Annotated in this window: 139 protein-coding genes, 4 tRNA genes and 1 pseudogene (2 of these 144 only partly in view); 56 read left to right on the forward strand and 88 right to left on the reverse strand. The window is 42.4% G+C overall.

Annotated elements, in window-relative coordinates; translation table 11 throughout:
- From WFI24_RS13785 to WFI24_RS13870, 18 genes are all read left to right on the forward strand, one after another.
- Positions 1-526: the final stretch of an Ig-like domain-containing protein gene (locus tag WFI24_RS13785; protein WP_336761594.1), read on the forward strand. The gene continues 704 nt to the left of window position 1, outside the view; 526 of the gene's 1,230 nt are visible here — the last part of the coding sequence; its start codon lies beyond the left edge, outside the window; it ends in the stop codon at positions 524-526.
- 12 nt (positions 527-538) lie between these two features.
- Positions 539-1,048 (forward strand): hypothetical protein, encoded by a 510-nt coding sequence (locus tag WFI24_RS13790; protein WP_110895122.1) that lies wholly within the window; start codon positions 539-541, stop codon positions 1,046-1,048.
- A 19-nt stretch (positions 1,049-1,067) separates the two neighbouring features.
- Positions 1,068-1,538, forward strand: coding sequence for a hypothetical protein (locus tag WFI24_RS13795; protein ID WP_336761597.1), 471 nt, complete (start codon positions 1,068-1,070; stop codon positions 1,536-1,538).
- Positions 1,538-2,254, forward strand: coding sequence for a hypothetical protein (locus tag WFI24_RS13800; protein WP_336761599.1), 717 nt, complete (start codon positions 1,538-1,540; stop codon positions 2,252-2,254). The genes WFI24_RS13795 and WFI24_RS13800 overlap by 1 nt, the downstream gene beginning before the upstream one ends.
- A gap of 39 nt (positions 2,255-2,293) precedes the next feature.
- Positions 2,294-3,031: a hypothetical protein gene (locus WFI24_RS13805; protein ID WP_336761600.1), complete on the forward strand. Its 738-nt coding sequence runs from the start codon at positions 2,294-2,296 to the stop codon at positions 3,029-3,031.
- Between the two features lie 55 nt (positions 3,032-3,086).
- Entirely contained in the window at positions 3,087-3,833 is a 747-nt protein-coding gene (locus tag WFI24_RS13810) for a glycosyltransferase (RefSeq protein WP_336761602.1), read from the forward strand.
- Positions 3,834-3,837: 4 nt separating this feature from the next.
- Positions 3,838-4,851, forward strand: a complete 1,014-nt coding sequence (locus tag WFI24_RS13815) for a glycosyltransferase family protein (protein ID WP_336761603.1) — start codon at positions 3,838-3,840, stop codon at positions 4,849-4,851.
- On the forward strand, positions 4,841-5,812 hold the full coding sequence (locus tag WFI24_RS13820; RefSeq protein ID WP_336761605.1) for a glycosyltransferase family protein: 972 nt from the start codon (positions 4,841-4,843) through the stop codon (positions 5,810-5,812). Before WFI24_RS13815 ends, WFI24_RS13820 begins: the two co-directional genes overlap by 11 nt.
- Before the next feature lie 14 nt (positions 5,813-5,826).
- Positions 5,827-6,309 carry a hypothetical protein gene (locus WFI24_RS13825; protein ID WP_336761607.1) on the forward strand — a complete coding sequence of 161 codons (483 nt, stop codon included), beginning with the start codon at positions 5,827-5,829 and terminating at the stop codon, positions 6,307-6,309.
- Positions 6,299-6,724, forward strand: a complete 426-nt coding sequence (locus WFI24_RS13830; protein ID WP_336761609.1) for a hypothetical protein — start codon at positions 6,299-6,301, stop codon at positions 6,722-6,724. Before WFI24_RS13825 ends, WFI24_RS13830 begins: the two co-directional genes overlap by 11 nt.
- Positions 6,725-6,793: 69 nt before the next feature.
- On the forward strand, positions 6,794-7,795 hold the full coding sequence (locus tag WFI24_RS13835; RefSeq protein WP_244213693.1) for a tyrosine-type recombinase/integrase: 1,002 nt from the start codon (positions 6,794-6,796) through the stop codon (positions 7,793-7,795).
- 48 nt (positions 7,796-7,843) lie between these two features.
- Complete coding sequence (locus tag WFI24_RS13840) at positions 7,844-7,981, forward strand: hypothetical protein (RefSeq protein ID WP_336761613.1); 138 nt, start codon at positions 7,844-7,846, stop codon at positions 7,979-7,981.
- Positions 7,982-8,008: 27 nt separating this feature from the next.
- Positions 8,009-8,422, forward strand: a complete 414-nt coding sequence (locus WFI24_RS13845) for a hypothetical protein (protein ID WP_336761615.1) — start codon at positions 8,009-8,011, stop codon at positions 8,420-8,422.
- Between the two features lie 83 nt (positions 8,423-8,505).
- Entirely contained in the window at positions 8,506-10,107 is a 1,602-nt protein-coding gene (locus WFI24_RS13850) for a phage tail tape measure protein (RefSeq protein ID WP_336761617.1), read from the forward strand.
- Positions 10,108-10,259: 152 nt separating this feature from the next.
- Positions 10,260-11,348 carry a hypothetical protein gene (locus WFI24_RS13855; RefSeq protein WP_336761619.1) on the forward strand — a complete coding sequence of 363 codons (1,089 nt, stop codon included), beginning with the start codon at positions 10,260-10,262 and terminating at the stop codon, positions 11,346-11,348.
- Positions 11,349-11,501: 153 nt separating this feature from the next.
- Entirely contained in the window at positions 11,502-16,706 is a 5,205-nt protein-coding gene (locus WFI24_RS13860) for a transglycosylase SLT domain-containing protein (protein WP_336761621.1), read from the forward strand.
- 47 nt (positions 16,707-16,753) lie between these two features.
- A complete protein-coding gene (locus WFI24_RS13865) occupies positions 16,754-20,239 on the forward strand; it encodes a phage tail protein (protein ID WP_336761623.1) in 3,486 nt (1,161 codons plus the stop codon).
- 90 nt (positions 20,240-20,329) lie between these two features.
- Positions 20,330-21,076, forward strand: a complete 747-nt coding sequence (locus WFI24_RS13870; protein WP_336761625.1) for a stalk domain-containing protein — start codon at positions 20,330-20,332, stop codon at positions 21,074-21,076.
- A gap of 36 nt (positions 21,077-21,112) precedes the next feature.
- Here WFI24_RS13870 and WFI24_RS13875 read toward each other — a convergent pair whose 3' ends face one another.
- Complete coding sequence (locus WFI24_RS13875) at positions 21,113-21,364, reverse strand: helix-turn-helix domain-containing protein (RefSeq protein ID WP_167433611.1); 252 nt, start codon at positions 21,362-21,364, stop codon at positions 21,113-21,115.
- A 136-nt stretch (positions 21,365-21,500) separates the two neighbouring features.
- Between WFI24_RS13875 and WFI24_RS13880 the strand changes: the two genes are divergently transcribed.
- Both WFI24_RS13880 and WFI24_RS13885 read left to right on the forward strand, forming a co-directional pair.
- A complete protein-coding gene (locus WFI24_RS13880) occupies positions 21,501-21,875 on the forward strand; it encodes a hypothetical protein (RefSeq protein WP_110895150.1) in 375 nt (124 codons plus the stop codon).
- A complete protein-coding gene (locus WFI24_RS13885; protein ID WP_336761629.1) occupies positions 21,872-22,687 on the forward strand; it encodes a phage antirepressor N-terminal domain-containing protein in 816 nt (271 codons plus the stop codon). Before WFI24_RS13880 ends, WFI24_RS13885 begins: the two co-directional genes overlap by 4 nt.
- Before the next feature lie 55 nt (positions 22,688-22,742).
- Here the strand turns inward: WFI24_RS13885 and WFI24_RS13890 are convergent, their stop codons facing one another.
- Entirely contained in the window at positions 22,743-23,240 is a 498-nt protein-coding gene (locus tag WFI24_RS13890) for a hypothetical protein (RefSeq protein WP_146236110.1), read from the reverse strand.
- 464 nt (positions 23,241-23,704) lie between these two features.
- Here WFI24_RS13890 and WFI24_RS13895 point away from each other — a divergent pair, with 464 nt between their 5' ends.
- The 18 genes from WFI24_RS13895 (at position 23,705) to WFI24_RS13980 (ending at position 38,405) form a co-directional block, all read left to right on the forward strand.
- Positions 23,705-23,866, forward strand: coding sequence for a hypothetical protein (locus tag WFI24_RS13895; protein WP_336761631.1), 162 nt, complete (start codon positions 23,705-23,707; stop codon positions 23,864-23,866).
- Positions 23,863-24,324 carry a putative toxin-antitoxin system toxin component, PIN family gene (locus tag WFI24_RS13900; RefSeq protein WP_336761632.1) on the forward strand — a complete coding sequence of 154 codons (462 nt, stop codon included), beginning with the start codon at positions 23,863-23,865 and terminating at the stop codon, positions 24,322-24,324. Before WFI24_RS13895 ends, WFI24_RS13900 begins: the two co-directional genes overlap by 4 nt.
- A gap of 140 nt (positions 24,325-24,464) precedes the next feature.
- A complete protein-coding gene (locus WFI24_RS13905; RefSeq protein ID WP_336761634.1) occupies positions 24,465-25,079 on the forward strand; it encodes a phage tail domain-containing protein in 615 nt (204 codons plus the stop codon).
- A 15-nt stretch (positions 25,080-25,094) separates the two neighbouring features.
- Positions 25,095-25,730, forward strand: a complete 636-nt coding sequence (locus tag WFI24_RS13910) for a hypothetical protein (RefSeq protein ID WP_336761636.1) — start codon at positions 25,095-25,097, stop codon at positions 25,728-25,730.
- An 8-nt stretch (positions 25,731-25,738) separates the two neighbouring features.
- Entirely contained in the window at positions 25,739-26,377 is a 639-nt protein-coding gene (locus WFI24_RS13915) for a hypothetical protein (RefSeq protein ID WP_336761638.1), read from the forward strand.
- Positions 26,378-26,385: 8 nt separating this feature from the next.
- Complete coding sequence (locus tag WFI24_RS13920) at positions 26,386-26,859, forward strand: hypothetical protein (protein WP_336761640.1); 474 nt, start codon at positions 26,386-26,388, stop codon at positions 26,857-26,859.
- Positions 26,860-26,871: 12 nt separating this feature from the next.
- Positions 26,872-28,026, forward strand: coding sequence for a hypothetical protein (locus WFI24_RS13925; RefSeq protein WP_336761642.1), 1,155 nt, complete (start codon positions 26,872-26,874; stop codon positions 28,024-28,026).
- 27 nt (positions 28,027-28,053) lie between these two features.
- On the forward strand, positions 28,054-28,596 hold the full coding sequence (locus tag WFI24_RS13930; protein ID WP_336761644.1) for a hypothetical protein: 543 nt from the start codon (positions 28,054-28,056) through the stop codon (positions 28,594-28,596).
- 76 nt (positions 28,597-28,672) lie between these two features.
- Complete coding sequence (locus WFI24_RS13935) at positions 28,673-29,284, forward strand: hypothetical protein (RefSeq protein ID WP_336761646.1); 612 nt, start codon at positions 28,673-28,675, stop codon at positions 29,282-29,284.
- The gene (locus WFI24_RS13940) at positions 29,284-29,850 is read left to right on the forward strand and encodes a hypothetical protein (RefSeq protein WP_336761647.1); all 567 of its coding nucleotides are present in this window, start codon (positions 29,284-29,286) and stop codon (positions 29,848-29,850) included. The genes WFI24_RS13935 and WFI24_RS13940 overlap by 1 nt, the downstream gene beginning before the upstream one ends.
- Positions 29,851-29,863: 13 nt before the next feature.
- Positions 29,864-30,124 (forward strand): hypothetical protein, encoded by a 261-nt coding sequence (locus tag WFI24_RS13945; RefSeq protein ID WP_336761649.1) that lies wholly within the window; start codon positions 29,864-29,866, stop codon positions 30,122-30,124.
- A 28-nt stretch (positions 30,125-30,152) separates the two neighbouring features.
- Positions 30,153-31,283, forward strand: coding sequence for a hypothetical protein (locus WFI24_RS13950; RefSeq protein ID WP_336761651.1), 1,131 nt, complete (start codon positions 30,153-30,155; stop codon positions 31,281-31,283).
- Positions 31,284-31,371: 88 nt separating this feature from the next.
- Positions 31,372-32,637 carry an SPRY domain-containing protein gene (locus WFI24_RS13955; RefSeq protein ID WP_336761653.1) on the forward strand — a complete coding sequence of 422 codons (1,266 nt, stop codon included), beginning with the start codon at positions 31,372-31,374 and terminating at the stop codon, positions 32,635-32,637.
- 51 nt (positions 32,638-32,688) lie between these two features.
- Positions 32,689-34,722: a discoidin domain-containing protein gene (locus WFI24_RS13960; protein WP_336761655.1), complete on the forward strand. Its 2,034-nt coding sequence runs from the start codon at positions 32,689-32,691 to the stop codon at positions 34,720-34,722.
- Between the two features lie 32 nt (positions 34,723-34,754).
- A complete protein-coding gene (locus tag WFI24_RS13965) occupies positions 34,755-36,578 on the forward strand; it encodes a DNRLRE domain-containing protein (protein WP_336761657.1) in 1,824 nt (607 codons plus the stop codon).
- Between the two features lie 55 nt (positions 36,579-36,633).
- A complete protein-coding gene (locus tag WFI24_RS13970; protein WP_336761659.1) occupies positions 36,634-37,074 on the forward strand; it encodes a phage holin family protein in 441 nt (146 codons plus the stop codon).
- Between the two features lie 11 nt (positions 37,075-37,085).
- Positions 37,086-37,994 (forward strand): peptidoglycan recognition protein family protein, encoded by a 909-nt coding sequence (locus tag WFI24_RS13975; RefSeq protein ID WP_336761660.1) that lies wholly within the window; start codon positions 37,086-37,088, stop codon positions 37,992-37,994.
- A 24-nt stretch (positions 37,995-38,018) separates the two neighbouring features.
- Positions 38,019-38,405: a hypothetical protein gene (locus WFI24_RS13980; RefSeq protein ID WP_336761662.1), complete on the forward strand. Its 387-nt coding sequence runs from the start codon at positions 38,019-38,021 to the stop codon at positions 38,403-38,405.
- A 68-nt stretch (positions 38,406-38,473) separates the two neighbouring features.
- Here WFI24_RS13980 and WFI24_RS13985 read toward each other — a convergent pair.
- A tRNA-Val gene (locus WFI24_RS13985) sits at positions 38,474-38,545 on the reverse strand.
- 315 nt (positions 38,546-38,860) lie between these two features.
- On the opposite strand from WFI24_RS13985, the gene WFI24_RS13990 reads away from it, so the two are divergent.
- From WFI24_RS13990 to WFI24_RS14000, 3 genes are all read left to right on the forward strand, one after another.
- A complete protein-coding gene (locus WFI24_RS13990; protein WP_336761664.1) occupies positions 38,861-39,112 on the forward strand; it encodes a hypothetical protein in 252 nt (83 codons plus the stop codon).
- A 242-nt stretch (positions 39,113-39,354) separates the two neighbouring features.
- Entirely contained in the window at positions 39,355-39,798 is a 444-nt protein-coding gene (locus tag WFI24_RS13995) for a GNAT family N-acetyltransferase (protein WP_145324160.1), read from the forward strand.
- A 112-nt stretch (positions 39,799-39,910) separates the two neighbouring features.
- Positions 39,911-40,147 carry a DUF3892 domain-containing protein gene (locus tag WFI24_RS14000; protein WP_076211448.1) on the forward strand — a complete coding sequence of 79 codons (237 nt, stop codon included), beginning with the start codon at positions 39,911-39,913 and terminating at the stop codon, positions 40,145-40,147.
- 420 nt (positions 40,148-40,567) lie between these two features.
- Here the strand turns inward: WFI24_RS14000 and WFI24_RS14005 are convergent, their stop codons facing one another.
- From WFI24_RS14005 to WFI24_RS14020, 4 genes are all read right to left on the reverse strand, one after another.
- Positions 40,568-40,849, reverse strand: a complete 282-nt coding sequence (locus WFI24_RS14005) for a hypothetical protein (protein ID WP_336761667.1) — start codon at positions 40,847-40,849, stop codon at positions 40,568-40,570.
- Complete coding sequence (locus WFI24_RS14010) at positions 40,833-41,054, reverse strand: hypothetical protein (protein WP_145322936.1); 222 nt, start codon at positions 41,052-41,054, stop codon at positions 40,833-40,835. The genes WFI24_RS14005 and WFI24_RS14010 overlap by 17 nt, the downstream gene beginning before the upstream one ends.
- Positions 41,055-41,248: 194 nt before the next feature.
- Entirely contained in the window at positions 41,249-41,569 is a 321-nt protein-coding gene (locus tag WFI24_RS14015; protein WP_145322938.1) for a DUF3889 domain-containing protein, read from the reverse strand.
- A 56-nt stretch (positions 41,570-41,625) separates the two neighbouring features.
- Entirely contained in the window at positions 41,626-41,934 is a 309-nt protein-coding gene (locus tag WFI24_RS14020; RefSeq protein ID WP_336761670.1) for a hypothetical protein, read from the reverse strand.
- A 260-nt stretch (positions 41,935-42,194) separates the two neighbouring features.
- Between WFI24_RS14020 and WFI24_RS14025 the strand changes: the two genes are divergently transcribed.
- On the forward strand, positions 42,195-43,097 hold the full coding sequence (locus WFI24_RS14025) for a manganese catalase family protein (protein ID WP_145322942.1): 903 nt from the start codon (positions 42,195-42,197) through the stop codon (positions 43,095-43,097).
- Positions 43,098-43,321: 224 nt separating this feature from the next.
- Here WFI24_RS14025 and WFI24_RS14030 read toward each other — a convergent pair whose 3' ends face one another.
- The 10 genes and pseudogenes from WFI24_RS14030 to WFI24_RS14075 form a co-directional block, all read right to left on the reverse strand.
- The gene (locus tag WFI24_RS14030; protein ID WP_336761672.1) at positions 43,322-43,615 is read right to left on the reverse strand and encodes a DUF6809 family protein; all 294 of its coding nucleotides are present in this window, start codon (positions 43,613-43,615) and stop codon (positions 43,322-43,324) included.
- A 126-nt stretch (positions 43,616-43,741) separates the two neighbouring features.
- Positions 43,742-44,483: pseudogene (locus WFI24_RS14035) on the reverse strand (DUF3626 domain-containing protein); the annotation flags it as partial.
- A 91-nt stretch (positions 44,484-44,574) separates the two neighbouring features.
- On the reverse strand, positions 44,575-44,844 hold the full coding sequence (locus WFI24_RS14040; protein WP_336761674.1) for a hypothetical protein: 270 nt from the start codon (positions 44,842-44,844) through the stop codon (positions 44,575-44,577).
- A gap of 46 nt (positions 44,845-44,890) precedes the next feature.
- Positions 44,891-45,328 (reverse strand): DUF5071 domain-containing protein, encoded by a 438-nt coding sequence (locus WFI24_RS14045; protein WP_336761675.1) that lies wholly within the window; start codon positions 45,326-45,328, stop codon positions 44,891-44,893.
- Positions 45,329-45,372: 44 nt separating this feature from the next.
- Positions 45,373-45,942 carry a DUF3221 domain-containing protein gene (locus tag WFI24_RS14050; protein ID WP_336761677.1) on the reverse strand — a complete coding sequence of 190 codons (570 nt, stop codon included), beginning with the start codon at positions 45,940-45,942 and terminating at the stop codon, positions 45,373-45,375.
- Between the two features lie 124 nt (positions 45,943-46,066).
- On the reverse strand, positions 46,067-46,396 hold the full coding sequence (locus tag WFI24_RS14055) for a hypothetical protein (protein WP_336761679.1): 330 nt from the start codon (positions 46,394-46,396) through the stop codon (positions 46,067-46,069).
- A 233-nt stretch (positions 46,397-46,629) separates the two neighbouring features.
- A complete protein-coding gene (locus WFI24_RS14060; RefSeq protein ID WP_145322952.1) occupies positions 46,630-48,345 on the reverse strand; it encodes an ABC transporter ATP-binding protein in 1,716 nt (571 codons plus the stop codon).
- 44 nt (positions 48,346-48,389) lie between these two features.
- A complete protein-coding gene (locus WFI24_RS14065) occupies positions 48,390-49,421 on the reverse strand; it encodes a FecCD family ABC transporter permease (protein WP_336761681.1) in 1,032 nt (343 codons plus the stop codon).
- Between the two features lie 2 nt (positions 49,422-49,423).
- Positions 49,424-50,479, reverse strand: coding sequence for a FecCD family ABC transporter permease (locus WFI24_RS14070; protein ID WP_145322955.1), 1,056 nt, complete (start codon positions 50,477-50,479; stop codon positions 49,424-49,426).
- A 262-nt stretch (positions 50,480-50,741) separates the two neighbouring features.
- The gene (locus WFI24_RS14075; RefSeq protein WP_336761684.1) at positions 50,742-51,482 is read right to left on the reverse strand and encodes a glycerophosphodiester phosphodiesterase; all 741 of its coding nucleotides are present in this window, start codon (positions 51,480-51,482) and stop codon (positions 50,742-50,744) included.
- A gap of 231 nt (positions 51,483-51,713) precedes the next feature.
- On the opposite strand from WFI24_RS14075, the gene WFI24_RS14080 reads away from it, so the two are divergent.
- The gene (locus tag WFI24_RS14080) at positions 51,714-51,980 is read left to right on the forward strand and encodes a hypothetical protein (RefSeq protein WP_336761686.1); all 267 of its coding nucleotides are present in this window, start codon (positions 51,714-51,716) and stop codon (positions 51,978-51,980) included.
- 220 nt (positions 51,981-52,200) lie between these two features.
- Here WFI24_RS14080 and WFI24_RS14085 read toward each other — a convergent pair whose 3' ends face one another.
- From WFI24_RS14085 to WFI24_RS14105, 5 genes are all read right to left on the reverse strand, one after another.
- Complete coding sequence (locus tag WFI24_RS14085; RefSeq protein WP_222125237.1) at positions 52,201-52,329, reverse strand: sporulation protein YjcZ; 129 nt, start codon at positions 52,327-52,329, stop codon at positions 52,201-52,203.
- Between the two features lie 120 nt (positions 52,330-52,449).
- Positions 52,450-53,034 carry a TIGR00730 family Rossman fold protein gene (locus tag WFI24_RS14090; RefSeq protein WP_169481578.1) on the reverse strand — a complete coding sequence of 195 codons (585 nt, stop codon included), beginning with the start codon at positions 53,032-53,034 and terminating at the stop codon, positions 52,450-52,452.
- Between the two features lie 462 nt (positions 53,035-53,496).
- Positions 53,497-53,916 carry a hypothetical protein gene (locus WFI24_RS14095; RefSeq protein ID WP_017687369.1) on the reverse strand — a complete coding sequence of 140 codons (420 nt, stop codon included), beginning with the start codon at positions 53,914-53,916 and terminating at the stop codon, positions 53,497-53,499.
- Positions 53,917-53,935: 19 nt separating this feature from the next.
- Complete coding sequence (gene ung, locus WFI24_RS14100) at positions 53,936-54,604, reverse strand: uracil-DNA glycosylase (protein ID WP_336761695.1); 669 nt, start codon at positions 54,602-54,604, stop codon at positions 53,936-53,938.
- A gap of 159 nt (positions 54,605-54,763) precedes the next feature.
- Positions 54,764-55,984, reverse strand: coding sequence for a MalY/PatB family protein (locus WFI24_RS14105; protein WP_336761697.1), 1,221 nt, complete (start codon positions 55,982-55,984; stop codon positions 54,764-54,766).
- A 250-nt stretch (positions 55,985-56,234) separates the two neighbouring features.
- Here WFI24_RS14105 and WFI24_RS14110 point away from each other — a divergent pair, with 250 nt between their 5' ends.
- The gene (locus WFI24_RS14110) at positions 56,235-56,942 is read left to right on the forward strand and encodes a helix-turn-helix domain-containing protein (protein ID WP_145322969.1); all 708 of its coding nucleotides are present in this window, start codon (positions 56,235-56,237) and stop codon (positions 56,940-56,942) included.
- Positions 56,943-57,098: 156 nt separating this feature from the next.
- On the opposite strand, the gene WFI24_RS14115 is transcribed toward WFI24_RS14110, so the two are convergent.
- From WFI24_RS14115 to WFI24_RS14125, 3 genes are all read right to left on the reverse strand, one after another.
- Entirely contained in the window at positions 57,099-60,020 is a 2,922-nt protein-coding gene (locus tag WFI24_RS14115) for an insulinase family protein (protein WP_336761700.1), read from the reverse strand.
- Between the two features lie 719 nt (positions 60,021-60,739).
- Positions 60,740-60,910: a hypothetical protein gene (locus WFI24_RS14120; RefSeq protein ID WP_336761702.1), complete on the reverse strand. Its 171-nt coding sequence runs from the start codon at positions 60,908-60,910 to the stop codon at positions 60,740-60,742.
- A gap of 132 nt (positions 60,911-61,042) precedes the next feature.
- Positions 61,043-61,237, reverse strand: a complete 195-nt coding sequence (locus WFI24_RS14125; protein ID WP_336761704.1) for a hypothetical protein — start codon at positions 61,235-61,237, stop codon at positions 61,043-61,045.
- 232 nt (positions 61,238-61,469) lie between these two features.
- On the opposite strand from WFI24_RS14125, the gene WFI24_RS14130 reads away from it, so the two are divergent.
- Complete coding sequence (locus WFI24_RS14130) at positions 61,470-61,904, forward strand: hypothetical protein (RefSeq protein ID WP_336761705.1); 435 nt, start codon at positions 61,470-61,472, stop codon at positions 61,902-61,904.
- Between the two features lie 305 nt (positions 61,905-62,209).
- Here WFI24_RS14130 and WFI24_RS14135 read toward each other — a convergent pair whose 3' ends face one another.
- The gene (locus tag WFI24_RS14135) at positions 62,210-63,013 is read right to left on the reverse strand and encodes a hypothetical protein (protein ID WP_336761707.1); all 804 of its coding nucleotides are present in this window, start codon (positions 63,011-63,013) and stop codon (positions 62,210-62,212) included.
- Between the two features lie 201 nt (positions 63,014-63,214).
- On the opposite strand from WFI24_RS14135, the gene WFI24_RS14140 reads away from it, so the two are divergent.
- From WFI24_RS14140 to WFI24_RS14150, 3 genes are all read left to right on the forward strand, one after another.
- Positions 63,215-63,793 (forward strand): Ltp family lipoprotein, encoded by a 579-nt coding sequence (locus tag WFI24_RS14140; RefSeq protein WP_336761708.1) that lies wholly within the window; start codon positions 63,215-63,217, stop codon positions 63,791-63,793.
- Between the two features lie 13 nt (positions 63,794-63,806).
- Complete coding sequence (locus WFI24_RS14145; RefSeq protein ID WP_336761709.1) at positions 63,807-64,010, forward strand: hypothetical protein; 204 nt, start codon at positions 63,807-63,809, stop codon at positions 64,008-64,010.
- Positions 64,011-64,075: 65 nt separating this feature from the next.
- Positions 64,076-64,897, forward strand: coding sequence for a hypothetical protein (locus tag WFI24_RS14150; protein WP_336761711.1), 822 nt, complete (start codon positions 64,076-64,078; stop codon positions 64,895-64,897).
- Positions 64,898-64,956: 59 nt separating this feature from the next.
- Here the strand turns inward: WFI24_RS14150 and WFI24_RS14155 are convergent, their stop codons facing one another.
- The 28 genes from WFI24_RS14155 to WFI24_RS14290 all read right to left on the reverse strand — a co-directional run bounded on the left by WFI24_RS14155 (position 64,957) and on the right by WFI24_RS14290 (position 84,507).
- Positions 64,957-65,580: a lysozyme gene (locus WFI24_RS14155; protein WP_336761712.1), complete on the reverse strand. Its 624-nt coding sequence runs from the start codon at positions 65,578-65,580 to the stop codon at positions 64,957-64,959.
- 15 nt (positions 65,581-65,595) lie between these two features.
- On the reverse strand, positions 65,596-66,063 hold the full coding sequence (locus WFI24_RS14160; RefSeq protein ID WP_336761714.1) for a phage holin family protein: 468 nt from the start codon (positions 66,061-66,063) through the stop codon (positions 65,596-65,598).
- A gap of 68 nt (positions 66,064-66,131) precedes the next feature.
- Complete coding sequence (locus WFI24_RS14165; RefSeq protein WP_336761716.1) at positions 66,132-66,257, reverse strand: CD1375 family protein; 126 nt, start codon at positions 66,255-66,257, stop codon at positions 66,132-66,134.
- Between the two features lie 46 nt (positions 66,258-66,303).
- Positions 66,304-66,702, reverse strand: coding sequence for a hypothetical protein (locus tag WFI24_RS14170; protein ID WP_336761718.1), 399 nt, complete (start codon positions 66,700-66,702; stop codon positions 66,304-66,306).
- 12 nt (positions 66,703-66,714) lie between these two features.
- Positions 66,715-67,857 (reverse strand): phage tail protein, encoded by a 1,143-nt coding sequence (locus tag WFI24_RS14175; protein WP_336761720.1) that lies wholly within the window; start codon positions 67,855-67,857, stop codon positions 66,715-66,717.
- Between the two features lie 15 nt (positions 67,858-67,872).
- On the reverse strand, positions 67,873-68,514 hold the full coding sequence (locus WFI24_RS14180) for a hypothetical protein (protein ID WP_336761721.1): 642 nt from the start codon (positions 68,512-68,514) through the stop codon (positions 67,873-67,875).
- Complete coding sequence (locus WFI24_RS14185; protein WP_336761722.1) at positions 68,498-69,685, reverse strand: baseplate J/gp47 family protein; 1,188 nt, start codon at positions 69,683-69,685, stop codon at positions 68,498-68,500. The genes WFI24_RS14180 and WFI24_RS14185 overlap by 17 nt, the downstream gene beginning before the upstream one ends.
- Positions 69,675-70,040: a DUF2634 domain-containing protein gene (locus WFI24_RS14190; RefSeq protein ID WP_336761724.1), complete on the reverse strand. Its 366-nt coding sequence runs from the start codon at positions 70,038-70,040 to the stop codon at positions 69,675-69,677. The genes WFI24_RS14185 and WFI24_RS14190 overlap by 11 nt, the downstream gene beginning before the upstream one ends.
- The gene (locus WFI24_RS14195; protein ID WP_336761726.1) at positions 70,022-70,414 is read right to left on the reverse strand and encodes a Gp138 family membrane-puncturing spike protein; all 393 of its coding nucleotides are present in this window, start codon (positions 70,412-70,414) and stop codon (positions 70,022-70,024) included. Before WFI24_RS14195 ends, WFI24_RS14190 begins: the two co-directional genes overlap by 19 nt.
- A complete protein-coding gene (locus WFI24_RS14200; protein ID WP_336761728.1) occupies positions 70,411-71,202 on the reverse strand; it encodes a phage protein in 792 nt (263 codons plus the stop codon). The genes WFI24_RS14195 and WFI24_RS14200 overlap by 4 nt, the downstream gene beginning before the upstream one ends.
- On the reverse strand, positions 71,195-71,521 hold the full coding sequence (locus WFI24_RS14205) for a phage baseplate plug family protein (protein ID WP_336761730.1): 327 nt from the start codon (positions 71,519-71,521) through the stop codon (positions 71,195-71,197). Before WFI24_RS14205 ends, WFI24_RS14200 begins: the two co-directional genes overlap by 8 nt.
- Positions 71,522-71,529: 8 nt before the next feature.
- Positions 71,530-72,081 carry a phage baseplate protein gene (locus tag WFI24_RS14210; protein ID WP_336761732.1) on the reverse strand — a complete coding sequence of 184 codons (552 nt, stop codon included), beginning with the start codon at positions 72,079-72,081 and terminating at the stop codon, positions 71,530-71,532.
- Entirely contained in the window at positions 72,081-74,453 is a 2,373-nt protein-coding gene (locus tag WFI24_RS14215) for a phage tail tape measure protein (RefSeq protein ID WP_336761735.1), read from the reverse strand. Before WFI24_RS14215 ends, WFI24_RS14210 begins: the two co-directional genes overlap by 1 nt.
- Before the next feature lie 44 nt (positions 74,454-74,497).
- Positions 74,498-74,683: a hypothetical protein gene (locus WFI24_RS14220; RefSeq protein WP_336761737.1), complete on the reverse strand. Its 186-nt coding sequence runs from the start codon at positions 74,681-74,683 to the stop codon at positions 74,498-74,500.
- The gene (locus tag WFI24_RS14225; protein ID WP_336761739.1) at positions 74,643-74,957 is read right to left on the reverse strand and encodes a hypothetical protein; all 315 of its coding nucleotides are present in this window, start codon (positions 74,955-74,957) and stop codon (positions 74,643-74,645) included. Before WFI24_RS14225 ends, WFI24_RS14220 begins: the two co-directional genes overlap by 41 nt.
- A 29-nt stretch (positions 74,958-74,986) precedes the next feature.
- On the reverse strand, positions 74,987-75,373 hold the full coding sequence (locus tag WFI24_RS14230) for a phage structural protein (RefSeq protein WP_336761740.1): 387 nt from the start codon (positions 75,371-75,373) through the stop codon (positions 74,987-74,989).
- A gap of 13 nt (positions 75,374-75,386) precedes the next feature.
- The gene (locus WFI24_RS14235; protein ID WP_336761741.1) at positions 75,387-76,391 is read right to left on the reverse strand and encodes a DUF3383 family protein; all 1,005 of its coding nucleotides are present in this window, start codon (positions 76,389-76,391) and stop codon (positions 75,387-75,389) included.
- Positions 76,384-76,872, reverse strand: a complete 489-nt coding sequence (locus WFI24_RS14240) for a phage neck terminator protein (RefSeq protein WP_336761743.1) — start codon at positions 76,870-76,872, stop codon at positions 76,384-76,386. The genes WFI24_RS14235 and WFI24_RS14240 overlap by 8 nt, the downstream gene beginning before the upstream one ends.
- Positions 76,859-77,206, reverse strand: a complete 348-nt coding sequence (locus WFI24_RS14245) for a hypothetical protein (protein ID WP_336761745.1) — start codon at positions 77,204-77,206, stop codon at positions 76,859-76,861. The genes WFI24_RS14240 and WFI24_RS14245 overlap by 14 nt, the downstream gene beginning before the upstream one ends.
- Positions 77,207-77,208: 2 nt before the next feature.
- The gene (locus WFI24_RS14250; protein WP_076317490.1) at positions 77,209-77,676 is read right to left on the reverse strand and encodes a hypothetical protein; all 468 of its coding nucleotides are present in this window, start codon (positions 77,674-77,676) and stop codon (positions 77,209-77,211) included.
- A gap of 9 nt (positions 77,677-77,685) precedes the next feature.
- A complete protein-coding gene (locus WFI24_RS14255) occupies positions 77,686-78,228 on the reverse strand; it encodes a phage head-tail connector protein (RefSeq protein WP_336761749.1) in 543 nt (180 codons plus the stop codon).
- Positions 78,203-78,460, reverse strand: a complete 258-nt coding sequence (locus WFI24_RS14260) for a hypothetical protein (RefSeq protein WP_336761751.1) — start codon at positions 78,458-78,460, stop codon at positions 78,203-78,205. The genes WFI24_RS14255 and WFI24_RS14260 overlap by 26 nt, the downstream gene beginning before the upstream one ends.
- 53 nt (positions 78,461-78,513) lie before the next feature.
- Positions 78,514-79,743 (reverse strand): phage major capsid protein, encoded by a 1,230-nt coding sequence (locus tag WFI24_RS14265; protein ID WP_336761753.1) that lies wholly within the window; start codon positions 79,741-79,743, stop codon positions 78,514-78,516.
- A 15-nt stretch (positions 79,744-79,758) separates the two neighbouring features.
- A complete protein-coding gene (locus tag WFI24_RS14270; protein WP_336761754.1) occupies positions 79,759-80,373 on the reverse strand; it encodes an HK97 family phage prohead protease in 615 nt (204 codons plus the stop codon).
- Entirely contained in the window at positions 80,303-81,670 is a 1,368-nt protein-coding gene (locus tag WFI24_RS14275) for a phage portal protein (protein WP_336761756.1), read from the reverse strand. The genes WFI24_RS14270 and WFI24_RS14275 overlap by 71 nt, the downstream gene beginning before the upstream one ends.
- Positions 81,670-83,433, reverse strand: coding sequence for a terminase large subunit (locus tag WFI24_RS14280; RefSeq protein WP_336762239.1), 1,764 nt, complete (start codon positions 83,431-83,433; stop codon positions 81,670-81,672). The genes WFI24_RS14275 and WFI24_RS14280 overlap by 1 nt, the downstream gene beginning before the upstream one ends.
- Entirely contained in the window at positions 83,426-84,046 is a 621-nt protein-coding gene (locus tag WFI24_RS14285; protein WP_336761758.1) for a terminase, read from the reverse strand. The genes WFI24_RS14280 and WFI24_RS14285 overlap by 8 nt, the downstream gene beginning before the upstream one ends.
- 104 nt (positions 84,047-84,150) lie before the next feature.
- Complete coding sequence (locus WFI24_RS14290) at positions 84,151-84,507, reverse strand: HNH endonuclease (protein ID WP_336761760.1); 357 nt, start codon at positions 84,505-84,507, stop codon at positions 84,151-84,153.
- Between the two features lie 263 nt (positions 84,508-84,770).
- On the opposite strand from WFI24_RS14290, the gene WFI24_RS14295 reads away from it, so the two are divergent.
- Complete coding sequence (locus tag WFI24_RS14295) at positions 84,771-85,139, forward strand: hypothetical protein (RefSeq protein WP_336761762.1); 369 nt, start codon at positions 84,771-84,773, stop codon at positions 85,137-85,139.
- A 357-nt stretch (positions 85,140-85,496) separates the two neighbouring features.
- On the opposite strand, the gene WFI24_RS14300 is transcribed toward WFI24_RS14295, so the two are convergent.
- The 13 genes from WFI24_RS14300 to WFI24_RS14360 all read right to left on the reverse strand — a co-directional run bounded on the left by WFI24_RS14300 (position 85,497) and on the right by WFI24_RS14360 (position 94,361).
- The gene (locus WFI24_RS14300; RefSeq protein ID WP_336761764.1) at positions 85,497-85,958 is read right to left on the reverse strand and encodes a hypothetical protein; all 462 of its coding nucleotides are present in this window, start codon (positions 85,956-85,958) and stop codon (positions 85,497-85,499) included.
- Positions 85,958-86,629 carry a S1 family peptidase gene (locus WFI24_RS14305; RefSeq protein WP_336761766.1) on the reverse strand — a complete coding sequence of 224 codons (672 nt, stop codon included), beginning with the start codon at positions 86,627-86,629 and terminating at the stop codon, positions 85,958-85,960. Before WFI24_RS14305 ends, WFI24_RS14300 begins: the two co-directional genes overlap by 1 nt.
- Before the next feature lie 246 nt (positions 86,630-86,875).
- Positions 86,876-87,232, reverse strand: a complete 357-nt coding sequence (locus WFI24_RS14310; RefSeq protein WP_336761768.1) for a hypothetical protein — start codon at positions 87,230-87,232, stop codon at positions 86,876-86,878.
- Entirely contained in the window at positions 87,207-87,554 is a 348-nt protein-coding gene (locus tag WFI24_RS14315) for a hypothetical protein (protein ID WP_336761770.1), read from the reverse strand. The genes WFI24_RS14310 and WFI24_RS14315 overlap by 26 nt, the downstream gene beginning before the upstream one ends.
- Positions 87,551-87,739 (reverse strand): hypothetical protein, encoded by a 189-nt coding sequence (locus WFI24_RS14320; RefSeq protein WP_336761772.1) that lies wholly within the window; start codon positions 87,737-87,739, stop codon positions 87,551-87,553. The genes WFI24_RS14315 and WFI24_RS14320 overlap by 4 nt, the downstream gene beginning before the upstream one ends.
- Before the next feature lie 134 nt (positions 87,740-87,873).
- Positions 87,874-88,257 carry a hypothetical protein gene (locus tag WFI24_RS14325; RefSeq protein WP_336761773.1) on the reverse strand — a complete coding sequence of 128 codons (384 nt, stop codon included), beginning with the start codon at positions 88,255-88,257 and terminating at the stop codon, positions 87,874-87,876.
- Positions 88,258-88,547: 290 nt separating this feature from the next.
- Positions 88,548-89,507, reverse strand: coding sequence for a DUF3102 domain-containing protein (locus tag WFI24_RS14330; RefSeq protein WP_336761775.1), 960 nt, complete (start codon positions 89,505-89,507; stop codon positions 88,548-88,550).
- Complete coding sequence (locus WFI24_RS14335) at positions 89,504-91,042, reverse strand: PcfJ domain-containing protein (RefSeq protein ID WP_336761777.1); 1,539 nt, start codon at positions 91,040-91,042, stop codon at positions 89,504-89,506. The genes WFI24_RS14330 and WFI24_RS14335 overlap by 4 nt, the downstream gene beginning before the upstream one ends.
- A gap of 14 nt (positions 91,043-91,056) precedes the next feature.
- The gene (locus WFI24_RS14340) at positions 91,057-91,911 is read right to left on the reverse strand and encodes a hypothetical protein (protein ID WP_336761779.1); all 855 of its coding nucleotides are present in this window, start codon (positions 91,909-91,911) and stop codon (positions 91,057-91,059) included.
- Complete coding sequence (locus tag WFI24_RS14345; RefSeq protein ID WP_336761780.1) at positions 91,911-92,918, reverse strand: hypothetical protein; 1,008 nt, start codon at positions 92,916-92,918, stop codon at positions 91,911-91,913. The genes WFI24_RS14340 and WFI24_RS14345 overlap by 1 nt, the downstream gene beginning before the upstream one ends.
- Before the next feature lie 253 nt (positions 92,919-93,171).
- A complete protein-coding gene (locus WFI24_RS14350; protein WP_336761782.1) occupies positions 93,172-93,555 on the reverse strand; it encodes an HNH endonuclease in 384 nt (127 codons plus the stop codon).
- A complete protein-coding gene (locus WFI24_RS14355; protein ID WP_336761783.1) occupies positions 93,548-93,946 on the reverse strand; it encodes a hypothetical protein in 399 nt (132 codons plus the stop codon). Before WFI24_RS14355 ends, WFI24_RS14350 begins: the two co-directional genes overlap by 8 nt.
- A 73-nt stretch (positions 93,947-94,019) precedes the next feature.
- Complete coding sequence (locus WFI24_RS14360; protein WP_336761786.1) at positions 94,020-94,361, reverse strand: hypothetical protein; 342 nt, start codon at positions 94,359-94,361, stop codon at positions 94,020-94,022.
- Between the two features lie 206 nt (positions 94,362-94,567).
- Here WFI24_RS14360 and WFI24_RS34510 point away from each other — a divergent pair, with 206 nt between their 5' ends.
- Positions 94,568-94,753, forward strand: coding sequence for a helix-turn-helix domain-containing protein (locus tag WFI24_RS34510; protein ID WP_400346376.1), 186 nt, complete (start codon positions 94,568-94,570; stop codon positions 94,751-94,753).
- A gap of 140 nt (positions 94,754-94,893) precedes the next feature.
- Here the strand turns inward: WFI24_RS34510 and WFI24_RS14365 are convergent, their stop codons facing one another.
- The 3 genes from WFI24_RS14365 to WFI24_RS14375 form a co-directional block, all read right to left on the reverse strand.
- Positions 94,894-95,103 carry a hypothetical protein gene (locus WFI24_RS14365; RefSeq protein WP_336761788.1) on the reverse strand — a complete coding sequence of 70 codons (210 nt, stop codon included), beginning with the start codon at positions 95,101-95,103 and terminating at the stop codon, positions 94,894-94,896.
- A gap of 74 nt (positions 95,104-95,177) precedes the next feature.
- Positions 95,178-95,498, reverse strand: a complete 321-nt coding sequence (locus WFI24_RS14370; protein ID WP_336761790.1) for a helix-turn-helix transcriptional regulator — start codon at positions 95,496-95,498, stop codon at positions 95,178-95,180.
- Between the two features lie 35 nt (positions 95,499-95,533).
- The gene (locus WFI24_RS14375) at positions 95,534-95,740 is read right to left on the reverse strand and encodes a helix-turn-helix domain-containing protein (RefSeq protein ID WP_175397639.1); all 207 of its coding nucleotides are present in this window, start codon (positions 95,738-95,740) and stop codon (positions 95,534-95,536) included.
- Between the two features lie 190 nt (positions 95,741-95,930).
- On the opposite strand from WFI24_RS14375, the gene WFI24_RS14380 reads away from it, so the two are divergent.
- From WFI24_RS14380 to WFI24_RS14390, 3 genes are all read left to right on the forward strand, one after another.
- A complete protein-coding gene (locus WFI24_RS14380) occupies positions 95,931-96,350 on the forward strand; it encodes a helix-turn-helix domain-containing protein (RefSeq protein WP_193723802.1) in 420 nt (139 codons plus the stop codon).
- A 9-nt stretch (positions 96,351-96,359) separates the two neighbouring features.
- Positions 96,360-96,770: an ImmA/IrrE family metallo-endopeptidase gene (locus WFI24_RS14385; RefSeq protein WP_336761796.1), complete on the forward strand. Its 411-nt coding sequence runs from the start codon at positions 96,360-96,362 to the stop codon at positions 96,768-96,770.
- Between the two features lie 74 nt (positions 96,771-96,844).
- Positions 96,845-98,125: a site-specific integrase gene (locus WFI24_RS14390; RefSeq protein ID WP_336761798.1), complete on the forward strand. Its 1,281-nt coding sequence runs from the start codon at positions 96,845-96,847 to the stop codon at positions 98,123-98,125.
- A gap of 75 nt (positions 98,126-98,200) precedes the next feature.
- On the opposite strand, the gene WFI24_RS14395 is transcribed toward WFI24_RS14390, so the two are convergent.
- Both WFI24_RS14395 and WFI24_RS14400 read right to left on the reverse strand, forming a co-directional pair.
- Positions 98,201-98,286: transfer RNA gene (locus tag WFI24_RS14395), tRNA-Leu, on the reverse strand.
- 426 nt (positions 98,287-98,712) lie between these two features.
- Complete coding sequence (locus WFI24_RS14400; protein ID WP_336761800.1) at positions 98,713-99,162, reverse strand: hypothetical protein; 450 nt, start codon at positions 99,160-99,162, stop codon at positions 98,713-98,715.
- A gap of 207 nt (positions 99,163-99,369) precedes the next feature.
- On the opposite strand from WFI24_RS14400, the gene WFI24_RS14405 reads away from it, so the two are divergent.
- A complete protein-coding gene (locus tag WFI24_RS14405; protein ID WP_017687353.1) occupies positions 99,370-99,594 on the forward strand; it encodes a hypothetical protein in 225 nt (74 codons plus the stop codon).
- A gap of 194 nt (positions 99,595-99,788) precedes the next feature.
- Here WFI24_RS14405 and WFI24_RS14410 read toward each other — a convergent pair whose 3' ends face one another.
- On the reverse strand, positions 99,789-100,271 hold the full coding sequence (locus WFI24_RS14410; RefSeq protein ID WP_336761803.1) for a NucA/NucB deoxyribonuclease domain-containing protein: 483 nt from the start codon (positions 100,269-100,271) through the stop codon (positions 99,789-99,791).
- A gap of 109 nt (positions 100,272-100,380) precedes the next feature.
- Entirely contained in the window at positions 100,381-101,529 is a 1,149-nt protein-coding gene (locus WFI24_RS14415) for a sensor histidine kinase (protein WP_336761804.1), read from the reverse strand.
- Between the two features lie 313 nt (positions 101,530-101,842).
- Here WFI24_RS14415 and WFI24_RS14420 point away from each other — a divergent pair, with 313 nt between their 5' ends.
- Complete coding sequence (locus WFI24_RS14420; protein ID WP_336761806.1) at positions 101,843-102,031, forward strand: DUF6199 family natural product biosynthesis protein; 189 nt, start codon at positions 101,843-101,845, stop codon at positions 102,029-102,031.
- Between the two features lie 144 nt (positions 102,032-102,175).
- On the forward strand, positions 102,176-103,402 hold the full coding sequence (locus WFI24_RS14425; protein WP_336761808.1) for an MFS transporter: 1,227 nt from the start codon (positions 102,176-102,178) through the stop codon (positions 103,400-103,402).
- 40 nt (positions 103,403-103,442) lie between these two features.
- Here the strand turns inward: WFI24_RS14425 and WFI24_RS14430 are convergent, their stop codons facing one another.
- The 14 genes from WFI24_RS14430 to WFI24_RS14495 form a co-directional block, all read right to left on the reverse strand.
- Complete coding sequence (locus WFI24_RS14430) at positions 103,443-103,772, reverse strand: DUF1904 family protein (protein ID WP_145323102.1); 330 nt, start codon at positions 103,770-103,772, stop codon at positions 103,443-103,445.
- Positions 103,773-103,930: 158 nt separating this feature from the next.
- A complete protein-coding gene (locus WFI24_RS14435; RefSeq protein ID WP_083657089.1) occupies positions 103,931-104,056 on the reverse strand; it encodes a sporulation protein YjcZ in 126 nt (41 codons plus the stop codon).
- 115 nt (positions 104,057-104,171) lie between these two features.
- Positions 104,172-104,846, reverse strand: coding sequence for a hypothetical protein (locus tag WFI24_RS14440; protein WP_336761813.1), 675 nt, complete (start codon positions 104,844-104,846; stop codon positions 104,172-104,174).
- Positions 104,847-105,017: 171 nt separating this feature from the next.
- Positions 105,018-105,185 carry a hypothetical protein gene (locus WFI24_RS14445; RefSeq protein WP_336761815.1) on the reverse strand — a complete coding sequence of 56 codons (168 nt, stop codon included), beginning with the start codon at positions 105,183-105,185 and terminating at the stop codon, positions 105,018-105,020.
- A 138-nt stretch (positions 105,186-105,323) separates the two neighbouring features.
- Positions 105,324-106,877 carry a tetratricopeptide repeat protein gene (locus WFI24_RS14450; RefSeq protein WP_336761817.1) on the reverse strand — a complete coding sequence of 518 codons (1,554 nt, stop codon included), beginning with the start codon at positions 106,875-106,877 and terminating at the stop codon, positions 105,324-105,326.
- Between the two features lie 240 nt (positions 106,878-107,117).
- On the reverse strand, positions 107,118-107,543 hold the full coding sequence (locus WFI24_RS14455; RefSeq protein ID WP_336761819.1) for a hypothetical protein: 426 nt from the start codon (positions 107,541-107,543) through the stop codon (positions 107,118-107,120).
- A 188-nt stretch (positions 107,544-107,731) separates the two neighbouring features.
- Positions 107,732-107,805 (reverse strand) — tRNA-Ile (locus WFI24_RS14460).
- A gap of 56 nt (positions 107,806-107,861) precedes the next feature.
- Positions 107,862-107,935 (reverse strand) — tRNA-Met (locus tag WFI24_RS14465).
- Positions 107,936-108,006: 71 nt separating this feature from the next.
- Complete coding sequence (locus tag WFI24_RS14470; RefSeq protein ID WP_017687342.1) at positions 108,007-108,171, reverse strand: hypothetical protein; 165 nt, start codon at positions 108,169-108,171, stop codon at positions 108,007-108,009.
- 132 nt (positions 108,172-108,303) lie between these two features.
- Entirely contained in the window at positions 108,304-109,755 is a 1,452-nt protein-coding gene (locus tag WFI24_RS14475; protein WP_336761821.1) for an ABC transporter substrate-binding protein, read from the reverse strand.
- 21 nt (positions 109,756-109,776) lie between these two features.
- On the reverse strand, positions 109,777-110,640 hold the full coding sequence (locus WFI24_RS14480; RefSeq protein ID WP_336761823.1) for an ABC transporter ATP-binding protein: 864 nt from the start codon (positions 110,638-110,640) through the stop codon (positions 109,777-109,779).
- A 2-nt stretch (positions 110,641-110,642) separates the two neighbouring features.
- A complete protein-coding gene (locus tag WFI24_RS14485; protein WP_336761825.1) occupies positions 110,643-113,567 on the reverse strand; it encodes an ABC transporter permease in 2,925 nt (974 codons plus the stop codon).
- Positions 113,567-114,676 (reverse strand): efflux RND transporter periplasmic adaptor subunit, encoded by a 1,110-nt coding sequence (locus WFI24_RS14490; RefSeq protein WP_336761827.1) that lies wholly within the window; start codon positions 114,674-114,676, stop codon positions 113,567-113,569. Before WFI24_RS14490 ends, WFI24_RS14485 begins: the two co-directional genes overlap by 1 nt.
- Positions 114,639-115,343 carry the 3' portion of an ABC transporter ATP-binding protein gene (locus WFI24_RS14495; RefSeq protein ID WP_336761829.1) on the reverse strand. Its footprint extends 243 nt past the window's final position, so 705 of the gene's 948 nt are visible here — the last part of the coding sequence; its start codon lies beyond the right edge, outside the window; the stop codon is at positions 114,639-114,641. The genes WFI24_RS14490 and WFI24_RS14495 overlap by 38 nt, the downstream gene beginning before the upstream one ends.

A 115,343-nucleotide genomic window follows, 5' to 3' on the forward strand; every position in this document is an offset into this window, starting at 1 on the left:
ACTATCTCTAAGCATCAATCAATCCGCAAGAATCAATGTCCGAGTAATAAGAAACGGATCAGAAATAAGTGATCCGCAACTTGAATACTCCAGTTCGAATACTGATTTGATTAGTGTGGATGAGCAAGGAATAATTACTATCCATGAATCAGGCGAAACAATTATTACTGTTTCAGCTTATGGCATTGAGAAACAACTGAATATTTATGTAGCACCCACCATCCATTATGATTATGCAGCTACAATAGACGGAGCAAATGATATTTACTTAAACCGCGAGTCTACTTATGTGGCTAACTTCTATAACAATGGATTACAAATTTCGGATGAAAGTTCATTTTCATTAACAAATTTGGATGGTTCACCTACTCTCCTCGCTTCAATATCCTCGCAAGATCCTATAGCAAATACATGTGTAGTCAAAGCAAACAGTAACCGTAAATTGGGTACTGTTATTTTGCATGTCAAAAATTCTAATGGACTGTCCAATGGACAAAAAGAAATCAAAATTAAATCACTAATATAAAGGAGTGTGTTCATGGGTCAAAGTATTGTTCGCTTTGGTGAACTGAAACCAGAGAATTACACAGAGGGTTTGAATAACGCATGGATTACGTTCTCTGCTCTCCCCTACTCGCGTCAACATTCATCTGGCATTGACGGTGACATTGTAATCAGTGCTACGCCAACCGTAGAAATCGTTGATGTTGACTTGGATGTAGCAATCAATTCACAATATGAATTCGCTTATTCAATTGGGACAGATAACAAATTGAAGATGGCATTTGATAAAACTAAGTATAGTAAAGCTTCAGCAATTGAAACCCTCAAATGCATCAGCATCACTTATGAACTAGGACATCTTGAAGCAAACGGTGGACTGTATGTAGCGATTGCCAGAAACAGTCTAGGGGAAGAAGTGCATCGTACTGTTCCACAGACACTAGATCAGCTTAAGAACGTTATTTCAACTTTTGATGACACACGTTCGGTTGACGTGAGTGGATTCTTGAGTTATCAAATTGTACGGGATTATCGGGTTACTTAACCTCTGAGGAGGTGTTCACGTGTCAGGATTTAAAAACCTAGCAGAAGATAAGCTCATTGTTTTAGAAAAGATTTTTTCCAGTCAGGAAATACTTAAAGCTCTAACTTACAACGAAATGAACTTTCTTGATAAACCAGATGTTATCCCAGAAGACATTTTATTCGATAGAGTTTTCCCGCATAGGTTTATTCCCAAAACATCCGAGGAAAAGAAAACATACATAGCTATTTCGTTTGAAAGGTATCTTCCAATAAAGAATGTTTTTAGAAGTGGATTAATTAAATTCAATGTTTTCACCCATCAAGATTTATTTAGGACGGATTACGGATGTCTTAGAACAGATTACATAATCATGAAACTAGACGAATTATTCAATAGTGAGCGTGGTCTTGGAATTGGTAAAATTGAGTTTTATGAGATGGATGCATTAAGCGTAAATACTGACTATCACGGCTCCTATATTACCTTCAAAGTCCGTGATTTTCAGTGATGAATAAAGAATATGTGAAATTAAAGACTTTAGCGAATCAACCTGTTGTGCTTGATGACTTAACAATAAAGCCAAAGACGCTAAATGAGATCATTGATTTAGGATATGAACAGTTCAATCAGAAACTAAGACTAATTTCTTTACAAAAAGAGGATATCTTTGTTGATGTAGATTTTAGTGAATTTGATTACCCTCTCATCTTCTTTCTACTTCAAACAGACGGAAGTGATTTGATTGTCGAATACCTTACATCATTTTCATATTTCTTAGGAATAAATGTGTCTCTATCACAAGGACAGAGTTCTTTGAAAATTGCTGACAACGAGTACTCATTTGATATTTTAGATTCGCTGTCAACAATAATTAAGACTCAAAACTGTTATGTATCAGAGAGTGATGGTGACTTCAATCCGTTGAATGATCGTGTCAAAGCACTCAGAGAGAAGATGTTAGCGAGAAAGAATAAGTTAAGAAAACTCAAGCAAGATCAAGAATCTGATGGTGGACTTTCTTTGCAAGATTTAATTTCAATTTTATGTTCGAATGCCAATGGAATAAATATATTTAATGTATTTGATTTGAATTTCTTTCAATTTAATGACCAATTCAATCGCATGAGAATGATTGATGAATATGAGGTTAACATCCAAGCACTCCTACATGGAGCAGATTCAAAAAATATTAAGTTAACACATTGGATTTCTGGTGTGAAATAGGCGCACTGCCTATCATTTAGATTATATGGAGGAAAATTAATGAGTCGATATGGTTCACGCGAAATTATGGACGTAGTATTGAAAGATCCAACTACAGGAGAACCAGTAGTATATCTTGAAAGTCTTACAACTTCTACGTTTGAGTTCCAAGCGCAAACGGTCTACGCGCGCGGTGGTAAGGGGCATCCTAAGCTCATCGGCTGGGATTCTGAGAAAGACGTTACATTGAATATGGAAGATGCATTGATCTCCAAGGAATCTCTGGGCACTCTCACTGGCTCTGAGTTCAAAAAAGGTGTAAAACCTGTACATAAAAAAGAAGTAATTACAATTGAAGAAGTTGATACACTTACTCTCGCTAAAGAGCCTTTGACAACTAAACCAGCGTTCTTCTATCGTACAGTAGATGGTACTTCAATTGGCGAGAAGCTGATTTCAGCTACTCCTGTTTCTCAAGAAATTGATTTTGCAGGTTTGGCGGTTGGTGAGAAAGTCATTGCCGATTACTATTACAATGCACCAGATACTACTCAGAGCATGACAGTGTACTCTGACGTGTTCCCGGGCACTTACCTTCTTGAAGGAACTACAATGTGGAGAAACGAAGACGGAAAAGATGTTGAAGCACTGTACACAGTTCCTAAACTAAAAGTTCTGCCGGGATTCTCCATCGGTATGGCTTCTACTGGAGATCCGCAACCATTCACATTCACTTGTGAAGTATTGAAAGATACAAAATCAACAGCAATGGTTATCATTGATTTGTTGGAAGATTAAAATACATACGGGCTGAGTCTAATTGGCTTAGCCCTATTTTTTTCTAGGAGTAAACATGAAGACAATTACAATAGCTGCACCTGTTCGAAATAGAGAGTGGATACTTCCCCAGTATTTATTAAAGATTTTTGAGATCAATTATCCCAAATCTTTAATCGATCTACATTTCGTTGTTAATGATAGTTTAGACAGAACATTTGAGTTGCTGACAGAATTTAAAAAAGACAATAAAGGTTTGTACAATAATATCAGAATCGATGTTATCAACAATAATTCACCCGAAGATGAACGAGAGTTTACGGTAAGAAATAAATACATATATAAGAGTTTGAGCAACTTAAAGAATTACATTATGAGCAAAGTTCGAACCGATAAATTGATTTTTATCGATACAGATATCCTTGTAAAACCTGATGTTATTACTAAGTTACTCAAGCATGGGAAAAAGATCATATCGGGATTGATTTACAATGGATATTTGACCAATAAAGATAAGCCATATCTATATCCAAATATCATGCAGTTGGATGATAAGGGTCAATATCGGCATATAACAAACTATCATGTTAAGACTGCCCCTGCCCTACTCTGTTCTAAGCTGCAACGAGTAGATCTGACTGGAGCAATAATTTTATTAGATAAATCAGTTTATAAGTCTATAAAATACGGATTTCATCCACAAGGCGAAGACGCATATTTCTGTAAGATGGCTCAAGACAATGGCTTTGAGCTTTTTTGTGATTTATTTGCATATAGTCAGCACATTATGTCACCAGAACAATTAAATCAAATAGGGAGATAAAAAATTGACCAAACGTAAAGTAATGCTTTATCCGCCAACATTAAATTGGGGATTTTTAAAGCAAACTCCACAGCAAATTTCAGAGCAATTCGCCAATAATGGCTATGATGTTATCTTCTGCAACAACGAACAATCAAACAAACCTGTTGAAGAAGTATATCCTCATGTTTTTGTATATCATAATTTTCAAGAAGTACTAAATAAGATTAAACATAAACAACTTAAAGTAGATGTTTATTACTACACTTGGGCTAAGTCTGCTCAGTATGTAGAAAACATCAAAGCAAAGATCAATATCTATAATCGCGTTGACGAGTTTCCAGATTGGATTCCATATGAACAAGAAGCAATGAATAAGGCAGATATGATATTTACTACAAGTCAAAAACTATATGCTAAGACTCAGGAATCCAAACCTACCTATTTGATTAGAAACGCCTGTCCAGATTCGTATATTGAGAGAAATTCAAACGTGCCTGAAGAATATAGAGATGTTAATGAACCTATTGTGATGTTTTCTGGCGCTGTTGGTTCATGGATTTCAACGAACTTAATAAAAAAAGTAGCTGATAGATACAAGACTTTTTTAGTAGGACAAGAATTCGGGAAACACTGTCCCGATAATGTTATCAATTTGGGCGTTAAAAGCCATGATGAATTACACGCATATTATCAACATGCTAACGTTTCTTTGATCCCTTTTAATCTAAAGGACGGCATCACTCAATCATCTTGCCCTCTCAAGCTGTTTGAAGCTATGGCATCTGGTACGCTGTCCGTGGCTACAAAATGGGAAGAAACTGAAATTTATCCCGATGCAGTATTAACGGCAGAAGACGATGAGGAATTTTTATCACAAGTAGACAAAGCGGTTCAGCTATCAATTAATAATAAGGAACATGTAACCGAGATAACAAAAAATTTAGCCAAAAAGAATACATGGAGTGAACGTTACAAGCAGATCGAAGAGGCTATTGAGGAATATGCACTGAAAAGTGGTGTTGTGATTGGGTCTTAAAGTTTTATTTACGAACAATTCATCGCTGATAAAATTTGGTGTTGCTTCAGGCTTTAAAAATCTTGGACATGAAGTGCATATTATGGATGGCAAATATCAATTGTGGGACAAAGACAAGGAAACTCAAGTCGAACTTTTTAAGGAGTACATAGAGAACAATCATGTAGATATTGTGTTTTCTGAATGCTTTGCTAACTTTGCTGAAGGCATATTTGAGTACACAAAAGAAAAAGGAATATTCCATGTATTCTTTTCCATTGAAGATACTCCTTTTGATCATTGGATAGGTGATTACTGGTCTGATTATGCTGATTATATTTTTACAACAACTGCTGAGTGTCTTCCTAACTACTGGAACAAAGGTAAACAAGCTGAGTTGATGTTGTTTGGATGTAATCCTGACTTTCATAAACGGGTTAATTCAGGAATGCAAAGAGATATTGTGCTTATTGCAAATAACTATGAGCGCAGATTTGAACAAACTCGAAAGTTCATCATGCCAGTTGTAGAGCGTGGTTATGATGTGAGCATCTTTGGTAATGAGTGGTGGATGGATGAAGACCGCGAGGTAAATTTGCTAAGTCACCCTTCCATCTACAAGGGATACGGTGCATACGAAGATCTCCCCTACTTGTATTCAACAAGCAAGATAATTCTAGGACAAAATTTAGATGATAAGTCAATCTCACAAACATCAATGAGACCTGCGGAAAGCTTAGGAATTGGAGGAGGCATTCTGATCTCCCCTTTCACTCCTGCACAGCAGTATTTATTCCATGATCATATCTACTTACCTAAAAGTACAGACGAAATGATACTGATGGTCGATGAAGTATTGAGCATGACAGACATACAACGAGAACAGAAGGCGAAGAAAGCACAAGATTTCGTATACAAGTACCACAATTACAATTTGAGAGCTGAACAAGTAGTCAATGCTTATCATGGTTATAAACCATAAAGGGAGATGGATAAATGGCGAAATCAAATAAACTTACGATGGCAAAACTTAATGCTGTCGATAGTAAGAATAATCAGCGCAAAACAATCTATGTGACATCTGAGAACTATGAAGTAAACGTGCATACATATTTTCGTGAGTCGTTGATGGAAGATGCAGTAACAGAGTACATTGCTCTAGTTGAAGAATTGCGAACTCAGACAGAGCTAGACGATGTGTTAATTCGTGGAACATTGAGTTTATTTAACGTGTTAGTGATGAAAAAATTTACCGATCTCCCATTTCCTAAGCAAATGGACTTGGGAAGTCTGATTAGCATTTCACGAAAATTTATGGACAACGGGATTACTAATGAAGTAATCAACTCATTCCCTAAAGAAGAGCTGGACAAACTTGAACAAAGATTTAAAGCAGCTCAGCAGCAAGCAGCTAAAGTAATTGCTGAAATGGCTGTAGCTTCAGTTGCTCAAGCTCAGGAAATCTCAGATGCAAGTTAAGACGCAACAGGACTTAATTAAGTTTCTACAAAAGTTAAATCAACCTATTGCTAAGGCATTGAGTAATGATGTAGCTAAGACAGTTAAAACAGTCATGAAGGAAAAAGTAAAAGAAGAAGTCTATGATGTTTATGAACCGACTATGTATTCTCGTACAGGTCAATTAGGCAGCGAAGAAAGTATGAAGTCTGAATTGATCAATGACACCACTTTAGTAGTCGAGAATATACGTTCAGATGGCGATAGGAATGTTGCTGAAATCGTGGAGTCGGGACAGAATTATAATTATTCGTTTGAATATGCAGGAGTACCACGTCCATTTACAGAGGCTACGCGAGAAGAATTAAAAAATACTGGAGCCCACAAAGCAGCTTTGTATAAAGGCTTAAAATCTCAAGGAATTACTTTGAAATAATAAAACACAGGGAGCGTGTTAAATATGGCATTGGAAAGTTACGATCAATATACATAAGGATGATGTTAATTGAGTAAAAAAGAAGTTAAGCAAAACACCTTGCGTGAACCAGCTAAGAAACAAGCAGAAGTAACTGAGGAAATGTGGCTACAAGTAAATGAGGATTATAGATTAATTGTAGATGAATTTATCTCCGTACAAGATCTCTCCCCAGCTTCAAGAAAACAATATACAAGTGTACTTCGACAATTTGGTTGGTATCTTTTTAGTTCAATGAATGACAAGCCATTTTATAAGATTACTAAACGTGATTTTTTGCGGTATCTGAGTTTCATACGTGACAATCGTAAAATGTCTTCCTCAGCTATTAGTTTGAGAAAATCTGTTGTGTCTAGTCTTTGCAACCACATTGAAAATATTATCGCAGATGAAGAAGAAAATTATAAAGGCTTTAGAAACTTCACTCGTGGACTCCCTGCTATCGCGCGGAATAGAGTTTATGAGAAGGTTAAAGTTACAAAAGATGAATATGACTCAATGATGAAGATTCTTGAAGAAGATCAAAACTGGCTAGGTATGGCATGGCTTGCTACAGCCTTCCTTGTAGGTGCTAGACGTTCAGAGATCATTCAGTTCAAGTCGGAAATCATGGACTATAAAGTTCCTGAAGGCCAGAACTATGTACTATCTCACGTAGTTCGCGGTAAGGGCCCTAGCACCGATGGTAAACCACTCGAATATATGGTTCCATTAGAGGTTTTACCATATTGGCAAAAATGGATTGATACACGAGGTTACGAAAGCGAATTTGTTTTTACAACTAGATATGGCAATGAGATAAAAGCGATGTCTTCGGCATGGGCTAATGACTTCTGTACCAATGTGTTGTCAGACATGTTAGAGCGTAGAATTAACGTACATATATTTAAAAACTCATGTATCACATATTTGCTAGAATCTGGTGTGCCGATGCATTTAGTATCTAAATATGTCGCCCATCACAATGATATTTCAACAACACAAATTTATGACTTGAGAGATTTCGAAGAAGAAAAGAATCAGATTTTCTAATTAATCACTGTAAAATTACCATTTCATATAGAGAGGAAAATACCCGGAGTGAAACAAAAAGAAGCACTCGTTGAAGCAAAACAAGAGTTTGAAATTGAATGGGTAAGACCAAAGTCAATCCCACACTTCGATGATAATGAATATATGGATTGGTATATGTTGAATCAAAATGAAACAACTAATTAAATTCATTTGATTTAAAGGGAGCAAAAAATGAAAATATATAATCACCAGCTTGAGAAATTAATTGTCTTCCTCCACTCCCTTGAGTTGGAACGGAAAGATTCTCGTATGAGAACACGCTTTAAGAATTTATTGATAGATAAGCTCCAAACAGTTCTAGATGAAACAGTTGACATCAATAAACAATACATAGCTTATGATGAAAATAACCAACCAGTTAAAGAGAATGGTGATTATCTAATCAAAGACAATGTAAAACGTATGGCTGATATTAATGAATTAATGAATGAAGCATATGAGATTCCGCAGGATATCAACAATAGAGAAATGTTATTGTCCATTAGGGATAGTGTGCTAAACCATTCCCCCGTTACATTCAAAGGTGATGAAGCAGACACCTATGATATGGTATGTGAATTAGTTGAACAAATTGAATACGAGTAAACATTGGGAAGCGATCATTTGAATCGCTTCTTTTTTATTTCTCTTATAAATAAAAGAAGCAAAAAGGAAGTGATTTAAGTATTATGAGTCAGGATTTACGTATCTTAATTGATAGTGCATTGAATGTAGGCAGCTCAATTAAGAACATCAATAATGATATCAAAGCCCTAGCCTCTCATCCCTCCCTCAAATCTTTGAATTTGAAAGTGGATATTGATAAGTCATTCGTTAAATCAATGAATGATTTTGTTGCAGCAACTAAAGTATTGAGCACTGCGTTAGAACAACAGCAAAAGGTAATTAACGAGTCAGTTAAGACAACTAAGATGTTGGATGGCTCAATTGAAAAGGTAACGCAGAAACAATTAGCTAATGGATCAATTATCACTCAGACAACGAAGAAGATTAATGAAGAAACTAAGGCATACAGCGAACAAAAGAAAACTCTACAGCAACTTGAAAAAGAATTAGATGGATATTCGTTAGCTAGAACCAGAGCTAATAAGAACAAGCTTGGTGAAATCAATAGTACGACTAATACATACAAAAATCAGACTGGTCAACAAGTTAGCGTCAATGTAGACAATGAAGGAAATGTTAAGAATTACAGTCAGATAACTGACTACCTCAAGCAACAACAAGATGCATTACAAAAAGAGCAAGCGATCAATAAGCAGCGTGAACAAGCAGCACAACAGGAATATACAACACGTAAAGCATTAGCTGATAAGAATCTCAAAGAGGAAGAACAACGTAATCAGCAATTTCTGAATCAGTTGAAGACTCGATTTGCTGAGGAACAGAAGATTGCTCGTGATCGTGATGCATTGGATAAGGCTCATTCCGCAGCTATAACTGAGAATTTAAACAGGCAAAAAGCTGTTGCTGATATGCAAGCGAAAATTACAGCAGCTCAAACTAAATTTAAAGGTAATTCCTCTGCCGTTGCAGAGTTAACCGCGCTGAATGCTCAATTGGGGAATGTATCGAAAGTTAGCAATTACAAGAATGCATTAACAGAGTTACAAACTAAGTTAACACAGATTACATCTCAGGCTAAATTAGCTGGTAATGAAACCAATACACTGGGGCAACGTTTTGGCGCTGTAGCTTCTAAGTTGGCTATGTGGGCAGGTGCTACTTCGTCATTATACATGGTGACAAGAGCATTGAGAGACATGGTAAGTGTTGTTGTACAAGTAGATAGCCAGATGACTCAACTAAAACGTGTAATGGATGAGTCGACAGACTTTGAGGGCATGTTGAGTCGAAGCATTCAATTGGCAAATGAGTTAGGTCGAAGTATCACAGAAGTAAATGAGAATGCTATCGGATTTGCACGTATGGGATTCGATGAAGATCAGACCATGAACCTTGCAAAGACAACAACATTGTTACAGAACATTTCTGAGTTAACACCACAAGAATCGGTGGATACGTTAACAGCAGCAATGACTATTTTTAATGTTGAAGCTGGTAAGAGTATTGAAATTGCAAATAAGTTAAATGAGATCGATAACAACTTCGCAATTACCACGCAAAACCTAGCAACGTCAATGACTAGAGCTGGAGCTAGTGCGAATACCTTCGGTGTTTCAATGGAAGAATTATTAGGACACACAACAGCAATTGCAACAGCTACTAGAGAAAGTGGATCAGTGATCGGTGAACTTGTTGCCGCCTAATGTGGAAACATATTAGTGAAAACTTTGCTATATCGGTGGAAGCGTTGGGGAACGTAATACCGAGGGAAGATTATTGTCATTATTTTGACCAAACACTAGTTCTTGTATTATATTATATTTGTGTAATAAAAATAATACGAGGTGATTAACAATTGATCAAAGAGAATCAATATGTGAAGATTAAATGGATGGGCAACAATAGAAAATATTATGAAAATTGTAACTACATATTTACTAGGTTTGGGGATGAATTTACCGTTTCCGTTTCTGATCTTCCAAAGCACTCAAGAGTAAAAATAAAAGTGATTTGTGATAATTGTCTTAATCCATACGATCTCTCTTACGCTCAATCCGTTAGAGCGGAAAATCATATATGCTCTAAAGATTGTAAATACTTGTTTGGGAAAGAAAAATTTGATTGCTATATTTGTGGAACAGAAACATTTAAAAATAACACGCAAATTAAAAAAAGTACATTTGGGCATCACTTTTGTTCAATTGAATGTGTAGGGAAATTCAATTCCATGAGGTATGATGAGACAAAAATAACAAAATTATGTTTAATTTGTGACAAAGAATTCCGATCCAAGTTGAGCACTATCGAAACCCAAATTACTTGTTCTAGGAAGTGTCAAGGAATTTGGCAATCAACATTTCGTATTGGAGAGAATTCAAGCAATTATCGTGGCGGAAAGATTGAAAAATGCTGTCAAGTATGTAGAGATATTTATTATGTGACGCGTCACTCATCTTTATTAAGTAAGTTTTGCTCACAAAAATGTAAGCAAATCCATTGGTCTGAGAATGTAATTACTAAAGAATCATTTAAAGTTGCCAAGTATCAAGGAAATTTAAAAGTTAGGCAAACCTCTAGAGAAACTCTACCTGAGAAACTAGTACGAGAGTGGCTAAGTGAAAATAATATAAGTTTTAAACAAGAATGTGGATTTTTTCGAAAGTATTATGCAGATTTTTATTTACATAACACTAACATAGTAATAGAGGTCTTTGGAGATTACTGGCACTGCAATCCAAAGGTATATGGTAATGGATTGCTTCCTCCTAGCAACTCTCAGTTAGAGCAAACTGAAAGAGATCGCTTAAGAATTGAGAAATTTAAAAAGCATAACTTTAATGTAATAGTTCTATGGGAAAATGAAATATATAGTAATTTAGAAAAGCTAATGCAGAATAGAATAATGACAATATATCCCCGTAACGACTACACGCAGAGCATCTAGTTAATAGATGAAGATATAGTCTGAACTTACGCTATAACCCCTAAACACAAAGCGTAGAGAGACGGTCAAGTGTAAAGACACTTTAAAGGAGAACCGTCTCCGCTATACTTTTTAGTATAGTCAGTAAGGCAAAATATGCCTGAAAGTAACAGAATGAACTCACTGAAATCAATTTATTCTCGTATTACAACTATGGATAAATCCGAAGGCGTTCTCAAAGAAGCTGGAGTATCCATGCGTGATTTGAATGGCGAAACACGTGATGTCTCTGATATCATGGCTGAACTAGCAGGTAAATGGAACGGCTTGTCCAAAGAAACACAACAAAATACAGCAGTAAACCTAGCCGGGCGGTATCAGTTAACTCGGTTCCTCGCACTTATGCAAAATTTTCCAATTGCTATTGAAGCTACTGAAGCTGCTATGAATTCTCAAGGTTCCGCTACACGAGAGAATGAAAAATACATGCAATCCCTCGAAGCAAGAATCCAGAAGATGAAAACTGCATGGGAAACTATGTCCCTCGCCTTTGGAGACGCAATTATCTCTGATTCAATTGTAACTCTTACCTCCCTCATAGCTTCCATGTTAAACGGTGTTGCTAAAGTAGTCGATGTAGTTGGTGCTCTCCCTGTCATCTTCGGGGTGGCAAGCGTAGCACTACTGGGACTCCATCTCGGATTCCGTATGCTAATCATCGAAATGACAAAAACAATCGCCTCAATGTTTGGACTCACTATACAGACTGGAACAGCTTCTGTGGGTATGAATAGATTCTCCTTATCTACTATTGCATCTAAAATATCGCTTATGGGCCTATCTGGTGCTGCTAATATAGCCAAAGTTGCTCTTCGTGGACTAATGATTGCAACAGGAATTGGAGCCGCATTTGCTGCACTGGGTTGGGCTATCGAAGGCATCGTTGGTCTCTTCTCTGATGCAACTCAAGCAACGGAAGACTTCACTGATAAGACTGAAGCATTAAACGAGAAACAATATGATCTGGCTAATCTCAAAAAGTTACAAGGTGAATATGATGAACTCACCAAAAAGACTTCTCTCAACTTTGATGAGAAAACAAAGCTAGCTCAAATTGAAAGTGAATTGTCTTCTAAATATGGAATCACTGTTCAAGGTATTGATGGTCAAACTAAATCAATTCAAACGAACAATGAAGCTATTCAAGCTGCAATTGAACTGAAACAAGCAGAAATTAAAATTGAACGAGATCGTGCAGAACTTGATTACGCAGCAAATGCACTAGATATTGAGAAGAATATCTCAAAATATAAAGAACAACTTGCTGTCCGAGAAGAAAGTAAACGAATTGCTCAAGAAGAGTATGATTTCAGAACGAAAGTATTGAGTGAAACTAGCACTTCTGATCCTTCATATGACGCAAATACTCGACACTATCAAAATGCTGCTAAAGCAATGCAAATTGAAGAAGAAGCTTACAATGAATCCTTAGTTAAACTAGAACAATATACAAATAAAAAAGGTTTGGCATTAAAGGCTGCTGGACAAAATTATGTCGATGAACAAGAACGCAACAATGTAAAAATTAACGGTCTTACACGTCAGATGATTGATATTTATTCTGATGCTTCAGCAAAAAGTAAAATCCCATTAACAGAGCTTAAGAACGATATCTCAAAAGTTTTCGATGCTGCTCAAAATGGAAACATATCGACTACTGAGCAAGGCGTAAACATACTAGAGAGATTGCCCGGTGTTGGTACTCTCGCTGCAAATGCAATTAATAGTCTTAGTGGTGCGATCTCCCAATTTAAATACCAGCCTGTAGTCGAAGGCGTTGAGAATACAGAAGATGCTGTAGATGGATTAGGAGATTCAGCTGATCAAACAGGACAAAAAGTTAGCGAAATGTCTAAGAAACTCGATGAACTCTCAGTTTGGGCAACCAATTCAAAAGAAGAAGTTGAACTTTTAAATAAAGCTCAGTCCGAACTTGCTAAAAAGAATACACTTTCTGCTGACACTATCAAGAAGATGAATGAAAAGTATGGTGACTTTATTAAGATCACTGGCCTGAGTAAAGATTCTATTTTGAAATTCATAAAAGCAAAAAAAGAAGAGAAAACAGAGTTTATCAATGCAGAGATTAAGAAAACAGAAATAGCTATCGAAGCTTCGATGAAAAGAATTGCGGCTGTTGAATTAGAGATGAGTGCGCGGCAGAAACTCATTGATCAGATGAAAGAAGACTATAAAGATGTTGCTGGTCAAGATCCATTAGAAGATATTAAGACAGAGTCCAGAATGGGCGCTGTTAGATCTGCTGGTGGGAAACAAGCTGACTTAACTTATGAAAAAGAAAAATTAGCTGAGTTAACTGCAACACTACAGACTTGGAAAAGTATTGGTTCTGACACCAAGCAAATGGTTGAGAATGGCGATAAAGCTGTACAGGATGCTACTAAGTCCAATGACAAATCGAACCAATCTTACACTGATACTAATGAAATTCTAACCGAAACCCAGAAGAAACTACTTCAACTAGCCGATGCTATTAAAAAGGTTCAGAATGAACGTAATACGATGGTTAAGGGTTCTAAACAGTATATTGCAAATCTTAAAGAAGAGAAAAAGCTAATTGAGGATCAAATAGCTACCTCAAAGAAAGCTCTCGCTAATCCATCTGAGCTTGTTTCCACAAAGGTTAAAACTACCACAACAACAGCCGCCGAGGAATCTGCTCCCTCCTCTTCAAGTACTTACTCTTTCCCAACATCATCAAGTGGTGGTTACTCTGGTAAATATGCAGACATAATCAATAAATATGCTTCTCAAAATGGTGTTGATCCAAAACTCATAGCCGCTATTATTTCAACTGAGAGTACTTTTAATCCAAATGCTAAATCTCATGCTGGTGCTGCTGGATTAATGCAACTTATGCCGGGAACCGCAAAAGGATTAGGGGTTAAAAACTCATACGACCCAGATCAAAACGTGGCTGGTGGTACTAAGTACATTGCAAGTTTACTGAAAAAGTACAATGGCAATATTGAGTATGCTTTAGCTGCATACAATGGTGGCCCCGGTAATGTAGATAAGTGGATTAAAGCTGGTAAAATGGGGAACATTCCGTTCGCAGAGACAAAGGCTTATGCGCCGAAAGTTTTAGCTGCCTATAAAGAAATTTCAGGCTCTAAATCATCCGCCTCTGCCCCCACCACTCCTACAAATACCTCTGCAACTAAAACCAAGACCACCAGTAAAGATGGTAAAACAACCACTGAGATCACAAAGGCAACAGCTAAAGAACTGGACGATGCAATTCGTGATACACAGCTCAACATTTCTTCATGGACAACGGAACTGTATCAACTTGGCTTAGATATTGTTGATGCTTATATTACAAGCACAGACAATGCAATTTCGACACTACAGGCTAAGCGTGAGCTGTCAGCCAACAAGCAGAGTCGATTTACACAGGATAGTCCTGAATGGCGAAAAGAAGAAATGTCTCAGAGTAGCTTACTTCAACAAGAGCAAAAATTGATTGAACAGCAAAGTAAAGATATTCGTAAACAACTACTTGAGAACAAAATCACGCAGGGCGAATATGATGCTAAACTTGCTGAAAATAGTGCTAAGTGGTGGGATTATCAGGCTCAAATTGATGATAAGCGTAAGAGTATATTCGATAGTCAAATTGCGGCTTATGAAACACAAGTCAAAGCAAATGACGACTCGTTAGCATTATCAGACGCTAACTTAAGTTTATTAACCGAAGGTACAGTTGAATACAACAAAGAACTGCGTAGCCAAATTCCTTTACTTGAGAACAAGAGCTCCGTTATCGCTAAAGAAATTGCATATGTCAAATCATTGTTAACAAACAATAAGTTAAACGCTGAACTGACTGCTTACTACAATGACAAACTTCAGGAACTTAATTTATCTTTGCTTGGCACTAACTCAGCCCTTGCCGATGTTAATAAGACTCTTAAAGATTTGCGTGAATCTGCCGCTGATAACATTATCGATGAGTATAAGAAGGTTATTGAGCAGCAACGTGACTTGGCTTTGGATGCACTTGACCAAGAGATTAAGAAAGAGAATGAACGTCACGAGGAACGTACCAAGAACATTGATGATGAGCAAAAGCAATTTGAGAATTATATTAATGCTCGACTCAAAGCATTTGACCGTGAGAATACATCTACTGATTATACAGAAGAGCTTACGAAGAAAATGGATGAGCGCCAAAAGATACAGGACAGAATCAACGTACTCTCTGCTGACACCTCAATGTCGGGTAAAGCTAAGCGTAAAGAACTAGAAGATCAGCTCATTACTATTGATGAGGAGATTCGAAAATATCAACGTGATCGTGACCGAGAATTGGTTAAGCAAGGCTTACAAGACCAACTCGATGATCACAAGAATTACAACGACAAAATCAAAGACGAAGAAGACAAACAACATCAGGATGCTCTTGATAAGTTGGATGATGAGAAGAAAAAGACTGAGCGTAAATACAAGGACATCTTAGAAGATCAAAAGTATTTTTATAATCTCAAACAAGGCTTGATGAGTAACGATGCTATCGTTGTAACTGCTACGCTTGGAATTATTGGTGGTGAGTATGATAAGTTGTTTACCAATATGAAAACTCATATATTTGAGACATCCAAAGAAATGCAGAATCTAGTGGATCAATTTGAGTTGGGTAGATCCAGTTTAGACAAGTTTAAATCAGGTGACTATTCCCCCACTGAACCGGGAAGTGGCGGTAGTACTAATGGGGGCGGTACAACTGGTCAAACTGGAACTATCAAAGGTACAACTGCTGCTCGTGTAGCTTGGACTGAATATCTGAGTAATAAGCAGTCTGCTGAGTCGATTAAGGCTGAAATGTCTAAACTCGACAAAGCTTCGAGTCAGTACAAGAATCTTACTCAACAATTTGATTCATTGAAGTCCAAGAATGATCAATTGCGCTCCGTTTACGGATTCCCTGATGGGAGTTACAAAGATTTGGTTAGCCAAAAAATATTTTCTGCTGAAACTGGCGGTATGACTCCTGCTGGTATTGGCAAGGAAGGTAAGTTCCTATTGGCACATGAAAAGGAATTGATGCTCAATAAGTCGGACACGTCAAATGTTTTGAAGATTGTCAACGTAGCCAGAGATATGTTTGATAGATTCAAGAGCGGAATCAATCTGAGTGCATTTACACCCAAGAACAATACTACTTCAAGTAGCACAGACAACAGTGTCAGAATTGAGAATGTAACTATTGTCGCTAAAGACACAGATACTGGACAAAGTTTAAGTGACAAATTCTTTGGTGCAGTAAATAAACAATTAAAAACAAGAATGATTTAAGGAGAGGGTTAACCCCTCTTCTTTTTAATTTTCAGAAAGGAATGTGTATGTTAGGAGAAATTGACCGTAACAGGAAACCTATTAAACCACAATACTTTCTGGCTAAACCTAATCGTGAGATTATCAGTAAATTAAGCGAAATCTTTAATGACGGCGTTGACGTCAAATTAAATGATGTGAGCGAATTATCATTTTCCATCCCCTACTTTATTGATAAGCATCACAAGTTGAAGCCGAATAAGAATGTGGAGTTAATCAAGGAACGTTACTTAATCAAAGTCGTCAGAGGGACTGTAGTTGAGTGGTTTATTGTAAATGATATTAGTGATAATCTAGACGATTCGGATATTATGAATGTAAAATGTTACTCGTTAGTACGTGAGTTATCGGATAAATTGATTAAAAGTTATGAGGTTGAGTCATACGGAGCAGATAAAGTAATTGAAGATATGTTTCGTTTAGGGAATACAATTTGGAACGTAGATTACATAGATGCAGACTTTAAATTGAGTTATAGATCCTTTGAATTCCCCTCTTCTACTGTGTTGGAGGCAATCTATTCTATAGCTGAAGTCTACAATGCGATAGTCACATTTGATACTGATACCAGAACATTGAGTATGACTAAACCAGAGTTGACCGGGATCAATATGGGATTCACTGTTTCGCATGGCAAGTTGATGAAGAGTATGAGTCGTAATCGTAGTTCGGAGGAGATGGTAACACGTCTCTCCGCTTCTGGTAAAGATGGATTAGGTATCAATAAGGTAAATCCAACTGGACAGAATTATATTGAGAACTACGGATATTGGATTTATCCATTTGAACGAGATGCCAATAAAACAGTGATTTCATCAAGTCACTGGATGAGTGATTCTCTCTGTCATGCACTATTGGATTATGAGGCGTTGGTTGAGAGTAAAACAGGATTGTTTAAGCAATACCTTGAGGAATTAGAGGGTTATGAGACACAGTTAAATCAGCTCAAGATCGATTTGAATAAGCTTCAGCAAGATGAAAAAGTTGTTCAAGAGGTAACACTGGCTCAACAATTTGGCGATAAAATGTTCTTTGAGAAGTATCAACATAGTGGTAGTACATCAAGAACATTCAAATTGAATAAGGGTTATAACTATGCAGCTATGATTAAAGTTGACTCCTCTTCTGGTGTGACTGTTGCGTTGAATGGATCTGTTAAACCTGTTACTTCGGGTAGATGGGTAATGTTAGGAAAGCTAAACAGTCTAGAGACAACAACTATTACTGTTAATGGATCGTCTACTGGTGTGTTCATGCAGGTTGCCACCATTTCAATTGAAGAGTATCAGATGGCTGGTAATGATAGTGCAATTGTGGAGCGATATAGTTTAGATAATAAAGAGAATCAAATCAATCTGAAGCAAATTGAAGTTAACAATAAGTTAAATCAGATTACAGATGTACAGAATCGAACTAAGGCGTTACAAGTATTGCTGGATTCAGAGAACAACTTTACAAGTGCACAGCTTCAAGAGTTGAACTATTATGTGATTGAGCGAGAATTTAACGATGATGTATACATAGATGAGCAAGATTTATACGATGCAGCGATGGAAAAGTTCAAGGAGTTACAAGTCCCTCAATTAGCGGTAGAGATTGATATAGTCAACTTTCTGGAGATTATCGAGGAACAACGTAATTGGAAAAAGTTAAACCTTGGTGATTTCGTTAATGTAAAATATGAGCCATTGGGGATTGAATTAACGGCAAGGATTAGTGAGATCAGCTATGACTTTGGTGGATCGAGTATTAAGTTAACGTTGAGTAATGCTAAGAATGTTAATGATGAGAGTAAACGATTAGAGAAATACTTAAAAGACACTAAAAACACCAATATAGTCGTTAGCAATGGAAGACCTGATTGGACTAAAGCTGTAGTAGATTCGTCAGAAATGAGTCGACTATTTGAAAATATATGGAACAAGGTTACCAATGAAGTCAACATGGCGAGCAACGAATTTGTCGACATCTCCCGCACTGGCATCACCATCACAGATCCCGATGACCCCCTCCGATTCTTGAGGGCGACTCATGGTGTTATTGCCCTCACAAGGAGTGGAGGCTTAAAATACGAGTCTGCCCTGACCGCTGATGGACTGATCGCAGAACAAGTTCTTGGAAAAATTATCCTTGGACAGCGGGTCGTCATCGGAGATGTTTCAGGTGTCTTCACTATTGAAGGCTCCAAGCTAATGATTGATGATCGATGTGGTCGCCCGGTAGTAAGGTTAGGATTAACGTCAGAACAGCCCGATGTATTTGGATTACATGTAAACAGATATGCTTCGAGTAATTGCAATGACAGAACAATTACTAACGTATCAGGTATGGATAATTCTAGAGGATTTTATATTGATAAGATTCGTAATGGAGTAACATCTAACGTATTAGGCTTATCTTTAGATGGCAACTTCCGTTTGCGTGTAGGTGATGACAATCAAGTTATCGTCATTAACGAATTCGGACTTGGTATTGGATCTGATGTGTGGGCCAATGCTCCATTTCGCGTGGATTACATGGGGAACATGTGGGCAAAAAATGCCTTCATAGAGAAATCTACAATCAAGGATAGCGACCTAATAGGTAATCGTCTTACTCTTCGTGATGGTGGCAACGTAATGAAATTATGGCCTACCCTTGGATTTTTTGCAGGCAAGGAAAGCGAAGAAGGTACATTTCCTGAAGGTGCTCCTATGTGGATACAAATGGATGGGACAGCTAAATTTAAGAAACTCATCGTCACAGATAAAAACAACACGCTCCTAATTGACTCCGAAAAGAAATACATCGACTTTGGCGGTTTTGATGCAATAGGTATAGGTGCTCTAGACGCTGAACTTATTGCTGCCAACATGCTTACTGCTCAAGATGGGATCATATCCAATCTCACTGCTGGCAAGCTCTCCACTCTTACTAATGCTGCAATTCAAGGTTGGTCAGACTATGTACGTATTGAGGGTAATTCGGTTAAATGGATTACTGGTAGGGTTACTGGTGCAGGATCACAAAAACAACTTTCAGATGGACGTAAACTCTATTGGACTACATCAGAACAAATGGGATTAATGACAGTTGAAGAAACTGCATGGCCTGTTATGGTCTATAATATGGAAGAGAAGATTAAGCGTGAAACGACCTTTGAGGGATCTGGTGATGCAGCTCAACCTGTCGAGAAAATTGGTACAGGTGATGGCGGTGCTGATGATCGAGCTAAAATGGTCAACACCAAATACAATGGCGGCTATAAACAGGAGTATAAAGCTTCAAATACAGCAAGATTAAGAAGTATTGATCTGCGCGATGACGGTATATCCCTTAAAAGTGAGGGCGGGGAAGTAAATATTACGATGGACTCGTTTAATGTTCTTGCTGCAAAAACAGTAAAAATCGGCACTGAGTCCGGATCTTACATTGAAATTACTCAAAACGGTGACATAAACATCAATTCAACAAGAAATGTGAAAATTAATGGTACTCGTATTGATCTGAACTAAACTTTTCCAATTAAGTTGCCGATGAATATAGTATAATCTATCTAGGTAAATAGGATAATTCTACTATAAAACTTCGGAGGTACATAACAAATGAAAAAAATACTATCTAAACTGCCAACATTCATACTTGGGGCAATTGTAGGTGTAGCAGTAACTGCTGGATCTTCTGTCGGAGCTGCAACTTATCTGAAAGCAACGCAGTCCAATGTAAAGTTAATAGTTGACGGGTCTCAAGCAAAACTATCTGAAAGTCCTCTCAATGTTAATGGGAAACTTTATCTCCCTGTTAGAGACACGGCAAATGCCATGGGCTACTCAGTTGAATCTGTAACTAGTTCTCAAGTGTCACTAAAAGAATCGCAAAAAAACTCTAGCACAACTACATCACCTACGAATAACACATCTACCGCTCCGAGCAACCCAACAACAAGTACAAATACAATAGCAAGTAAAAAGGTGAAGAATTTGAAGGAAACTTATAGCACAGAAGGCAAATTGGATGCTGAAAAAATTCGTACAGCACTAAACAATGGCACATTAGACGTGAATGCCCAAGACAGTGAGTCGCTCAACTCTCTTCTTCATTATGTAATTGCAGAAAACAATTACGAAGCATTTAAAGCAATTAATAGAAATTCTTTAAATCCAGATCTGCAAAACAAGGATGGTAATACCTCCCTCCATCTCGCGATTCAAACTGAAAACATTTTTTACTTTGGGGAACTTAAGAAAATGAAAGCTGACCCAAATATTAAAAACTCCTCGGGCAAACTTGCGATTGATTTAGCCGACCCCAAATCAACAACTTATGATTCATTGAAAATCTATATGTTTTAATGCCATCCAACTAAGAAGCACCTAGAGATAGGTGCTTTATTTGATTTCATTTTTATTATAGTCATATTTCATTATATCTTGAATATCAAAAACAACTCCCAATTCTCTTTCGATTGCAATGTCATTTAGTGTCGTCAGTATTCTGTCGATTGTCTCAAAACTCACTTGCTTAGCTCTATTATGTTTAAGTTCGGTAAGTGTGTTTGGTCTGATTTTAGAACGTACCGCAAGTTGATTATATGAAACACCTAAACGGCTTAACACTTTATCTATATCGATTTTAACCATTTCATTTCTCCTTAATACACAAAGATAATACATATTTATTATAAATTATATTGCAATAAACTACAACACTCAATTGACTTTATCTATATATAGATGTATTATCTATCTATAAAAAGATAAAGGGGATGAGTTAGTTTTGCGTAAAAGAATTCAGTGTATTGAAATAAATGAAGATTTCAATATCTATTACATTAGAGATATTGTTGGTAGAGTCTGGTATACGACGGGACACGATGAAGCAGACGCATATGACGCAATTTCCCATGGCGAAGGAATTCTTACGTTTATCTATTATAATCCAACAACAATTAATAGAAAACCACATTCTTACGACTTCAAGAATCTTGTACTGGATATGTTGGAGCAGATGGATTTGCAAGAAACAACTGAATATGAACTCGTCATTGGTTGGGATAACGCGGATGCATTTAGATTTATGAAGATGTCCACTTTAATGGCGTGCGACATTCTTCTTGATATCAATAAATACATAAAGGGGTCGGTAAAATGAGCATTGTGGAAAGTTATGAGCAAAAACTTGTCGAGTTCAATGGAAGTGAACTTCTAGGAGTGAAAACTGATGATGGTAAAGTCTATGTGGGTGTTCGATGGGTATGTGAGGGAATTGGTCTTACAGAAGATCAAATGAAGAATGAACGCAAAAGAATAAAGAACGATGTTGTACTTAACAAAGGGGGGTTAAATTTAACCCTCCCTACCAATGGGGGAATTCAAGATATTTTAACGATTGATGTAGAGTATCTCCCGCTCTGGCTTGCAAAAATAAGTATAACACCCACCATGAAAGATAACAGTCCAGAGGTGGTTGATAAACTTATTGAGTATCAACTTAAAGCCAAAGATGCTCTCGCTCAGGCATTTATCCATAATCCTGCGAATCAATACTTGATGCTATCTGAAGAGGATCGGGCTATTGCTTACTTTACTCAAATGAAAGAAAAGAAACTCCTAGAAGTAAAAATTGAGGAATATAAGCCACTCATTACTTTTGCTGAGACAGCTTTGAAATCCAGCGACAATATACTTGTTCGCGAATTAAGTAAGATTGTTCAAGATGAGGGTATTAACATTGGAGAAAAGAAACTCTATCAAAAACTTCGTGACTGGAAGTTGATTTTAAGCAGTCAACGTGAACCATCACAGTATGCAATGAATTTAAGCTTGTTTGTGGTGGAAGAAAATACAGTAAACACACCCTATGGAGTAAAGTTGAGTACAACAATCAAAGTGACTCCTAAAGGTCAAGTGTATATCATTGAGAAGTTAAAAAAAGAACACTCTAAACAACTTGTAGCGAATTGATATGCTTTAGTTGAAGTATACAGCACCTAAAGAAAAGAGGGCTAAATTGCCCTCTCTACTCACTTTTCTTTTCATCTAAAAGCATATCTTCTTGTGTTACTGTAATTTCACTTCCATCATCAAACGTATACACATATTGAATGCCAACCTTTTTGATGTTTTCTTTCCACCGATCCTCTTCTTCTCGCTCTCTTCTTTTCCTATCTATCTTGGATAAGAAGAAAGCAGAAACCATATGTATTACAACAAATAATATTGACCACGCCATTATGCTTAATATTAATCCATCAAACATACCTTTATTGTACACAATTCTTCCATACTGTATCACCAACATAAACAACCATGCTGAAAAGTTGTACAATAATGAGGCTCTTACGAGTACTTTTTCTTCGGTAGCTGAATAGCCAACTATCGCACCCAGTATAGCGGTTACGCATAAGCTAAGCATCATACCAAAACTAGCCTTCTCAGTTGTGTAAAAGTTACCTTTATGCTCGACAGGTTGACTAATATCAGAGAATAGCACAAATGAAAGAATGGTCAAAGCCAATATTCCGACCCTAATAATTACTCTATCTATTCGAATTTATCCTTCCTCCCTCCTTTTTCTTTTACAGGGGCTATAATCTTTATCGGGTTATTCAAACTCCAATTGTATAGTGATATTCACATGAAAGCATACTTTTACTAGGTAGCACATTATATTCACATTTCATATGAAAGGTAATACGCATTTCATATGATGTGCAAAATAATACCTATTTAATGTGAGAAATAATAAGCATTTTATACGGTACGAGAAAATGCGTATTAAATGTGCAAAATAATACGCATTTTGTGCGATATTTAATACGTATTCTGTTGCATATACATTGTATATGTTATATGAAAGTGGTATATTATTCCTAGGAGGCTACCAATTTATCTAGCTTTCTAAAATATTCTCGTCATATTACTAGAAATTTAATCATACTTATAACTGTCTAATCTAAAACTAGATAGGAGATGATTGAGTTGGCTAGTAAAAAAGGAGGAAAAGATATGTCCCCAACAACTCTCAATAAAACACGTAAAAAAACTTATCTTTCGGATTCTCGTGCTATTATTCAAAAGGCAATAAAAGAAAAAGGCCTGACTAAAGAAGAAATTGTAAAGTCATTCACAAATGACAAATGAGCACATACTCTTGTGTAGTTGATACAAATGTTTTTGTGGATGGCTTGTTCTCAAATGACCCAGATTGTCTTAAGGTAATGGATTTGATTGAGAACAACATAATTAACCTCTATTTCTCTCGCGATACGATCGGGGAATTGATGCAAATTTTAAAAAACTTCAGCAGACACAATTTGACTGAGGAAGATGGAATCGAGATTCTTCAAAATTTCGCGGCCCTATTCTATACATCTAAGTCCTATAATGATTCAAAAGTTGTTCCAACAGTTACTTTAAAAGATACTGATGATACAATGTTTTTAAAGTGTGCGATTCGCGGTAATGTTGACTACCTGATCACTAACGATAGAAGAAGCGGACTGTTCGGAGTTACTGACTATTCATTTCAAACTATTTCAGCTAGTGATTTTATTGCCCACCATGAATCTGATGATGAACTGGGGAATGAAGTTGGTTGAAAAAATTTACACGAAGTAAAGTAAAACAAAAGTAGCAACAAAGTCCATGTTCCATTGAAATACCAAATTTACATAGAAATTAGCAACCAAAAAGCCTTATAAATAGGGCTTTTTTTATTTGTCCAAATTTTATATTGGAGGTGATTTGGATTACAATACGCGACTCCCTCTACTTTTCTTTTGCTGGTATCAAATCTGTTGACTATGGCATACTCAACGTGAATTTGAACAGTGGGATGCAAGAAGATATTTTCTTTCCTTCTAGAGAAATAGTTGAGGAAAAGGTTAAAGGTAACGATAAACCATACTTTATGAGGACTGAAACTGAACCGCTAAAGTTTTCGGTCTCTTTTGCATTTGAAGATACTTGGAACACAGCAAAAATTCGTGAAGTTGCCCAGTGGTTGACTCAGCATGATTATTATCAGGAGTTGTACTTTGTTAATGAAGATGGTTTAGGAGCTGAGCGCATTTTCTACGCAATGGTCGTTGATGATTCCACTTTGGTTCACAACTGTCTCAAACAAGGATATATCAATTTAACTTTCCGCTGTGATTCTCCCTACTCTTATTCCCCTATCATGACTTCTCGTACATACCAATGGAACCATACTCCACTTGAAATAAAAAAGAATACATATTCAACGGGAACACATCAATCAACAATTATAAATCCACAAGGAAATTTAATACTTAATTCAGCAAGGCCAAAATGGTCTGACTTTCCTTCTGGTACTAAATGGTCAGATGTTTAAAGAAAGGAGAATCAAATGTCTACTGAATCAAATAAACTTAAACTCAAGATACCCTCCTTTACGGACGAAATAGAAAAAACCATCAGAGAGCTTGGCGATAATTTTAATTTACTTGATCTTATATCGGATGATTATGTATCTGCTACTCCAGCAAGTGGAGATTATCTAAGAACTAAACGTTTATACAATAGCGCTCCCGTATACGATGGGTATGTTGGATGGGTAAATGTCCGCACAGGTAAAGCAGCTCCATTTTGGCAAATGCTTAAGAGCTATACTGTTGGTGACTATATTATGCCTAGAGTTGATAATGGTCATGTTTATATTTGTGTGCAATCAGGAACTTCTGGCTATACAGAACCCATCTTCCCCGTCTCCACTGACGCACAATTTAATGATACTCGATTGGCAAGTACATGGGCCGCTGATACACAATACAAACGCAATGATATCGTATTGCCCACTATCGATAATGGTAGGTTTTATATAAACATTCAAGCTGGTGAATCAGGCAACACAGAACCGCCATGGCAAACAGTTGATGGCGCTACTACATATGATAAAAATGCTTCATGGGCAACACATCGAATAACAAGATGGAAAGAAGCTGGTAGTGCAGCACTATTCTATCCTTTCGGTAAGATTGGTTAGGTGACGATATGACTACGTGGCAATCAATTATCAATCTTAAGGGTAATTACACTTCTGAAGCTATACCAATTCCAATTAGCGCAGATGGTGTGTTGAGTAAAATATCTTGGGAATCAGTTGAGCCAATTGGTTCTAAGATTGTTGTTCAAACTCGTTTTACTCGTGACAATCTCAACTGGTCAGAGTGGCAAAACTGTATAAATGGTGCTCATATTCCAGATGTCGTTGAAGATGTTGGATTCTTTAATGTTAGTATCGTGTTTAGAGTGTTGTTCATGAGAAATACATATAATGAAGTACCAGAATTTAAAGGTATTACATTTAACTTTGAGCCTGTTCTTGTTTTCGATAACAAAGGAGATAAGAATTGTTCCCCTGAAATATGGATTACTAAGCAAGGTAACGGAGATTTTAGTATAGTCAATTCTTCTCATAACAATGAAGAATTTAAATTCAAGAACCTCATCCACGATGAGACAGTCTATGTTGATAATGAGCAACAAGACATTGAAACATCATTGGCAGTCACATACCGATACAAAGATTTCAATAATAAATATCTCTCATTCCCTGTTGGTAAGAACATACTAAGAGTAACTGGTGATGCAGACATCAAATTTAGATATCAATTCACACTGTTGCAATAGGAGGTTATATGGCTGGAGTAGCTTATAAAGGATCAACACTACAAGATTCAAACAAAAGCGGGCATGTGTCATATGTTGAACGATATGAAAGTGGATCAGAATGTTCATCATGGGATCAATTCGGAAACTGTACAGGATATAGTCCGATATATAGTACAACTACTCACACAACTGGAGCTAAGATCACTGGTACAGTCAACCCGACATCAACAGTCTATGTTAACGGACAACCAATAGCTTCGATATCATCACCCACACAAGAACAATGGGTAGCAGATCCATCTCCTTCCCCTAAACTTGGTGGCTCAATTATTTCAATTAGTCCCGGTACATCTGGATCAGGTACGGGGCAAGTATCTACAGGAAGTTCTACTGTTTTTGTTGGTGGTAAAGCGGTATCAAGTATCTCTAAAAATGTGACTACGCATCTAAGCACAACAACGCCAATTACCTCTGGTAGCACCAATGTATTCGTCAACTAAGGAGGTGAACAATTGCCAGATTTAAGTACATATCTACAATATAATGACCCCGTAACAATTATCTCACGCAGTGGCACTCCACAAGATCCATACATTGATCGTGCCGACTCTCTTCCCGTTATCAATGGAATTATAACTCTTCTCGAACTACCCTCTTATACCGATAAAGTTAACATCGCTGGATTCGTTGAGATTGATCAAGATGTGTTTGAGAATAGACCGTACATTAATGAAAATGAATTTCTTGTCCACTATGGTATGGGAGTAGTTCAATTCCATCCATCTCAAGAGGGAACAGCACATTTATGTAGATATAAAGGCAGAGGATTAATCATGTATCCTGCTTCTCGTATCTATGCCATGGTTAGTCGCAATCCAGATGTTGTAGTTACTTTGCAGGATTATATTGATCAAATTCAAGCTAAAATCAATGAGAATCAGATTGCATTAGGTAAGATTGAAGATGCCATTAGACAATCACAAGAACAGACAGAGCTATCTAAGTTGGCTACCGATAAGGCTAATTTAGCTGCTGAAGATGCAACACAGTCAGCAATTAAAGCAAAGGATGCCTACAATACTACTCGTCTCGTCTACAAAGAACCTGTTCAGGACTTAGCTGAATTGAGATTAAAATACCCTCTTCCTGAAATCGGATGGACAGCTCAAACATATAAAGATGGCAAACGATATCGATATGACGGGAAGAACTGGATTGAAATTGATGTATTTGGCTCAAACCTTCAACCTGTTAATGAGTTCAAAGATGGATTAATGAGTGTTGCTGAACATCTAAAACTCAAAGATATGCCATTGGAATTGCAAGACAGAGTTATTGTGTTGTGTAAAGATTCGTATGTATTTCAGGAACCTATAGGCATTTTAGCACCCTTCCCTTTCAACGGCGAGTTAGTTGATGTTAAGGGTTTTTGTGGTGTCGCTGGAGAAACGGAAACAGAAATCGAGATTGAGAGAACACGCAACTTTAATACTTGGCTGAATGTGATGAGTTCAAATCTAAAATTCAATCCACAGAGTCATTACGATAATAGAACGGCAGTCATACAAACAAAGCAAGTTCAAGCAGGAGATATTTTTAGAATTAACATTAAGAAGTCTGGATTAAACCTTCAGAATCTAACAGTTCACTTAACAATTAGAACCTAAAACAAATTACAAAGGAGTTTTATACATATGGCTCAACCGATTGTTTCATGGAGAAATTCGCTTCACACACAAGAAATTACAGGCCCATTTGATTACGGAGTAATTGACGCAGATGACAAGAGTCCAATCTACATCTTCAATGTTTGGAATAATTACAATGGAGCAACAGATGTCTCCAAGATGGAAGATTGCACAATCACAACTCGTGATATGAGTGGTGGTACAGGAGATACAGTAGGCAATGAGGTCGAAGTAGTTAAGAATAACTGGTTCCATGTTCAAGTTGATTCTCTTGGCGAAACAGATATTGATGAAGAAAGTTCTCGTGTAGGTAAAGACTTTTCTAAACCTATTGGAACAACTGGATCAACTACTAAAGATCATACTGGAGCAAATTACACTACACCTATTAAACCGGGAGTTAAAGAGATTCTCGGTGTGAATAACAATGGTAACCCTGTTGATGCAGCAGGTAACTATGTAACACTGTCTATCCAATGCGAAGTCCCTTTGAATGCTTCCAGTGGTCGTCAAGCGTTTAAGAAAAGAATTTCGTATCGCTTCGTGTAAGTTCTTACATATTGAAGTATCTCTATTAGGGCAGAGTCATATCTCTGTCCTTTTTTATTTTAAAGGGGGTTTAATTTTGATTCTAGGTAATAGACAATATACTCGCTCACCAGTTCCTCAAAAGTACGTATGGGTGGCTGATTATTACGATGGTACAAATCTTACCGAATACGACTTACAGACTAAGAAATCGAATGACTTTTATGATATAGACAGAGAAAAACTAATCAGTTATGGAATCATAGGTCAAGGTTCACAGCTATACTACAATGTTGCTAATGGGGTATTCCACATCAATCAGGATCGATTCTCTATTTCATATATTTATGCCGATGAAGAGTTTCCACTTACTGGTAGAGCCTTTCTATATAATGATCATATTCAATTCAAAAATGGATCTTCTGACGCTACATTGAACTCTAGAGCAAAAGAGGGAAAATTCAAGAATAGCATTGACTGTTTTAACTTCGGATATAAAAAAGCAATGACTCTTAATGATGTAAACATAAATTATCAATGTATCTTCTCATTGCCCGATGAGGATATTTCTTATTTCCAAATTAAAGTTACATCTGACAAAGATTTAGATGGTCAACTCATTATTCGTAAAAATGGTCTCGTTATTGATCAAATCGTAGCCCCTCTTAAAGCCAATCATGCTGGAATCGTCAACTGGGAGTTGAGATAGTGTCCACAAAGGAAATTGGATTACCTATAGATCTAACACTTGGAGTACATAATGGTACAGAGATCAAAGATGGAAAATTACAACTTAAAGAAATCACTATCGATTCTACTGGCAAATCTATATATGCTGCTAAGGGAACTTGGGAGTCTTCAGTCATATCAATTGGAGATAAAGTAACTGCCTTTCAACGAGTGGTCAAAACTATGGTTGGCATTGGTTCAAATGTGGATTACAAGATTTTCACTAAGTCATCCACGGACAATATTACATGGTCAGACTACGTTGAGATTACGTACCTAGATGGAAAAATTAACAGTCCGGTTGGGCTATACGCTCGAATTATGATTGAATTGTCCTCTGCTTTAGCTCCCGCATTACTCACAGTAGATGAGTTTACGGATGGTAAATACAACACTGACTATGTCTCCTCTTCTGATGGATCATTGAGATTGAAACGGAATATAACTCTCTCCCCTACTGTATCGGCACATGAAGATGGGTTTCTTTATCGCACAAAGTTTGAGCGAAATAAATTAAGTAAGATTAACGGAATAACGTTTCAGTAAATGAGGTGACGACTTGGCTAACTATTCATTGATTCAAGACTCGGTGAACTATAAATCATTTAAGAATAACGCTTGGATTATCGTATCAACAACATTGCCTCTTAAAAGTGTATTTATTTCAGATGGTATTGTGGATCTCAGTGTGTTTAATCGTAACAGTAAAGTTATTGTACAAACCATGACCAATACTGGCAATGTAGGCTCAGGTAAGGTTTTTAAATCAACAGTAAATCTAAAGAAGTATTTTGAGATCACCAATTTGTCTGTAAAATAATGATTTCGTAAAGAAAGGAGATAATTATATGGCTACATTAGGGCAACCTTTAATTGCACCCGAAAGCAGTTGGAGGCGAATAGATGATACTCTAATAGAAAACACAGGGACAGGGTGGACAAAGACATCAAATGCTGCATGTTGGGGTGGCTCAATTATCGAAAAACAAACGCCAACAGCCGCGGATACATTTAAGTTCACTTTTTTTGGTACGAAAATTAGGCTTATTGACTATAAAACTGCCAGTCGAGGTAATCGTTCTATTACTATAGATGGTGTTTCGGAAATTTATAGTTGTGCCAATTCAACGCAAATAACTCAGGCGCTTGTTTATGAAAAGCTAAATTTACAGTTGGGATACCATGATGTAATCATAAGTTCTGTTAGTGGTAGTTGGTTCTCACTTGATGCAATCGATATTGATTCTGATGCTAAGCTATTTTCCTTTGGGTATAGACTAAATAAAATCTTACTTTCATCAGGAGATAAATATTACTCTGCAACACCACCAATTTATGCAACAGATACAGCAATCCCACAAATGACATCCAATACCACTCCTAGTGGTATAGCTTTTGCAAGTAGCATTTTTGGCACTGACAATGAGCCTTGGAAAGCGTTTGATAGAACTGTAGGTGATTACTATAGTCAGAACTTAATTAAAACAGGGCATTTGGGTTATGAGTTTAGTAAGCGTGTCGTTATAGGAAGATACACACTAACCGCAAACACTAATATGTTCGCTCCTAAAGATTGGACTTTCGAAGCTAGTAACGATGGAGTGAATTGGACTGTTTTGGACACACAAGTAAATCAAACTTGGACAGCAAACAATACAGATAAAGAGTATACTATTGATATTAATAAAACAAATAGTTATAAAATGTATAGGCTGAATTGGAGTTCTAATAATGGTGGTGGGTATGTCATCATCCGTGAGTTTAAGATGTATGAACGAATGCCATTTAATCTATTGAAACTATCCAACCAATCAGAACAAACCTTTATGAATTGTGGTATGGAACCAACAATTAATCCAACACAGTATAGCGGTGTTAAATCTATTGAATCTAATTCTGTTGCTCACGAATCAGGTAAAACCTATGAGCACACAGTTGATATGTCAAAACGCCGAGTAGATAAAATTACACTTGGCTAAATTTATGAACACATCTATATGGTGTGTTCTATTTTATTTTGAAAGAAAATATGAAATATGGTGATGTACAGATAAGGAGGGTAAAGTGATGGGATTAATAAATGTAATACTGAATCCATCTGACAAAGTTGGAAGTCCTAATCTAAGCAATGGAGATTTAACATTTATTTCTACTACTAGTTCCGATGGTATTCGTGCAAACAAAGGAAAAAGCACAGGAAGATGGTATTGGGAAGTAAGGCATAGCAGTGGTAATGCTAATTATCATTTTGGTCTGTCTTTATCAAGTCAACCTATTAGTAATAATACTGGTACGAACTACAGAGGATACTATGCTTACAGTGGCGCGAAATACCCGGAATTAACTGTATATGGAACAAAGTTAACTGCAAATGACATTATATCCGTATTACTTGATTTAGATAATGGTATCTTAGAGTTTTGGAAAAATGGTGTTAGCTTAGGGGTTTCTCACACTGATATTAAAACCTTTATGGGAGACAATCAAGTAATACCATATATAAAAGCTAGTGCGATAGATCAAACAGTTACTTTTAATTTTGGAGCTACTTTATTTGCATATCCTATTCCAAACGGGTATCAACCGTATGCATTTGAAGTTCTAAATAAATTCTTGATTTCATCAGAAGATGACGACAAATTAAATTCACTAAAGAATAATGGTTACACTAACAATATTGTACCAGTAATGACATCAAACACCTCCCCTCAAGGAGTTGCAAGTTCAAGTACTTTTACATCTACTAGAGAGCCTTGGAGAGCATTTGATGGTGAGTTAATTGGAACAGCAAATGCATGGCAAGCAACTACAAACGCTACCACAGGATACTTGTCATATAGATTTGTTGATAAAAAAGTGATAAATCAATATGCGGTAACTGGACTATATCAGAACCCTACATTTTCCCCCAAGAACTGGACTTTTGAAGGTTCAAATGATGGAATTTCATGGACTGTGTTAGACACGCGGAGTAATATAACTAACTGGTCTCCCACCGCCATTCCTTCTACTAACATTTATACTTTTGATAATAATATTGCCTATTATTATTACAGAATCAATGTGACAGCTAACGGAGGTGCAGCTAATTTGGGGATACAAGAACTCCAAATGATGGAGCAGCTATCCCCGTCCTATGTGTATATTGATAATAAAAACGAGAATATGTTTCTTAATCACGGATTAGACAAAAATTCTACTTTGGAGTTGTATTTATCTATGAAAGAAAAAAAATTTATAAATACCACTCCACAAACTATCGGCTCAGGCAAAGTCTTCAAGCAAAAAATAGATACAACCAATTTACCAATCAAGAAAGCGTCAATCACATAACTATGTGAAATGATTGTTTGACATAGAATTTAGAAAGGAGTGTGATTTAAAATGACTATCTACCGTACTATTAATGCAATACCTAGAATGACTTCTAACACTTCTCCTAATGGTGTAGTTAGTTCAAGCCCTTTTCGAAGTGGGTTTCCTCCATATATGTCATTTGATGGGGTTGTTAATGATGGTTATGGTTGGACAACTAATGACAATGTAACTGTTGGGTGGATTTCCTATGAATTTATATCTCCCATTCTTATTGGGAGATATACGATTATGGCTCATCATTCAGTACCATCGATATCGCCTAAAAACTGGACCTTCGAGGGGAGTAATGATGATGGGGCTACTTGGGATGTTTTAGACATTCAATCTAATCATAGTTGGTCAACGTCCCAGAAGAAAACATTTTCATTTAATACAGTCACAAAATATAAGAGATTTAGGATTAATATTACTTCTAGTGCAGGAGGATCATACTTAAACATAAATCAAGTTGAGATGTTTGAGGCGTATTTGGAATTTGTTTTAATTAAACATGAGGATATGTATAAAAAATATGGATCTTCCACATGGCAGATTGTTACCAGTATAACACCAACTTATCAGGATTACTTGTCAGGAATTTCTATGGATGAAATGGATTTAATACCAACAAGCGCATGGTCACAACTTCAAGGCGAAGTAGAATTATGCTACTTCACAGATGACCCTACCAAAACAGAAGCATCCTTCAACATTGAAACTGAACCCTTCACCCTAGCAGAAGAATGGGAAGATAAAGAGATCAAAATCATCGAATACACCGATGACCCGAATCAAACCGAATCAACGATCACAATCGAAACAGAACCGTTTACCTTATATGATGAATTAGGTGATAGTGTCGATGTCTTGTTTTACACAGATGACCCATCTAAAACATCAGTGGAACTGAATATCACTGCCAATTACTCCCCATTGGATGAACTTGAGGGAGATTTTGACGTGGTTACGTGGAGTGATAACAATAATCCAAAAGTTGCATCTACCTCTGCTATTCCTTCTCCTCAATCAATTATCCAGACAGACGATTACTATATGTATGGTGATCTACTTTCTATTGTCGATAAGCTCAACTCAACAAATGGCACATTAAGATATTCTGTCTCATTCAACGAAGGTAACACATGGGAAGTGTGTAAGTTTGGCAAGTGGAGGACTATCGATATATCAAGTTTTATTACTTTTAAGAGAAGTGGAATGAGCCATTATGATATTTCTTTGATTGATTCGGTAGCTTTAAAGAATAAAGGAAATAAGATTAGATTTGCTTATTATATCGAGGACAATATACATAATCCAGACCCCGGAATCGCAATTGATAGCATGAAGTTAAATATCAATTCAGCAACAGAAACAATTAAGATGGACAATGTCGCCTTCTACGTTCTTAATACTAATGCAACAATTCAGTTGACTTTAACAGGTAGCAAGCTGATAGGTATATTAGATGATAGTGATCAAGGTAAAGTCCAATATCGTATTCTGTTAAACGACAAAGCATATTATCCGTCAGATGGCAGTTTCACTCGACTAGCTCCTTCACCTCAAGATATTGATATCAACATTTCTGATCGAGATATTATATTTAATCAACCCAACAAACTTAAAGTAGAGTTTCAGGATTACTGGGGTGAAACTGATTATTGGGAAACTACTTTCATTGGTTCCTATTCTGGATTGATGTTTATGGATGAGTCAGGAGAATATTTATCAGATACATTTGGTGGTATTCTAAAGCAACTAGACTTTGGAGTTATCATTGCTGGACAAACTACACTAATTCAAAAAGTCAGACTCAAGAACCAGCTAGGATATGCTATTGATAATGTCTATTTAGAGATGGATAAAAAATATGAACGAGATGGTGTAGTGGTCCAACTGTCAAGACAGGCTAATCCATTCCTCCCTATCGACTATCTGACTTATGGACTCACTCAGCCAGATGAAACAATTGATTTCTATGTTCGTATTGCAACAGACATGAGAGCACAGCCAAATCCCAATGGACTTTTTGAGTTAGTAGTAAACGCTGATCGTGTGTAAATCTCAATACAATGAGATGAGGAGTGACATTTTTGTACTATGATGACCATGATACGGAGGGGATTATATATGTAAAGAGTCCCTCCAACCGTTTTACAAGTAAGTATGTATTATATGCTCAAGATGAGACAAATTTAGAGTCTGAGCTGGTTATAGCAACAAGAAAAGAATCAACAATGGATTCAATCATATCTATAAAGTCATCTATAAGAAACAAAGATATCTCAAGCAGTCTAGATGTTATGTATCGTGCTTATGGCGATCTAGAATCTACAATTGAAGCTATAATGTTCACCGAACTAGAAAGTTCGATTAATGTCAGACCACATAATAGAGCACAAGGTAGATTTGAATTAATCGAAGCTCCTCGAACTAACATTGAATTAAAACCAATTGGAGATGCTACAACACGTAGTCGTATCGATTTACAAACGATAAACTATGGTGATACACAGCGTATGATGATTGGTCATGACAATGTAGAGGAATTTGAGTCGTTCGTTAACTTTGGTGATTTGAAGGTTGCTATACCCGACCTATTATATCTCGAAGATGCAAAGTTGAGATTATATTACACAGGTACAATTAAATCTGACGCAAACATTGAGATATATCAGCCTAATACAATTTGGCGTGAGTATGGTATCACCTATGCAAACAAACCACAATCAACTCAACTGCTTACCAATCAATACACTATAAATACATCCGAAAAATATGTTGAGATTAATGTATTAGATGTTTTGAAGCCATGGCAAGATGGTTCGTTAATCAACTATGGATTAAGCATAAAGTCTACTGACAACACTCCTATCTACTTCAATACTCGTGAGTCAACCAAACCTCCAATATTACAAGTTCGATACATAACATCAGCAGTGCAATCCTATGGGCGCTCTGAGATAGATTCTGAATTGATTGTATATAGAAAAGACAATAAGGATCTCAATTCAACTTTAACGGTTAAAAGTGATCGTGGATGGAACTACTTAGATTCATCTATTTATGTTCACAGATACGAAGATCCACTTTTCAAAGAGATGAATAGTTTCCTATGTGTAAATCGTCCAGATGTAAGCTCTTATATGACTGTAGCTATTCGTGCATCGGATGAGTTAGAATCGAGCATTACTATCATCGAGAATAGTGTAACTGAGTTGGAAGCATCGATTTCTACGTCCAAACCAGACCTTGCTTCGACGATTACAATCGACACTAAGATCAGTATGATTTCCGAGATTTCAATTGCTAATCGATCCTACAATGATTTGACAAGTAGTATTATAATCTCTAAACCAGATCTCACATCATATATTGAAATATCCAATCATATTCGTGCTAATCACGATATAAATTCTGTGCTAACAATAAGAAATGAATACCATGAGGACTTAGACTCATTTATTACAGTTTCTAAACCAGATACATCAGGGTTTCTGCTTATTCGTGGCAACGGCTATTCCGATATCGATGGAATATTAGATGTGTCAACATTCAATTATCAAGATGGATCAATAGCAGTTTCAAGACCTGATATGGATTCTACATTAGAAATCAGGTATGTGTCTGAACAAGACGGAACAATATATATCAAGGATAGAGAATACCTAGACAGTGTAATCGATATTAGACAGTTTAGCGATCTAGAGTCGACAATTCTAATCAAACAATTCAAAGAGATTGATTCAGAACTAACCATATCTAAACCTGATCTTGGTGGATACTTATATCCTAGAGTTCCGGGAATAAACAACAGGGATGCAATAGTAAGTATACGTAAACGTGATGTAAGCGATATGGATTCATTCATATTAATTAAAGGGTTATCTTCAGGAGCATATTATTACATACTTTAATTTTCAGGACTCTCCATGTGGGGAGTCTTATTTTAATTGAGAGAAGGAAAACAATGTGTCAGACAAATTTCTAAATTTTATTGTGGGGGTGGTTGGTGCAATTGTAAGCTATGCATTTGGAGGATGGAATGAAGCTCTAGCATTGCTTGTTGTATTTACTGTTTTGGATTGGGTTACAGGCTTGGCTGCATCTGCCTATGAAGGCTATAAGAATCCTAATAGAACCGACAAAGGATTGAATTCTAGAAAAGGATTCTTTGGAATTCTAAAGAAAGTCCTCATGTTTACGGTCATTGCCGTACTGTTCCGTATCGATACATTGCTAGGTTTGAATGGAACATTGAGTCTTGCTGTGGGTGCTACATATTTTTATCTAATGAATGAGTTTATTAGTCTTTTAGAAAATTACGGGCGATTAGATCTCCCACTACCTGAGCAAGTGAAAAAGGCAGTCTCTATCTTGAAAGAAAAAAGTGGATCAGAAGAAAAAAACTAAGGAGTGATTGAATGATTCAAAAAGGTAATTTCCTTCTACTTGATATTGAAGAGTTCCGTCCATGGCTACAAAAGCAGAAAGTAACACGAAGAATCAAAGGTTTTCAAGTACATCACACCGCGTTCCCCAATTTCACCACTCGCAAAATGGTTAATGGGATTGCTCAACAAGATCATTTTGTATGTCTAGAAGGAATGCGTAGTTATCATATCAACACGAACAAATGGAAAGCGACTGGACAGCATTTAACATTGTTTGAAGATGGTAAGGTTGGAGTTTCCTTGGATCGAGACTTAAACATGACTCCTGCTTGTATTTATAACAACAACGCGGGATATGTAGGTGTTGAGATTATAGGTTGTTTTGATAAAGGCGTTGATAATATAACACCTATTCAAAAGCAAGCTGCAATCCATTTGTATGCTGCATTGTGTGAAAAGTTTTATGTACCTGTCAATACAGACAAGATTGTGTATCACGCATGGTTTACTGCTTCAGGTGCACGTTTGTCAGATTATACACCCGGTAAATCAAGCAAGTCATGTCCGGGCACTGCTTACTGGGGAGATGGTAATACAATTGCTTCTGCAAACAAAAACTTCATTCCTCAAGTTAAAGCAGAGCTAGAACGATTAAGAAATGGGATTTCGAATGCAACTCCAATTACAAAACCAAAGGATGATGAACCTATGACTGAAGCAGAAAAGTTACAAGTGGCTAGTCTTGAGAAAACAATTCAACAGCAAGCAGAATGGATTAAGGCTGAAAAAAACAAGGCTAATATGGAATGTCCAACTTGGGCAAAAGAGGCATACGAGTATTACGAGGATCATATTTCAGACAGCAAAGGAAGTTATGATTTCTGGCGAATGCTTGTTATTGATTATCGTAAAGAAAATGGAATCATAGTTAAAAAGTAATTATACATAAAGGAGATAAGATATATGGACAATTTATATGTAGTTGCAATCATCCTTGCCGCTGTTGCGGGAGGGTTATTTGTCATTCCTGTTGCTAAGAAAAAAGGATGGATTACGAAGGATAAGACAGAGGGCATGAAACAAATGTTGTTGGTGACTCGCCTTGTACTTGATGTGATTAAGACAGATAAATTAGATAAGAATAAGGCCACGTTTGCGTTAGATATTGCAGATCGAGTTGTTGATTATGTAAATGAGCACATGGATGACATTGTTGATAAAAGGGCAATTTCATTGAGAATTATTGATGATTTGTTGGCGAAAAACGCAGTCGTACCAACGGTTTCTGAACGTCAACTTATTGAGATTGTGATAGATCAGGCAATTTTGCACTCAAACAAAGATAAATAACAAATATAGGTAAAACTTAACCCCTCTTGAGATATTATTCTCTTGAGGGGTATTTTTTTCATTTTTTATAGGACGAGTGGGGATCGAACCCACGACCCTTACCCTGTCAAGATAATGCTCTCCCGCTGAGCTATCGCCCTTTATTAATTACATTATACAAAACCAAGTTAAAGTTTTCAATATGGCTATTGATTTAATTCATCAAACCAATAGCCATAGACATTAAGCGTATTTAAATTGAATAACATCGCTAATGATCCTATTACTATGTGAAAGCAGAGATAGTGCTCTCCCAGCTGAGCTAACAGATCATGATATATAATTGTTTCCCAATCAAGTAACAGTATCATATCAAGTAACCGTGTTCATTGTCAATAATTTATTTGGTTATAATTCACCTGAAATGGAGCACAATAAAGGAAAGATTACCATTTCAGCAACGAGGTGAATTCCCCATGAGAAACAAAACAAAACGCCGGGACCACGATAAATTCACAAAATGCTTTCTCCCCTTCGTTGGGCTTATCGTTCTGGTTACATCCGTTACCGGTTGCAGCTTGGAGAAGGATGAACATACGGTACAATTCCAACAATTACAACAGCCCAATGAAAATGGTGAATCTCTGCCTGTCTGGCTGGACGTATACTCCAAATCTGTGATTCAGGATGTATATTCTCCTGGAGGAAGCAGCGAAGTCTTGCCATGAAGAGTAAACAGAGGAGTTACTCATCTTCATCCCATTTGCGTGAGTATGCTTTCTTGGTCACGTAATACAACAGAGTAATCATTCCCGCCGACATTAACAATGTAATTACCATGATGCCTGCCATGCCCATCACTAGCCCCTCCCCTCCCAATATGTTCCAGACTTAACTATACAGGAAAAGCATTTTTTTGTATAATTCAGTCTGATATGTCGCGCAAGAGCAGAAAGAAGGAATGGTGGAATTGGCAGCTGAGATTAGTTATGTAACGACAGAAGAACAACTGGAGCAGGCCTTGGGGATTCGACATCACGTTTTTGTGATTGAGCAACAGGTGCCTGCGGAGATTGAGATTGATCAATACGATGTCATCAGTCCGGATGTGCATCATGTATTGTTAAGTACAGATGGACAGGCTGTGGCCACGGGACGACTGATCTATTACAGTAAGGATACTGCCAAAATGCAGCGGATCGCGGTGCTCGAGTCTCATCGTTCATTTGGTTATGGACGTGTGCTTCTGTTGGCAATGGAGGAACGGGCACGTGAACTGGGCTTATCCTATTCCGTACTTGACGCTCAATGTCAGGCACAGAAATTCTATGAGAAACTGGGTTATGAAGTGATTTCGGAAGAACCTTTTTATGATGCAGATATATTGCATGTTCGTATGAAAAAGAGTCTGTAAAACCTCTGCGCATGCAGGTCTTATCAGCACATGGTGCATACTTCCGAGGAATTCGGATAGGCTAATCAGGTAAACAGATTCCTATCTCGTCATATAAGGAGAGTGTGACATCATGGATCAAACGACACGCGAGAGTTTCACAGCAGTACAGAAAAATGGTGACGGTGACCTGACAGCTTTTCAGACTTCAGCAGGACGTGTTCTGGATTATCAACAGGCACTTGCAGAAGTACAAGCTGGGGCTATTGCCGGCGTGAATGTATTTAAAGGCAAGGATGGAGAAATGTACATTCGCGGCGATGCCGACGGCGACCCAACCAACAACCTGGACCAACTTCCCCATTTCTAAAATAGATGCACACGTTGTATGTGTGACACAGTAAGCGCCGATCCGGATATCCGGGTTGGCGTTTTCTTATGTTCACTGGAGGGTGTCTTCAAACCTACTGTAAGCCGAACTCAGGCCCACGAGCGGCAACGAATCTGAGGCGTCTTATTCAAGGATTTGAACCCCCCTTAGAAATCTAAGGAATCTGAGACACGCTATATCAGAATTTTTGGCCTTTATAGCGTTTTTGTCAGGGGATTTCGGAAAATAAGGTGTCTGATGTTGCTTACAATTTAAAAGGAGGAGCGGAAGACCAAATAAGACGTCCTGTGTTCCTTAGAAAATCATACTCATTCGCCAGGATCAGCCAACTTGGAATCCCAGACTGTTTAGATGCTGACATCCATCATCGTATAGCTTGCTTAAGTTTGAAAACACACCCTAGTAGTCCGTAAAATATTTTACGGAGTCCCCGGAAGGCTGGCTTTTGCGAATCGGCTGTTGTACCTGTTCCCATGCCTGCAAGATCTGTATCCCTTCAAGATTCGAATGGTTATCCCATGCGATATGCCCAGTGCGTTCAAGCTCCAGCAATGACTCATGAATGAATGCTTTGCTTCGTCCGGTCTTGTTCTCCAGTTCATCCATACGCGGTAGTCGGCGCCGTTGTCCTGCATAGTTCACCATAATTCGCAAAATTTTGCGTTCAAAGTCGTTCAGCATACTTTACCTCCCCATTCATATCCGTAACAGGACGCCATGCCAGAATACCTTGCTCCAAGAATGTTCGGGGTGAGCCTTCTTTTCCTGCAGATGCCCTAATCATCCCGCCACGTACACTATTTATGCGAATCTGTCGCTGCGTAATCTGTCCAGCACGATCCATGTAGACAAGCTCCACCATCTGGCCAATATATTTCCCTAGCATAATCATCCCTCCGATAAGAACGTTTGTTTGTATTTCTTATTATATGCGAACATAAGTTCTTTATTCAATAGTAAAAAAAGGGTTTTATAATAAATAAAAACCAGACTGTCACCTTAGGAATTAAGGCAGTCTGGTCCCACTAATGGTATAGCTACTATAAAAACATTCTTGTAATCACCACGTTCAGATATGGATCAGTGTCGATCCGATTCCGAAAATTGTACTTTTTTCAATTGCTGCGTGGACGGATTAAAGTCAACACTGACATAGACTGCGAATTGCCTACCATCCTTAGCACGGACCCACAGCTTAAACTGTTCTCGTGATTCATCTGCTGTGAGAGATGTCCGACCGATATGCTTGTAGTCCAATATATCCACATTGTACTTGGTTTGTGTTTCTTTGACCGCAATAATTCCCCATTTCGCATAATCCGGGATGGCGGCACCTGTTCCTGACGTGATTCCGGCTAAACTCAGGACTACCGTCATGACGGTAACGATGAGCATTCTCATTTCACTCACTCCTTGGGACAATATGTTTCTGTTATATTGCCCGTCCAAGTTTTATTTTACCCGAATAAACGAAAGATCCAGGCCAGTGGCCTTAAGGAAAAGGAAACGACATGCACAAGTCGGTCAAACGAATCAGGAGGCCCCGTCTGGAAGCTAATACCCCAATCACCTGAAAATAAGTGTTGTTGTGTCTGTCTCTCCTCAGGACGTTCCAACCCGTATTTTTTCTCAAGTAACTTCCTCGTTTGTTCGTCTACCTGAGCCTCGTTCGTAGCGACATATGCCGTGACAGGCCCGCTGCTTATGTACATCAGAATCATTAGAAACATCGAAATCCGCGCTATTTTTATGTACCTTTTTTCCATCTTTCTCTCCTTCACCGATATAGGGTATCTATTGTTTATGGGAAACTCATTTGAAAATTAGATTATACATAAAATTCAACATATTGGAAATAGAAAATGGAAAACGAGATGAGGAATGTGATATGCAATACTTAAGTCCCATTTGGTTGATTTTATGTTTAAAAACGGCAATATTCGTGTAATGAGCCATGACAGAATGACTACACGATCTGAATCCCCTACAAGATCTGTACCACCACATTCAAGGAGGTTATCCCTATATGTTCAAACGCTTGGATGAAATCCTGATTGAAATTCCTAATGTCGAAAAGCCAGATCCGAATGCAGCAGCAGCCATACAAGAATTGCTCGGTGGCAAATTCGGAGAAATGTCAACGTTGAACAACTACCTCTATCAATCGTTTAATTTTCGCTCCAAAGAAAAGTTGAAGCCCTTCTATGACCTGGTCATGAGTATTACGGCCGAAGAATTGGGTCATGTTGAGCTGGTGTCTCATGGTATTAACAAATGCCTTAGAGGATCAACCGAATACAAAGAACCCGACAATACCCCCCTCGGTTCCGTGAAGGATGCTCGTCTGTCCTATCACTTCCTGGCAGGAGCACAAGGAGCAATGCCTTTCGACTCCATGGGTAATCCGTGGACCGGTGCAAACGTCTTCAATAGCGGTAATCTGGTCGAGGATTTGCTTCATAACTTCTTCCTCGAATGTGGTGCGCGTACGCATAAAATGAAAGTATATGAAATGACAGATCACCCAGCAGCGCGCGAAGTCGTCGGTTTTCTGCTTGTACGTGGCGGCGTGCACGTGGTTGCCTATGCAAAAGCAATCGAAATTGCAACCGGCGTAAATGTGACCAAACTGATTCCGATTCCTTCACTGGATAATAAGGCTTTCAATGAAGCTCGTAAATATGAGGAAAAAGGGGTACACACCAAGCTGTATACCTATAGTGATAAAGACTTTAATGCCATCGATCAGATCTGGAAAGGAACGCACCCCGAAGATGGACAACCTTTGGAGGTTATCCAAGGCATACCTCAGGGATTCCCGATTCCGGAAGCTCCTGCGGTCGAGGAAGAATTCGCACCAGGTATATCGCAAGAAGACTTCAAAGAGATTGCACGTCGTCTGAAGATGGCGGGGAATATTGCGGATTAAGGAACAATTTGTTTAACAGGTTCTTTCCCTATATATAAATTGTTAACTCTATATTTAAGTGAAGCCCTCAAACCCTGCTGCTGAATGCAGAGAGGATTTGAGGGCTTTGTTATAATCAATTTATGATACAATTTTATGATGCAAAATGAGTATGTTGTATGCACGTCATTTCCTGAGAATCTAGCTGTAAAATGTAAACCTGATCTCTGCTCACATAATTAAACTTAGTTAAACTCCAATACCGATTCCTCACGCTGACTCATGACTTCAATCAACATGTTGGCACCCAGACGAAAACCTTGTGCAAACGCTGCTTCCGTATGCATGCCCTCACATCTGCCACACAAGTCAAATAACTGTTCAAGCTCAAGAAATTCATTCTCGCTCAAACGATTCTTCCATTGCTCTGTCAGAGCTGCAATCTGCCGCCCCAACGCTGGGTATTCAGGATGTGTCGGCATCATCTTCTCATCTGGTCGAAGTCGTCCATTATATAATGCTTCTAATATCGAATTCATGTGCATCCTCCTGTATATCAATTCGCACCTCACTTGAATGAACGTTCTGCACATGGTAGGATATTTATGCAGTCGCCCATTCGAGTGATTGCGGGATAGGAAGCAGCGGTGTTCTTCGCGGGACTAGCGCAGGGAAATATCACCATGAACCTGAGCTTCGATATAATGATCCAGATTTCGGTTTGGCTCTTGGTTTGATGGATTTTGGAATGGTTTCTCAAGATTGACGTGCATATGGTCAATTAATTTTTGAACCGTTAGATTTCTTTCACCAATGGCAAAATTACTATAGAATACATCCCTCATGAGAGCAGCCAAAATGAGGTCAAATCCCTCATACGTTCCCTTTTCCTCAGGTTCTTGATGAGAATCCAAATATGTATACGTGCAACGCTGAGAGACCTCAGTGGATAAAAGGAAATAACATGATCCAAAACGCGGAGCAGGTCCATCGGGATGTAACATAACATTGAGTTAGTGCTCCATACTTGGGCCGTTCACTATTGGTTGAGCCATTTATTTGGTACGCTCCGCCAAACATTTTATTCTCCCAAACATCACGTTCACCGCCTAAAAATGCGGATACACTTCCATTCGATAAAAAAGTTTCAAATTGACTTTTATAAACTCCCTGCTCAAGTAGTGCTTCAGCCACGCTTTTCATATTCGGATCTAATCGATCTGGGTGAAAGTGTAGCGCAATACTTGCATGAGATTTTAGTTTATTGATAGCTTTTTCAAATGTCTTCAGCTCGATGTTGGACATACGAAAGATTTCTCTAATGGTTTGCTCCGCCTCATTTTTGCGGCTTCTTGCATAATTGGTTACATGCTCTTGAGCTAATTGCTGAGACCTTGATAGTTCCATGGGCAGAGGAGTCCTTTCCCTTTTTATTAAACCATAATGGTGGTTTCCTTGTTTATCATATAGATTGTAGCCTAATTATAGTTTTGGATCTTCAATCTATTTTTCTAGGGATTAGTTCATTCTCAGGGAAATTCCACCAATTGGATTCCTCATAATAAATTGTTTTTGCCCAAAATTCAGGAGACTCATGAAAAATCAGATCCTCTTCAGATGTAAAATCATTTCCTTCCCAAAAAGAATTAATCCTGAGAAACGCCTCCTTCTCTGAAATATTAAATAATTCAATTAATAGTTGTACAATGTGCAAACAGTATATTTCCGAACTCAAACAGGTAGGGAAAAGAAGTTGGTATTTTAGCATTTTTATCACTCCATATTAAGTATTTCAGTCTTACTTAGAAAGTTAATTACCAGTTTCTATGTATCCAAACTTCCATCTCCACTGATCTCTTGTTGGTCTCCTTCATCTTTTCCAAAAGCTCCATTATAACCTCATCCAACGCCTCTACTATCTCATCATGTGTAGGAGACTCAAGTATCCTTACCAAATCCGACCGTAACATACTTAGATGAGATACAGGCAATCGATCAATCAATCCTACCAAAATGAAATATTCCCACTGTGGATCTTGGGTTTGTAATACATCCTTAATATGAGGAACTAAGTCCTCCCCCAATCTCAATAGCAGATCCTCTACCGGCTTAGAGATAGGCCAATTCCCGTCTTGCAACCACTCCATCAGCTCTGGGATGATGACTTTCAACTCTTCATTACTAAATTGATTTAACTTACGCACCGCCTCAAAGTCATGTTTATCGCGGGGAAGACACTCCCTAATATCCATTTAAACTTCCTCATCTCTATGTGCAAAATCATATACTTCCTCTGTTACTCTACTGACTCTACATCCTCTACTCTGATCTCAATCTCATCTTGATTCTTCGTCGTTGACATCGCGTCTCTTATGCGAATCGTCCACATTCCTGCATCCTGATAAAATTGTACATCTTCAATCACAGGAACACGTGCTTTTTCTCCATCTGGTGAATATAGTCCACCCCGAATTGCGTCCGCCTCACTTAGATGAGCACCGTCTGGAGTAATTGGACAAGATACCGCTATCTTTTCTGCTCTGGCCTGCCCAGGATAGGGTTCATTTTCCGGGCCTCCATCCGTCCAGACTTCAACATAGGAGCCGATCTGCGGATCAGGCGCATTGGAGAACCATTTTGCCGGATAATACCGACTTCCTCCTCCGTTCGCACTGAAATCCTCATATGCAGGATCAACCACAAGAATGGAAGCGTCTTTACGATCAACCACATAACCAGTGAATCCATCTTCACTTGGTGCATTCGCTTGAGTCTGCACAGAGTTGCACTCGATATGTCCTGAACATCCCGTAAGGCATACGATTAGGATTGAGAGCAATATGAGGACTCGACGAAGATTGGGCATATGTAAATCCCCCTTTAAGAACACCTCTTTCTAAATTTAACGTTCCATATCAGTTTATTGTTACAAATACAGCTGTTAGCTCACCTTAACTTCCTGACGGGCTCAACACGATCAACCCAAATATTCACTTCTTCATATCCCTTTTGTACACGTACCTTCCCCATACCACCAACGCCGCACACAACAAGATCACACAATAAGCCCATACAAAAAACATGGCAAGCCCCAACCCGATGTTGGCATCCAGGCGCTTATCAAAGATCTCTGTGTATAGCGCAAAACCGAGTGGCACGGCGCCAACAATGAAAAGTCCAATGGACCATCCACCCCAGCGTTGTAAACCGGACCCCGCACGAGTACTGGAAAGTTTGCGAATCCCTTGAGTCAGTAGCCACCAAATCAGAATAAATAATAGACAGGTTATAAGAATTTTCAGCATATCGTTCACCTGCATATCGTTCACCTCCTACATCTTGCAATATGATGAACATATCTTACACGTTAAGCGTTCTCTTTACTATATTACCCGTTTCCATATCCATGACCACAGGCAGGCAACGGTTCAGCACCCTCGACCCATACTATATTCATAAAACAGAAAATAACGCCACCATTCATGACTCCTTCCAAGTCATGAACGATGGCGTCATTTCTTATAACCACGTTATTATATCCACATCGGATACGTTACGCGCCAAACTGCGCATAGTGAAGGCGGCTGTACACCCCACCTGCTGCGAGTAATTCTTCATGGCGCCCCTGCTCGGTAATACCTTGTTCAGCAACGACAATAATGCGGTCTGCATTTTTGATCGTAGCCAATCGGTGAGCAATGACCAGTGTCGTCCGGCCCTCGGATAGCTCAGCAAGGGATTGCTGAATCGCTGCTTCCGTTTCTGTATCCAGAGCGGATGTGGCTTCATCCAGGATCAGAATCGGTGGGTTTTTCAGGAACATACGGGCAATGGACAACCGTTGTTTCTGTCCGCCGGACAGCTTCACGCCGCGTTCACCAATTAACGTATCCAACCCTTCCGGCATCGATTGAATCAAAGGTTCCATCTGTGCACGTCTGGCGGCCATCCAGATTTCTTCTTCGGATGCATCCAGCTTGCCGTAGGCAATATTCTCCCGAATGGTTCCATCGAAGAGGAATACATCCTGTTGTACAATACCGATATGACTGCGTAAGGAGTCCAGCGTCATGTTCTGTATCTCCTGACCATCAATCGTGATGCGACCTTCCAGCACATCATAGAACCTTGGCAGCAGACTGCACAACGTTGTTTTCCCTGCACCCGATGGACCGACAAGGGCCACCGTTTCACCTGCATGCACGTTTAGATCGATACCCTTGAGAACAGGCTCCTGATCCGAATAACCGAAGGTCACTTGTTCATAACGAATATCCCCACGCAAGTGTGATACCTTAACAGCTCCTGGACGATCCTCCACATCCGGTTCCATATCGAGCAGCTCCGTATACCGTTTGAAACCCGCAATCCCTTTGGGATACGTCTCGATAACCGAGTTAATCTTCTGAATCGGTGTCAGGAACACATTGGACAACATAATAAATGCAATGAACTGACCGTAAGTCATACTGCCGTTAATCACAAACCAAGTTCCACATACCAGGACAAAGAGGGATACCAGCTTCATCAGCATATAACTGACAGAGGAGTTCCAGGCCATGATTTTGTATGCGATTAGTTTGGTCTGACGGAAACGACCGTTGTTCACAGCGAATTGTGCTTTTTCATGCTCTTCATTAGCAAAAGCCTGAACAACACGAATACCTGTAATATTGTTCTCAACACGAGCGTTGAAGTCCGCTATATCCCCGAACATTCGGCTGAATGCCTTCGACATTTTGCTGCCAAAGTAGAGCGACAGATAAATAATCAGCGGAACAATGATAAAGGTTAACACGGCCAGATTGCCATTAATGCTCATCATAATGCTGAATGCACCAATCAGTGTCATCACCGCGATAAAAACATCCTCTGGACCATGATGGGCAATCTCACCGATATCCATTAGATCGTTAGTCATGCGTGACACGAGGTGTCCTGTTTTCGTATTATCGAAGAAACGGAACGATAGCTTCTGCACATGATTAAACAGACTTTTACGCATATCCGTCTCAATGTTAATGCCCAGCTTGTGTCCCCAATAGGTAACCACGAAGTTCAGAAATGAATTCAATAAGTAGATTCCCAGCAATGCAAGACACGCCCATAGAATCCAATCCCAGCGACCGCCTGGCAGCAGATCATCGACTACCCGGTTGACTGCGAGTGGAAAAGCCAGCTCCAGCAATGCGACCAGAATCGCACAGCTAAAGTCAAGAATGAAGAGCTTTTTGTAAGGCCTGTAATAGGCAAAGAAACGGCGAAGCATAGACTAATGTCCTCCTTATGCAACCACACAAAGATGATTACGTTCTATTTCATCTTGCTTAAGAGGTACAGGAAGTATGGCGCACCAATAATGGCAACCAGGATACCCGCAGGTATCTCCGAAGGCTGTAGTATGACACGACCCAGCGTATCTGCAACCAGCACGAGCAATGAACCGATCAGCGCAGATGCGGGTAACAGGAACTGATGTTTTGGACCCACCAGACGACGTGCCAAATGCGGTCCGATCAGACCGACAAAACCGATCCCCCCACTCACAGATACACATGAGCCCGCAAGCCCTACGGCAGCCGCAAGCAGAATCAACCGCTCTCGCTCAACCGGAGTCCCGAGTCCACTTGCAGTCTGGTCACCCAGATTCAACACGTTCAGTACACGCGCCTTATACAGGACAAGCGGTACAAGAATGATCAGAAACGGCAGTAATGCCGTTACAAATTTCCAGTTCGATCCCCAGATGCTGCCAGCCATCCAGGTAGCTACGAATTGATACTTTTCCGGGCTAAGCCGCAATGTAAGCACGATCATGGCAGAACTAATTCCCGCCGCTACCCCGATCCCCGTAAGCAACATACGCGTAGGCAGAATGCCCTCTCCTTTTTTGTAAGAGAGTACGTAGATCAGAAATGCAGCAAAACCCGAACCGATTAGTGCCAGAATTGGCAACAGAAATACCGGCGCTGCTGTCGTTGTCGGGAAGAAGGAAACGAAAAGCATGACAACCAGTCCAGCACCTGCATTGATCCCGAGGATACCCGGATCTGCCAGCGCATTACGGGATACCCCCTGCAAAATACAACCAGATAATGCGAGTCCGGCACCGACCATTACCGAAATCACAATACGCGGGAGACGGAATTCAAACAGGATTAATTCCTGTTTCGCCGTGCCTCCGCCAAACAGGGTACGCATCACCTCAAGCGGCGAGAGCTTGGTAAAACCTGTGTTCATACTCACCACAAAAGCCGTAATAATTAATAGGGCAAGCACAATGAGGACTATCGCACTCTTGGCTCTCTTTTTGCGCTCTGCTCCAACTATTGTTGAGGATTCCATCGTTACAGAGTCCTCCTTTCTTTACGCGCCAGATAGAGGAAGAATGGTACCCCAATGAGGGCAACCAATGCGCCAATTGGCGTCTCGTACGGCGGGTTAATCATACGTGCAGCCAGATCCGCAAATACAAGCAACAGACTGCCCATTACTGCGGAACATGGAATAATCCAGCGATAATCGACCCCAACCAGCTTCCGAGTGAGATGGGGAATAATGAGTCCAACAAAACCAACCGCACCCACGACGGACACGGCCGTACCTGCGAGGATTAGTACAACAATCAGGCCTATGAGCTTGATCAGCCCAGTACGTTGCCCCAAGCCCACCGCAATATCTTCTCCGAGACTAAGCAGAGTAATGGAACGGGAGATGAGAAGACCTGCGATCAGTGCCGCGAGTACCCATGGGAACATGACCTCAAGTTGAGACCACTTCGTTCCGGCTACACCGCCAGCTGTCCAGAAAGCCAGATCTTGTCCAATTCTGAAATATAATGCAATCCCTTCACTGAGTGCCGACAACATCGCTGATACAGCCGCACCTGCAAGGACAAGGCGTAGAGGTGTTAGACCCGATTTGGAAGCTGCACCAAAACCATACACCAACAGGACCCCAAGCCCTGCTCCAATGAAGGAATACATAATGATGTACATAAATGGCAAGCCCGGGAAAAAGGCAAAACAGATCGCAAGTGCAAATCCAGCACCCGCATTCAGCCCAAGCAGACCGGAATCGGCCAGCGGGTTGCGGGTCATGCCTTGCATGATCGCACCAGCTACTGCGAAGCAGGCACCTACCATTGCTCCGCCAAGAATACGCGGCAACCGAATCTCCCATATGATCTGATGCGGAGTCAACTCAGGATTGAAGTCGAAGATGGCCTTCCAGACGACCCCAAGCTTAATATCAGCAGCACCAAAAGAAATGGACAAGGCCATACCCAGAGCAAGTAATAAAATTCCCCCTGTAAGAATAAGTGTGGCTGCCCACGGACGAGTATGTATCTTCGCTGTGGGTGATTCCGGATTATGATTTGCTGGTGAAGCTTTTGAACTCATACGCGCCCACCCTCGTTATGAGTAGAGCTGCTCAAACCTATGTACATAACAATCACCTCTCTATAAATACCAAACTTTAATGATATTGATTCTCATTCCCATAGATCATTGTAAGTGAATCCACGGTCTCTGGCAATGGACAAATGGGACATGTTTATTGCATATATGAAGATTTGCACACAAATTTGTACGCAAAAAGGCTACGCGGAGCCAAAAAGCTCGAACGTAGCCTAGTCATTGCTTATGTAAAACACAGACTTGATTATCGGGCATGTACCGAGATTAAGGATGCCAGAACATCAGGAACATCGGTAATGATCCCTTGTACACCCATGTCAATCATGGCCTGCATCTCTGCGGGATCGTTCACTGTAAATGGATAGGTTACAACGCCATGTGCCAGTGCTGCAGCAATATCTTCGTGTGTAACTGCCCTCTTGTAGGGATGAAGACCAGAAGCTTCAAGTTTGGCAGCATAGTCATAAGGACGATACAACTTTTTTTCCATATATAAAAGCGCTGTACGAATCTCCGGGGCAAGACGTTTACATCTCACCAGTGAAGCATGATTGAAACTGGACAGGACGACTTGTTGCTCCAGCTTCCAGTCCCGGATCGCCTGTATAATCTTCTCTTCCATTCCCTTGTAACTCACGATACCATTTTTTAATTCCAGATTCAGCAGGGTACCTTTCCCCCGTACCAGCTTGAATAATTCCTCCAGAGACGGAATACGTTCCCCGGCAAAATCGGCATGAAACCAGGAACCGGCATCCCGTGTGCGCAATTCATCATAAGTTGTATCCTTAACCCAACCCTCCGCACCCGCAGTTCGGCTTAACGTCTCATCATGAATTAGCACCAATCTGCCATCACACGTCATCTGTACATCGGTTTCAATTCCAGTCGCTCCAAGCTCCAGACTTCGCTCAAAAGCACTCATCGTATTCTCAGGGCATACGGCAGATGCACCGCGATGGGCAATAATCTCCAAGTTCCTCATTCCAGCGCCTCCTGCGTTCAACATTAACTCTATGATCCTCACTATAAACACCGTCTGTTAGACCTGTATTAACAGAGCGTTTAATTACATGACTACTCCGCCAATACAAGCTATATAGTTGAACATCCAACGGGCTGGGGATTCACTCATTTTTGCGAACTCAATCCGGAAATCGACATAACATAGTATGAACGATGGAAGCACTGCACTCCGTTATAAGGAGGTTGACTATTGAACTCCTCAAAGAAAAAATCGACACCTACGCGCCCTCGCACATCCCAATTACAGTCGGCTTCCAGGCATTCCAGAGCATCTGTCCATATCAAAAACAAATCCGGCAAGACGGCTAATCAGCGTTCCTTTAACTCCAGTTCACCCAACACACTGGATCAGCTGGCTATTGTTGCAGCTATACTATCCTTAATTGCAGCCGCCATCGGGCTATATATCGCCTGGAAATCGTTAAGTAACCCGGATCAAACTGCTGTTGTGGTGTAAGCTGCTTGATAAGCAGCGATTGACTCAGGAGGCTCTCTCCTGCTTCTGACGTTATTATTCAGGGGCAGGTTTTTGCTTTTTCTTTCGTTTAACGTATGCTGCAGACGTCAAAAAACCGTTCCCCTGAAACGCCGGCATATACCGGCGTCTCTTTGGAAAGGTCATTTTTATTCGGAGGCTGCCCTTGCAGCGCTATTCCCGTCTCGGGATATTGACCGAATTACAGAACGAATGTGCGGGAGATGATAACCAACAGAATGAACAATACCAGAATTGCACCTGTCGATGTCCATGCTCCACCACTGAAGCCTCCGCCGTATCCGTAACCTGTGCCTTTGAGTTCGCTCATGAGTGACACTCCCCTCTTCACTAAAGTACACTATAGACTATGTCCGATAGCGCGACTTGCTTGGGCAGATCGAAAATTCCCCTCAGAAGCGATTAGTTACAGGTCCTTATTTTCGTACACTCACTGCCCGTTCAGCTGTGACCACTTCTGGGTCAACTCTGCCGGAATATAGGATGACATCTGGTTGAGCAGTTCAGCTGGATCGGATTCCAGACTCCACAGACTAAGATGTGACGTGTTGGAGAACCCTTCCTGTACGCTATGTTCTACCATCTTCATCAGCGGGCCATAATATCCGTTGACATTTAATAAGCCCACAGGCTTGCGATGAATGCCAATCTGTGCCCAGCACAGTACCTCGAATAGTTCTTCAAATGTACCCATACCTCCGGGAAGTGCAATGAATCCATCAGATAATTCCGCCATTGTAGCCTTCCGTTCATGCATGGTTCCCACTTCAATCAGCTGTGTAAGGCCTCCATGGACAACCTCCCCCCGGAACAATCCGGTAGGCATGACACCAATCACTTCTCCTCCTTGCTTCAAAGCCGCATCAGCCACTGCGCCCATCAAACCCATGCAAGAACCACCGTAAACCAGTGCATATCCGCGATCCGCAATCTGTTTGCCCAGTTGGACAGCTTTCTCTGTATAATCGGGGTGATTTCCCGGATTGGAGCCTGCAAAAACAGCTATACGTTTCATTGGGTTTCACTCCTTCTCATGATCTTTTTAGATTGAACTAAAGAATATTTACACTTGCCACTTCGATGACAGAACAACCTTCCGATCGCTGTTATCCCAGATTTTTTGATTCAATTTTACAATGGTGAAAATCTAAGGATAAAGGCGCAGCGTATGCTCCCGAAAGCTTTCTTACAGAAAGCTTTTAACTCCGCTTCTTCAGGTTATTTCTGCCCTCTACGTTCTCATGTAAATGTTTAGTTCAATTTATCTATTTTAATAATATATATCATGAATGTTATGGGTATGTACAACAACAGCTTAACAGACGAATGGACAAAAAAAATACCCGACCGTTTGCAGCCGGCCGGGCTCCCATTTCGATACACATCAATTTAGAAGGGGTTGTTACTACCTAATATACAGACCGAACATTAAATCCGTATGATCTTTGCATGAAATGAATATTAAATCTTAGTATAACTAACGTATTCCACGGCGTGAACGAACGACAAACATATGCTTGTCTTTACGAAGAACCCGGCCATCTGCAAGTTCAACCTGATCCTCGTCATGACGCAGAATCGTCGTGGATAATGCTACAATTTTGGCCCGGCGCCAGATCATAACCTGTGATTTGAAATAGATGGCATTTTCGAACTGAATCGCCTTTTTCATCACATATCCAACTTTGTGCACTTCAGAACGTGCTTTCTTTAAGGGAAGACTCTCTTCGGGAAGAGGTCTGATCATTGCGATATTGTCAAACGATACCTTGATCCGTTTCGGTCCGATCCGTACACATTCCGCTTCTTCATCCCACTCGACCAACGTTCCCTTCAATGGCTCCCGTATGCCTGTTGCACGATATACCGCTACTTTTCGTCCTATCCAATGTCGCAATGTTCTCACCTCCATCTGTCTAGTTTTCAGGTATCTTCCAATCGATCGGTTCAATACCTTTGGAGGTCAAGAAGTCATTGGCTTTGGAAAAGGGACGACTGCCGAGGAATCCACGATGCGCAGCCAGCGGACTCGGATGTGTAGACTCCAGTACCAGGTGCTTGTCCCTGTTAATAAAAGCACCTTTCTTCTGGGCATGACTTCCCCATAGCATAAATACCATTGGCTCTGAACGTTCATTCAATGCACGAATTACAGCATCTGTAAATGTCTGCCACCCTAGTGCCTGATGCGAGTTAGGCTGACCTTCACGGACCGTCAGAACGGCATTTAATAACAGGACTCCCTGCTGTGCCCAATGGACCAAAGATCCATGATTCGGAACCGGCAGGTCAAGATCCGCCTGAAGTTCCTTATATATATTTTTCAGTGAGGGCGGTACGCGAACTCCCGGTCTAACCGAAAAGCTCAATCCATGAGCCTGCCCCGCTCCGTGATAAGGGTCCTGACCAATAATAACAGCCTTAACCTGATGATACGGAGTCAGCTTCAGTGCGGAGAACAGGTCTTCTTTCGGCGGAAAGACCGTCTGCGTTTTATACTCGGCGGCGAGGGTGTAACGAATCTTGTTGAAGTATTCGGCTTCCGTTTCTTCCTGAAGCACCTTGTCCCAGTCGTTTCCAAACATGTGTATAGACTCCTTTCCCCTGATGAATGCAGATTCGTGCAGCCCAACTACGAGGCTCTTCATTCTGAGAGCCGCATGTCATGCGACCCATAGACTATCCACCATTTTAACATAACCGGGGACAGCAGGCCAGAATCACGCATCAGGGGATTGGTGACTTTACACTTGAACGGGTACCTCTTCGACTTCTTTTACAAGTACACTGCTAATTCTCCGCAATCCTTCCTGAAGGACAGAACGGGGACAAGCCAGATTCAAACGAATACACCCCTCTCCATTCGCCACAAACATATGACCATCTTCGAGCAACACACCCGCTTGCTCAGCGAAGAATAAAGGTAGACTTACATGCTCGGGAGCATATGCCGAGATATCTATCCAGGCCAGATATGTGGCTTCCGGAATATGAAAGACGGCCAGTGGCAGATGTTGCTTCACATACTGTTCTACGTAGGCGAAATTGGCATCCAGGTAATATTTTAATTCTGTCAGCCATTCATCACCTGTTTCGTAAGCCGCCTGAGTAGCAGCGATGCTCAGTGGGTTTTTGAAACCATAATGGCGTGCCTGCCAGGTGGCTCGAAGTGCCTTATTCGAAATGATGACATTGGAGAACATCAGACCAGCCATGTTAAATGTTTTGCTCGGGGACATGCAAGTAATGATTCGATCCGTATCCGGGAACAGCTTCGCGAGTGGTGTATGTTTCTTGCCAGTCCGCAGCAGATCACAGTGAATTTCATCCGAAATGACCCATACGTTGTTACTCAGGCAGATTTCACCCACACGTTGCAGCTCCTCCGTTGTCCAGACACGTCCAGATGGATTATGCGGGTTACAGAAAATACATACCCTTACCTTCTCATCCTTCGCCTTGGCTTCAAAATCCTCGAAATCAATCGAGTAACGTCCCTGCTCGTTGATCATATCCGAACATATCAGTTCAAGATTGTTATGCTCCGCAGCTGACTTGAAGAAACCATAAGAAGGGGTCACAATCAGTACTTTCTCATCCGATTGACAGATATATTCCACCAGTTCATATAAAGCGGGGATGATCCCATTCGAGGTCTCCAAATGCTCCTTCGGGAAGGACCAGTCATAGTATCTTTTCATCCAATTGGAGACAGCTTCGTAGTATGCGGGATCGAATACTTGGGAGTAACCCATGATTCTACGGTCCAGACGCTCCTTAACTGCATCCAGAATCTCGGGAGGTGTGGCGAACTCCATATCCGCAATCCACATGCGAATGAATTCTTCGTCCTTGAATGGAAATGTCATATCTTCTGTCGCGTTAAAAATATATTGACGGAAACCATCCGTATTCATGGCATTTGTACCTGTGCGGTCTATAATCTCATCAAAGTTATACTTCATAGCTTCTGCTCCTCTGTCTGCTCTACTTTTTCATTGTCGGTTCATGTCGTATTACATCTATTATTTCATGACGTAGAAATTGCATCAAATGCAAGAGAATCTATTCAGACGAAACAAATCAAGATTATTGTTTCTCCAAAATAGGTATTTCCGTGAAAAAGTGATATATTTCTCATATAGCATCATTTTTCTGAATGACTTTCATCTTTTTCACGTACTCTCAAGAAACATTGCATAAGGAGAACCGGGTATGAACAATATCAATCAGGAAGTCGGCAAGAAAATTCGAAACTTTCGGAAGTGGCGGGGACTAACCATTCAACAGCTTGCGGATCAGATCTTCAAGAGCAAAGGCACACTATCCAAATATGAGAGTGGAGATATTACACTCGATCTGGTCACGTTACATCATATTGCAGATGCGCTCAATATTCAGGTGGAGCAACTCTTGTACCAAGAGCCAAGGCATGCTTCTCCCTTGATGAATGCAGTCCCTTCCAGCTTTTTCAAGAACTCCACCCGTTTCTATTCTTATTTCTATGATGGGCGTAACAACAGTCTGATTCGTTGTGTCATTGACATGATGGCTCAATCGGATGCCAACCGTTATCGCACCGTGATGTATATGAATGTGAAGGACTTCGAGAACTATCAGGAGTGCGAGAATATGTATTGGGGCCACACCGAGCATTATGACACACTGACCACACTGATTTTGAAAAATCAGGCCACGCCACTGGAGAATCTATATATTAATATTTTGGCTTCTTTTCAGGAATCCGAGAAAAAGTGGGGACTGATGGCAGGTGTCTCCTTCCGACCTTTCATGCCTATTGCGCTGAAAATGCTATTCTCCAGAACCCCACTGCCCGAGAATCAGGAGTTATATCATGAATTGAAAATCTCAAAGGAAGACCTGCGGACTTTGAAAATATACAACATGCTTGCGGTCACCTGAGTAACAAGGCATTTCTTTCATTTTCTTATGGAATGGGAACGGCCCTTTTTATAGAAAAAAGGCACTTGTATCAACTGTTCATACCAGCTGATACAAGTGCCTTTCGCATTTGATGCCTATTGGATTGGGGGATCTGTGGATCGGCAAGACTAACGTTTAATTCTTAATTAAATCAAGCGTCTCGTCAAACATTTGCTTCTGTTCCTCAATCTTGTTCTCATTACCGATCACACAGCGCTGTTGCTGTTCAAGAATGGCCGATAAGAGCTCAGCAAAACCGATAATGTCGCTTTCCTTTGTGCTTAACACTTCGTCACGTTCCTGCTGCAGATCCGCTTCAGTCACATTCGACAGATAACACTCCAGGGAGAAAGCACCTTCTCCATAAGGTGTTCTCGGCGTATCGAGATCCTGAATCGCACCAATGATATAACGTGTCATCTCCCGCTCGTCTGCCCGGAAATCGGTCAAATATTGCGGTATCTCTTCATATACTTTGTACGTTTTATCGAGATTAGGATCACGATACGATGCAACGTAACTGTCTCCATTGCGTCTAAAGCCTGACATGCAACCATAGGCTCCGCCTTTGGCGCGGATATTGGTCCACAAGTAATCCAGAGACAGAATCCCCTGCAAAACCCGCAGTGAACCCGTGTATTGATATCCTTTGTCGATATAATTGCCCGTTTGCACGACATACTGCACCTCTGAAGGGGAACGGAATCCTTCCTTATGAGTTGCAGGTGTGAACGTAAACTCTTCCTTGGCAACTTCATGTGTGAACAGCTTCGCTTTCAGATCGGATACCTGTTGCTCCAGTCCCTCATATCCCTGTTCATCGGCCGTATAACTAACAAGCAAGTTCTCCGGTCTGAAGATGTACCCAGTCAACTCTTGCAGGCTGGAAGATAACTCTTCTTTTCTGGCATCAAAGTTCTCCTGAAGATCCTCAAGCCACTGGTAAAAGGCAATGCCACTCACCGCTTCTCTGAAATCCGCAACCGCTGAATGTTTGGACGAAGACCGGCCAATTCCTGCTGAATGTCCGCTATTCATCAGATTACGTTGCAGATTACCTTTCATCTGAGAGATGATCTCATATAACCGCTTCGAATTATCGAATCTGGATGTGAACACAATTTCTTTAATCATATCAAAGGCAAATCCAAGTTTGTCATACAACACTTTGGCGTTGAACTCATAGGTAGCCTTGAATTCATTGTGCTTATGCGCGTTAGCATAAGATCCAATCCCGCTATGAATACCGCCTGAATGGATATGAATTTCATTGGACAATTCATTAAACGAGTAGTTTTGAGTGTCCACGTAGCCCAATACATTTTTCAGCAATCCTGCATACGGCAGGAGATGACGTGGAACTTCTTTGATATCAAACAACAGTCTCAGATAACCAATTCCGTTCGTGTAGAGGTTATGGTGCAGAATGGTTGTGCCATCGACCTCGTTCACCGTTTGATGCAACGTAGAGGCTTTTGGTTCGATATCTTCGATCGATAACGTCGGAATGACCTGCTGCTGCTCTTTGGATGAAGGTGTATTCTGATATTCGGCGAGTGCTTCCGTTTTCTGAATCAACGTCTGAACTTCTTCCTTACTAAGACCGGCCTGAATAGTTTTCAGACGTTCTTTCAACGCTTCCTCCTTGCGTGAGTTCAGCCCCTTATCCGGGGTAAGCGCCACAAAGGAAGTATGTGTGTTTTGCAATATATACTTCTCTATCAGTTGCTCGAAGTAACCTTCGTTCATTTTTATCCGCAGTTCAGCAAATACGTCATTGGCTTCCAGATGTGTGAAAGGTGCTTCCTCATCGTACAACCAGCTTTGCAGGGAGGAGAATCCGTAGATCAGTCCCTTTGGCATTCTGCCATAGTCCGCTTCCCTGTGATTGAACTCATATGAGTTAATGCCTGCAAGCAGCGCTTTCGGATCAAAACCTTCTTTCACCACACGCTCAAGCACTTCTTTTACCGTTCCCAGGAAATCCTCTTTGCTCGCCAGGTTGCTCTTCTTCAGTCCAACCGTGAACACAGGCTGATACAGACTGTCATCATACGAACCGTATACATCCTTAGCAATGCCCTTATCCAGCAATGCCTGCTTCAATACCGCTCCCGGAGCGTTCAGCAGTGCATATAGCAAAATTTGAAACGAAATGTTCAGTTCCTTATCCAGACTTGTGCCAATCACCGCATTGTAGGTCAAGAAGCTGTTATCCACTTCCGATTCCGTACTTCCCGCAGAGTAAGTCTTGACCGTATCCACCCGCTCTGCAAAAGCAGGCTGAAGTTGAATGGCAGAATCAATCTCGATTCGATCATATGCACTCAGATAGTTCTCATCCAGCCATTGCAGCTTCTCTTCCATATCCATATCGCCGTACAGATAGATGTAACTGTTGGACGGATGATAGTATCTCGTGTGGAAATCCAACAGCCCCTGATAGGTCAGATCCAGGATAGCTTCCGGGAACCCGCCAGACTCGGAGGAGTATGTTGTATTCGGGAAAAGGGAGTTCAGCACTTCTCTGCGCACCATTCGTTCCGGTGAAGAAAAGGCACCCTTCATCTCGTTATATACAACTCCATTATAGGTTAACTCATCATCTGCAGAGGTCAGATTGTAATTCCAACCTTCCTGCAGAAATATCTTTTCATTCTCATAAATATTCGTATTCAATACCGCATCCAGATATATATCCATCAGATTATGGAAGTCATGATCATTACGACTCGCGATCGGATAGATCGTCTTATCCGGATACGTCATGGCGTTAAGGAATGTATTCAATGAACCTTTCAGCAACTCAACAAAAGAATCCTTGGCCGGAAATTTCTTGGACCCACAGAGCACGGAGTGTTCGAGGATATGGGCTACCCCTGTATCATCTTCCGGAGGTGTGCGGAAACCGATACTGAATACTTTGTTGTCGTCCTGATTGGACAAAAGTACAATTTTGGCTCCGGATTTCTGGTGTTCCAGCAGATACGCATCCGATTTCAGTTCTTCGATTCTGCGCTCCTGTAACACCTTGTATGGCTTAAGCTGTTTCAACATAAACTTGAGTCCTCCGTCCATAAGATTGTTTTATTGGTTTTGTGACTTATCGTTCAGCAGGGTAAAGGTAATATATGCCTACGGATAGTATACACCATTGTCCCGTCTCTTCATAAAAAGACCGTCGAATCCACTTTCTGATATGTATTAGGCAGCGTTTGTGTTTATGAACTGCATGGTGAAGTAGTGGGTCATGACATTCCATTCATATAAAAGAACATAAAAAAAAGATCGCATGCAGCTTGGTTAACAAGCGTCATGCGATCTTTCTTTTTTAAGATGCCGAGGACCGGGATCGAACCGGTACGGTAGTCACCTACCGCAGGATTTTAAGACATATGCTTCGATTGATATAGATTGGAACGGAAGGACAAAATGCAGTCATATCAAGGATTCATGTCATTAGCTTATAGGACTAATTTGGACTGATTTCTACAGCTTGGCCTACAGTCTGTCCCCAATTTGTCCCCAGCTCGCCCCCTAGTTTACTCAAGCAAAATTGAGTTTTCTACTGAAGGCAAAACAACTTTAACGGCTTTTATAACCCTTGTGCAGAAGTCAAAATCTGCGCAAGGGTTTTTGGCTATTGATCCCAAATAAGCTTAACAACGCAATTCTCTTTCTTCTATTTACTCTACTATGCGCATTCAGTTCCGGCAGAACCATTTTGGATGATTCATTCTTATAAGCAGTTATCATCAATCAGTTTTGCTCATCATTTAATATTCAGTCCAATAACTCAGATCATTTGGTCGGGCAGGCGAAGCTTGAGAAATTTTAGGCTGCTCAGACTCCCGCTCCCAACCCTCCAGAATAACAATATTATCGGTATCCGATTTGTTTTCCCACGTTATGTAATTTGCAGCAATCAGACCGTTTAGAGCAGACATAATGTCTGCTTTTCCCCTTCCAGTCTTTATGATCAGCTCATGAATCGTGGGAAATCGTCGCCGTATTCCTTTATAGTTATATAAAATCCTCAGAACTTTCCGCTCATAGTCATTTAGCATCTGACCTACCCCCTATGCTGTCGTCTTAATCGGATGACACGCCAGTAACCCCGATTCCTTGAAAGTCCGTGGCTCACCAGACAATAGATCATCTGCCTTAATGAGACCGGATCGAATGCTTTTGTCTTGTATCCGCCGTTTTGTTATCTTCCCGCTTTGATCCTCATATATGATTTCGACCAACCAACCCAGGTATTTTACTGGCATGTTCATCCCTCCAAATAACAGAACACTTGTTTGCTTTATCAGTATATGCGAACATTAGTTCTTTATTCAACAGAAAAAATACCCAGTCAGGCGACTAGGTATTTTCTGCACTTAATGACTTGGTCATTAAGCTAACGGGCAGGTTAGTTGAATGATTAACCTTCACTTCGAAAAATATGTGCAACACTTTCCCTTGGATGATCGTTCCTACTATATAGGAGGGTGTTGTACGATGAGGTATAAAATGATGATAATTTGTGTTTCATTTATATTATTACTTTCAGGATGTTTGGATGGAGGAGACTTAAAAAGAAATCTGACGGAGGGAAATGTAACGCAGTCTATTAAAGGACAAAGTATCAAACTAAGTGAGAAGGGACAAATCAACGAACCATTTGTAGTTTTAGACAATGTGAAGCCCTACGGGTATTGGATCGGGAATAATAACAGTAATGACGAATCGGTAAATCTGCTTGTTTATGTGTTCCAGTCGGAAAAGGCACGAGGGGAAGCTCGTGAAACTTTCAACGAGCATTTGCAAAGAGCAAATCTAATAACATATCCAAATGTATACGAGAAAAAGAACATTATGATAGTTTACTTCAGCGAATCAGAAGTAGATCATTCGTTCGATGAGCAGCTGAAAAAAACAATGCAAAACATGTGAATTCCACATTTTCTTAATAAGGGGAAAGTAATCTATACTGAGTTAAGAAGGCAATATTAAGACTTTCCTAGTGAACTACCGGGAAACGTTAGTTCACTAGCTAAGAGTTTTTACATTTGATATACAAGAGAAGTAGCGAGGCTTTTTTCCTACTCCTCCTACTCCTTTTCAAATTAGATATAATATTATGTTTAGAATTATTAATAAAAATGTCCGTCAAGGCTCACTGCCCGACCGACTAAGGTTATTCGTATGGTCTGAATTTTTCACGCAACTACTCAAGCCAACAGAACCTTCTTATTTATTTAACGTCGTTTAATCATTCTGATTTTAGGTTTAGCAAAAACCCCTATGTCATCCCCAGTAAGAAGTACATTATCGTCATTTACTTCAGGCCAAACTTGATTTTTCAGGTCATTTAACCTAATAGGTATTTCTATCTCAGTATCGGGAACATCTACACAATATTGAGTAAGCTCGTCTAGACCTTCGTAATACTCAAGATCCGTAACTAAATAAGCTATGGGTAAGTATTTCAACATACTGAACATTCCATGTCTTCCGCTCTCAGGTCCATAAACTTTCATCATACTAAAATTTTGCATAATTCTTATATTATTAAAAGGATAAATCCAATAGAAAACCTTATATCCTTGAGGTACTTTCATTTCAGGATCTAGCACGTACTCCCTAAAGGCAACGTCTTGGTTTGAAAAAGAAAGCTCTCCCTTTGCGGCAAGTAAATGACCTAAAACAGCTTTAACAATCTTGACTGGCTTAGTCTTGAATCTGATTACTTCGGGAATTATTAGTGAACTTTTTAGATATTGACCAACATCCTCGGCAAAAGAGTTAATAACAGGATCATATTGAGCACCTAAAAGGCTGTTATTACACTCTTGACACAAGGTCCTGTACTTCACTCCGTTTTGAGACGGAATGTGTTTTGTGTTTTTTTCAACCATGTGCTGCATAATATTCCATTGTTCAACCTCAGTGAATTCAATTCCACCTTTTGGAGGAATATGATCCCAAGTCAGTTGCCTCTTCTGTAGACAAATATTACAGCTATCAACCTTATCCCTCTTAAATTTCACATAATTAGGCATTTCATTTCCCCTTAGAGAAAAATTTCTATATTCTCATCAAAAAAGCCTCCGCAGAACACACTGCAGAGGCTTTACCGATGCTTTCGGATTATAGATACATAATAACTCATTTCTTTTATATTGTAAATTGTTCCAAAATATCTAGAAACATTTACCTAGGTCTGATAGACTATCTTTATCTATTACATAGGAGGAAGTACCTTGAACAAGAAACCGATTTATAAGAAGTGGTGGTTTTGGCTTGGAATCATAGTAGTTATCGGATTAATTGGTAATATGGGTGATAAGGAAGCAAAGCCGAGTGCGACAGCATCCGAAGTAGCAACTCAGCCTAAAGCTGAAACCGTATCTACAGAACAAACGACAGAGGACAAAGAGCAAGCTGAAGCAGAAAAAAAAGCTGCTGAAAAACAGAAAGCAAAAGAAGAAGCTGAGGCTGCGGAATTAGCTAAAAAGGAAGCCGAGGCAAATAGTGTTCCTAGGGAACATAAAGCAGCCTTGAAATCCGCACAAACATATGCTGAGATTATGCATATGTCTAAGAAGGGTATTTATGAACAATTAACATCTGAGTACGGAGAGAAGTTCGATAAAGAAGCTGCTCAATATGCTATTGATAACATTCAGGTTGACTGGAAAGAGAACGCACTTAAATCAGCGCAAAATTACGCAGAGAGCATGAATATGTCAGATTCAGGTATCTACGATCAGTTGACCTCTGAATACGGTGAGAAATTCACTAAAGAAGAAGCACAATACGCGATTGATAATTTAGAATAACGGAGGATAAATTATGAAATTCGGATTCCGGAAGCCATCGCTTAAGAAGCGCCTGTCAGCCAGGACCAGTATCAAGCGTCAAATCATACATCGGTCCGGACTCAAAATGCCACGTGGCTATGGGTGGCTCCGGAATCCGAAGAAGGCAGTATACAACAAGGTGTACCGCAAGACTTCGTTTGATATCTTTGCAATGATAAGAAAGTTGTTCAAATAAAAAAAAAGTCCTACAGTCACACTGTGGCTGATAGGACTTTTTTTACGCTTGAAGGAGGACCATCTTTGTTAAGTGATGTAGATACTAAAACCAACAAACATATATCCAAGATATTAATGAATAAGAGACAAAGAATTATTATAAATGTATTAAAATCAATTATGTACATCTCCTTTATTGCTTCGGCATACATGTCTATCGGCTTTCCTATAGAAGAGAAAACATTCTACGAAATCTTACCATCTATTATAACAATCACAGCAGCTATACTTGTGTTCTACAATGTAAATAGAACACAGCAGAAAAATTATGAAAATGAGACAAAAAAGTTTAGAAGGGATGCAAGGACCAAGACTGCTGATGAAATTCTTGATTGTCTAGCCATCTTCAAAACTTGGACATTAGATTTGAGAAGTCAAAAATTAAAAGAGTATTCATCTGAAGCTAGTTTTAACTTAGTTCTTGATTTCAAAGAATATTCAACTAAACTCACATCAATTATGTTTAAAAGACAAGAAACCATTGAATATTATGAGTCCTTGCCAGAAATGATAAACGGACATCAATTGATGAATGACCTTGAAAAAATGTTAGAAGACATCCAAGATAAATTATTACAACTAGATAAGAATTCTTGGCCCGCCATTCTTGAAGAATTGACTAATTATATAAACACAGAAGTAATAAAACATAGGAAAAATGTAATCAGTACTTTGTATGGGAATCTTTTTAAGCCTCGTGATCTTAATAGTCTAACCTTATTTGACAAAGTAAAGAATCGTTATTTCAATGGAGAGATAACCTTCTTTTTCGTATGGGTTTTGTCTGTAGTCTTATTAATTAAATCAATTTTCGATAGCTTCTTCCCCAATCTTTTTATCAAATAAAAATAAGGCCCTGCCAGCTCTGTGCTGATAGGGCCTTTTGTATTCCCAATCGCTTGGGATTATTGCGGTGTATCTAGTGTTCCCGTTTTAGACTTTTGATCCCACGTGATTGCGGAACCTGGAATGTTGTCGCCTATCTCACGTAGCGGTGCCCATAGTCTACCCTCTATGATCCGGGTTTCCTTCAACCTCTTGCCATTCACCAGCGCCGTGCCCTCTTCCGCGTATGGGTTCTCTTTATCATCCGGTTTATTGAATAGATCAAGCTCGGCCTGTCTACGCCGCACCAGACCTTTTAAAACACTGCCCCCTGCCTTGTTATACTTGGTGATACTCGTGGCAATCTGGGCCACTGTACGGCCGTTACATAGCTGCTTCAGATTTCCCGGTCCAGTGTTATAGCAAAAGCTAGTGAGCGCATCGAATTGGTTTTGGTTGAGCTTGTCCGTCACAGCAACGTAAGACGGGTTATTAACGTATGCCTCGTATTTGGTAAGATCCGAAACCAGCATAGCGTCAGCCTGTGCCTGTATGATCTTCTGGCCTTGTTTTACATCCGGACCATAATGACCCCAACCGATTGTCCAATACTGCTCCGTAGATACTGGCTTGTATGCTGTGAGCTTGCATCCCTCAAACGATTTAATCAGTTTAATCCCTGCTTGTGATATTTTCTTTGTCATGCTGAACACCCCTTCTTATACGGCTGGTTTTTGTGTTGTTGTATCATCCTGCGGTGGATCTGGTAGATTCGGATTAACTGGCACAGAAGACTTCGATTCAAATATCTTCACTGCATTTCGCAACGCATCCGGCATAGGCAAACCCATACGACCAGCATTCTCAATAACAGACAATAGCTCATTAGCAATATAGAAAAATACTACTGCATCCTGGATGTATCCGGTACTTCCCCATGCAGCATCAATATAATGGGAAATCGTGACGATCAGGAAGATAGCTGCCTTTCTTGCGATACCTTCAAAACCAACCCGGCTACGCAGCTCATGTTTAATCCAAGCCGCCGCCCATCCCGTCAACCAATCCACTACAACCAAAATCAAAAGTAAATGTATCAAAATATCCCATCCTCCAAAGAGGTATCCCGCGCCAGCCCCCAAAGCTGCGGACACCATTTTAATGACATTAGCTATCCCCTCGTTCATGCCGTTCCCTCTTCTCTCTGTAATGTGAAAAGCCCCCTGACCACTCCAGAGGGCATAAAGAATATTGACTATTGCTCGTAACCCAGCGCTACCAGATCGTCTTTAACGTCCTCGCGGATGTTAACCGGCACTTGTTCAAGCGTCCGGCGTCCGGCCACAATCAAAGATACATAGATCGTCACGAATACCTGCATTTGCTGCTCACCTCCTTTCAGGAACAAAAAGAGCCGAACCAGGATATTAAACATCCAGTCCAGCCCCTAACTGCATTTCGTATAATGCTGCAATAGCTTCCTTATTTTCGATGTCTGCCAGTTTCAGCGACTCTACTTCCTTGCTGAGTGCCGGACGTGGTTCCTGTGGTGTCTCTGGATCAACTGGATCGGGATACGTAAAAAGAGGTTCCATCGTGTCCAAGTCAATGCGAGTAATAACGCCGCCCTCATCGTAATCCGCCTCATAATCTCCGTAATCCAACTGTAGCAAGCCCACTGTTTCAGGGACTCGCTCAGATAACGAAACATACACCTCGAAGTCATGTTCGCGAGTCGTTTCAATTACATCGCCCCCTCGTTCCCCTATAATCCAAATGACTTGGCCCGTTGAATTTTCGTAATAAATTTTCGCACCTATCTCCAAGACGTTCCCCTCCTATACCCGGAATGCTTCCCATATGATTTCATAACTAGTGTTACTCATAGGCAATTGGAACCCTTGATCTGACACCCACGCAAAGTTGACACCGCCATTAGCAGTTGACTCCGTCAATCTAAAATCATAACTCAAGCCAGCTTCAATCAGTCTGGCAAACCCATAATTAGCGGAGTTGAAACTGCCCCTATCATAAAAACTTGCAAGGAACCTTTCGTTTCCGCTTTTAATAGATATCATTATGCGGTTAGGATGAAAAGTAAGTCCGGTCACTGTAACAGCAAATCGGCTATAATCAATCTCCCCATTCGGCATATAGAATTGGACTTGGTTAACCGACCTTGTCGCTGTCCCTGTTGCATATTTAGGCCCCTCGTTTAGTGTCCCGGCAACGCCCAGAATACTTTTACCAAACCGAATATTACTCGGGTGCAGATCAGGAGTAAGCGCAAATACCCATGATTGTCCGTCATAATATCCGTCAGGCGCGCGGAAAAAGGTTCGGTCCGCTTGCCACACCTCCGTGCTCAGTGCGGCGTTATGAGCTCCGCCTCCACGATTGGGCATTGTACCCGTCCGACCATTTCCGGAGGCATTACTGAATGTAGCCCCCGAAAGCACCTGCGCCGCTGTTGCGTTACCCGTAGCTCGAACAACCCCGGCCATTTTTGCTATGAGCTGTGCCCATGTCTCACTTGTGGATGCCGATACACCTATGGAGTTAAGCGTGGCAACCACGTTAGCTTTTTGCTCAACTCCAAGCTGCTTTGCCGCTGTCGCCTCAGTCATCACCAACCCTAAAGCCTTTTCTGTCGGCGCTAGGCTTTCAGAGGTGCCATTGGTTTTATTTGATAGTTGCACCTTACCTTTTACCGTAAGGGATGCATCCGGGATGTCTGCATTTTGAACATCTTCTTGAAGCTGCTGTATTTCTGTTTGGATCGTTTCAAGTTCTGCATCGACATAGCTCTTTTCTGCTGCTTTCTCCTGCAATTCCTTCAGCGCCAAGTAGCTCCAATTTAGATGCCAGTTGAACCACTGAGCTGGTGGCCTCACGCCTGGCTGAAATCCTGTTTGTTTCTGTGTTTCGGATGGCTCAACACCTGTTGCGTTCCATTCTGGTAGTTTTTGTGTAAATGCCACGAAATAGCCCCCTTTCTAAATTGGTAGATCTGTTTCAGTTCCGGCCTGATACACAGCACCAAGAGTTCCGCCAACAGCATCGTCATTGACATCTCCGAATCCTGTAGCCGGATCAAACACCTCGGGTAACCCCCCGAACTCAAATGTGCCCTGCAACTCAATACTCTGGACACTCACTCCGGCCGCTACCGTCTTAGATATGATCTGCACGAACTGATTCAGCTCAATGCCGGATGAAGCCAATCGCTCAAGCGGAAGACGCATCAGGGAAATTGCAGCCGGTTCAGGATCAAGTGGATCGTGGAACTTTTGAGTGATTCTGATATCCGAATAACTGGCACCCACGGCCAAGGCGATAACCCGAATAATCGTATTAACATCGCCCTTGCTCAAGTTCCGGGCTATCTTGGATTTGATCATAATCCGGTAAACATCGTCAGACGCCGCACCGCGCTTCTGGCCCACGTTTCCGCCGATCAGATCCAGCGTTGTTCCCTTCGCTTGGTCAATGTCACGCCACTGCTCAATCTTTTCGAATCCCTGTTTTAAATCATTGATTGGCTCACTTACGATCCGTAGCAACTTACCAATGTTGCTGTCTGGATTTTTTACGTATACATCGGTCAATTTACGGATTAAATCAGCTGCTGAAATCATCTGTGACCACCTCGATCCAATCAGCTGCAGTTTGGGCAACCTGGAATACCTCGATAGGGATATTTCCCGCTGCGAATGTCGTTCCATCCCGTGACAGTTCCAAGGATACATCCTCAACCCCGGCAATCTTGTAAATGGTTGATACCAGGCGCATCAGGATAACGTCATCGTTCATGGATAATCCCGCGTACACGGTCCCGTCTGCGTCTGTCCCGCCGATAAACTGAGCAAGCGCAGAAACAACCTGTGCGTCACCATCTGCCGGGTAAGATGCCGTTTTATAGATGTGGACCTTGATATGGATCGGTACCACCTCAGCACGAGAAAATGATACAGGTTGTTCGTTGCCGCTCAGATCCTTTAAAACTACGGTTGTATCACCATAGGACTCAATTCCGGCTGAGCCAACCCCGAGAATGGCCGTTGCAATATCCGTATCCTCTCCGCCAAGCACGTAGGACTGGTAAGACTTCGGAGGCCGCCCAGCAGAATCAACATCCTTGGAACTATTAATAATGACAGCCGCAGCACGTACACCCGCCACACGCAGGATAGCCCCTCTTATGCTATCGCCTGTAGCTGATCCTCCACCAGCAACAGACAGTCCGAACAGCTCCCGAAACTCTGGGTCCGTTTGCTTGGCTCGTCCGCCCGACGTGGCCGCTATGTTGGTTACTGCCGTGACATCCGGATTGGGATTGACGATAACACTTATAAGCCCCGCAGCCACGTTGCTACCTGTGCCTGACTCCATCGCCTCGATGGGCACAGTTGCTTTGCCTGTAGAGTCAAATACAGCAGGATCAAGCGTCTCAAACTGTATATCTCCCTCTGTAGCAATTAGGAAGCCTTCCGCTTGTGTGTATCCCGGCGTTCCTGTCAATGTCACGGTACCTGTAGCGTATTGGTCCAGCACCCGAGAAACGCCCACATATGGCCCCAGACGGTCCAAACTGTTACCTTCAGCCGTGTTTACGTATCCGCTGTAATACACTTTTTCAGCAAGGGCATAAATGATAGATAAGAACCAAGCAAAAAGCCGCAGGATAATACCTAGCGGCGATTTTTCAGAGGTATTCACTTTTTCGCCCCATGCTTCCTTGGCCTTATCTTCCATTTCTTCGAATAGATCCACGAAACGCTTCCGCTTGAACCCCGTTTCATCCAACACCGATTTCCACCCCCTCCTGCTCTACGATTTCGCCATTGGTTCCGATAGCCACGAATGAAACGATCATGGTCCGTTCTTGCCGATTTATATCAAAAGTTACATCCTCAACGCTTTCGATCCGTACATCTGTAAGCAACGCTCGTATTAATTCGTCCCTGGCTGCTTCCTCATGAAAGTCCTTCCCCAGAAACAGATCAAAGTCTATCCCCAGTTCCGGATTCAGAAACCATTCGCCTGCCCGGGTTCCAAGCGTAATTGCACAGCACTGCGCCACTTCTTCAGTGTCTTCAATAACGACAATATTTCCTACATCATCAAAATGAAAATCACCATCAATCAACTGGATAGACTGCACGGAAACACCCCCACGATAACAGCGTCATTACGGTCATGAGACCGTGTTGTATCTGGCTTGGCTACTGAGCCGGTTAAGGTGTTCCGAATCTCGCCATCAGCAAAAGAGACAAACACGATATCGCCTGATGCTAAATCCGGTTTACACACCTTCTGTGCCCCATCTATTTTCAGCTTTTGTCCAAGGGCTTGAACGCCTAAGATCATGGCTGGATCGTCGTCGCCTGTCTTAATTAGCGGTTGAACATCAGCCGTACATGTTTCCTCGTCAAAGGTAATGACTTTGCATGGCAGACCCACATGGATATTAGACATAGCCTGGTCAACCAACGACCGCAAAAGATTAGCCATAGCCGCAGCTGGATCCAACTTCACACAATCGCCTCCATGTCGGTTTTGAAGTCCCCAGTCCGGGTAAATGTATGTGATCCGCTTCGAACGTACAAGCGTCCGCTCCATGCCCTGCTTTTCAGGTCAATGGCCGATGCGGTTGTAATGCGATATTGAAGCTGAGATGACAGGTTGTAACCCTTTGCCCCGCTTTGCTCGAATGCCGCTGGAGTGCCGATCAATCCCGTATCCGAATTGAGTGCAAACAGATCATCCGGACCACGCCGCAGGCTTCGAACATACAACTTACCTTTGTTGATATAGCAACTCGTCCCGCAGTCTTTGCACACCTTGGATATGATGTCCGTTACCGCCCCTTTAGCGCTATATCCGTCCTGGTATCTGTAATCCTGGTTTAAATCCATCTGAGCAATCGGAAGGCCGATGTAGGCCGCCATTTGTTTAATGATCTTGCTGCCCAAAGTATTTTTCGCAAAAGCAATTTCTTTAACCTGTCGTTTGGACAAGTCGTACCCATCCAAAACCCTGATATTGGTGATTTTATCCACGCCTGACCATGCGGTGGAAACTTGGGATATGTAGCCGTGAAGAATCACCCCGATGTCACCCGTATATCCGGCATTGATCATCAAAACCTTGTTGCGTGAGATGTTATTTAAGGTCTTATCGGACAGGTTCCAGATTTTGATTTCGGCTTCGTTGGGCAGTGGATCATTATCAAACGGAACCACTCCTTCGATGTTGTAATCTGACATTGAAAACTTCATATTTTCAGTCATGACCTCAAGCACACGGCCAAAATTCCTATTCATCGTCTTCACCTTCAGTTTTGATCAAATATAAAAAGACGCTCTCAGAGAGCGTCCGCCAGTTAACTATGCTTTCAGTTTCGGATTGATCGTATGGAACGATCGGAACCCTTGGGAATCGGTTATCAATGACGTCATAAAACAAAGTCATACCATACACCAACTTCTCGCCAGTGGTGAGCACTTCCCCGTCCTTCTCCAGATCCACCGTGAAATAATCAAATTGTTCATTGTAGTGGACCTCGAACGTGAAAATCTCATCCTCAAGTGAGATATCAAAGCAATAGGGAATCAAATCCTTTTCAATATCAACGTATTCCATAGACCCTCCTACGCCCAAGGGCTACCAGCTTTGAATTTAACCTTCTTCACTGGTTCCTTTTCCTTCTTCGTTTTTTTGTCCTTATCTTTCTTTGGTTTCGAACTGGTCGTAGAACTCTTTCCCTTGGACTTCTTGCTCTTATCTTTCGTCTGCTTCGTGCCTGAATTGACGATTTTAATCGCCTGAGCCTTTATCGGCGTAGGCAGCTTGTCCACGTAAGATGATTTCGCAACTCGGACCTCGGTGAGGGTGAATGATATCGTGTACCCATCCGCGATTTTGTAAGAGTGTCCTGTTGCCAAACCTGAGATCATGCCCATAAAAGCCACTCGACCAACGTACTTTACAATTATGCCCTTGTCAGACACCTTCTTGAGATACGTAAGCATGGCAGCAGCTCCTGGCCCGGATACTTGTCCCGTAATCCCCATAGTCCGGGCCTTGCGCTGCACATGATCAGTCATATCAGTATCTTTTTCTACCGGTTGCGTGGTTATGTCTACATCGAATCCTGGACTCTCCTGTTCAACCAGTAGGTACTTGCCATCAACCGTTGCCATTATGCCCCCTCCATTTCAGGAGACTGCAAGCCCATGCGACGTAGTGTTTCTTCCAAGATTGCTTGAACTTGGCGTTTAACTTCCGCGCCTACATCAGACGCTACAGTCGCAGAGGCGCCATCTGCTTTCAAATCAATTTTGATGTCAAAGTTAAATGAACCGCTCGGAGCACCACTTGATGCAGCGGCTCGCGCAGGTGCAAGACTCTTAGCTGGTGCCAATGCCGCCTTTTTGGTGTTGCCTGGCACAATTTCGTCCGTGACATCAGCTGATGCAGCAGAAACACGATCTTGTGTGCCCTCGATCCCTTGTGCAAGCCCCTCGCCAGTAAAGAATCCGACTTCCATCATCACCCTGGATGGTGAGTGAATACCCAGAATGCCCTTGATCTTGTCGGTGATGCTGTTACCGATGTCTTTGACTTTATCGACCACAGCATTCGCCATACTGCCTATGCCGTTGATCATGCCTTCAATGATGTTTTTACCTATGTCAAATAGGTTGATGCCTGAAAGGAATCCTGTAATCTTGTCCCAAATAGACTTGATGCCGTCCCAAATGGCTGTTGCCTTGGTTTTTACTGAATTGACCAATCCTGTAAACATATTTTTGATCCAGTTCCCCATGGCCTGGAATGCAGATATGGTTCCGGCTTTAAGCGCCTGCCACTTGGCAACCAACCAGTCTTTAATGGCTCCCCAGTTTTTAAATATAACAATCGCTGCCACAATAACCGCTATGATAGCCAGGACAACCCAAGTAATCGGATTTGCCAGGAACGCCGCATTCATCGCCCACTGTGCTGCCGTCATTGCCCACGATGCAGCAGTTGAAATAACCATGGCTACCTTCTGGGCAGTCCAAGCGACAATGGTCGCTGTAATCGATGCCACAACTGCCCATCCTTGGAAGACATATCTCACCATCGCAAGGACCATCTGACCTGTCATTACAGCAGCATTAGCCGCAATTTGTATTTTGGACAATAGAAAAGCCGCTGTCATTCTCGCGCCTGTCACCATGGCATTGATACCTGTTTGCACTAGTGCTGGAAGCAACAGTGTTGTAATAACTCCAGCCACCGCAGTAATCGTGCCTTGGTTATCCTCTAATGTTTTCTTAAATTCTTGGAACGTGGACACAGCCTGATCCTTGAACTCGAGAACTTTAGGGATGAATTCATTGAATTTGTCATACACAAAGGCGACTGCATCCCCTGCCCAATCCAATGCCGCACCCAGTCCGTCACCGATGGCATTACCAACCGCCTCAATCTGCGGCTTATGATCAGCCATCCATTGACCAAACTGATTAAAATACGGAAGAAGCTTTTCGCCAATCGGAATCAAGATACTGGTTTCGATCTGCCTTCCAAACATGGCAAAGGCTTCACCAGGCTTCTCGAACTTGATCTTATTCAACTCCGCCATAGCATCGCCCGTAGAATTGAACTGACTCGTCGCTCGGCCCATTCCTGCTACTACGTTAGCTTCCAAATCCTCAAATTGTGTACCAAGCAAAGATACCCCGATCTGGTTTTTGAGTACCGGATCTTCCACATCAGAAATCATCTGGAGTATTTGGGAAAACGCAGCCTTGGCCTGCGGTCCGCCTTTGGCAAATGTATGCATCATCGTATCCGCATTAAGACCCAACATTTCGAAAGCCTCAATTGAAGCCTTACTACCGTCCTTGGACCTTATGTTAAATTCCTTAACTGCATCCCCGACTTTGTCCAGTTGGAAAACACCCTCTGCCGAACCGGCTGCGAAGACATCGAACATTTCTGCGGCCGAGAATCCGAGAGACTTAAATTGGTTGGCGTATTCGTTTGCACTGTCGATGAGTTCGTCTGACTTATTTAGACCCTTTTGGGTCCCTTGTGCCAGTAAGTCGTAAGCCTGTTCAGAGGTAATACCGAACTGTTTCATCATTGTGTCCACCGATTTAATGGACTCGTTGATTTCATAACCAAATGCGTCACGCAGTAATAACGCACTCTGCGTTGTCGATTCTAATTCGCTTCCAGTTTGCCCCGTCACTTGTTGAACAGTCGATATCGCACTACCAAGATCGTTCCAATCCTCACCAAAGTTCTGCGAGTATAAATTCTTGGCGATATCTCTAGTCGCCTCCATCTGATCCGCAGCCATACCCGTTGCACTCTGTATATCAGACATGGATCTTTCGAACTCGGTTGCAGCTGCTATCCCCGCAATTCCCAATCCAGCCATTGCAGCTACGCCAGCAGCGCCCAATCCAACAACACCTTTGGTCAGAGTGGAGATTTTCTTGTTGCCTTCGTCCAAACCGCGAGTGTTTAATTTAAATCCAACGGCAAACATGAGGTTGCCTATAACGCCTCCCGCCACCTCAAATCACCCCATTCAAAAGCAAAAAGCGCCCCAAAGGGACGCTATTTCTTTTTCGATTGTTTATTCATTTGTTCAATATGGATATCCAGTGCAGCGTTGGCTTCCAGCAAATCATCTTCGTCCATATTATTTAAATCACTATAAGTGATGGACATATCGGACAGGAGCAGCCGCCACATCAACCAATTACGCTTGGCCCTGTCCTTCGCTACCTTCTTCGTTATCATCGGATTGCTCCTCTTCATCATTCCCAGTAATGAATGCATAAGCCTTGTTCACTACTTCCATGTACTCGCTGTAGTCCTCGAAATCGTCAATAGTTCGTTTGGGTTGAACGATAACGTGCTTGAGCATTAATTCAGACATTCTTTCTTCCGACAAAACCCCATGCTTGTTCTTTGATTGATCATTGATTTTGGAAACCATCCGTACTCCTGGATGCTGAAAGAGGAATGTCGTTCCTTTTTTGCTTTCGAAAGTCTTTTGTTTGAAATTAGCCATGATAAATCATCCTTTTCTTGTTATATTTTTTATGCAAACTGAGCATCGATAAGTTGCAATTCGAATTCTCTATCTTCAAGCTCTGTGCCATATGTTCTGGTTGGTTGCTTTTTAACGTAAGCCTCTGTGGCTGTGACGTTTTCATCCATACCCGCATCAATCAAAGAAAACGGGAATAATTCTCCCGTATTCGCCAAATTGTTCATGAATTTGATTTGTGGGCTACTTCCCAAAAGCGTAATTGTAACTGAAGCTAGTGGGTTGTTGATTTTATTTCTTTGAGCGTCCCCCTGCGCTCCAACTTTGGTCTCGAAGTTCTCTTCGTCTTTCTCGATCTCCACCATGTCCTCGCTGAATCCAGTTAAGTACACGCCTTTGATAGTCACAGTAATATCCTTTGGATCATACGTTTTCATCTGCTATGTCTCCTTACTTGCGGATCAACCCGCGAATTGTCGTTTCGTGAATCGCCCCGGCCAAATCAAACCAGAATTCGCCGCCGTTGTACGTCCGCAGTGCTCTATCTGCTGGATCTACCTCAGAACGTCTTTTAAAATTCGTCCCATACAAAGGCAAACCGTCATCGTCTTGTGCAATCATGTTTTGCAGGAAAGCCTGTCGCAACACATTTCGTGTGACGCTCTCCAGCTGCGCAATTCCTGTATTGTCGAAGCTCACTTTGTCAGTATCAGCAAATAAAATTTGAATACCATACTCGATATTGGCTTTGATGTAATCCTTGGAATGGATGACGTCAATCCATTCACCAGAAAGTGTTTTCCCTTCAGACGTCTGGTTTCGACCCGCCTTTGTTACATAGGTGATTGCTCCAGCTGCGTGAATCTCATTAAGTTCGGTGTTCGTAATGTCCAATGGTTCAATCCCCTGCAAGAATTTGAACTTCCACGTCACTGATCCGACCGGAGCAGATCCAACACGTCCAATTAAAGCCGCTTCCGGATAATTGCTGATTGTTGTGTGATAAAACACCGTGGTCCGGCTATAGAGTTTCGATTTCAGTGCGGCCACTACAACCAAGTCACTGGACCTCGTAAAATATTCCCTTGTGCCATCCAATTCTATTGCAGCAGCAAATTCTTCGACATCCGCCTGCAATGTGGTTGTAGTAACTAGGAAATACCAGTCCTCTTTCATCAGACGTTCCAAAACATCAGATACCGTCTCGGAATCTACACCAGTTTTTTGTCTTGCAATCGCAATCTCTGCCGGTGCAGCATCACCCTGATTCCAAATCGCTAATGCGGCCTTGTACTCTTCCGTTGTTTCGCCAAATTCAGCCTTCACGGATGCCAGATCAGCATAGGTTTTGTAAGGCTTCCCAGTAGCGGCCGAACCCAGAATAAGAGGTTTACCGAAACCGAGGCGCGGTGTTGGGCTTTCTATATCAATGATTACATTTACGTCTTTAGCCAAGCGGCTCAACTCCTTCCACATTTGCCGATTCAATCGGCGTGTAATCTTCTTCGATCACGTTTTTAGTCCGCAATTCGATTTCAAAACCATTCCGTCGCTCCCATTCAGTTCCAAGTTGCACATCATTTTTCACGGATTCGCCAACGGTAACGACAACCGTATTCACTTCATCTTTCAGGAGTCGGTGCCCAGCAGTCAGGAACCAATCTCGGGCACGATTAGCCAGGACAGCAGCTCCCAACCGATCATGGGCATAGCTTTGAAACGTAACGCTTAGCGGCACGTCTCCTGAATGAACCATTTTGTCGCCTTCAAGTGTCACGGCCATGTGACCGCGCACACTGCCTTCATCCGAAAAGTTATACGTCATGAACGGGACAGGTGGAACCTTGTTCACGCCATCAATTTCAATGACTCGCACACCCAATGCCCCAGACAAGCCCTCAATCATGCTTTTCCGGATCGCTTCAAACTGGATCATGAGTGCTCACCCTCTTTAACCGATATTCGTTCACATTACTGTACTGATTCCAATCCGAGTCCGTTTCCACGGTGTACTGCTTGCCCTGATGTTCCACAACGTCACCGGATTCATGCTGAAACGTTGTCAGCAACAGCCTGTCGTCCACTGTGTAACGTCCTCCATCCGTTTGGGTTAACTTATCACCTAACGGTTGTATCGACCCTCTCAGGTCAATTCTCTGCGTCTCAGGAGGTATAGCAACGCCCACAGAGTTCCAGTCCCCCTCACCTTCTCGGATAAGGGTGTATGGACGCTCGTACTTGCGCAGGATACGCGCTTGGTTAAATCTCATGGCTACCCTCCTTTGCGCCGGACACGGAAGACGATAGAATCTCGTAAATCCATGTCGGACTGCAACAACCGTTTTCCTTTTTTATAACGGGCATAGATTGCAGATATTCCCGGCTGCTTGATCCGGTCAAAGTTCTTGACCACTCGTTGTTGCCCAACTTCTCCGATCTCCTGCAAGAGAGATTCAACCGTCTTGTTCCCAAGCGCGATTTCATTGACCCCAGCGCGAACAAGTTTGCCTATAGCAGCCTGTGCCTTCTTTTTCCCGGTGCCGATAAAGGAACGGGCTGGAATGTTCATCTTGGCCGATCCGAACTCATGTACCGCCGCAATCATAGCCAGTTCCGCATTACCCTCAACGCCTATGACAACCTCTTGGTCCATCAATGGCCGGACCCGATCGACCAATACAGACAAGTCCATATCTCCGGTGTATTGCACATTGGCACGCCTTACACTTCTCCTAGCCATCCAACCACCTCACAACTGAATAAGTGCCTTGACTGCACCCGGCAGGCTTCGGCCCTCATCTTTGTATGTTACGGATATATTTCCAACCTTCTCACTAGTAACGCCTTGTTCCCTCATGAGCGTTTGAGCAAGCAACACACAGGCCAGTTCGTATTTTTGTGGCAATGTGGACGCCGGAGCGCCTGTCTCGTCGCTTGGCAGGATGTATCCGGCTAGATATTCCACATCGACAATACGCGCCTCACAGGGCCAACCAGAGCGTTTAAATAACATCCCGTTTTCCGACTCAATCTTGAAAGAGTCCGTTTGCTGCTCCTTATCGCGAATGCTCAGCTTTGACACTGAATGGATAGGGAAGTTTCGAAGCCGGAGGAACTGGGTTCCAGGACCGTCCAACGTCTGTTGGTATGTCTTGTATTCAAAACTCCGATTACATTCCCGTTCGATCCATTCAGAAGCCGCAGCCAGAGCCGACAGCAGATATAGATCCTGTGAAGTGTCCTCCTGTGGAATGGACAACATCCCTTTAGCTCTTTGGAGTGTCGTCAGCATCAGAATCACCGCCCGAGTTATCCTTTTCTTTGTCCTTTTCAGAGTCAGTAGATTTAGCTTGTTTTGGCAAAGCTTGACCTTCATCATCCTCGGCTATGACACCAGCAGCCCTCAGAACGTTTGCGCGCTTCTGATCCGCAGGATATAGAGTACCGGGTTCAATCAGCGTTTCTGTTTCTTTATCGTTAAACGCGGAGATTACCGTATAATTCAACACTTCACTTTTGGCCATCTTTCGCCATCCTCCTATTAGGCCCGGAAACCCGGGCCGCATAAATAATTTGATTAAGGTGTTGGAACGCCTAGTTTAATAAACGGAGACACCTGATAACCGTTTTCCATTTCGAAAGGACCGTTAACCCATGGTTTGCCATCAACGTTCCAAAAGGCTTTGATGATTGTTTTGTTTTGTTTGAACAATGGATGTTCGGAAGCTTGGATAAAGATACCGGAACCGTCTTTGATGAGGTAGTAACCCATATCTCCAAGTACCAGGTCACCCGTTGCGCCGAGGATTGGAGCGTTCTCCTTAAATCGGATTGGGTATCCAAGAAGCGTCCCTGTCATCTTGTCAGCAACATTTGGTTGGAAGATCAAATTACCAGCCTCATCCTTCATAGTCAGAAGTTGCGGCAAAATGGATTGAGATGCTGCCCAGATCAAAGCACCACCAAGTTTAGCTTGAGCAATCAAGGCAACAACATCAGGATAAGTGATCAGGTTCGCCGTTTTACGCGGCACTGTAATGGATGCTGGAGATACCATGGCACCGCTTGGTTTACCGACTCCATTACCGTACAGGAAAGCATCATCCTCAGCTGCAGCAATCGCACCTCTGAATAATTTTGTAATGATCGTGTTCACAGCTGGAGCATTCCGCAAAAGCTTGTCTGTGACAACGATATGAGCCGCGACCTCATGAGGCGTCAAAGTTAGATCTCTGAACTTGGCGCTTGTTTCCGGTTTTTCATCGCCTTCACCGATCCAGTTAACCTCTACACCACCGTACATATTGGAACCCGCTCCCTGATCTAATGCAGGGAATGTAGTACTGGAATCCGGAGCGTTTTCGTCAGCAGGGATGACCAAGGCACGCGGACGAACAACCGCTTCTTCCGGCGTGATTTCAAATAATTGCGCCGAGAACTTAGGGGGCACGAAAACCCCGCCTGAAGCTTTAGTTCCCGCGGCCATTTCCCGGTACTCTTTCAACCGTGGATCATACGGGTCCGAACGATAGCAAGAAATCAACTCGCCCAAGCTACGGAACTCACTTTCATGAGCTGGATCTTCAGGTGTATGTTTTGCTCCGCTGCCACCCATGGCAAACTGTTGGGCACGTTCTTCGAGTTTGATTTCATCTTCCAAGGAACGAGCCTCTGCTTCCATGGTTGTAAAATTGGTTTCTTCGTCATCAGTAAAGCCGCGCTTCTCCGTCTGGGCCAACACGATAAGTGAACGCATTTCCTCTTTCTTTGCAGCCAGTTTTTTTCTCAATTCGATAAGATTTTTCAAACAATCCATCTCCCTTTATAGGTTCAATTTTCGCAATCTCATTTCTAGATCCTTAGCGATGGCGCGTTTATCCGCTTCATCGTCCTTCATTGAGTCAATAGTTGGTCGGGCTTGGAAAATCTCCTCTGCCGAACGAACTCCCACTGTGGATTGAGGATAAGCCGGAGACGTTACCGGGCTAACCTCATATAACTCAGCTTCAACAACCGTCCGAATTGGCATATCTGTATTTGTCTCGTCCCACTCTTCTTTAGTTGGACGAAAAATAAAAGACGATCCTCGCACGTCTCCGCGCTCAATCGTCTCCACGTACTTTTCCGCCCAACTTGGCGGTGTGATCTCATACCTAAGACCAATGTCGTCCTCAGCAACGAGCAATGTTCCCGGTGTTCTTCCCAGAATTTCCCTCGCATCATGCTGCCATGCTGCATAGACATCCGGGTTAATCAAACTGGCCGTGAATGCTCCGCGCTTGAAACGCTCCTGAAACATGCCATAAATCGGGTGTGATAACTGATCCCATCTCACGGCATAACCAATGATCTTTGTCGGCTCACCCTCAACTTTGCGAACCTCCAATTTGCTCTCCTGCAGGATCAGTTCCCGTTGTTCCTTCGTCTTTTTCTCCATCTTTGTTATCACCTCCCCCAGGTGGAATCGGATTAGCTTTGTTCTGATTTTTGTAATACTCATCGACCATATCCAGCGGCAACATGTTTAACGGCACCCAGTATCTGTCTCCACCTTCTATTGGGTTTTCGTTTTCTTTTTCCAAGATGTCGTTTTGAGAATAAGCACCCATGTTGAACATTTCCTTGTAAAAGGCAGCACGTGCAGATGAATCACCTCGAAGCAATCCTTCAATGAGATGTTCAGCAAAGAACTTCTTTCGTTCGCTCTCTGAAAACAACTTCCAGCTGATCGTCTGTTCCCACCTAATAAGCCAAGGCCGGAGAGAATGGATGACAAAATCAATCGACTGTTGCTCTATGTTAGAAAACGAAGCACGTTCAAGGTCTGCCATCATGTGTGGAGGCACACGAAATACCCGTGCAATCTCAAGAATCTGGAATTTTCTTGTTTCCAAAAACTGAGCATCGTTTGGTGGAATTGTGTTCTTTGAAAAGGTCATGCCTTCTTCCAAGAGCATCAGGCGATGAGCTTTACCAAGCCCTTCGTATTTTTCTCGAAGTGATTTTTGGAGCCGTTCAAATGCTGCATCGGACAAGGTACCGGGTAGCGTTGCGACTGCACCCACGTTTGTTCCATTCTCAAAGAAATCCGCGCCGAATTGTTCCGTCGCCAGAGCCAATTCAACAGCCTGCCGCGCCCAATGAATGACGGACACGCCTTTGGTACCATCAAATCCAAGCCCCGGTATATGGAACATCGCATAAAATGGTACGTTGTGCTGCTTACCATCTTTGGTTGAGACTCTGAAAAACGGATCTCCATCGGCTGTCTCCATGTGTTCAACCCTGTGAGGTGGAATTGGCCAAAGAGCAACAATTTCCCCCGCTGAGTCATATTCAATTTCCGCATAACAGTTACCCCACAACAATATGTGAGCCATCATCGTTTCCCGGAAGGTGAATGCCGTCATCCTTGGATTGGGCTGATTTTGTAGAAGATAACCAACCCTATGTGTTGTTCTTGATTTCCCTCTAGGATTTAATCTTTTGTATACTGGCAAAGGAAGAGACGCTACCGACTCTGCGAGTATCCTGACACATGTAAGGACGGCCGTCGAACGCATGGCCGTTGATTCTGTGACAGTAGCCCCCCGTCCTGTGAGAGCGCCGAACGCTTTATACATCCACCGTTTCGGGTTCTCCAAATCACTTGTATCGCTTGACTCACTTGGTTGGCTTCGCTTTTCCAACAACTTTGAAACAAATGGTATCCGCAGTGTGTACACCCCTTTCATTAGATCGCTCTGACGCCTCGATCTTCGTAAACAGATCGTTTCGGCTTAGCCGAATTGGAAAGCGTCAATTTGTGGGCATCAATAACAGCATCCACCGGGTCAATCCTCTTCGTTTTGGCAGAAGGGTCCTTGTCGATCTTGATTTCTCCAAAACTGTTGCTGACCGTCTTGGCGTTCGCCATACTCCATGTCAGCAGCTTGTTTCTCCTGTCATAAATCACGTTTCTGGCCTCTGCTTCCAACTTGAAATCCACCGTAGCGTCATTCAAGCTCTTAGCACTCTGAACAATCTCAACCAGATCTACCCCGAACTCTTCCAAATCAGACAAAAAGGCATCTGCGTTATGTGGATCATACGCAATGCCCAGTAGCTTGAGGTTATGTTTTTTGATCAGATCCCGGTAATAAGACAGGATGTATTTGTAATCCGTCTTGACGCCGCCCATGGTCTCTGTCGGAGTTAACAGCCCTTCCATGATCCACATGTCATATGGCGCAAAGTCACTCTTCACATGCTCATCGACACGGGCCGAAGGAATCCAACTATGTGAATGGATGTAATACTTGCGCTGCCCGTCAATATCCAACGGAAATTCCAACGCACCACTCGTAAGGTCACCGCCTGAAGACAAGTCCAGACCCAAGTAACATTCTTTGCCTTCCATGTCCTCAATGGTTGTATCGGATTCACAATTAACCCAGTGTTCCATGTTCATGTACTGCGTATCACTGAATTGAACCCAACGGTTGAGTGACTTGGTCAGGAAGTTGCGAAGTTCCTCCCCTTGCTGAACCTTGGCTTTGATCGCTTCAGCTCGTAAGCTATCCAAAGTTTCAGGCGTCCAGAGAGGATTCGCTTTCGGCCAGTTTGATTCATCCCAAACATCGTCTTCCTTATCCAGCTCACAAATGAATATGAACTGCGTTTCATCCGCATGAGCACCGGCCAGAACCATCTTGCAATATTTATACAGTTCGTAGCAGGGACCGTTGATGTTAAACCCGGCCGTTGTGATAACGGAAATAAGACACTGCTTCAACTTCTTCGTTCCGTCTGCCAGTAGCTTGTACATTTGGTTATCCTTGTGCAAGTGATATTCATCGACGGATGCAAAGTACGGACGGAAACCGTCTATGGATTTTGTATCACGGCCAAGCGCCCTGATTTCGCCTTTCGAAACGGTGCATAGGATCGTACTTTTATAATCCTTCACGTCAAAAAGACCGGATTCGTATTCATCCCCGGCCAGCTCTGGATCTGCATCAATAAACTTGATGCACTCTTTCAGTACAATTCGTGCCTGCGCTTCTTTTGTCGCTGTTACATACACTTGCGGATAACTGTATCCGTCAAAGTTTCCGTAAAATAGTGAAGGAACTGCGTTGCCCAACGACTTACCATTTTGTCGGGCTACCTGGATGTACGATGTTCGAAAACGACGATACCCGTCTAACTTCAGCCAGCCATTCCAACTCCCGAAAATGAAGTCTTGGAAGCCCCACAAATCTAGTGGAAGTGGTTCCTCGCCCTCGGCCAGCGTGAGAGATTCGGCAAACTCTATGATTTCATGGGCCTTCTCTGGATCAAATACGTAAGGGAAGTCTTCCGTACCCTGCCGATCCAGATCCCGAAGGTGCCGTTCACATGCTTGCCGCTGGGCCTGCCCTGCAGTTATTCGTCCAGACGTAACTTCAAGCGCGTAGGCCGTTACCCTGTCTGTCTCACCAACCGTGTTATAAGGGTAGATCTGAGGATTAGCCACTTCGGTTTCCAAACTTCCCGAACCTGCTTGGCTTCTCTTCCTTCGCCTTTGGCTTTGGTACGTTCTTCACCTTGGACAACGGGTTCAGGAACAAACGGTCCTGCATCTTCAGCAGCATGTCCATTTTCTTATTGATGGCTGTTTCTATTTTCAGAATGCCTTCCATGGATGCTAACTGAGAGAGGTACTTCTGTGCCCTCAGTCCGTACTCGTTCAGATCCTGTTCTGATTCCTCAGCTTTTCGAGTTAATTCCTCAAAATATTCATCGAATACATAATCTTCAATGGAAATTTTCTCGATTTTTTGATACTGTTTCAGCAGTTTTTCATACTCAGAATATGTCCGGCAATACATCCCTAAAAGTCCAACATCGGAACTTGATAGTAGAGTAACACCTTCCGCAGCTGCTGCTTTATAATCCTTCATGCATTGTTTCCAATGAGAGAAGGCAACTGTATCATCCTTTACAAACACTGGCGGTTTCAGCTTTTCTAGTTCTGTTTTGCCAAGCTTAACCTCGCCTTCTTGCCTAGCTTGGAGCTGCGCTTTAGTTAATCGGTTCGGGTTACCCTCCGCGATGTGGAGACCAACCGGTTTGGCGTTTCTTCCCATCAGGGCATACCTCCTAAACGCCGAAAATATTATAAAACGAGTTTTTGCGCGAAATAAGTCCGACGCGGTCTATCAACCAAAAGGTTTCCAGAGATTTGACCCCCCTACCCATTGCCGAAACCGCCATCTTCCTTGGCTGTCTTGATGTCATGACACTGCTTGCATAGTGCTTGCCAGTTGTTTCGGTCCCAGAACAGGGTCTTGTCTCCCTTGTGTGGCTGTATATGATCGACTACCGTAGAAGCCTGTACATAGCCTTCCTTCCAGTGAGTAACACACAGTGGATGCTTCTTCAGGAATCCAGTCCTGGCCTTACGCCATTGGCTGTCATATCCGCGCTCAGCTGCCGTGCCTCTTTGTTGGTCATAGCTATGTACTTCGTCTTGGTGATCCTCACAGTATCTGCCCTCTGTTATGAGAGCCTTACATCCTTGCTTGGTGCAGAATCGTTTTAGCGGCATATGCACATTTCACTTCCTCGTATTTCTGCTCAAGCACCTTTTGTGTTTTCTCCATTTGCTTTACACCCTTACTTCCTGTTGACTGCATAAGCTGGCATGCACACGATACACCTGTGCCATTACTGCATATCTTGCTCCTCATGGAATCCAATCAAGGCACATTAATCAGGGTACTCTGCACTGAGTCAGGTAATGAGAATAATTAAATTAGAATTTGATTATACTTTTAAATGTAAATTAATAAATTGGAGGTTGAAAATTGTATGGCAGAAAACAGAAAGAAAATCGATGTAACTTATGTTGAAAATGAGAGTCAAAGTTTCTACAGATTGTTTGATGAAACTTTCACTGTAATAAGGTTAAGATCCGATGCTCAAGGAGGCTATGGTTCTACAAAGACCGATCCGAAGAGTGCAGTATGGGAAGCTCCAGATGACCAAAAAATCACCGCCTTCGAAGCAAAAGACCTAGACCATGGAGGAGACTACAGGCACGAAGTTTACTTAGTTGAAGATAAAGCTATCCATGCCACCACTTGGGCTAAAGGACATGCAAGAGGAGAAGCCCACAATCATTCTTGGATTGAAATAGAAATTATAGTGACAGTTGCTCCTCGAAGTTCACTGTTATAAAAGCAATAAGGAGGCCTTCGTCGGCCTCCTTATTTTATGAAACACCGTATAATTACAACACTTTAGTAATCGAAATTTTCTATATCTTGAAAGCAATAACAAATTTGCAGGAATCTTACCCGCGTTCCCCACAATCCGCACCCCTGACGATTCACGTCTAAGGATATACAATCCCACAGCACGGTCGAGTCCTACTGGGATAAGGGGTAGCAGGGACACCCGGGAATATTTCCCTATGTCCCTACTTTAATTCCAAACCACAGACATTGTGTCGACCCACTACAGACTAACTACAGACGTGATTTCTAAATTTGTATTACTTTTAAATATCCTTAGCAGAAGGATATCCTGTGGTAATTATATATCGGTTTGACTATTCAAATCTTCTCGGAGAGAACACCATGCCTTCGTCCCAATTTTACCTATCATTTTCAAAATTAGTACAACTGCAGGCAAAATCAAAGCTGGGACTGCACCAACAGTAGTAGCAATTGCAGTAGCTAGTGATGATACAACCAATGTCTCACCTGCTTTGAATTTATCAAGAATGGCTCTACGCTCCTCTATATACGTGTCATCGCGACATATAAATGACTCAATTTCTTTAAGTACTTTTTCAAAAAATAAAGATCGTTTATTATCAGACCCAAATGGATATGTATTAGAAGCGGTGCCTGAATCTAACCAGATGGTTGCTACTTCTTCGTAAGTTTTACCCTGAGTGAGCATTTGATCTATCATTTCTTTTTGCCACTGAGGAAGGATATCTAGCCATTCAATATCTTGGTTAAACAAATTAGTAAGTAACTCATCAGCCATTATAGCATCCTCCTAATGTACTCTGAAGAGATAATATGAGTAGTTTGATGTAGAGTAGATGGGTCTATTCCAAAAACCGATACAGTACCTCCATTACTAGGTACATACGATCCAATCAACATTCCAATTAATTCAATTCTACTATTTCTGATACTATATACTGGAGATCCGGACTGACCTGGTCTCGCTTGAGTAGTAATAATAATATGCTTACTTTTTATACCCTGAGTTTCAATAAGAATCTTTGCACCCACAGTTGCGTTTTGTTGAGTCAAAACGAATCGTCCCTCATTAGCATGCGGGAAACCGAATGTATAAATCACATCACCAGGAGCGATATCATCAGTTCCAGATATAATTAAGTTAGTTTTTGTTTCATTAGCTATCTCACTAACAACAGACAATATGCAAATATCTCTTATTGGATCGACTGATTCTATGCTAACTGCTATATTAAGCACATCAAGTTTTGATGTATCTTGGTAATCAAATAATGTGTTAGCGTCTACCTGCAACAGTACAAGGTTCGTTCCATCTCCACCAGTTACATGTTTTGCAGTTACAAACTTTCCGTGTCCAACGAAAAATGCGGTTCCTAATAGGTTAACTCCACCTTGTGGATTAATTCTACCAACGGAGAAGACTATGTTTGTCATATTACCAAATGTCATTAATTATATCTCCTTTATACTTAGTGAAATCATACGCTAATGTTATTATCCTTTTTTTGCTCAATAATCATTTCCCAAGGCATTCAGCGGTCTTTCTGAAAATTCTATGAAAAAGTAGCCGGACTTCTTACAAAAAATTACCTCCTTTATAAAATTATATACTTTACCGCTACTTTTTCAACACTCTTTATCTACTCTTCCAAAAGATAAAAAAGCATGCCCTTAGCATGCTTTATTTCACTAATTTTATATAGCTCCAATTAACTTCATTGTTTCAGCAACCAACCCCACACCTTTGACAATCCGACGGTCAACAGACCGATCTGTCACGCAGTCAAATCGTTTGACAGTCCCCCAGCGCGGATTGCCTCGAATGAATCTAAACTCCATAACTCTACGCACATTATCATCTACAATCAAATTAATAGCCATTTCAATACTTTCTGTCTTCTTCTGATACTCATTCAGTACTTGATACTCCTTTTCAGTCGGATGCTCTTTCTTCGATAATTGGAGTACTGTGCTTCTCATTCTTGTATATCTATGCAATAGATTTTTGACTAACTGAATATCTTTATCACTGGCGTTCGGAAACAGTTCCATTTGTATTACCGCCTCCATGCTTTGCACCTTCCCCCGATTCATTCACTAGCCTGTCATTCTCCACAAATAATAGAGTGCATTTCTTTTGCCAGTACTCAACACTCCGTCGAAGCGTATCTATTTCTTCTTGTTGGATCTCCGCATGTCGGGAAAACTCCTTGTCTTGACTATACATAGCCTCTCTGTTGCTATCAGCCAAATCTTTATACTTGTCCAGCTGGTGAAGCAGAGCACAGAACAATTCATAATCGGATTCATCGAATCGTTCCTTCGCCAGAGTATCCAACTTAGCTTGTACGTCCTCTAATGTCGGTGCTGTCATTTCCCCACCGCCTCAGACTGCTGCAACTCCTTATATACCTTCTCAGGGATCTGAGTAATGATTAGATCCCGCTGGGCATGTTTCTTATCTGCTATATCGGCAATGGCTCGGGCTGGATGACTGCTTTCGAACAGCTCAACCAGTTCCCCTGCCAACTCACTTTTAAAATATCTGATTTTCGCCATTGTGTTCCCCTCCATCACACATTGTTACATGTTCAAAATACAAATCCGAGTCGTCCAACTCTTCGTCATCGATGCGGGTTATGGTGAACACCCAGCAACATACCGGGCATTCTACTGTATCCCCTAATTCAAACTCAACCGGCATTGATATTCGCCTCTGTTGTCTTGAAATCCCCGATGTCATCCCCGCATGACCCCTTATACACGTCACGGTCATGATCCCAACAATTTCGACACATTCGTTTGCCAATTGCAAAGTCATGGAAGTGTGGGAAACTCAATTCAGATGCTATCTCGCCGCACCAGTCGCATTCTCCCCCGTTTTTGTACTCTGCCTTGATCTTGACAACCTGTTCATCCGAAAGCTCCACAATGCCTATTACATCCGCTTCTCCCATTACGTCCAATTCCACTTTTTCTGGCAGACCTGTGTAACCGTCAGCCTTAAATTCCAATACATCATTCACGTTCATATCAATGACCAATCTGTTATCTATCAGAACAAGATTGTATTTCATGTCTATCACCCCTTATACGGTTCGGTAGGCAGTGGTTTAGTATTTCGAGAGACCCACGCAAACCCTCGTGTACGCCTCCATGAATCCTCTATCAGATATGACACCCCTTTGGGTACGAAAACGTCAGGGGCTACCCTCAGCATCCCGCAGGCTATGCGGATCTCCCTGTGATGTGCAATGTCTGTATCAACAGAGACAACAAGTTTGATCTGCTCTACCTCACATCCTGATCTGATCAGGGGGATTAATGCCCGTTCTATCTTCACTACCTCAGCGGGGGATGGGTCCTTTCAGGCTAGATGCTCATTCATCCTGCCGATCAAGCCTGTTACAGCCCCTTTATACTTAACGTGCATTTCGGAATCTGTCTTTTCCACCACTTCCAAAGATTTAAGCAAGTTGTCAAACGCATCACTCAAGTTCTTGAAATGAGCTTTGAATATAGCAGCCTCTTCCCCCGTCCCCTGGGCAACCTTCTTCCGGAGTTCAGCCAATTCAGCCTCGATCTCTGCCGGAACCTTCTCAACAATCGCAGGAACATCAATGGGCTTCGCTTTCAGCTCCTGTTCGAGCTGCTTAATCTGTGCCAGCGATGCCGCATGTTGCTGTTGCGCTTCCTCAAGCGCTTCTTGGAGCGCAGCAGCTTGTCCATCATCCTCACCTGATTCAGCCTTAGTGGCGGCCGCTGCTGCTTCCTCTGCTTGAGCTTGGAGCCGTTCAACAATCAATGCATGGTCCGCCTGCTGTGTCTCCAGCTTCTCGCGCAACTTCCGCTCCTTCTCAATTTCCTTCTGAGCCTTCTCAGCTTCCTTCTGCGCAGCCTTTAGCGCCTTCTCGGCATCTTTACGAGCCTTAACCGCCTCAGCCAGTTCACGGGTAGACATGGTATCCACATCGTTGTCCTGAACAAATGCCTCACGTTCTTCAGCAGGGATACCAAGCAAGGCCACCGCCTGCGTATAGCTTAAACTTCCAAGCGCTTGGGAATCGGCATTGTCCCCAAACAATGTAAGTTGATCCGAGCCGTATTCCTTGAACACTTTCATCAAGTTATTAGCTGTGCTTTGCGAATAATCTACCGAATCAGCCAGCCAGTTCATCCATTCCCCGTGCGGCATCATTTCTTTGGCCTCAGTTAAACGGCGACCTATCTCAATGGAACCTTGAAGAAAAATCTTCTTCGTCTGATCCTTAATAGTGTTAATCTCAATGGCGATTGTCTCGATAGTGCGGATGGCTAATTGGCTCATACTGCTACCCCCTGTTTTTTCTTAGATTTATTAGACTTCTTATACAGCCTTGCTTTCTTGAACCTCTCCACAAAGTTCTGTACTTCTGGTCCAGGATCATAATTCTTATATCCCCTGACTTGGGCCACTACTCCTGATCTGATTTCCATCGTGCAAAGCGGCTCATGTGGGTTGTCTATCTTTCGTATCACCAATATGTCACATGCCCCTGATCCATACTGCTCTGAATATCCACCAACACAATGGATGAGCTTCTTACCTTCCCTGAACAATTCAACCGATGAAGCGGCTGGTCTGATGAGATATCCATTTGCTTCAAAATAATACTTTTCCAATTCAGGAAGGCGCGCTTTGATCTTCCTGTTCACCGCTTTATCAGCTTTCAGCTTGATCCGTTCCGTTAATTTCATGTGAGCCTCATGCAAATCGTTAGGAAATAAGAAACGTTCCTCTGCTAAATCCATTCCTAATTGAGCGCACTGTCTACGGTAATCTCTCCAGTCTGATAGGATACTACCTGCCGTTCGTCCAGCGTAATGAGGTTTCCGCTTCTGCTTAAACAAATACTTTCTCACTACACTTTCTGAGGCAAATTCTAGTGCTTCTTCGTAATAAGATTCATAAAACGTGCCTTCCAATTCCCCTAGGAACAACGCTTCTAGAATATTCATTGTCTCACCACGAGACTTTAACTTTTGATAGTACCGCAGAGCCTTTGGTTCAATTCCTAAGCCTGCATCCCTTATTTCCCGAAGTTCACTCTTGGTGAGCCTCAATACGGCAGGTAGGGTCTTACCCTTCCAATGGATTGCACCATGTGTGGCCTGTCCTGAAAGTTTTGTCCGAACGAGATTGCCGAATCCTGCCTTAGTCAGATATTCAATGCATGGATATCGTGCAGCGTGGTCGAAAAACTCCACCATGTCATCTACACTGTAGTACCCTCCCATTTCGGTATAACTCTCCCAAGTCGAATACTGAAAGGGTGTGCCCTTAACAGCTTTGCGGATATTTCCAAGATCACGAAACTTTCTCCACGATCCGTAACCATAATGTTTTTCAAATGGGGATTTGACACTTTTTCGCTCAGTGCCATATTCATAGGCGGTAGACTTACCAGGTTCGAACAAGTACATCTGACTGACGTTGTAACGCGTCTCAGCCTTCGTGTAATCCTCGCTATAATCTCTGCCTACTGTAATCACTCTTGCAGTGACTGCATTTTTGTTAACAACCGATTTGTCATACCAGATTAGTACAGCAGAATCATACAGGTATTTCCGACTCATTCCATGGGAACGAACCTCGCATTCCGATCCGCATTTCGGACAATTCGCTATTTCCTTTTGTTTATGCTTCAGCTTGACTTCCGGGCAGTGTTGCTTCTTGCAATGTGTGCAATAAGCCACTTGAATGCCCTTGGCCGTCTTGTAAAACAGATATCTACTCTTCAGTAGCACCTTATCTGTCACAAACTTTACCAATTGATCGGAAATCTTCCCGGGAAAGTGACTTTCAAACTCTTGGCGCAACATACTTTCCCCTCCCCTCACAAGAAATCGTCCAGTTTGACATCGAACCGTGCCGTCTTCGGCTCCTCCGGCGGTGGTGCAGCCGCAGGCGCTCCTTGAAGTCCAAAGTAATTCAGCACAATCGCAAACCCTTCTTCATCAGTCAGCATCGCCATTCCGCCAACCGCCTTTTTCTTGGCTTCTGTCTGCATTGCAAGCAAGCTCTTGGCAATCGTCTTATCAGCAGCCATTACCTGTTCAGCGGAACCAGGGTTCGCCTGAATGTGTTTAATCAGGAAATCCCCGATTAACTTGATATAGGCGTTCGTCCCTGTTCCATCCATTTCAGCTTTCAACTTGGAAACTGCTTGTTCCACGTTCATATCCCCTCTCAATTCGTAATCCACTTCGATCCGTTTCGATATAGTCAACTGCTCCCCACCCAACCCGCAGTAGGGGCATGTATGATGATTATTTATAAATTTGGTCATGTCCTGGCCGCAGCTCAGACAGATCAGAACAGCCCCCGGCTTGATCACCCGCCGCAACCCATATCCGGCGTATGTCTGCCGCACCTCTATGGATCTCTTTTCAGCGGGGGTTATCTTATCCAAGTCCAGTTCTTCCATGGCCCTCGAAAACAAAGGGACATATTTATACTGATCCTTGGCGTTTCTTTTGTAACAGTAGCCAGCAGGCTGTTCGAAATCCGGGACAGGAGTGCCAAGCGCCGCGCAACGGCTATACGTTAGCAAAATGTCACCGATTGGCCGGGGCATATTCCAGCGTCCGCCCATGATCCATTCACCGTTGATTTCCTCTTCCTTCGGAACAAAAACGGGAATGCCGCAATTTTGTGCCTCCTGTTGGTTTAACCATCGATGATTAGACATTAGCGTTCACACTCCTTTGCGGCCTGCATAGCTGCTGCATTACGCATCATTTCCTCAAACTCTGCATCCGATGGACCTTCATCCTTTCCGGATTCATTTGAAACAATTGGGATTTCAGCTTTATGGAACTTGCCGCCCCCGCCGCCGGAACCCTTTTTGCGTTTCGCCACATCCTCACGCATCTGTAAAACCAATTTCAAAAATTGATCTCGGAACGATCTTCCTGATAAGACGTTTTTTCGCCAGAAAGTACTAGTGGGAAGCCAGTTCATCACATCAAAGATAAGACGCTTGTCCTCCTGCTCATCCTCTTCGCACAGCAGCCGGAAACTATTCGCCCATGTCTGCATGTTCGAGCGTTTCACCAAATGAGCCACATTTTCAGCAGTTGCGAAGCCGTCTATTTTTTCTTTCAGGTAATTTGCCATTTTTAGGTAAGGGCTATCGGGTGCATATTCCGGAATTTTTCGCGGACTACTTTTCCCGGTTTTACCTTTTCCACTTTTTCCCGGTTTTTTACCCGGCTTTTCCGGCTCGGTCGAATTTTCGGCGGTCGGTTTGGATTCGGGGTTTTGATCTTGATTTTGATTTGGGTCTTCATTTTTTTGTTGTTCTGAGGTTTCTCTTTCTTTAATTAATTCTTTATCTAAATCTATATCTAATTCTTTATATACCGGGACAGGGGGTAGACGTCCTTCGTTTGTCCCCGGGATGTCCTCTGGTATGTCCCCGGGGACATCAGTCTTTCCCGCTGCTTCAGCTGCCTTCTTGGCCGCAGCATTTTCACGCTGTTTCGCCTTTTTCGCAGCAGCCTTTTTCCGGCTTTCAAGAACCTGTCCACCAATGTTGTGCCAGTTCAAAACCTCATATCCCTCAAGGGTTTTCCCCACATATTTGGCTTCGACTAATGCATTGAAGAACTCTTCTGGATCACCGTCATAATGTGCTGCATCGGCCAAGTCAATTGGCTCGAATTTGCTTATATCTCCATCCGGTGCCCAATCCATAGCCCACCACCAAATCATGTGTAATGAACCTACTGCACGGGGTACGTCCAGCCCTGTCAAACGACAGAATTTCTTTGTTTGGGGGTCCCTATCAGTCGCCTGATAACTCTTAATCCATAACATCTATGTTGTTCACCGCCTCCTGCAAATGGACTTACTCAGGACAGACACGAGACATCCCCAACATGTCCCCCTTCTGTCCCCTACATGTCCCCGGGGACATCCTAGGGACATCCAAGGGACAAAGAGCGTCCTATTTCCAATGTTCTTGACCCAATCCGACTGTGTAGTAAATGTAAAGCTCTGCCTGCCTGTTCACTTTCCAAGCCCGACCATCAGCGGTTTCATCTGCCCAATTATGACAAGTTCCCCCAGCTGTTTTGGGACCACAAAGGACGACGATGTTCCACGGTGCACGTCCTGTACCGTACTGACTTGCATTAATCATGTGGCAACGTTCAAATCGATAACGCGGCACACTACATCCACAACGTTCACATTTCGTGTATCCCGCCTCACTGGAACGTCGGTAAACTTCTTTATCCACCTTGGCCGTAATAGCCGTGTGCTGTCCCTGAGTAAGCTTACGGCGTTTATGCTTAGGCTTAGGAACAGGATTCAAACCAAACTCAGCCATGTACTCCGCCTCCTGTTATATGCAAATCAACTCGCACTTTTAAGCGCAACTCATATATCTTCTCTTTCACAGAATTCAATTCGTTCTTCCAGATCATCTTTTGTTCCAAAGCCTCAGCCTCGGCCATACGAAGATCAGCAGTTGCACGTGCAGCAGAAATCTCTTTCTCACCACGTTTTGCTGTAGCCCTCGCTTCCGCATCGATGTTGTCACGTAACACATGAATCTTTGCGTAATCGCCTTCCTTCTGAGCCGATACACGACCCATCAGCATATGAGCATCCGTAAGCAGCCGAATCTTCTCCATAAGAGCACCTGGGGAATCTTCGTCATATTGATCAGCCTGCTCACGGTAATGCCTTATCTGACGGATATACTCATCCACATCCATACCGTTTACCTCCATCAGACTTGTGTTGTTAAATGAAATTTGATATGATTGCCGTATATTTTTTTGTAAAGCTTTAGACCAAATGACTACGCGGACCAGGCGTGGTCATTTTTTCGTTGATAAGAGCAATGTACTCTTTACGATGACGCTCGTTACAAAATGTCAGCTTTCCTGCTTGGACATAACACTCTCCATACTCAATGCGACGAAAGCATAAAGGACAGTTTCCAATATGACTTTTGGGTTTCTTCTTGGTGTTTGATACAATTGGACAGCCTTCTGTTTGTCGAATTTTCTCTTCAATCTTCTTCCTGTCTGCATGAAGCTGCTTAAGGAGCTTTTCGTCGGTTGCATCCAGAATGTTTCTGCAAAGCTCATTATGCTTGTTGCGTAAATCTCGCCTTTTGTCCTTCAACTCTTTACCTCCCTATATCCAAGTTCCACATTCCTCTGTTCCATCACTTCGTTACGCTTTCCAGTACTCCGTTGCTTTGAATTTCATTTCCTAAAATATGCTAAACTGTTAGTGTCCTATCGTCGTCGTATCAAGGCAGAACCCTCCGGGCGAATGGAGCGTGATGTGTCTTCTTCATTTTCTTCTTTAACAACTCTGATTTCTCCATACGGTTAACGGCCGCTATGGAAGAACGTGATTTTGACCATGTCGCCTTAGCTATGACTGCCAACGTGTCACCCCACACGGTAAAACGCTGGCTGAACGGAAAATTCGAACCCAGACACAAGAACTTGGCCCGACTAGCCGACGCTCTTGATGTTTCTGGAGATTACCTGTTAGGCAGAACCTGATTTAATACTTAGCCCGGGGGGTTCTGTCTTGATACGACTTCAGGGCGACTACTTTCTCCCCTTATTCAATCTCTTTGTTGCAATTCTCGTTAATTAGGTGCTCAAGAGATTCGTCAAACCAATTCGCTGTTTCTGGATTTTCAAACTGCATCTGCTTCAGGAGTCTGATACGCTGCTGCAGTAGCTGATGTATTGGCATGTTGTCTACCCTCCTGTATTCCGAGATCCTGCTTCAATTCAGCAATTTCCTTATCAAGCCATGCAATACTTTTCGAACTCAGGTTTCCGGTTTTCCGAAACTTTACGAGACCTTGGAGATGAACCCAGGCGAACCAATTAATCGATTCCATTCAGTGGACCCCTTTCTTAGTTCATACACGTTCCAACACATTGTTACCGGCACAATACATCGTTTCTTATGCTGCTATTGGGCTTTTTCTTCTTTCCTGTAGTAATTAGCCGCCCTCTGCTCAGCTCTCCAAGCTTCCAAATCAGCAAGACGGAACTTTATTGTTGGTCTTCTTGAACCGGTTGCACCGTAACGTTCATGGGGGATTCTTCCTTCTTGGCACATACGGTAAATCAGTTTTTCTGAAACACCTATGTGCTTTGCTGCTTCAATCACGTCAAGCGTTTTGTCTATTAGCCCAGAAAACTCTGCTTTAAGCCTTTTCTCAGATATGGCCACTTGCTCATTCACGATAGACCTGATCGCATCTTCAAGAGCGGTTAACATTTTATCCATACCAATTCTCCTTTCCAACTATGCTATAATGCACTTTAGATATGGCCTCTTACCAGATCATCAACGGTACATCCAAGAGCATTAGACAGTTTTACTAAAGTCTCCGCGTATGGACCTTGTTTTTTCTTTCCGATGCTGTAAAGGGCCGATACGGCAACTCCGCTTTCTTTGGATAGGCGGTAAATTGTCCATTCCTTCTTATCAATCAACCTTTTAATATTTGCTTCGATTTCCAACCCCATGTGATCACCTCCTGAACACATATTATAACTCCATGGTGTTATATACAATCGGCGTTATAACCCAAAAGAGTTGCAAAATCCGACATTATCTCCCGTTTACTTTGATTCGCTTGACTTATCTCTCTTTTCTGTTTTATTATAACCTCATAGAGTTATAACACATTAGAGTCATATATAGGAGGCCATTTAGGTGGATTTAGCAGAAAAGATATTAGAACTAATGGATGAACAAGGTATCACTAAATACCGACTCTCTAAAGAAACTGGTGTCTCCTATACAGGTCTTACTAAGATTCTTTCCGGACAAACAAAGCACCCTCAAGTGGATTCGCTTCAGGCAATTGCAAATTTTTTCAGTAAACCACTCGATTACTTTATGGATCAGGAAGAAGAAAAGCCGTCTCCCGATTGGGCTACTCCCAAAGATCTAGCGGACATTAAGAAAATTCTTGAAGAAGATCAGCCCGTATTGTTTGATGGTGTGCCGATCACAGACGAAAAACGACAAAGAGCCATGGATATCCTTACTGGTCTACTCTGGGAAGCCAAAGAACTGAACAAAGAAACTTACGGACGTAAAAAAAAGGCAAACCCTAAAGACAAAGAGTAGGTGACCCCATTGGATGACATCATTCACAAGCTTGTTCGTAGGTTCAAAACAAACGATCCTTTTGAAATAGCCAAAGGTCTGAACATATTAATTCGTCACGCGGAGTTGGATTCTGGAACTAGGGGGTTTTACTATAGGCGGTTACGAAGGAGATTTATTGTCATTCACAATGGATTGTCTGAAGAGTGGCAGCGTGTAGTATGCGCCCATGAACTTGGGCATGATCGACTTCATTCAGGTTTAAGCCAATTCTGGATTGATGAACATACATTTTTCAACATGGGCAAATATGAAAGACAGGCAAATCTTTTTGCCGTTAAACTTTTAACCTACTCCACAGAACGAATTCCAGGGGAAACACAAGAAGCCTACCTATTACGCTGTGGGGTACCGAGGCAACTGCATCATCTCGAAATGTAACTTTGCGCTTTCCAGCCGCAAGGCTGTTTACCATACATAAAAATAGAACTGATGTTCGGAACGGAGGAAAACAAGTGGCAAAAGGAAGTATAGAAAAACGAGGGGAAAACAAGTGGCGACTCACAGTAGACTTGGGGTTAAACAATGACGGTAGTCGTAATCGCCCACGGAAAACTATAACTGTCGAAGATAAGGCGCTGCTGAAGACAACAAAAAAGCTTAAAGATTTTTTAGATGATGAGCTGGCCAAGTTTAAGCAGGAAGTTCTTAGCGGCAGTTACATCGCTCCCTCCAAACTCACGTTTAAAGAATTTTACGAAAATGAATGGAAGCCCAAAGACGCCGAACCACGATTAAAGCGGACGACGTACTTATCACACTGTTCTAAGATTGATAATCATGTATTACCGGTCATTGGGCATTTGAGGCTTGATGAGATCACCACAATGAGGCTTGTAACGCTTTTTAACGATTTAAGGAAGCCTGGAGCCCGAATTGACAAAAGGGGCGGTAAAGAGACAATCAGCTCTCGTACAATTCAATATATTTATGATGTGACCATGAGTATATTCAAACGTGCTGTTGAATGGAAAGTTCTAAATGAGAATCCTTTAGAAGGTATTCAGCGCCCGCAGATCAGCAAGGAGGATAAGAAAGCTCGAAAGGATAGAAAGAACTTTTTCGAAGAAGAGGAAGCTACAGAGGTTATCGACACATTAATCAAAAGCGATACCCACTGGAAACTTTACTTTCTAGGAGCCATAATTGGAGGCTTCAGACGAGGGGAATTAATCGCACTGGATGAAGATGACTGCGATTTTGTAAATAACCGATTGCGTATCGACGAAAGCATTTCACATACGCAAAATGGACAGGCCGACATCACAGACACTAAAAATGAAGCATCTGACGATTATGTAGACATGCCTCAATGGTATATGGAGCAGCTAGCAGCCCATATTAAGGCAATGCGCAAATTAAGATTTGAAGCAAAGGCACAAGGAAAATGGAAAGGCGGCGATCGGAACTTCGTATTCCACTCAGGTTCGGGAAAACCCTATTACCATACATCGCCATCCCAGCAATGGAAAATTTGGTGTGAACGCAATGGATTCCGGAATGTGTCCCTACATGGGCTGCGTCATACAAATGCAACCTACTTACTCGGTCAGGGAGCATCCATAAAGGAGATCCAGCATCGGTTGCGCCACTCTACATCACAGGTAACCACAGACACATATGCCCATGTCACAAAGAAGTTAAGCCGAAAAACAACGGCACACCTAGACGTATTTGATCCAAAAGTTCGTCCCCAATCCGTCCCCAGAGAGGAAAAATCCACTCGTTCCCTCTAATTTAGGCAGCCCTTTTTTAAACTATAAAAAAAAGAAAACCCCTTATGCAGCAAGGGATTTTCAGGGTTTGTATAATGCCGAGGACCGGGATCGAACCGGTACGGTAGTCACCTACCGCAGGATTTTAAGTCCTGTGCGTCTGCCAATTCCGCCACCCCGGCATGGATATTATTTCTTGGCGACAAGAAATATCTTACCATGAACTAATTAACTTTGCAACACCTTTTATATAAAATAATCCAACTATATAAGTTTAACTAATGATTTACACGATAACGGAGAGGACAGAAAAAACTGAAAAAGCGAAGCGTTCGCCTTTATCACCGGATTTTCCCTTGAGAAAAGGGAATCGAAAAAATCTGGGGATAACAGCGATTAGAAGGTTATTCTGTCATCGGAGTGTCAGTGTAAATAATCTTTAGTTCGACTTATATAAATGAAACAGGCACTGCAAGCGTCAGCTCACAGTGCCTAGAAAGTCCGAGTTGCGGTCCCGGACTTCCGGTAAACCAATCTATATTAAGGGAGGTGTAAGATAAGAATACCTCCCCAACATTAAAGAAACCTAAAATCAGCCTTAAATTAAACTAAAAAAGTAGAATGGGTCGAACGCGAGCAGCTTCTTCCTCACTGCATTCCACGATAACCAGAATATGGTCCTTTAACAGCCAATCTTCATAGTACCGTGCATCCTCTTCCGAGATCCCTGCTTCCGTCAGTGTCAGCACCAAATCATCGGTCTCACTCCCAATCTCATTGCCAGCGAGCCTGCGTACTGCATTTCCGATCGACATCGTCTGATCCATTCGCTTCCCCAGACCAGCCAATATGCCTTTCAGAGCACCAAAGGCACCATCTGTTCCAGCACCTTTCAACGGTTTGGGCAGACCTGTCTTCTCGCTCACCAGCTCAAGATTAAGCTGTTCCTTTGCCACCGCTCCCAAATATTTATCCTTAATGCCTTGCTCTTTCACCTGATTCAGCATCAATATCGCCTCGTTCTCGGTACGGGCCAGCCCAATCATTAATTGTGTCATTCCGTTCCCCTCCTTTTACCCTAATATAACCCCGTAACCCCCATTCAAAAACGGCTGAACCACAGCTAAGACAAATCACCTATAGAATTGTTGATTTCTCTTCTGGAAATCTATACCTAGTTCTGATAGACTAGATAAAGAAGTCAAATTAACCATTGAAAACATTGACATATGGATTTAACATCTCATAATCAGGAGCAATGACTTATGAAAAAAGAGGTAGAAATTGCCATCCGGCGCAAACAACAGATCATGGTTCGTAATACAAGCGGTCAGACGGTAACCGGATTTCCCGAGCGTACTGCCGATACATCCATTCTCTCATTACGTACCGTTCACGGCAGTCTGTGGATACCGTTCGATGAGGTTGAACATGTTACGCGTCTGTTAAGTATCCGGTCTCATCATTTAAGCGGAATGCAACTCGTTTAGTCGGATCTGTAATCATATAGAAAATCAGTTCTTGTATAGATACGTCAGCAAGATCCATTTATGCCAGCACTTTATACCAGAAAAACCAGACGCCTGAACGTCTGGTTTTTCTCTTCACCTTTCCTGTACCATGCTTCCACTGCCACACAATGAAAGCATTACTATCCTTTTTTCTGCTCACCCATATCCTGTCGTTACTTCACTACAAACTTCACTCGTGTTCCATCTGGATATGTACTTAACTGATTCCCTACCCAAGAACCTGCACCGCGATTATCCTTCGGGGTAATGTACTGGATATCTGCACCTGTACCACCTTCTGAACACATCGCCATCGGCCACTCATCCCGATCCTTACCCTTTTTGACCGGAACACCCTTGAGTGACAAATCCCGATTCCCTTCTGCTCCACTACGATCAATGGTGCATACATCCGAATGCCCAGCCTTGATGGCAGCCTTAATATGGTTGGCCGTTTCGGGATAGCGCTCTGAAGGGAACGTAATGGTATGGTCTACACTCTTGTTAGTCCCACCGAATGGAGATGGTATCTCCTCCGGCCATTCTCCCCCAGCCCAGGCATAAAGGGCTACCAGCAGCATCGCTACCAACGTCAGTACCTGCTTTTTGAAGCCTTGCTTACCTTTGCGTTTTCGTCTTGTGCGTCTCTTACTCATGCTGTGTCTCCCCCATTCACCACTTGCATTATACCAGAACGCCCGTTCGTAAAACAATACAGTACAATAAAAAAACAGCCGAGACCGCCCGGCTGTTCTGATTGAATGATTATCCTACATTGGGAATGGCCTGTTGACGCAGCAATGGCAGTGTAACGTCAAACTGAGTACCTTTCCCCTCGGTACTCTCCACCGAAATCTGACCATTCATCAGTTCCAGCAGCTCTTTGCAGATGGTCAGACCAAGCCCGCTTCCACCAAATCGGCGTGCATGGGAGATGTCCGTCTGTGTAAATGCATCAAACAATTGTTCCATATGCTGCTGAGGAATGCCAATTCCTGTATCTCGTACGGAGAATACCAATACAACGGTGTCCATCAACTGTTGCTTGACATCCACCTGTAATTGCACTTCACCCTGTTCCGTGAATTTAATTGCATTGCTCAGCAAGTTATCCAGTACCTGCCGAAGTCTTAGCGGATCACCCACAAGCACATCAGGAACATTCAGATCAGCGTGGCAGAATAGACGTATTTGTTTATTCTGCGCCGCAGGCTCATGTATCTTCATAATCTGTTGAATCAGCTTCAGAGGCTGAAATTCAATGTTCTCCACATCCATTTTCCCTCTGCCCAGTTTCGCCATATCCAGACTATTGTTAATGATATTCAGGAGCGCCTCACCCGATTGACGTGCAATATCCAGATATTCTTTCTGCTCATCGTTGATTTCACCCATACTGGCAAGTTCAATCATGCCCATAATGCCGTTAAGCGGGGTACGAAGCTCGTGATTCAGCTTGCCGATGAATTCCAACTGTCCTCTGCTGTTCATCTCAGCCATGGAAGTCGCGAATTTCAACTGCTGTTCGGCATACTTCCGTTCAGAAATATCGTACTGAATGCCTACAAAATACAGACATTCTCCGGATTCATTGAAGATGGGGTCAATATTAAGTTCGTTCCAGAACTTCTGGCCACTTTTTGTATAATTTAAGATATCAATCTTAATGGACTGTTGCTTTTTTAATGCATCCCGAATCTGCATTACCGTTTCGGGGTCTGTGTCCTGTCCTTGCAAAAACCGACAATTCTGTCCAACAGACTCTGCATAGGTGTACCCTGTCAGCTGAGTGAAATGTTCATTTACATACATAAGCGGAAGCTCAGGCAGGGTGGCGTCGACCACCGTCACGGAGGATTTCACTTTCGAGATGATAAATTCCCATTGTAATGAGAGTTGATTATTTTGGCTCATGCCTTCCTCCTTCATCTCATACACGTTACTGTTTGTATATTCTGTTTTCGTACTTTATATGAAGATACAACTAACCGAATGGTATGTGTTGATATAAAAACAATATATTTTAATTGTAACACAGTTATTCAAATGATGTGATTCATGGGTAATAGTTGATAACTAACATTCGATTTAATTTAACTTATCATCAGGAGGAACACGTATGAAATTTCTGTTAATTATCATCATTATTATTCTGATTGTAGTCTTCTTTACCAGACGCAAACGTTGAGATGAGATCTGTTATGTAAGTCAAGAAAGGAAGATGGGTATGAGAACCCTCTTTTTTATATTCATGATCCTGTGCATTATCAATTTCTGTTTCCCAAAATTCGGCTGGTATCTACGATATGGCTGGATTTCCCGGGGTGAAACGGAGCCCAGCAGGCCTTATATGACTATGGTCAGAATGACCAGCTTGTTGATGTTGCTTATCGCCTTCACTCTGACTGTGGCATGAACTATAAGAAATCCGAAGACAACTGTCCTATTGGGCAGTTTCTTTTTTTGTGCTGAAATGACGGGAAAATGATAACTTTGTTTGTGGTGCGAAGATGACAATGGCCGTAATATAGACATATCGTTTCGGAAAGGACATCTTGGCATGAACATCGCATTTTATCCGTACTGGGCTGCCAAAACGCTGCTCTCGCTTATTAATATCATATATATCATGGTCATCACTGCGTATATTTACGGTCAGACTGGATCGGTACTCCATGCTGCGATGTTTCCATTCATTCGTATGATCGTACATATAACAGCAGGATTTACTTTACCATTACTTGTGAACCGTTTCCCATTTTCCAAACTGTTGATCGGCATTCCCCTAGTCAAAACATTCATCATGACCGGAATTGCGATTTCGTTGACTCACTTCAGCACACAACTGCCACTTCTGTTGATGGGAGTTATTCTTCTCTCCTTTTTGGAAGGATGGGAATCTACGTTACTGAATGCTCTAACGCCACGATTGGTTCAGGGAGAAGACCTGGTGAAGGCCAACAGCCTTCTCTCATTCTCCAATCAGACTGTCACCATTGTCGGGTATGCCATGACAGGATTCGCAGTGATGAACTGGGGTTCGTCACAGATATTCTGGGCAGCTACGAGCCTGTCCTGGGCCGTTCTGATCTTCCTGATTACCCTCGGCTCCCTTACACGGGATATTGTAGAACAACCCGGGAAATCTACCGTCAAGCGAGATGTCCTGCGAGAAGGCTGGAGTTTGCTTTGGAAGAACCCAACCTTACGATTGATTACGCTTATGGACATTGCCCAGGGTCTGGCCGGTTCCATCTGGATTGGTGCTATTACACTGGCCTTTGCAAAAGAAGCACTGGGACGAGGAGAAGGTTGGTGGGGACTCATGAACTCCAGTTACGCTGTTGGGACCCTGCTTGGTGGTATTCTGGCTCTTGCTCTGGCCAAATGGATTCAGAAGCACCTAATCGCCAGTATGACCATGGGGTCGCTTCTCTTCAGCCTGATGACCATTGCTTATGGTCTAAACAGCCTGCCATGGCTCGCGCTGGTGTTATGCCTACTTATGGGTTCAGTTTATCAGATTCGTGATGCGGCTCAGCAGACAGCGCTTCAGAGCAGTATCCCTGTCGAATCCCTATCCAAGGTATACGCCGCACATGGTATCTTAATCTCTACAGTCATGAGTATCTCCATCGTCATCTTTGGTCTAGTCGCTGATCAATTGGGCGTTCGATGGGTATACCTTATTGGTGCAGCATTGTTTATCGTGTCTGCGCTATGCTCTTTATCGTTGAGTCGGGTTCACAGGAACCAGCACATCGCTAAACATACGAAGAATATGTAAATCAAAAAGACGAGCAACCATCTGCTCGTCTCTCACATTCTCAATCCAATCGATAATCCGTCAGCGGCTTGCCTTGTTTATAATACAAAGCGGGTGACAATATATTGAAGAAAATATGCACATCCGGCATGTATGCTTCTTCCAGAATAGCCTGCAACGACGATGCAATCCGATTATGAATCTCCTGGTCACGTTGAAACATCAGAATCTCTATAGAAGCTGGAGAAGGTGTTAGCGCTTGTACATCATGACGCTCTGCCTTCATTCTCTCCCGTGGAATATGAGTAATAAGGGCCATCTGCTCTGTAATTTGGGGTACAACTTCCTCTAGCTGAGGACCTGTGAATCCTTTAAAGCGAATAAACGGCATTGCTATCCCTTCAATCTCTGTTAATAGTCTCTTATGTGATTTTAAGCACATTGTTTTCAGTTGTCAAATGTCACGAATGTCATACTACACTTCTTTTAACAGGAAAAGCCCCGCTGAAGTCTCAGCGGAGCCATTGCCTGCACGATTCTATACGCGACTTACAGCCAGAAAGATTTTGTGATGATTACGAGCAGAATGAACAGTACAAGAATTGCGCTTGTAGAAGTCCATCCGCCGCCAAATCCTCCAACATTACCACCACAACCGTATCCAACTTGACTCATTTGATTGGCCTCCTTTGAATTTCAAGGTATGCCATAACATATGCGTATTCAGCGCAAGTGACCGGGCGATTCGGCAAGTTCATCAGCCCATTCATTGGGATTTACGCCCCATGCTTTAAAAGGATGGACTGACAGTAATATTCATTCGGTTTTCTTGCGTCGTGTGACTTGAAGGAGCTATATCTCCTCTATTCAGAAGAATCGTACGAGTACGTGTATCACTATGAGAAGCCAGAACAACCTCTCCGTCCGGCGCTATACAATAGGCGATGGAAATGGAGATCTCGCTATCGCGGTATGAACCATCCGCATGGCTTGTCCCCATAACGACGCATTGATGCTGCAAGGCAATCTGCCTAGCCGCTTCGACCCATTCGCTATACTGTTCTTCACTGAACATCCCCACACCAATCGAATGCATAATGATGTCCACGTGGCCTATATTTTCGTTGCGAAATCCTTGCAGCACCAGCTCATCACACAATAAAGTGCTTATCACCCACCCTTGTTCTTCAACCACTTCAGCAGGTGTGTATTTGGCTTTCTCCAAGACAATCTCTCCAGCCTTATTGATGATGATTGATCGGTCCTTCGGACGTTCGTCCAGTCTGCGGTGACCTGATACAATCATGGTTCCGTATCCAGCCGCAAGGCGGCAAGCTTCCTCAACATTCTGGTTCAGATAACCTTCAGGAAAGAACAATACATCTGCATCAGGGTGTTGCTTGAGTTCGGCTTCAAGCTGCAGCAAATGCTGTTCGAGCCTCGGTTGTCCAATGATAATCTTCATCTGGCATCCCCCATTCATAAATAAAAGCCGGTTCATACCTGAATAAGGTACGAAACCGGCTTAAAGGTTGTACGGACAGAACTCCTGCTCACCGTACTTCGCTTCAAGAGTAATTGGTTCTCATGTTATTGCTCGGTGAAACAATTACCTTTACAGTTGAATGATATGTAGTTAGGCATTTCTACGTTCAATACTATCATATACAGCCTGTCCATCATAGCTTCGATCTGTAGCGATATCTTTCACCAAAAGGACACTGTTTGCATTTCCAGATAAAATACTCAGTGCCCCCAGTACCCAAGCTAATGGATACAATGCAACAAATAACATTTTCTTCATAGTTCTGTCTCCTTCTGTTGGAAATAGATAATTGGTTTAATATCCCAGTAATACGATGATCGTCTATTAAACGTTTCAATTTCTATATAAACAATACCCATTTCATACATACAGGAGACAAGACTACAACTACTTTGTTCAAATCAACTCGAAACTCTGGAGTAACGCTGCTGCCTCTTCATGATCGGGTTCCAGGGCCAGTACTTTATGGGTATAAGCCAGGGTTTCTTCTTCCAGTTCAAGTTCATAACAACACACAGCCAAGTCGTACAAGACTGCCGGATTATGGTTACTTGGATCTGCAACCAACGATATCTCCAGAAACCGTTTGGCATCCTCATACATATACATCTCATATAATAACTGCCCTGCCAGAAATGCGAGACCTCCTTGCTGCTCCATCACATAGTAGGACGACCACATCGTATGAATCCCAGACTGAATATCGAGCATTTCCTCATCACTTGCATCAGGAAGAAGACTGGAAATGTGCGTAGCACTGTGAATCAAGAACTCAGCATCATATCCGCCCAGACGCCAAAATGGTAAAATATGCTTCAACTCCATACTCTCTATCCGAGAGTCTACCCATTGTTTCATGCTGAAAAAGTCATCTGGTCCAAAACGCTCAACAAATCGATGATAGGCTAACCGCGTGTTCACATAATTCATCGGTTCTTCCACCATCAACATGCACCCAACATTCAGATCTTTATAATGATGTGTCGTGAATCGAGTATAGGCGCCCTTTTGTTCCAGGACATATTGAATCGCATGGTAATTGGCTGTTAGAGAAAAACTCCCGTGAAGAACGAATTCGGGTGGCTCTGCGAACTTCCAGTTATCCAGCCGATGATCCCCTTTATCAGCGGTAATCAACACATAACCTGACTGTGACAATTTGTTCAAGCGTTCAAGACAGGACAAGCCGATGGCAGGAAAAAGAATATGTGAATCCTCCAGCTCCGCCTTGTACAATGTGATCAGCTCCGAATACGGATAGTTATCTGCACTGTATTCGGGCGCCCGGCGATACTCATAATTCAGCGTCATGTTCTTCAGCATCTCAGCGGGATCAAGTTCACGATGATCTGGAGACTGAACAAGCAGATCACATTCATATATCTCGCCATCCCCAATATAGATTAGTTCCTGTGGGATGCTGTCAAAAAAGTAATTGGCAATCAACAACAACGGTTGTTTCAGATTACCCGGCTGAATAACCGTACCTGCGACGACCAATTTTAACTCCGTATCTTCCACAGCGTCAAAACGCGCAAAATCCAATATGCCTTGTTGAATAAAGGATTGCATCGATGGATGCTCTTTCCAGCCTAGCACATTCTCCGCTACAAGATCAGTCATCACATATCTGAATGGAGGTAACTCTATTCCGGCAAAATCCTTTAACTCGATCAGTTTAACGAGGATTTGATGCGCCAAACGCCCTACTCCCGCCCCAAGTTCCAGAATGGTCACAGTCTCGGTGATCTGTCCCTTGTTCGCGAGGTCCTGGAGAAAACCAAAAATCATCTCTGCATACGCAGTTGCAATCATTGGATTACTGGTAATATATTGAGGCACCTGATTCTCAGTCCAAGCCTCTAGCCCTTTCTGTTCATAGTAAGCTCGCTGCCAATCCCAGACCGGAGCTTCGCTGTAACGAAAACGTTGAATTTCATTTGACGTCATTAAACGTTAAACCTGCTTTCTATCTATAATTTCATAAGATTCTTAGATGTTCATGTATCACTTTATTATCGAATACCATTCCAATCTCTGTAATGTATTATATCATAGAACCTTATCGACTCGATGAAGTCAGTGTTCCCTTTCAACAAGAAAAAAACCTGCTTTTGAGGGCAGGCCTGTGATGTCCTTCATTTTAAAAACTGATTGATCTAATCCACTTTGGAGCAGGTGCACTCAACATTAATCGGAATACAAAACTCCGTCGAAGTTCTCAGGGCCAACACGGACTGTTCCCAACAAGTTAGAGCTCACAAATGCAGTATACGTCAATTGCGGTGTGATTGGCGGATTGAAGTCATCGGCAGAGAAGGTAATAATCTGAGGTGCCAGGATGCTCAAGCTAAACGTAGACGTTGCGGAATAGATAACAGGGTCTGTTGGCAAAGTTCCTCTGACAATCGTAATGGTTATACCAGCGATCGCTAATGGAAGTTGCACAGACACAGTTCCCTTGAACTGCACCCGCGGGTTTGCCCCAATGCCAGCAGTGGTTATCAAACCAATCTGTCCAAATAACTGAGGCGTGTTAATCACCAGAATAGGTATAGCAATAGAACCTGCCAAACTCGCATTCTGCGAGGTTCTTGCATCAATAAATTGACTCATGAAATCTACCTCCTATGGGTTGGGATAGGATAGTATATGCTAGATTTGGTGTGCGGCGTGGACATACACTGAGATGCGCAAAAAAGGGCATACCAACAATTCCTTGAGGATGATGACTTTTACCTTTTAATCCAGCCCCTAAATGAAGACAGAAAAAAAACCCTTGCTGAGCAAGGGTTTCAAGAATATGGGCCCTACAGGACTCGAACCTGTGACCAATCGGTTATGAGCCGACCGCTCTAACCAACTGAGCTAAGGGCCCTAGACATAATGTATAACGTGCAGATGATGGCTGTGAATCATCCAAGTGAAACTAAATTGCGGGGGCAGGATTTGAACCTGCGGCCTTCGGGTTATGAGCCCGACGAGCTACCGGGCTGCTCCACCCCGCGTCAGTAAAAAATATTAAAACAGCGACTTAATTAATATACACCATACTACCCTAATAAGTCAAGGGGTAATGTCAGGGAATAAAACGTACACCATAACGACCTTTGCGTGAACGATACACTTCGACTTCTGCCGGTTCATTGTGACCATAGATCCATCCGTCCTGTTCCATACGTTTGGCCAGACATCCTGCCTGAAATTTGGTTGCATACAACTTGCTGAAATATACCCAGTGCATACCGCTCGTCCTTCCCGGAGTCGTCATTTATTCCTGCTTTTTGTAGAATACCCCATTTCACATAAAAATAGCCGCCAAAGATTAAAATCTTCAGCGGCTATCCTTATCATGATATGACTACTTCATCCAATCTTATTGAAACGTAGCTTTAGGATCCTTTTTCAATTTCTCCAGCATCTCGTTTCCTTTAGCTGCCCACTCACCAAGCGCTTCTTTTGGTGTCTTTTTGTTCTCAAGTACTTGGTTGAAATATTCCATCCCTTTTTCGCTTACTTGCCATAAGCCTGGGGATTTTTGATACATTTTATCCAGATTGGTATTTGTTGGCGGAATCGGCTTCAGCGCATAGAATGCTTGAATGTTATAATCCAGGCCGTCTTTGGGCTTAATGAAGCTCTTCCGTGATACCATTTCATAGCTGCTACGTGCTTTGATCTTAGCCCAGTCCTCACTGTTCATGTACTTGATCAGTTCCCACGCATCATCCGGGTTCTGAGCCGCACTATTGATCGTCATGAGATTGCTCAAATAGATACTTCCCCCAATTTCAGGAGCTTCCGGGTGAACTGGAGGTGTGACAACATCCCAATCTACCTTCGTAAAATCTTTCATTTTATCTGCATTTTTATTCGCATCGATTAATTGATTAATATAACTATAATCACCAATAACCATGGCTGCCTTGCCACTCAGGAATAGATCACCCTGAACTGGATCATAACGTCCACTCGGATCCTGATCCTGTGGTTCATCGCCTTTAGGAATAACTTTGTCAATCGCAAGTTTGCTGATGGTGCTCCACACTTTCTCCCATTGAGGAGAATCTACGGTCATCTTCTCTGCTTTGTCATCAAACGTCTTCAGCTGCAACGAGCTGAAGTACTGCTGCATGGAGTAGTAAGGCGAACCACCCTGATATGTCGTGAAGGAGAAACCAAATACATGATCTTTACCTTCACCTTTCGTTAGGCGGGTACCCAGATTGAAAATATCGTCCCATGTCATGTTGTCCGTTGGCGGTTCCACGCCTGCTTTTGCAAACATGCCCTTGTTATAGAACAAAGCGGATGAGGAGAACGTTGGTGTCAATGCATAAATGCTCTGATCCCCAAGGTCCTTAATTCCCTCCAATACACTAGGCACTATATCACTGGTATCAAACTTATCTTCCTGCATCAGTGGGTCCAGCTGTTTCACCAGATTCTCCTGAATTAATGATTTCACTGTGGCGGTATCGGCCACGATAACGTCAACCGGGTTATCCCCAGTCATAATCTTTTTCAGACTCTCCATCGTATCCGGAACTTCAGGCTGTTCTTCCGTGTTGCCATACCCATACATGCTGCTCTGATCAACAGCAGCCACAATTTCGATGGTTACATTGGGATGTGTCAATTCAAAAGCATCAGTGAACTGCTGACGGAAGTAACTGTCATCCTGTCCTCCCCACAACGTTGCCACACGTAATACTCGCTGTTCCGTATCCTTGGCCTCACTTGCCGTACAGCCGGCAATCAGCGGCAGTGCCAGCGTCGCAGTAGCGATGACAGCCAGCACACGTTTTCCCCACAACCTGTTCTTCATCTTCCAATTCCCCCTCATTAATTATCTTGGCGGCGTAATAACAATACGTTCACCGTCAAATTCCAATGTAGCCCGATTATCAATGGATAAGGCCTCCAGATACTCTTTTGGCACCTGAAGCCGTCCTGCACGGTCTATAATGACAAATGCTTCATGGATGTCTGGCATACCCGCCTCGGACAAGTTATGTTCATCATCCAAATTTGGATTGCGCTTCACAAACTCGGTACTGGTCAAGCCGTCCCGAATCGCAACGATCCGGTCTACCTTGCCAGCAAGCGTCAAGTCATGGGTAACGATGACAATCGTAACGCCGAGTTCCTTGTTCATTCTTCGGAAAATGCCCATGATGGTATCACATGTCTCGGAATCGACCGAACCGGTTGGTTCATCTGCAAGCAGAATTTTGGGACGATTGGATAATGAGATCGCAATCGCTACCCGTTGTTGCTCTCCTCCTGACAATTGATGCAATTTGTTATGCATCCGATCCTTAAGGCCTACCCATTCGAGCAACTGTTTCGCGTAAGCACGATCACGCTTGCCTCTCAGAATCATGGGAGTCTCCACATTTTCCAGTGCAGTGAGATAAGGCAGCAAGTTACGACCGTTATTTTGCCAGATAAAACCTACCGTATGGCGTTTGTATTCGACCAATTGGGCATCTGTCATCTTGAGCAAATCCCAGTCTCCCACAACGGCCGTACCAGCCGTAGGACGATCAAGACCGCCCAGAATATTCAGCAGTGTGGATTTACCGCTACCGCTGTTACCGATGATGGCCATCATTTCACCTTGATTGACAGTCAGGTTGAGACCCTGAAGGGCAACGACTTCCACATCGCTGGATTTAAAAATTTTGACAAGTCCTTCGCATTGGATCACGTTTACCTCTCCTCTCCCATTTTGACCGCCTGGTGAACCCGCAGCCTGCGAATCTGCCAGAGCAACATCGTTGCACCAATGACCAGCATCACCAGGGTGACCCCATACAGTTGCAACATATCCTGCTGTTCAAACACAATCCGGAACGGAGGTACCTGAGCAGATACATTATCCGTCGTTTGCAGGAATGGCAGGAATAAACGACTGGATACTTGACCAATCCCAATACCCAGCAGGATCGACAGCCCCGCTGTGAACACCTGCTCCAGCAGCAGCATACCGCTCAGTTGTGCCCGGGATAACCCCATGGCCCGTAATACACCAAACTGCACAACACGGCCAGACAGGTTGAAGAACCAGTACAGCACGTATCCAATCAACGAGATAATAACCGATACCAGGAAACCAAGGCTCAGAATCCCGAATACGCCGCCTCGTGAAGGATGTTTGCCCTGAGATACCAATTCGGTGCGTACGTCACGCACAGACGATAACTCAATACCTTCTGCTGCGAGCTTCTCCATTAATGGAGCCACTTTGGCATCCGGTTCCATTTTCAGCCACACCTCATAAGGGATAAGAGGCACCTGATCATAGATATAATCCAGATTCGCCACGAAAAATGGCATCTGATCCGGATACTGGGCTGGCCAGTAAGGAATGATCCCAAACACGACGAATTCAATCGCCTGTCCCTGTACACCCATGGAGACAAGATCTCCAGTTTTGAGTTTGAATTTGTCAGCAAATTTGGAAGAGATCAATACAGCCCCTTCATATTTACCAAGCAAGTCAAGGTACTTGTAGGGATGTGCCGGGAACAGATCGTTGCGGAACCATGCTACTTGAGCAAAGTCCACATTATCAATTCCGACCAGCATCCCCTGTCCGCCCGATTTACCAGAGACGATAATATTGCCTTTGGTCTGCAGCACCCGTGCTGCATGTTCAACCCCATCTAATCTGCGGAACACTTCGAATGGAGGTTCGGAGTAGATGACTTTGGATGGCTGCGAAGAACCGCCACCGCCACCACCTGGAGCACCTCCACCGCCATTTCCTCCGCCGGAACCCCCACCAGCAGAACCTCCTCCTCCATTGCCACCACCTTGTTGACCTCCACCTGTACCGCCATTCTGTCCGGAACCACCGGGTTTAACCTCAGGTGTTCCTTCCCACACAGTCTGCATAATCACATCAGAACCATAACGGTACAAGGTACGCTCAGTGGAATTCAGATCAATCGTCCGAGCAGCCGCCGAGTTGTACACCCCAAGTCCCAGTGTCAGTACAAGGAGGATCATCAGCGGATAATATGAAGAAGATGAACGCGACAACTGTGTTAATGTCAGATACAGCGGGACCGGGAGAAACTTACGACCGATCAGCTGGATGAGCTTTAATATCCATGGGAACAAGCGCAGGAAGAATAGTCCAAGCGCAAAGATCGCGAGTGCGGGTACAAAGAACAGAAACGGCTGTACCTGCAGCTGATCGGTTGTCATTCCCGTCTGGAAGGTCAACATCTGACGTTCATAGAACAGGTAGTATCCATATCCAGCCAGACCCAGCAACACAACGTCCAGGAACCAGCGTTGCCATACTGGAGCACGGTCTGTCCGTGCTTGCCGCCGTTTGGCCGATACAATGGTTGCCCGTGCATAGGTTATCGCAGGGATAAGGGATGCGATGATCGCAACAAGGACTGCTGCTACGCCCAGGAGAATGGCTTCTTTGGATACACCGATCGGAATAGACTTCCGATCTACGAACGAGAGAAAGCCACTTGCTGAACCGATACTCTTGGCCATAAACCAACCGAGCAACGGCCCAATAACCAGTGCAATAGCGCCCAGAAATATCCCTTCAAGAAGGTAGAGAGAGAAGATCTGCCGAGCTGAAGCTCCACGGCTGCGCAATACCGCAATATCACTCTCTTGCTTTTGTAATGACTGTCTGGCATTCATGGCAATAAAATAAAAGACCATCGCAATCATCGGTGCTGCCAAGGTAAACAACATCGTCTGCAGTTGCAAACTCTGACTGCGGAACTGCTTAAGCAGATCACCAAAGGTGATGTCCACTTTTGTATCTTTCAGCCGCTGGTACAGATCGATATCCAGCCTTTCCAGCATGGAAGTCAGACCTGATAGCTGGCTGGTTTGAATTTCTTTCAGATCAAAGGCATAATACCAACGTGAATTCTGAAGTGGAATCCCTTTTTCCTTCAGTAAAACATCATTAAAAACCGATTCATCCACATAAAGTCCATTCATCATGCCGTCAAATCCCTGTACCCAGTAAGGACTGTTTGGATCATCTGCCTTGAAGGACCCCGTAATCTTCACACGTAAAGTGATATCAAGGCCGCTATACACCGGATATTCCAGAATATCGCCGATATGCAGATCGTTACGGTACATGCCTTCTTCCAACATGACTGCCTCGATGATATCGTCCTTAACCTGGTTGCCAGGTTTCACTCCGGCAGAATAATTCACCTGCGCATCCAGTCCACTCATCGTGCCCATACTCATACTGCGCACCCGGCTGGCGTCCACTTTGGTTGGATCTTCCGGGCTCACCTCTGTGCTGCGAATGGATCTGGAATTCACATACGTATGAAAAGGAAACCCTATATCCCGAGGAACATCCTCACGAATATAACGATCGACTTCATCCAGACCCCGTGTATCTGTCTTCACGCCACCGGGTGCCTGATAACTCATAAGCAACGAACCGGCTGGCAATCCTTCACTATTATCCTGCAGTGTCTGCGCGACGACCCGTTTCAGTGCACCATCGGCATACATTGGAATACTGACGGTGAACGCTACCGCCACAATCAAACCGATCAGTGTGCTGAAGGTCATCCAGCGTGTGTTCCACATTTTGCGGAACAGCAGCCGAAGCAATGGCAGCCCCATTAGCGTCCCACTACTTTCTGGCCTACGGTCAGACCTTTCAGAATCTCAACATCTGTCGACGTCTGCTGACCCACTTCAACGTCCACCTCACGCTTGCTGCCATCACTCTCCACCACTTGCACATACGTTCTTGAACCGATGGAGCGTAAAGCGGATACAGGAATCACAATCGCGTTCTCGGTACGCTGCGTCACGATGGAGACCGATAGTGGTGTCCCACGTTCCACACCTTTTGGCATTTTTGCAAGTGTAACGATAACATACTTATCCAGCGTTTCTTTCGTAGGAGGTGTACCGCCTTCACCCGTTCCTTCGCCACTACCGCTTCCCGATGCTTCCGCGATAGGCATGACTTTAATTTTGCCAGCAACTTTACCTGCTCCATTAATATCTACTTCTGCCTTCATACCCGCGGAGAACTTCTCAAGATCTTCCTTAGCAAAGGTAGCTGCCACAACCAGATTCGATGTATCCGCAATCGTTGCAATCGGATCATACGCTTTCACGGCTGCGCCTTTCTCTACCTGCACTGCAATAATGGTGCCACCAAACGGAGCAGTCAACGTGGCTTTGCCCAGTTGTTCCTCCAGATCAGCGAGTTCCTGGCGCAGTTCTTCAAACGCAATCGTTGCTTCTTCGAACTCCACCGGGTCCATCTCATCCTTCTTGCGAAGGGTTTCCTTCATTTGAACTTCGGATTTGCGAATAGCCAGTTTCTTGCCACGGATCTCTTTCTCTACACTTTCCACATCGAGCACGGCCAGAAGTTGACCCTTTTTCACTTTATCCCCTGGTTTAACATTTAACTCTTTGACATGCATGCCATCAAGCGTGAAGTACACCTTCTCTTCCCGCTGACTCATCATCTTACCGCTGCCACTTACTTTTTTCTCCAACGTTTCCGTCCGGACTTCATATTCCGGTTTCTTGGAGATCGTTGGTGGTGTGATAGGTGGAAGCACTTCTTCCTCTGTTTCTGACGGCAGCAATGAGCAGCCGGACATCGTTGCAACCATTATTGCACCAAGTACAATAAGTGCTGCGCGTTTCCCCCTCTTCGGAGCGGCCCCTTTACTTGATAAATCTGCCGTCCGCCATTTCATAAACATGGTCCGCAACCTCCAAAATAGTAGGATCGTGTGTTGTCATACATATCGTTACTTGTTCTACTTCAATAATATTGCGGAATACCGCCATAACCTGTGCGCCCATCTTGGAATCCAGTTCCGCTGTAGGCTCATCCGCAAGCAACAATCTGGGTCTGTGGGCAATCGCCTTGGCTATAGCCACCCGCTGCTGCTCTCCCCCGGACATCTCAAAAGGACGATGTTTCACCCGTTTGGATAGTCCTACCAGATCCAGACAATGACCAACCCTGTCCTTCCATTCCGCTCGTGGCACATCCGCCATTCGCAGCGACAACTCTACATTTTCCCAAGCAGACAATAAGGGCATTAGTGCATACGCCTGAAAAATAAAACCAATCTCCTTGCGCCGCAAAGCGGTTCGCCGCCGGTCTCCCCAATCCTGAAGAGGCTGACCGGAGAACAGAATGTCTCCACTTGAAGGCTGATCCAATCCACCGAGCATATTCAGCAACGTTGTTTTGCCTGAACCTGAACGCCCCTTCAGCATGACCAGTTGTTGCGGATTCACTTCCATATCAATGCCTTTGAGCACATGGATGATGCGACTGCCTGTCTGGAAACTGCGATGTACATTACGAACTTCCAGTACAGGTCCATCATATGGAGGCAGCATATCCTTCTTTGGTTT

The organism is Paenibacillus sp. USHLN196 (assembly GCF_037144955.1).
In the GTDB taxonomy this organism is placed as follows: domain Bacteria; phylum Bacillota; class Bacilli; order Paenibacillales; family Paenibacillaceae; genus Paenibacillus; species Paenibacillus xylanexedens_C.

Bases quoted from the DNA above. Each gene is read 5' to 3' on its own strand.
- WFI24_RS13790 (WP_110895122.1), top strand. From the start codon at position 539: ATGGGTCAAAGTATTGTTCGCTTTGGTGAACTGAAACCAGAGAATTAC.
- WFI24_RS13800 (WP_336761599.1), top strand. From the start codon at position 1,538: ATGAATAAAGAATATGTGAAATTAAAGACTTTAGCGAATCAACCTGTT.
- WFI24_RS13805 (WP_336761600.1), top strand. From the start codon at position 2,294: ATGAGTCGATATGGTTCACGCGAAATTATGGACGTAGTATTGAAAGAT.
- WFI24_RS13810 (WP_336761602.1), top strand. From the start codon at position 3,087: ATGAAGACAATTACAATAGCTGCACCTGTTCGAAATAGAGAGTGGATA.
- WFI24_RS13825 (WP_336761607.1), top strand. From the start codon at position 5,827: ATGGCGAAATCAAATAAACTTACGATGGCAAAACTTAATGCTGTCGAT.
- WFI24_RS13830 (WP_336761609.1), top strand. From the start codon at position 6,299: ATGCAAGTTAAGACGCAACAGGACTTAATTAAGTTTCTACAAAAGTTA.
- WFI24_RS13845 (WP_336761615.1), top strand. From the start codon at position 8,009: ATGAAAATATATAATCACCAGCTTGAGAAATTAATTGTCTTCCTCCAC.
- WFI24_RS13850 (WP_336761617.1), top strand. From the start codon at position 8,506: ATGAGTCAGGATTTACGTATCTTAATTGATAGTGCATTGAATGTAGGC.
- WFI24_RS13860 (WP_336761621.1), top strand. From the start codon at position 11,502: ATGAACTCACTGAAATCAATTTATTCTCGTATTACAACTATGGATAAA.
- WFI24_RS13865 (WP_336761623.1), top strand. From the start codon at position 16,754: ATGTTAGGAGAAATTGACCGTAACAGGAAACCTATTAAACCACAATAC.
- WFI24_RS13870 (WP_336761625.1), top strand. From the start codon at position 20,330: ATGAAAAAAATACTATCTAAACTGCCAACATTCATACTTGGGGCAATT.
- WFI24_RS13875 (WP_167433611.1), bottom strand. From the start codon at position 21,364: ATGGTTAAAATCGATATAGATAAAGTGTTAAGCCGTTTAGGTGTTTCA.
- WFI24_RS13885 (WP_336761629.1), top strand. From the start codon at position 21,872: ATGAGCATTGTGGAAAGTTATGAGCAAAAACTTGTCGAGTTCAATGGA.
- WFI24_RS13900 (WP_336761632.1), top strand. From the start codon at position 23,863: ATGAGCACATACTCTTGTGTAGTTGATACAAATGTTTTTGTGGATGGC.
- WFI24_RS13910 (WP_336761636.1), top strand. From the start codon at position 25,095: ATGTCTACTGAATCAAATAAACTTAAACTCAAGATACCCTCCTTTACG.
- WFI24_RS13915 (WP_336761638.1), top strand. From the start codon at position 25,739: ATGACTACGTGGCAATCAATTATCAATCTTAAGGGTAATTACACTTCT.
- WFI24_RS13920 (WP_336761640.1), top strand. From the start codon at position 26,386: ATGGCTGGAGTAGCTTATAAAGGATCAACACTACAAGATTCAAACAAA.
- WFI24_RS13930 (WP_336761644.1), top strand. From the start codon at position 28,054: ATGGCTCAACCGATTGTTTCATGGAGAAATTCGCTTCACACACAAGAA.
- WFI24_RS13950 (WP_336761651.1), top strand. From the start codon at position 30,153: ATGGCTACATTAGGGCAACCTTTAATTGCACCCGAAAGCAGTTGGAGG.
- WFI24_RS13955 (WP_336761653.1), top strand. From the start codon at position 31,372: ATGGGATTAATAAATGTAATACTGAATCCATCTGACAAAGTTGGAAGT.
- WFI24_RS13960 (WP_336761655.1), top strand. From the start codon at position 32,689: ATGACTATCTACCGTACTATTAATGCAATACCTAGAATGACTTCTAAC.
- WFI24_RS13975 (WP_336761660.1), top strand. From the start codon at position 37,086: ATGATTCAAAAAGGTAATTTCCTTCTACTTGATATTGAAGAGTTCCGT.
- WFI24_RS13980 (WP_336761662.1), top strand. From the start codon at position 38,019: ATGGACAATTTATATGTAGTTGCAATCATCCTTGCCGCTGTTGCGGGA.
- WFI24_RS13990 (WP_336761664.1), top strand. From the start codon at position 38,861: ATGAGAAACAAAACAAAACGCCGGGACCACGATAAATTCACAAAATGC.
- WFI24_RS14000 (WP_076211448.1), top strand. From the start codon at position 39,911: ATGGATCAAACGACACGCGAGAGTTTCACAGCAGTACAGAAAAATGGT.
- WFI24_RS14005 (WP_336761667.1), bottom strand. From the start codon at position 40,849: ATGCTGAACGACTTTGAACGCAAAATTTTGCGAATTATGGTGAACTAT.
- WFI24_RS14010 (WP_145322936.1), bottom strand. From the start codon at position 41,054: ATGCTAGGGAAATATATTGGCCAGATGGTGGAGCTTGTCTACATGGAT.
- WFI24_RS14015 (WP_145322938.1), bottom strand. From the start codon at position 41,569: ATGAGAATGCTCATCGTTACCGTCATGACGGTAGTCCTGAGTTTAGCC.
- WFI24_RS14020 (WP_336761670.1), bottom strand. From the start codon at position 41,934: ATGGAAAAAAGGTACATAAAAATAGCGCGGATTTCGATGTTTCTAATG.
- WFI24_RS14025 (WP_145322942.1), top strand. From the start codon at position 42,195: ATGTTCAAACGCTTGGATGAAATCCTGATTGAAATTCCTAATGTCGAA.
- WFI24_RS14030 (WP_336761672.1), bottom strand. From the start codon at position 43,615: ATGAATTCGATATTAGAAGCATTATATAATGGACGACTTCGACCAGAT.
- WFI24_RS14040 (WP_336761674.1), bottom strand. From the start codon at position 44,844: ATGCTAAAATACCAACTTCTTTTCCCTACCTGTTTGAGTTCGGAAATA.
- WFI24_RS14045 (WP_336761675.1), bottom strand. From the start codon at position 45,328: ATGGATATTAGGGAGTGTCTTCCCCGCGATAAACATGACTTTGAGGCG.
- WFI24_RS14050 (WP_336761677.1), bottom strand. From the start codon at position 45,942: ATGCCCAATCTTCGTCGAGTCCTCATATTGCTCTCAATCCTAATCGTA.
- WFI24_RS14055 (WP_336761679.1), bottom strand. From the start codon at position 46,396: ATGCAGGTGAACGATATGCTGAAAATTCTTATAACCTGTCTATTATTT.
- WFI24_RS14060 (WP_145322952.1), bottom strand. From the start codon at position 48,345: ATGCTTCGCCGTTTCTTTGCCTATTACAGGCCTTACAAAAAGCTCTTC.
- WFI24_RS14065 (WP_336761681.1), bottom strand. From the start codon at position 49,421: ATGGAATCCTCAACAATAGTTGGAGCAGAGCGCAAAAAGAGAGCCAAG.
- WFI24_RS14070 (WP_145322955.1), bottom strand. From the start codon at position 50,479: ATGAGTTCAAAAGCTTCACCAGCAAATCATAATCCGGAATCACCCACA.
- WFI24_RS14075 (WP_336761684.1), bottom strand. From the start codon at position 51,482: ATGAGGAACTTGGAGATTATTGCCCATCGCGGTGCATCTGCCGTATGC.
- WFI24_RS14085 (WP_222125237.1), bottom strand. From the start codon at position 52,329: ATGAGCGAACTCAAAGGCACAGGTTACGGATACGGCGGAGGCTTCAGT.
- WFI24_RS14090 (WP_169481578.1), bottom strand. From the start codon at position 53,034: ATGAAACGTATAGCTGTTTTTGCAGGCTCCAATCCGGGAAATCACCCC.
- ung (WP_336761695.1), bottom strand. From the start codon at position 54,604: ATGTTTGGAAACGACTGGGACAAGGTGCTTCAGGAAGAAACGGAAGCC.
- WFI24_RS14105 (WP_336761697.1), bottom strand. From the start codon at position 55,984: ATGAAGTATAACTTTGATGAGATTATAGACCGCACAGGTACAAATGCC.
- WFI24_RS14110 (WP_145322969.1), top strand. From the start codon at position 56,235: ATGAACAATATCAATCAGGAAGTCGGCAAGAAAATTCGAAACTTTCGG.
- WFI24_RS14115 (WP_336761700.1), bottom strand. From the start codon at position 60,020: ATGTTGAAACAGCTTAAGCCATACAAGGTGTTACAGGAGCGCAGAATC.
- WFI24_RS14120 (WP_336761702.1), bottom strand. From the start codon at position 60,910: ATGTCTGCTCTAAACGGTCTGATTGCTGCAAATTACATAACGTGGGAA.
- WFI24_RS14125 (WP_336761704.1), bottom strand. From the start codon at position 61,237: ATGCCAGTAAAATACCTGGGTTGGTTGGTCGAAATCATATATGAGGAT.
- WFI24_RS14130 (WP_336761705.1), top strand. From the start codon at position 61,470: ATGAGGTATAAAATGATGATAATTTGTGTTTCATTTATATTATTACTT.
- WFI24_RS14135 (WP_336761707.1), bottom strand. From the start codon at position 63,013: ATGCCTAATTATGTGAAATTTAAGAGGGATAAGGTTGATAGCTGTAAT.
- WFI24_RS14145 (WP_336761709.1), top strand. From the start codon at position 63,807: ATGAAATTCGGATTCCGGAAGCCATCGCTTAAGAAGCGCCTGTCAGCC.
- WFI24_RS14155 (WP_336761712.1), bottom strand. From the start codon at position 65,580: ATGACAAAGAAAATATCACAAGCAGGGATTAAACTGATTAAATCGTTT.
- WFI24_RS14160 (WP_336761714.1), bottom strand. From the start codon at position 66,063: ATGAACGAGGGGATAGCTAATGTCATTAAAATGGTGTCCGCAGCTTTG.
- WFI24_RS14165 (WP_336761716.1), bottom strand. From the start codon at position 66,257: ATGCAGGTATTCGTGACGATCTATGTATCTTTGATTGTGGCCGGACGC.
- WFI24_RS14180 (WP_336761721.1), bottom strand. From the start codon at position 68,514: ATGATTTCAGCAGCTGATTTAATCCGTAAATTGACCGATGTATACGTA.
- WFI24_RS14200 (WP_336761728.1), bottom strand. From the start codon at position 71,202: ATGAATAGGAATTTTGGCCGTGTGCTTGAGGTCATGACTGAAAATATG.
- WFI24_RS14205 (WP_336761730.1), bottom strand. From the start codon at position 71,521: ATGGAATACGTTGATATTGAAAAGGATTTGATTCCCTATTGCTTTGAT.
- WFI24_RS14210 (WP_336761732.1), bottom strand. From the start codon at position 72,081: ATGGCAACGGTTGATGGCAAGTACCTACTGGTTGAACAGGAGAGTCCA.
- WFI24_RS14220 (WP_336761737.1), bottom strand. From the start codon at position 74,683: ATGATAACGAAGAAGGTAGCGAAGGACAGGGCCAAGCGTAATTGGTTG.
- WFI24_RS14225 (WP_336761739.1), bottom strand. From the start codon at position 74,957: ATGGCTAATTTCAAACAAAAGACTTTCGAAAGCAAAAAAGGAACGACA.
- WFI24_RS14230 (WP_336761740.1), bottom strand. From the start codon at position 75,373: ATGAAAACGTATGATCCAAAGGATATTACTGTGACTATCAAAGGCGTG.
- WFI24_RS14240 (WP_336761743.1), bottom strand. From the start codon at position 76,872: ATGATCCAGTTTGAAGCGATCCGGAAAAGCATGATTGAGGGCTTGTCT.
- WFI24_RS14245 (WP_336761745.1), bottom strand. From the start codon at position 77,206: ATGAGATTTAACCAAGCGCGTATCCTGCGCAAGTACGAGCGTCCATAC.
- WFI24_RS14250 (WP_076317490.1), bottom strand. From the start codon at position 77,676: ATGGCTAGGAGAAGTGTAAGGCGTGCCAATGTGCAATACACCGGAGAT.
- WFI24_RS14255 (WP_336761749.1), bottom strand. From the start codon at position 78,228: ATGCTGACGACACTCCAAAGAGCTAAAGGGATGTTGTCCATTCCACAG.
- WFI24_RS14260 (WP_336761751.1), bottom strand. From the start codon at position 78,460: ATGGCCAAAAGTGAAGTGTTGAATTATACGGTAATCTCCGCGTTTAAC.
- WFI24_RS14270 (WP_336761754.1), bottom strand. From the start codon at position 80,373: ATGGAGAAAAAGACGAAGGAACAACGGGAACTGATCCTGCAGGAGAGC.
- WFI24_RS14275 (WP_336761756.1), bottom strand. From the start codon at position 81,670: ATGAAAGGGGTGTACACACTGCGGATACCATTTGTTTCAAAGTTGTTG.
- WFI24_RS14285 (WP_336761758.1), bottom strand. From the start codon at position 84,046: ATGGGAAGAAACGCCAAACCGGTTGGTCTCCACATCGCGGAGGGTAAC.
- WFI24_RS14290 (WP_336761760.1), bottom strand. From the start codon at position 84,507: ATGCCGCTAAAACGATTCTGCACCAAGCAAGGATGTAAGGCTCTCATA.
- WFI24_RS14295 (WP_336761762.1), top strand. From the start codon at position 84,771: ATGGCAGAAAACAGAAAGAAAATCGATGTAACTTATGTTGAAAATGAG.
- WFI24_RS14300 (WP_336761764.1), bottom strand. From the start codon at position 85,958: ATGGCTGATGAGTTACTTACTAATTTGTTTAACCAAGATATTGAATGG.
- WFI24_RS14305 (WP_336761766.1), bottom strand. From the start codon at position 86,629: ATGACATTTGGTAATATGACAAACATAGTCTTCTCCGTTGGTAGAATT.
- WFI24_RS14310 (WP_336761768.1), bottom strand. From the start codon at position 87,232: ATGGAACTGTTTCCGAACGCCAGTGATAAAGATATTCAGTTAGTCAAA.
- WFI24_RS14315 (WP_336761770.1), bottom strand. From the start codon at position 87,554: ATGACAGCACCGACATTAGAGGACGTACAAGCTAAGTTGGATACTCTG.
- WFI24_RS14320 (WP_336761772.1), bottom strand. From the start codon at position 87,739: ATGGCGAAAATCAGATATTTTAAAAGTGAGTTGGCAGGGGAACTGGTT.
- WFI24_RS14325 (WP_336761773.1), bottom strand. From the start codon at position 88,257: ATGAAATACAATCTTGTTCTGATAGATAACAGATTGGTCATTGATATG.
- WFI24_RS14330 (WP_336761775.1), bottom strand. From the start codon at position 89,507: ATGAGCCAATTAGCCATCCGCACTATCGAGACAATCGCCATTGAGATT.
- WFI24_RS14335 (WP_336761777.1), bottom strand. From the start codon at position 91,042: ATGTTGCGCCAAGAGTTTGAAAGTCACTTTCCCGGGAAGATTTCCGAT.
- WFI24_RS14340 (WP_336761779.1), bottom strand. From the start codon at position 91,911: ATGTCTAATCATCGATGGTTAAACCAACAGGAGGCACAAAATTGCGGC.
- WFI24_RS14345 (WP_336761780.1), bottom strand. From the start codon at position 92,918: ATGGATTGGGCACCGGATGGAGATATAAGCAAATTCGAGCCAATTGAC.
- WFI24_RS14350 (WP_336761782.1), bottom strand. From the start codon at position 93,555: ATGGCTGAGTTTGGTTTGAATCCTGTTCCTAAGCCTAAGCATAAACGC.
- WFI24_RS14355 (WP_336761783.1), bottom strand. From the start codon at position 93,946: ATGGATGTGGATGAGTATATCCGTCAGATAAGGCATTACCGTGAGCAG.
- WFI24_RS14365 (WP_336761788.1), bottom strand. From the start codon at position 95,103: ATGGAATCGATTAATTGGTTCGCCTGGGTTCATCTCCAAGGTCTCGTA.
- WFI24_RS14370 (WP_336761790.1), bottom strand. From the start codon at position 95,498: ATGGATAAAATGTTAACCGCTCTTGAAGATGCGATCAGGTCTATCGTG.
- WFI24_RS14375 (WP_175397639.1), bottom strand. From the start codon at position 95,740: ATGGGGTTGGAAATCGAAGCAAATATTAAAAGGTTGATTGATAAGAAG.
- WFI24_RS14400 (WP_336761800.1), bottom strand. From the start codon at position 99,162: ATGACACAATTAATGATTGGGCTGGCCCGTACCGAGAACGAGGCGATA.
- WFI24_RS14405 (WP_017687353.1), top strand. From the start codon at position 99,370: ATGAAAAAAGAGGTAGAAATTGCCATCCGGCGCAAACAACAGATCATG.
- WFI24_RS14410 (WP_336761803.1), bottom strand. From the start codon at position 100,271: ATGAGTAAGAGACGCACAAGACGAAAACGCAAAGGTAAGCAAGGCTTC.
- WFI24_RS14415 (WP_336761804.1), bottom strand. From the start codon at position 101,529: ATGAGCCAAAATAATCAACTCTCATTACAATGGGAATTTATCATCTCG.
- WFI24_RS14420 (WP_336761806.1), top strand. From the start codon at position 101,843: ATGAGAACCCTCTTTTTTATATTCATGATCCTGTGCATTATCAATTTC.
- WFI24_RS14425 (WP_336761808.1), top strand. From the start codon at position 102,176: ATGAACATCGCATTTTATCCGTACTGGGCTGCCAAAACGCTGCTCTCG.
- WFI24_RS14430 (WP_145323102.1), bottom strand. From the start codon at position 103,772: ATGCCGTTTATTCGCTTTAAAGGATTCACAGGTCCTCAGCTAGAGGAA.
- WFI24_RS14435 (WP_083657089.1), bottom strand. From the start codon at position 104,056: ATGAGTCAAGTTGGATACGGTTGTGGTGGTAATGTTGGAGGATTTGGC.
- WFI24_RS14440 (WP_336761813.1), bottom strand. From the start codon at position 104,846: ATGAAGATTATCATTGGACAACCGAGGCTCGAACAGCATTTGCTGCAG.
- WFI24_RS14445 (WP_336761815.1), bottom strand. From the start codon at position 105,185: ATGAAGAAAATGTTATTTGTTGCATTGTATCCATTAGCTTGGGTACTG.
- WFI24_RS14450 (WP_336761817.1), bottom strand. From the start codon at position 106,877: ATGACGTCAAATGAAATTCAACGTTTTCGTTACAGCGAAGCTCCGGTC.
- WFI24_RS14455 (WP_336761819.1), bottom strand. From the start codon at position 107,543: ATGAGTCAATTTATTGATGCAAGAACCTCGCAGAATGCGAGTTTGGCA.
- WFI24_RS14470 (WP_017687342.1), bottom strand. From the start codon at position 108,171: ATGCACTGGGTATATTTCAGCAAGTTGTATGCAACCAAATTTCAGGCA.
- WFI24_RS14475 (WP_336761821.1), bottom strand. From the start codon at position 109,755: ATGAAGAACAGGTTGTGGGGAAAACGTGTGCTGGCTGTCATCGCTACT.
- WFI24_RS14485 (WP_336761825.1), bottom strand. From the start codon at position 113,567: ATGGGGCTGCCATTGCTTCGGCTGCTGTTCCGCAAAATGTGGAACACA.
- WFI24_RS14490 (WP_336761827.1), bottom strand. From the start codon at position 114,676: ATGTTTATGAAATGGCGGACGGCAGATTTATCAAGTAAAGGGGCCGCT.